Below are 114,478 nucleotides of genomic sequence, written 5' to 3'. Positions count from 1 at the left end.
CCTCGGGCACAACGGCGGGCCCGCGCATCACATGCATATCGAAAAAGCTATTCGGATCTATAGCCTTCATCTCCGCTTCTATAACATCAATTTGCGCTTGAATTTTTTCCAACCAGTCTTCTGTGCGATCATCGCCCACACAGCGCAAATCGATTGAGAAATAACAATCTTTCGCTGTAATATTATGCGCCGTGCCGCCATTGATAACGCCCACATGCAAGGTCGTGAAGGGTGGATCATAAAGCGCCGCCGTAGCCGTCGGGGTTTTGGCTTGGCTCTCAATATTTTGCTGCCGAACCCAGTCGACAAAACGCGCCGCGCACATCACGGCCGACACCCCTTCATGCAGGCGTGAGGAATGCACCTCTTTGCCGCGCACATGAAATTGCAAATCATCGCAGCTCTTATGGCCAGTCACCACCTGCATTTCAGTCGGCTCCCCCACAATCACAGCGTCAGCCTTCGCGTAGTTTTCCAGCAAGCCCCGCGCCACATCCGGCGCACCAAGCAGCCCGACCTCCTCATCGCGCGAGAGGGCAAATTGCAGCGGGCGTTTGAGGTCGAGAGAGTTGGCCTTCACCATGGCTCCCATCGCCAAAGCCACAAACCCCTTCATATCGCAGGTGCCGCGCCCATAGAGGCGGCCATCTTTTTCAACCACCTTCCAAGGATCTGTACTCCAGTCCTGCCCTTCCACCGGCACAACATCGGAATGGCCCGAAAGCGCCACACCGCCCGCCACATTCGGCCCAACCTGCGCCACCAGTCCGGCTTTATTGCCGTCCTCACTGGGAAAGACCACGCTTTCAATTCCATGCTGCGCGAAATAATCACGCACAAAGTGAATGAGAGGCAAGTTCGTGTCTGAACTGACCGTTGGGAAAGAGACCAAATGGTCCAACAATTGGCGGGCGCTCAATATATCTGTCATGGCTGCAATTGGACCTGCATTTTTGCACAGGTCAAGAGGCTTTTAAATCAATGCGGGATATGCTTGCGAATTCGGCGCAGGGCGAGATAGACCGATCCCACGACCAAAGGCACCACTGCGGTGGTCAGAACACTTTTTGACATGCCCATCACACCGGACAAAGGCGTCAGAACATAAAGCGACAGGCCCGTGGCGTAATAGCTTATTGCGACGACTGACAGCCCCTCAACGGTTCGTTGCAGCTGCAACTGCACATCTGCGCGGCGATTCATACTGCTCAAAAGCTCCTGGTTTTGCGTTTGCCGCTCCACGTCGACACGCGTCCGCAGCAAATCACCGGTGCGAATGGCCCGAGAAATGAGATCTTGGAGTCGGTTATCCAGCGCTTGGACCGTGCGCATGGCAGGATCAAACCGGCGCATCATAAATTCGCGAAAGCTCTGACGCCCTTCGAATTGGGATTCTCTCAAAACTTCAATGCGTTGCGCCACAATTGCCGCATAGGCTTTGCTGGCGGAAAATCGATAGGCCACCGCGGCCGAATGCCCCTCAAGATCTGCTGAGAGTTTCAACAATCCGTTGAGGTTATCTTCCGCCGAGACCTGATCATCGGCCAAATCGGCCACCAAAGCCGACAGGTTCGTGTCAACGGCATTTAATTCTACCGACAAGCTGCGCGCGCGCATGAGGCCCAGCATCGACATGGTTTTATAGACCTCAATCTCATTGAGACGCTGAACAATCCGCCCCACACGACGCCGGCCGGTCGAGGCCGGCACAAAGACCGCAAAACGCATATTCCCATTGCCATCCATGCGGTAATCCCCCGCAATAACGGCCGCACGGTCCAAGACCCGGCTGGCCGCCAAGCTTTCTGAGACAAACCAACCGTCCAGCTTGTCCTTAATGCTTTGCGTGTCCTGGTCTTCCTCAACCCTTATCGAAGTCGAGCTGAGCGTTGTTCCGGGCATAGCGGCCTGCCACGCGGCGGGAAAGATCGCAAATTCACTTCCATCGAAGGCTGCATCGCCCAGGCCATCGACAAAAGCCGTATAGGTTACAAATTCGGTATGACATTCCCATTTGACCCAAACCTCCCCTAACTGACCAAAAAAATGCGACTCCGTTTCAGCGGGATGGGCCACGTTGTAATGATCGAGCAGACGCAAGAAATGGGCCCGATCCGCCGCCTCATCGCGGCCAGAATCATTCTGCGCTGAGGTATAGGCAAAAAACGCCGCGCGCGCAGGGGCGGAAATATGAGGAAATGGCCGCGCATGTAGCTCAGACGCAGTGGCGTGGCGCAAAGGATGATCGATCAACTGTGCCATAAAACAGCCTTACCTTGAACTCAAAAAGCAGCGTCGCCAGGGTGCAATCTGGCGACGCCATGTTTTATTACTCTATCATCGGAAGCAGCTTGTCCAATGAGGCTTTTGCATCCCCATAGAACATCCGCGTATTTTCTTTGAAGAATAGCGGGTTTTCGATGCCCGAATAGCCGGTGCCCTGCCCCCGTTTGGACACAAACACCTGTTTCGCCTTCCAACATTCCAAAACCGGCATCCCAGCAATGGGGCTGTTGGGATCATCTTGGGCTGCCGGATTCACAATGTCATTTGATCCGATGACAATGGCCACATCTGTGTCTGGGAAATCATCGTTGATTTCATCCATCTCCATGACGATGTCATAGGGCACCTTCGCTTCGGCCAAGAGCACATTCATGTGACCGGGCAAACGGCCCGCAACGGGGTGAATGGCGAAGCGCACATTCTTGCCCTTAGCGCGCAGTTTGCGCACCAATTCCGAAACCGATTGCTGCGCCTGAGCCACGGCCATCCCGTAGCCCGGAATGATGATAACGCTGTCAGCTTCATTCAAAGCGGTCGCAACCCCATCTGCCTCAATGGCCACTTGCTCGCCTTCCACAGCCATTTGCGGACCTGCTGTTCCGCCAAAGCCGCCAAGGATCACGCTGACAAAAGAGCGATTCATCGCTTTGCACATGATGTAGGACAAAATCGCACCTGACGATCCGACCAAAGCGCCCACGACAATCAACAAATCATTGCCAAGGCTGAAGCCAATCGCTGCGGCCGCCCAACCCGAGTAGGAGTTGAGCATGGAGACCACAACCGGCATATCCGCGCCGCCAATGCCCATGATCAAATGATAGCCAATGAACAAAGCCATAAGGGTCAAAATCATCATCGGCATCAAGGCGCCAGAATTCAGATACCAGATCAGCGAGGCCAATGAGACCAATGCCGCCGTGGCATTGAGCACATGCCCGCCTGGCAGTTTTGTGGCAGCAGAATTCACTTTGCCCGCCAATTTTCCGTAAGCGATCACAGATCCTGTGAAGGTGACAGCCCCAATCCAAATCCCGAGCGATGTCTCAACCCGCAAGATATTGATCTCGACCGCGGTCTTTTTCGCCAAAAGGGCCGCAAAACCTTCTAAAGATTTACGCGCGCTCTCATCCATGGCCGCAACATTGACCAGCTCAAAATGCGTATTGAACCCAACAAACACAGCTGCCAGCCCGACAAGGGCATGCATGCCGGCCACCAGCTCTGGCATTTGGGTCATTTCAACTTTTGATGCCAGTTGATAGCCAATCAACCCACCGGCCGCGATCAAAACCAAAGACAACTCCCAAAGACCAAACCCGGGTCCAAACAATGTGGCTGTCACCGCCAGCGCCATGCCGACAATGCCATACCAAACGGCCCGTTTGGCACTTTCTTGGCCCGACAAACCGCCGAGGGACAAAATGAAAAGAATAGCCGCAACAACATAGACGGCAGTGGTAAAGCCCATTTCCATAGTATCGACCTCCTTAAGATTTCTGGAACATGGCAAGCATGCGCCGGGTTACGAGAAAGCCGCCAAAAATGTTGATGCCCGCAAAGAACACCGCGATCGCCGCGAGTACGGTCACAAGGAAGCTGGTCGATCCAACTTGCAGCACCGCGCCCAAGATGATGATCGAGGAAATCGCATTGGTCACCGCCATCAACGGCGTATGCAACGAATGGCTGACATTCCAAATGACTTGGAAGCCGACAAAGACCGACAGAACAAACACGATAAAATGCTGCATAAAGCTTGCCGGTGCGTAGCTGCCGACCAAAAACAGCAGCGCCCCACCAATGGCCAGTAAAGCGACTTGGTTCTGGGTTTGCTTTTTGAAAGCCTGCACCTCTTCGGCGCGCTTTTCCTCAGCGGTTTTCTCGGGCAGTTTTTCTTTTGGTTTGGCCGCAATGGCCTGAATTTTGGGCGGCGGCGGCGGGAAGGTGATTTCTCCGGCATGGGCGATGGTCGCCCCGCGGATGACGTCGTCTTCCATATCATGCACAATAACCCCATCTTTTTCCGGGGTAAGGTCTGAGACCATGTGGCGGATGTTGTTGGCATAGAGCGTGCTGGCCTGCGCCGCCATCCGGCTTGGGAAATCCGTGTAGCCGATGATGATCACACCATTATCGGTCACGATCCGCTCATCCATGACCGTCAATTTGCAATTTCCGCCTTTCTCTGCGGCCAAATCAATAATCACAGAGCCGGGCTTCATGCTGGCCACCATGTCAGCGGTCCAAAGCTCAGGCGCTTCGCGATTGGGAATCAAAGCTGTGGTGATCACAATGTCCATATCAGGTGCGATCTCGCGAAATTTGGCCAATTGCGCGGCCGCAAACTCTGGTGAGGAGACGGCAGCATAGCCGCCTGTCGCGGCCCCATCGGCCTGCTCCTCTGAGAAATCCAAGAAGACAAACTCTGCACCCATTGATTCGACCTGCTCGGCCACCTCTGGACGCACGTCAAATGCGTAGGTTATCGCCCCAAGAGAGGTCGACGTCCCAATCGCCGCAAGCCCAGCCACACCCGCGCCAACCACCAAAACTTTGGCAGGGGGCACTTTGCCGGCGGCGGTGACCTGGCCTGTGAAGAACCGGCCGAAATTATTACCAGCCTCAATCACCGCTCGGTACCCAGCAATATTGGCCATCGAAGACAGCGCGTCCATTTTCTGAGCGCGGCTGATCCGCGGCACCATATCCATGGCAATGACGCTGGCGCCTTTGGATTTGGCCAGCTCCATGAGATCCTCATTGGCCCCGGGGTAGAAAAATGAAATCAATGTTTTTTCAGGAGAAAGTCGTTTGATTTCCGCCTCAGTCGGCGGGCGAACCTTAACGATAACATCGCAGGCTTTGGTCAAAGCGGCCGCGGTGGCGGCAACTTTGACGCCGGCGGCCTTATACTGCGCATCACTAAAACCCGCGGCACTGCCAGCACCTTTTTGGACCACACACTCATGACCAAGTTTCTGTAACTGAATTGCGCTTTCTGGTGTTAAGGCGACGCGCTGTTCGCCGGTAGAAATCTCTTTGAGAGCTCCAATTTTCATAATTTTCGTCCTTTCATGACGCGGTCTTTCACCGTCCTCGAAACCTTTCGAATGCCGAATGGGTAACGCGCGCAATAATATTGCGCAACTGATCTAGCGTGGCTTTTCGCCGCAAAATGTGAGTATATTTCTGCATACAAAGATTGAGGGGAATAATTTTGCTACTCACAGGAAAAAATGCCGTCATCACGGGCGGCGGCACAGGGATCGGTCTGGCCATCGCGCGCAAATTGGCTGCGGAAGGTTGCAATGTGGCCATCACCGGGCGGCGTTTGGACGTGTTGGAACAGGCCGCCGACTCTTTTCGAGGCTATGCCGTCAAGATGGATGTGGCCCATGAAGCCTCGGTGGTCACGGGCATGCAATCCATTGCAGATCACTTTGGAAGCATTGATATTTGCATCGCAAATGCCGGAATTGCAGAGGGGCAAAATATCCGCAATTCCAGCTTCGATTTCTGGCGCAAAATCATGGCGATCAATCTGGACGGGGCCTATCTGACCATCCGCGAATCTCTGCGGCATATGCCGGTGAAAGACTGGGGCCGAGTCTTGGCCGTTTCATCCATCGCCGGGGTGCGCGGATTGAAGGGGGCACATGCCTATAGCGCCTCCAAACATGGCGTGATCGGGATGATCCGCGCGCTCTCCGCCGATCACGCGAAATTGCCCATCACATTTAATGCGATATGCCCCGGCTATGTCGACACTGACATCATTGAACGCAATACACAAAGTATCTCTGAGCGCGCGCATATTAGCCATGACGAGGCCCGCGCCTTGATGGTCGATCTGAACCCGCATGGGCGGCTGATTACAGCAGAGGAGGTCGCCTCCGCCGCTCTTTGGCTGTGCAGCCCCGGCTCAGACAGTTTTGACGGGCAAGCCATGGAAATCTCAGGCGGGCAACCCTAGGCAGGCCCGCTGCGCGCGGCACGCCATTCATAGACCGCCGCACCAAAGGCCGAAAACAGTGGCCGGGACACCGGATCTTGCGCGGCGCTATATTCTGGATGCCACTGCACGCCCACACCGAAGCCTTTGGAGTCTTTTATATAAATCGCCTCGGGGGTGCCGTCCGGGGCGTGGCCATCAATCACCACACGCGGCCCCGGCTCTTTGATCCCTTGGCCATGCAACGTATTGGTGCGCACGACCTCCGCCCCAAGCATCCGCGCGAAGACCCCGCCTGGAGTGAAGCATACATCATGGCGCAGCGCAAATTTCTCTTCCAAAGTGCCATCAGGCGGCATGCGATGATTGTCGCGCCCTGGCAAGTCACGGATCTCAGGGTGAAGACTGCCGCCCATCGCGACGTTCATTTCCTGAAACCCACGACAAATCGCCAAATAGGGCTGACCGCGCGTCACCAGGGCGCGGATCAACGGCAAGGCCAGGCCATCGCGTTTCTCATCCATATCCCCGTGATCTTCCGTCAGATCTTCGCCATATTCTTTCGGATGCACATTGGGGCGCCCACCGGTGAAAACAAAGCCGTCGCAAGCCTCCATGAGCTCCTCAATCGGGGCAAGAAGCGCATCAGGTGGGACGATAACGGGCAAAGCGTTGCAAATCTCGCGCACCGCCCGAGAATTCATCTCACCCGCCCCATGCACCAAATACTCTGAATTGATCAGATGGGGATTTCCAATAATGCCGATAACGGGACGCACCATAGTCACACCTTATGCGAGTTTGCCCAGATATAGGATGTCCATGACCAGCAGGCCAGCCCTCAAATAAAAACCTATGTAAGAAAAGCACCGAGGCACATGCGGCCGCAAGGGGCCGCAAATGCCAACCAATGCTGAGGCCGCGCGCTGTGTCTTGCGCCAAAGCGCTCTAGCCAGAGAAGGCGCGCAGCCTGAAAAATAACCGCATCCGCACAAAAAAGGAGCGCCTATGCGCTCCTTTATGAGCCAGTGTCACCGCACCGGCGCCTTAATGGCCACATATGCCCCAAGACAAGATTAACCCTCGCCAACCAAGCCCGAGCCCTCAATACCGGCCATGGCGGCAATCAGGTCATTGTCAGAGGTGTCACCGGTCACACCAACAGCGCCGACCACGCCGCCTTTTTTGTCGCGCAGCAAAACGCCCCCAGGAACTGGGATCACTTTGCCACCATAAAGGCCGTTCACCGCGGTCATAAAATAGGCCTGCTGTTCCGCACGCGCCATTTGAGCCGTGCCGCCCATGCCGAGCATGATTGAGCCAAAGGCCTTGGCTTGTGCAATGGCAAACCGGCCCGGCGCCGCCCCATCTTCGCGCTCAAAGGCAATCACATGCCCACCGGCATCCAGCACCACCACTGAGAGCGGTTTAAGCTCAAGCTCTTTGCCCTTGGATAACGTCCCGCGGATGATAGATTTTGCTTTTCTAAGGTTAATATCAGGCATCAGTTTTCTTTCGAGTGAACCCCGCGAAATCACGGGTTTAAGTAAAAGTGAAGCACAGTGGTCACTGCGCCTGCGCGGCTTTCAATTCCAATCTCCGGCGATGCAGGACTGGTTCCGTATAACCGGAAGGCTGCACCCGACCTTCAAACACGAGATCACAGGCCGCTTTAAAAGCGATCCCGTCAAAACCCGGAGCCATGGGCGTATAGCTGGCGTCACCCGCATTTTGCCCATCGACCACAGCGGCCATTTTTTTCATGGCGGCCATCACCATATCGCGGTCAATAACATCATGATGCAACCAATTTGCCAAGGCCTGCGAAGAAATGCGGCACGTCGCACGGTCTTCCATCAGCCCCACATTGTGGATGTCTGGCACTTTCGAACAGCCAACGCCACTGTCCACCCAGCGCACAACGTAGCCTAAGATGCCTTGCGCGTTGTTTTCAATCTCTTGCGTCAGCTCATCGGGTGACCAATTGCTGCCGGCGGCCACAGGAATGGTCAACAGGTCATCAAGACCGCGGCGCGGGCCTTTGGCTTTCAGCTCTGCTTGCACCGCCATCACATCAACCTGATGATAATGGGTGGCATGCAGGGTCGCGGCCGTTGGGCTTGGAACCCAAGCACAGGTCGCACCCGCTTTTGGATGACCCATTTTTTGCGCCAGCATATCACCCATCAAATCCGGCATGGCCCACATGCCTTTGCCAATCTGCGCCTTGCCCTGCAAACCGCATGCCAAACCGATATCAACATTTCGGTCTTCATAGGCATTGATCCAAGGGGTGACTTTCATCTGCCCCTTTGGAATCATGGGCCCCGCTTCCATCGAGGTGTGAATTTCATCGCCCGTGCGATCCAGGAAGCCAGTATTAATAAAGGCCACCCGCGCCTCGGCCACTTTGATGCAGGCTTTGAGGTTGGCGCTTGTACGGCGTTCCTCATCCATGATGCCGAGCTTTACGGTATTTTGCGGCAAGCCCAAAATGCGCTCGACCCTGGTGAAGATTTCATCTGCAAATGCCACCTCATCGGGGCCATGCATCTTGGGTTTGACCACATAAACCGAGCCATGCAGCGAGTTGCCACCTGAGCGCTGTAAATCATGCATCGCGATCAGCGTCGTGCACAGAGCGTCCAACAAGCCTTCGCCAATTTCCAGCCCATCATGATCAATGACCGCCGGGTTCGTCATCAAATGCCCAACATTGCGCACCAACATGAGCGCGCGGCCTTTGAGTGTGTGGGTCTCACCTGCATTTAGATAGCTGCGATCTGCGTTTAAGACCCGGTCAAAGGATTTGCCGCCCTTACTCACCGTCTCACGCAGATCACCGCGCATCAATCCAAGCCAGTTGCGATAGGCCACAACCTTATCTGCCCCATCGACCGCGGCCACGGAATCTTCACAATCCATAATGGCCGAAATCGCGCTTTCCAGCAGGATATCGTCCACATGCGCTTTATCCCCGCTGCCTATATTACCCTTCGGGTCAATTTGAATGGCAATATGCAGACCGTTTTTCTGCAAAACCACTTCCACCAACGCACCGCTATCGTCCCGGTTCATCCCGATATATTGCGATGGATCCGCAAGAGCGGGAACCAGGGCATCCCCCACAACCTCATAGGCTGTCACATCCGCATGTGTGCCAGAGGCCAAGGGCGCGACTTGATCCAAATAGGCTTTGGCCCAGTCGATCACGCGCGCACCGCGCGCCGCATCATAGCCACCACCGCTTGGCAAGTCACCCATAGCATCCGTGCCGTAAAGCGCATCATAGAGGCTGCCCCAGCGGGCATTGGCTGCGTTCAACGCATAGCGCGCATTCATGATCGGCACCACAAGTTGCGGGCCGGGCGTTGACGCAATTTCGGGGTCTACATTTTGAGTCGTCACCGAAAAATCCGCCGGTTCCGGCACCAAATAACCAATCTCTTTCAAAAAGTCTTGATAGGCGGCAGCGTCATGCGCCTGACCGCGGCGCGCGATGTGCCAGGCGTCAATTTTTCCCTGCATATCTGAACGTTGCGCCAGAAGGGCCCGGTTTTTTGGACCCAACTCATGCGCCAATTCTGACAGGCCATCCCAAAACCGAGCGGCGCTGATCGGCAAACCGTCCAAAGCTTCAGACTCGATGAACTTATGTAACTCTTCGGCCACCGAGAGGCCTGAAACTTGGATATATTTTGGCATAGTCGCAATCTCCAGAATTGTGTGATCCTAAAATGCGGATCACTTTGGGTCTGGTTACCCAGCTCACCTGTGAATTTCAAGGTAAATTGGTTACTATTTTGTACCAATTTTCCTTTCGGGGACAAATTCCACTCCCTGCGTGAAGTTTTCTTGCCGCGCTTATTCCAACTGACCCCGAAGGTCGCTAGGTATCACACACCCATATTAGGAGCCGCGCCATGACTGCCGAAAACTCGCAAACGATCTACCTTAAAGATTACCAAGCGCCCGCCTATTTGGTGGATCACGTCGCGCTTGAATTTGACCTGCACCCTACCGCCACGCGGGTGCGCTCCACGGTGAAATTCCGGCCAAACCCGAACAGCAGTAGCTCCGAATTCTTTCTGCATGGGGAAAATTTGACCTTGCTGTCGGCCTATATCAACGGCGCGGCCGTCACTCCGGTGATCACTGAGGCGGGGTTGAGCTGCACTGTGCCGGATGGGCCTTTCATCTGGCAAAGCGAAGTGGAGATAAACCCCAGCGCCAATACTGAATTGTCGGGCCTTTATATGTCTAACGGCATGTTTTGCACCCAATGCGAGGCCGAGGGCTTTCGGCGCATCACCTACTACCCCGATCGCCCCGATGTCATGGCGCCCTTCGATGTGACGATCCATAGCGACCTGCCCTATGCCCTGTCCAATGGTGAGCCGATGCGCGATGAGGGCCAAACTCGCCGCTGGCAAGATCCCTGGCCGAAACCGGCCTATCTCTTCGCCTTGGTCGCAGGTGAATTCCAAGTTGTATCCGATCATTTCACCACCGCGTCAGGCAAGCCTGTAGATCTGAATATCTATGTGCGCGATGGCGATCAGGACAAATGCGCCTTCGCCCTCGAGGCGCTCAAGGCCAGTATGGCCTGGGACGAACGTGTTTATGGCCGCGAATATGACCTTTCTGTCTTCAATATCGTCGCCGTAGATGATTTCAACATGGGCGCGATGGAAAACAAAGGCCTGAATATATTTAATTCCTCCGCCGTTCTGGCCAGTCCTGAAACCACAGTGGACGGCAATTTCGAACGCATCGAAGCCATCATCGCCCATGAATATTTCCACAATTGGACCGGCAACCGTATCACCTGCCGCGACTGGTTCCAATTGTGTCTCAAAGAGGGGCTGACTGTGTTTCGCGACCAACAATTCAGCGCCGATATGCGGGGCGCAGAGGTGCGACGCATCGAAGATGTCGCCGCCCTGCGTGGACGACAATTTCGCGAAGACAGCGGCCCCCTGGCCCATCCCGTCCGGCCCGAGAGCTTTGTGGAAATCAATAATTTTTATACAGCCACCGTCTATGAAAAAGGCGCAGAATTGATCCGTATGCTCAAGCTATTGGTCGGCGATGCGGCCTATAAAAAGGCATTGGACCTCTATTTCGCCCGCCATGATGGGCAGGCCTGCACGATTGAAGATTGGTTGGCCGTGTTCACCGATGTCACGGGGCAAGATCTCAGCCAATTCAAGCTTTGGTACAGCCAGGCCGGCACGCCCATCGTGACCGTGCGCGACCATTTCGCCGATGGCACCTATGAGTTGACACTGACCCAAGTCACACCGCCCACGCCCGGCCAGCCAAACAAACAACCGCTGGTGATCCCCGTTGCACTGGGGCTTTTGTATCCAGACGGGACGGAAGCGCTGGACACGCAGCTGCTGGTGCTCACCGAAGCCGAGCAGAGCTTCCGGTTCTCAGGCCTGCACGCCGCGCCGATCCCATCCCTATTGCGCGGATTTTCCGCCCCTGTGATCATGCAGCGCGAGACCCGCCAAGCCGAACATTTGGTGCAGCTGACCCATGATCCAGATCTGTTCAACCGCTTTGAGGCCAGCCGCGAGCTGGGCAAATCGGCGCTTTTGGCCATGCTTCAGACAGAAGCGGCGCCCGATGATGCCTATTGCGGCGCCCTGTTGCAGGTGATGATCAATGAAGATCTAGATCCGGCCTTCCGCGCCATGTGCTGCGCCCTGCCCGGTCAAGATGAAATCGCCAGAGCCCTCGCAGAGCAAGGCCAGACCCCTGATCCTGTTGCTATTGATGCAGCCGTGCATCAGCTGTCTGAGCATTTGGCGCGTCAAGGCCTTGAGGCGCTTCAAGCGCTTTATCACGCCCACCAGCTCACCGGGCCCTTTTCGCCAGATGCGGCCAGCTGCGGCGCGCGCGCGCTGAGCGCCCTGGCCTTGCGCCTCATCAGCCATGTCGATGGCGGCGCATTGGCTGCAAAGCAATTTGCCCGAGCCGACACGATGACCTTGCAACTTCCAGCGCTTGGCAATCTGAACCGCCATGGCCAAGGAACAGAGGCGGTGGCACAGTTTTACCAGCAATGGCGCCATGAGCGTTTGGTGATCGACAAATGGTTCAGCTTGCAAGTCACCACTTGCCCCGCAAACAAAGCCGTGGCTGTGGCGCGCGATTTGCTCAAACACCCCGATTTCAATTTGAAAAATCCAAACCGATTCCGCGCGCTGATTGGCGCCCTGGCCATGACGCCTGCGGCTTTTCACCAAGCGGATGGATCTGCCTATAATCTGGTGGCCGATCAGCTGATTGCGCTTGATGATATCAATCCGCAACTCTGCGCACGCATGACCACCGTCTTCGAAACATGGCGACGCTATGATGGCGCACGTCAAGCTCTCATGCGCGCCGCACTCAGCCGTCTTGCCGCAAAGCCCAATCTGTCGCGGGACACAAAGGAGATGGTCACCCGGCTTTTGGACGCCTAAATCACCACGATAGGCCAGGCGCATCTTGTCGAGCCGGGCGGTTCGCCGTAGAACACGGGCAAACACTTAGATTTATCGGGGCACTGCTATGCTGGACCAAACTTTCGAGACACCCAAACCCAAGGTGATTGCCGGGGCAAAACATGATTGGGAACTGGTGATCGGCCTTGAGGTCCATGCGCAGGTGACCTCAAAAGCCAAGCTCTTTTCCGGAGCCTCCACCCAATTTGGCGCCGAACCCAACTCAAATGTCGCCTTTGTGGACGCCGGAATGCCCGGCATGTTGCCCGTTATTAATGAGGAATGCGTGGCCCAAGCGGTGCGCACCGGGCTTGGGCTCAAAGCACAGATCAACACATTCTCAGCCTTTGATCGGAAAAACTACTTCTACCCCGACTTGCCACAGGGCTATCAAATCAGCCAGCTGTATCATCCGATTGTCGGAGAGGGCGAAGTCTTCGTCGAATTGGGAGATGGAACAGCGCGTTTGGTGCGCATTGAACGCATTCACCTGGAGCAAGATGCCGGCAAATCGGTGCATGATATGGATCCCAACAACTCCTTTGTGGATCTCAACCGCACCGGCGTTGCGCTGATGGAAATCGTCAGCCGCCCCGACATTCGCGGCCCCGAAGAGGCGGCGGCCTATGTCACCAAGCTGCGCCAAATCATGCAATATCTCGGCACCTGCGATGGCAATATGCAAAACGGCAGCCTGCGGGCCGATGTCAATGTCTCGGTCTGCCGGCCTGGGGATTATGAAAAATACCAAGCGACGCAAGATTTCTCCCACCTTGGCACACGCTGCGAGATTAAGAACATGAACTCGATGCGCTTCATGCAGGCGGCGATTGACTTTGAGGCCCGCCGGCAAATTGCCATATTGGAAGACGGCGGTGAGGTAACGCAAGAAACCCGGCTTTATGATGCGGATAAAAACGAAACCCGCTCCATGCGGTCGAAAGAAGAAGCGCATGATTATCGCTATTTTCCCTGCCCTGACCTTCTGCCTTTGGAGATTGAGCAAGAGTGGATCAATGATCTGGCAGCACAGCTTCCTGAGCTGCCAGATGCTAAAAAATCTCGTTTTATCAATGAATTTGGCCTGTCCAATTATGACGCCAATGTCTTGACGGCTGAAACACAGAACGCCAGTTATTTTGAAAAAGTGGCGCAAGGCCGTGATGGGAAAGTTGCGGCCAATTGGGTCATCAATGAACTGTTCGGCCGGATGAAGAAAGATGATGTCACCATCGCCAATTGCCCGGTCACTCCCGATCAGCTCGGCGGCGTTATTGACTTGATAGCAAGCGGTGAGATTTCTGGCAAAATAGCCAAGGACTTGTTTGAAATCGTCTATACAGAAGGCGGCAATCCGGCGGAAATCGTCGAAAGCCGCGGCATGAAACAGGTCACAGACACCGGCGCGATTGAAGCTGCGGTAGATCAAATCATTGCCGACAATCCCGCCCAAGTGGAAAAAGCCAAGCAAAATCCAAAATTGGCGGGCTGGTTTGTCGGGCAAGTGATCAAGGCCACGGACGGCAAGGCCAATCCGCAGGTGGTCAATCAGATTGTGGCGGCCAAACTGGCGCTGTAATTGCGAAGTCTCCCCACGGCTGCCTAGGCGCCGCGCACGGTTAAGGCCAAGGCGTGGATCCGCTCTATACAGTCCCGCCCCAGCGCTGCATGAATGGCCCGGTGCTGGGCAATGCGACTCATACCTGAGAAATGAGCTGCGGTGATGCGCACTTCAAAGTGACTTTCCCCGCCCTCTTGAAACCCGGAGTGCCCGCGATGGGCTTCTGACACGTCAGAAACCTCCAACTCCTGCGGATTAAACGCCTCCCGCAAAGTTTTTTCGATATGATCTGCCGTTCTTTCGAGTTTTATCATCGCCACCCCTTTCATCTTTCTCATTCAGGTCTAAACTCTGATCTCCGAGTCGGAAAGGTGAATGCGATGAAGAAGGATGATCCCTTCGGTTTTGATATGTCCGTATCCACGGCCAAAAAGAATAACCCACGCGGTCGTAGGGGCATGTCAGGCGCTTTCGAGACCTCAACGCGCAAATGCGAACATGCCGGCTGTGTGGAATCTGGAAAGTACCGCGCGCCAAAGTCGCCGGATATTTTGGACGATTATTTTTGGTTCTGTAAAGAACATGTGCGTGAATATAATCTGAAATGGAACTTCTTTGACGGAAACTCCGAAGAGGAGCTGCAAAGACAAATGGACAGTGACCGCGTGTGGGAACGCGAAACCAAACCATTGCGTTCAAGTGAAGAACAACGGGCTTGGGCCCGCCTTGGCGTGGATGACCCGCATCAGGTTTTGGGCGCCAATGCCACGCAAAATCCTGGAAAATCTATCACCGGGGCAACCCGTAAATTGCCGTCCTCTGAACGTCGGGCGCTGGATATTTTGGAAGCCAAAGATCACTGGACCAAGGCCGAAATTCGCAAGGCCTATAAATCCCTGATCAAGGTGCTGCATCCCGATATGAATGGCGGCGACCGCAGCCAGGAAGAACAATTGGGCGAAGTGGTCTGGGCCTGGGATCAGATCAAAGAAAGCCGCAGCTTTAAATAAACCAAATTGCGCCGCCATCGCAGACAGCAAACCGCATCAAGGAACCCAATTTAACAAAAACATAGGGCCAGTGGGCCCATGGCGCAGCGCAACTCGGATTTTGTCTTTCCCTTGCCCTTTGCCGCATTATGTTGCACGAACAGCGCGGCGCACTGCCGGGGTACAAAGGAATGAGACTATGGCTGACACAAGTTTAGATATCGACACACATCCAACTCAAGATATTTCGGTCCGCGAAGTATTTGGAATTGACACAGACATGGTCGTGAAAGGCTTTGCCGAACGCACCTCACGCGTGCCAGATATCGACAGCACCTATAAATTTGACCCAGATACCACTTTGGCCATCCTCGCAGGCTTTGCCTACAACCGCCGCGTCATGATCCAAGGCTATCACGGCACAGGCAAATCGACCCATATTGAACAGGTCGCCAGCCGGTTGAACTGGCCCGCGGTACGGGTCAACCTCGACAGCCATATCAGCCGTATCGACCTCATCGGGAAAGACGCCATCAAGCTTAAAGACGGCAAGCAAGTCACCGATTTTCAAGAGGGCATTTTACCCTGGGCGCTGCGCAATCCCACTGCGATTGTGTTTGATGAATATGACGCCGGGCGCGCGGATGTGATGTTTGTGATCCAACGGGTTTTGGAAGTGGACGGCAAGTTGACCCTGCTCGATCAAAACCAAGTGATCAACCCACACCCCTATTTCCGTATTTTTGCCACAGCCAATACCGTGGGTCTTGGCGATACCACGGGGCTTTATCACGGCACGCAGCAAATCAACCAAGGGCAAATGGACCGGTGGAGCCTGGTGTCTACCTTAAATTATCTCTCCATTGAGGCAGAATCTGCCATCGTTCTTGCCAAGAACCCGCATTACAATACAGAGAGCGGCCGGCGCACCATCAAGCAGATGGTTACCGTCGCCGATCTCTCACGCACCGCCTTCAAAAACGGTGATCTCTCTACGGTGATGTCACCGCGTACGGTCATCGCCTGGGCACAAAACGCTGAGATTTTCCGCAATATTGGCTATGCCTTCCGTTTAAGCTTCCTGAACAAATGCGACGAACTGGAGCGCCAAACAGTCGCCGAATTCTACCAGCGCTGCTTTGACGAAGAATTGCCAGAATCGGCCGTATCGACGAGCATGTCGTAAGCACCCTAATGCAGCGGGCCCCAAGTGGATCACATTGATGCAAAATAACGACAATCCTGCCGATCCGTTCAAAAAGGCACTGGCCGAAGCCACCAAGGTTATGGCCGATGATGCCGAACTGTCGGTGACCTATTCGGTGGATCCTCCGGGCTCTACCAGCGACTCCATCCGCCTGCCACAAGTCAGCCGGCGGCTGAGTGCGCAAGAGGTGCGTTTGGCCCGCGGCACCGCTGACGCTCTGGCCCTGCGCCATAAATTCCACGACGCAAGCACATTCGACCGCTATGTCCCGCAGGGGCAAATGGCCCGCGACATCTATGATGCGATGGAAACGGCGCGCTGCGAAGCGGTTGGTGCCCGCGCCATGCCCGGCACCCATACCAATATTGATGCAAAGATTGAGAATGAAGCTTTGCGTCAGGGCTTTGGCGATATTCGCGAAGCAAGCCAAGCCCCATTGGCCATGGCCGCCGGCTATCTGGTGCGCCACATCGCCACCGGGCGCGACCTGCCCCCCGATGCTGCCAATGTGATGAACCTGTGGCGCGATTTCATTGAAGGGCAAACCGGCGGCAGTCTCGGCTCAATCGAAGAAATTTTGGCCGATCAAGCAGAATTTGCAAAGTTTACCCGCAAGATCATCCAAGATTTGGGCTATGGTGACCAACTCGGCGACGATCCCGATTTCGAAGATGAGGACGCCGAGGATCAGGCCGAAGCAGATGAAGATCAAGACGATCAACCCGACAGCACCGGCGAAGACGATGATTCTGAAGAGCAAGATGACGCCAATCCAGAACAAAGCCAAGACAAACAGCAAGATGCCTCAACGGCGCAAGTCTCTATGGATGACATGGCCGATAGTGACATGGGTGAAGAAATGGAGCTTCCCGAGGGCGAAGCCCCTCTGGAGCCACCAGCACCGCAACCCGTTTCTGATGCAGATCCACAATATATGGTCTATCGCACAGAATTTGATGAAGAAATTCGGGCGGAAGATTTGGCCGAACCGCAAGAGCTGGAACGTCTGCGCGCCTATCTCGACCAACAGCTGGAACCTCTGAAAGGGGCCGTCAGCCGTCTGGCCAACAAGCTGCAGCGCCGCCTGCAGGCACAACAAAACCGCAGTTGGGAGTTCGATCTTGAAGAGGGCACCTTGGACGCGGGTCGTTTGGCTCGGGTGATTGCCAATCCCACAACGCCCCTATCCTTTAAGGTCGAAAAAGACACGGAATTCCGCGACACTTGCGTGACGCTCTTGCTCGACAATTCCGGCTCTATGCGCGGTCGCCCCATCTCCATCGCGGCCATCTGCGCCGATGTGCTGGCCCGCACCTTGGAGCGTTGCAGCGTGAAGGTAGAGATTTTGGGCTTTACCACCCGTGCGTGGAAAGGCGGGCAAAGCCGTGAAGAATGGCTCGCAGAAGGCCGCCCGCAGGGTCCAGGTCGCCTTAATGATCTGCGCCACATAATCTACAAAAGCGCCGATGCCCCTTGGCGCCGCGCCCGGCCCAATCTTGGGTTGATGATGAAAGAAGGGCTGCTCAAAGAAAATATCGACGGCGAAGCCCTCGAATGGGCGCATCGCCGCATGGCCGTCCGCCAGGAATCGCGAAAAATCTTGATGGTGATTTCCGATGGTGCGCCGGTCGATGACAGCACGCTTTCCGTCAATCCTGCCAATTATCTGGAAAAACACCTGCGCGATGTGATTGCCATGGTCGAAAAGCGCAAGCAGGTTGAGCTCTTGGCTATTGGTATTGGTCATGACGTGACACGCTATTATGACCGCGCGGTCACCATCACCGATGTGGAACAATTGGCCGGCGCCATGACCGAACAGCTCGCCGCCCTCTTCGAGAGCGACGCGCGCGCCCGGGCCCGCGTTATGGGCCTCAAACGGACCGGATAGACCCAAATCGCAAATTGCCCATTGCCGCAAGGCCGGCCTTGGCTCAATCTGCACGCATCATCTGCTGCCGAGCAAGGAATCCTTACATGTTTCAAACCTTCGATTCTCCCACCGCTCCAGAACAAGGCCCGCCGCGCTTGGCCAAATTGCGTGGCTGGATGGCACAGCAGGAATTGAACGGCTTTATCGTCCCGCGGGCCGATCACCACCAAGGCGAATATGTAGCCTCCTGCGATGAGCGCCTGTCTTGGCTCACCGGCTTTACGGGATCTGCTGGATTTGCCTGCATTTTGGAGGCCACAGCGGGCATCTTTATTGATGGCCGCTATCGCCTACAGGTATGTGAGCAGGTGGCGGAAGATTTCACGCCGGTGCATTGGCCCGAAACATCGTTACATGAATGGCTTGCAGAAAATGCCGCGCCCGGCGCGGTGATTGGCTTTGACCCTTGGCTTCATACGGTGGAACAGATCGAGACTCTGCGCACGGGATTGGAAGGTTCTGGTATTTCACTGGTGGCCAGTTCCAATGGGATTGACGCCATTTGGACAGATCGCCCGGCCCCGCCAAACGCCCCGGCCTGGGCGCATCCGCCGCATCTTTGCGGCGACTCCGCTGAAGAAAAAACCCGCCGCTTGGGCGCTGCCATTGCCGCGCAATCTGCGCAAACCGCTGTCATCACCCTGCCCGATAGCCTGTGTTGGTTGCTCAATCTGCGTGGCAGTGATGTGCCGCGCACGCCGATTGTCCATTGTTTCGGGCTCCTGTCCGACAATGGTGCGCTGACGCTTTTCGGCGATGAAGCAAAATTTGCAGATTTGACGCTGCCGGACACTGTAACACTTGCCCCTTGGGACGCCTTTTCCAGACATCTTAAAGATCTCACGGGCACTGTTTTGATTGAACCGGCCTCCCTACCCCAAGCTGCATTCGATGCGCTAGCGGCGGGCCCCGCAAAGATTTTGCGCGGTTTCGATCCCTGTAGCCTGCCGAAAGCCTGCAAGACACGCACCGAACTGGACGGTTGCCGGGCGGCGCATCTGCGCGATGGCGCGGCCGTGGTGCGGTTTCTGGCTTGGTTTGACGGGGCCGACACCTCCCATCTCACTGAAATTGACATTGTAACCCAGCTTGAGAACTGCCGCGCCGCCACCAATCTGTTGCATGACATCAGCTTTGACACCATCAGCGGATCTGGCCCACATGGGGCCGTGGTGCATTATCGGGTCACCGACAAAAGCAACCGCCCCTTGGACGCTGACAGTCTTCTGTTGGTCGACAGCGGCGCACAATATCAAGATGGCACCACCGATATCACCCGCACCCTACCAATTGGCAGCCCCAGCCTTGAGATGCGGCAGGCCTTCACCCGTGTTCTGAAGGGCATGATTGCCATATCACAGCTGCGGTTTCCCAAAGGATTGGCGGGCCGCGATATCGATGCCATCGCCCGCGCGCCCCTCTGGGCCGCAGGGCAGGATTATGACCACGGCACCGGGCATGGGGTTGGCAGTTTTCTGTCGGTTCACGAAGGGCCGCAACGGCTGTCACGCGCCGGCAATGTCCCGCTGCAACGGGGCATGATCCTCTCGAATGAACCGGGATATTATCGCCCCGGCGCCTTTGGCATTCGCATCGAAAACCTCATCACCGTTATAGACGCAGAGCCTGTGCCGGGCGGAGATGATCGTGCCATGCTGGCCTTTGAAACACTCACCTACGCACCGATTGACCTGCGCTTGGTTGAAATATCCGAACTGACAGATCGCGAGAAAAAATGGCTGAACGCTTACCATCAAGAGGTCTATGCGAAACTTGCGCCTCTGCTCGCGCCCGAAACAGCTCAATGGTTGGCCGAGGCCACGCGTCGCATTTGACACAGGCCGCAGAGAATGGGACAAGAGCCCATCATGACAGAACATATAAAAATTAGAGCCTTGTCCGGCAAATGGTCCATTCGTGCCGCAGGCGCGGTTATCGCAGAAACCCGCGGAGCCTTAGAGCTCACAGAGCGGGGCTATGATCCGGTGATCTACTTTCCCCGCGATGACATCGCCATGGCATTTCTGGATCAAACAGACAAAACCTCCCATTGTCCGCATAAGGGCGATGCCAGTTATTTCTCGATCATCACGAAAAATGGACCGATTGAAAACGTGGCTTGGAGCTATGAGACGCCAAACGAAGCGGTGGCCAAAATTAAGCACCATTTGGCGTTTTACCTCAATGATAAGATCACCATAGAACAGGTCTAAACCGCACCCAACAAAGAGCGCGCCGCCCCGCGGGCCTCATCGGTGACCACATCCCCCGCCAACATGCGGGCGATCTCATCCACCCGCTCTTGCGGCGTGAGAGCCACGACGGTTGAGAGTGTTTTGTCCTGCTCCACTCGTTTCTCAACGCGCCAATGGGCCGAACCCAGCGCCGCGACCTGCGGGGAATGGGTCACAACTAAGACCTGACCATCTGCCCCCAATTGTGCCAAACGCCGGCCAACCGCATCGGCGGTGGCGCCGCCAACACCTCTGTCAATTTCATCAAAGATCATGGTGCGCTGCAAAGTACGCTCCGACAAACAGACTTTGAGGGCCAAGAGAAAGCGACTCAATTCACCGCCAGAGGCGATTTTTTCCAATGCACCCGTGGGTGCGCCAGGATTGGTGGCCACGGTAAAGGCCACCGTATCAGTGCCATTTGGCCCCGCATCGCTTGGAGAAATTTCTGTTTTGAACACCGCACGTTCCATCTTGAGCGGCGCCAGTTCTGCGGCCATGACCCGATCGAGCGCGTCGGCTGCCGATAGCCGTGCGCCATGCAGTCTCTCTGCCGCGTGCATATAAGCCGCTTCAGCTGCCTCCACCTCGCGTTGCAGAGCATCCAATCCGGCTGTGCCACTGGTCAAAGTCTGCAGCTTCGCGCTCAACTCCTCCGCAACAGCCGGCAGCTCGTCGGGCAATACCGCGTGTTTGCGGGCCGCAGCCCGAATAGCGAACAATCTTTCCTCAGTCTGTTCCAGCTCGGAGGCATTAAAACTCAATCCCTGCAGCACACTCTCAATTTCTTGCTGACTCTGCCCAAGCGTATTCAAAGCCCCATCAAGAGCCTCCATCGCCGCATCCAATTGACCGTCAAGATGCTCCGCCGCTTCCACGAGCCAACGGCTGGCATCGCTGATCTGCCCCTCTGCGCCCTGGGGGGACAGCGCTTGATGGGCCTTTGTTACATCTGTGCGGATTTTGACAGCCGCCTGCATCAAACGACGTTTGGAATCCAACTGACTTTCATCGCCAGGCTGCACATCCAAAGCCTCCAGCTCGTCGACAGTATGGCGCAGATAGTCTTCCTCTGCCGCCAGCGCCTCGATCTTCGCAGCCAATGCCGTGCGTTCCGCCTTGGCCAGGCTCAGCGCACGCCAGGCCTGGCGTGTCTCCTCACGCAGCGGAGCGGCTTGGGCGAAATCATCAAGCAATGCCATATGGCCTTTAACATTTAACAGGCCGCGATCATCGTGTTGCCCATGGAGCTCTAGTAATGTCTCGCTGATTTGGCGGAGAACCTGCCCCGAGCACCTGCGATCATTGACAAAAGCAGTCTTGCGCCCATCGCGGTTGTTGATCCTGCGCAGGATCAACTCGTCTTCCGGTTCGATCCCGCTGTCTTTGAGAATTTCATTCACGGGATGGTCGGCAGGCAAGTCAAACCAGGCAACCACCTCGCCCTGCTCAGCGCCCTGACGCACAAGCTCCGCCCGACCGCGCCAGCCCAAAACGAAGCCGAGACAATCGAGCAAAATGGATTTGCCCGCTCCGGTTTCCCCGGTCAATACATTGAGCCCCGGCTGAAATTCCAGCTCCAAATGGTCAATGATCAATATGTCACGAACGCTTAACCCACGCAGCATCGCCGCCTCGCTTTGGTTATAACCATTGGCCCTTGATCGTCTGCCGGTAGATGGTCGACAGCCAGTTTTGCCCGCCCGCATCCGGAAGCAGACCCTCGCCACTCAGCAAAATTAAACTGTCCTTATGCCATTGCGTGCTGCTATAGCTTTCTTGCAAAATCGAGGCCGCCGATTGCGCCTCACCCCTCAAACCCAAAGACAGGTAGCACTCGATCAAACGATATAAAGCTTCTGGTGTTTGTTCGGTCGTGCGAAACTCTTGCACCACTTTGCGAAACCGATTGACGGCCGAGGTGTAATATCCGCGCTGCAAATAATATCGGCCAACTTCCATCTCTTTGGCCGCCAAAAAGCTGAAGGCCATGTCAAATTTTTCTGCCGAATCTTTTGCGTATTTACTGTCAGGGTAACGCTCAATCAGCAGGCGCAATTCTTGTAAGGCCTTGACGGTCACGTCCTGGTCTCGGCCAACTTCCGAGATTTGATCATAATAGCTCAACGCCAAAATATACTGTGCATAGGCCGCGTCTTCAGCGGCAGGGAAGAAATCAATGTAGCGTTGCGCCGCGCCGCGACTGTTTTCATAGTCTTGATCTTTGTGGTAACTATAGGCCTGCATTATGAGACCACGCTTGGCCCATTCTGAATAGGGGTAGAGCCGTTCAATCTCGCTAAAATACTTCGCGGCATCCTGTGGACGCTTCTTCGCGAGCCTATCCTCAGCCAAATCGTAAATCTCTTTGGCCGAATAGGTATCAATATCGATTTTCGGCTTACTTTTCAGCGTGCTGCATCCTGGAATCGCAACTGTCAAAAAACAAAGAAGAATCACATAGTGAGACCGCATGGTTACCCTCATCCTTAAGTCACAGACAGAGTTAGCACAGAAATATGTGTGGCAAAATGAAAGAGTTTAATTTTTTACCCACAAGCGTGCAGCTATGCGTAAATACGCACATCTTCTTGAGCCAATCCTGCTCCGGGCAAGCGCTCGGACATTTGCGCATCACAGTCCACCCTGCGAAACGCACCGGGTTGGCTAAAGAGCTTGCGCAGCAGCTTGTTGGTCAGCGTGTGACCGGCACGCCGCCCGACATAGCGGCCAATAATCGGGCCGCCCGCAAGCGCGAGATCGCCCATAGCATCCAACATTTTATGGCGCACCGGTTCATCAGGATGACGCATGCCGCCAGGGCTCAAAACATCGGCGCCCTCAATCACAACTGCATTCATCAATGTTCCACCAAGAGCCAAACCGTTGGAGCGCATCACTTGCACATCAGAATTTCGGCAAAATGTCCGGCTATCGCAGAGCTCATGCACAAAACTACCATTGGCAAGATTGAGCGTTTTCGATTGCTGCCCAATCGCCGCATCTGGAAAATCGATTGAAAAATCCATCTCAATTCCACCGAAGGGCATCAAAGCCGCATAGGCGCCATTCTCTTGCACTTCGACCGTTTGCAGAATTTCCAACACCTGAACAGGTGCCGCTTGCTCAATCAGCCCAGCCTTCAAGAAGCCCCGAACAAACTCCAATGCGGAGCCGTCCATAATGGGCACCTCTGGGCCGTCCAGTTCAACAACAGCATTGTTGATCCCACAGCCGGCAATCGCGGCCATAACATGCTCCACAGTCGACACGCCCAGACCATCGGCATTGACCAAGCGCGTGCACAGCGCGGTGTGGACCGCACATTGCCAATTGGCGGAGATATAGGGATCTGCATCAGAGACATCTGTGCGCCGAAACCAAATGCCCGTCTGCGCCGCCGCAGGCCGCACGCGCAGCGTCACGTCACGCCCGCAATGCAGGCCAACGCCCGTGAAAACCACTTCTGATTTCAGTGTTTTTTGCAAAAGGACCTCAGGGTTTGAACGAAAACGGCTGCCGCATCGCTAGTTTGTGTGCCCGTTTTACGCAACTCACAGTTTGCAACCATTTGAAACATCCCCAAAGAGCCATCAGCAACCAAACGCCTTCTGCGGTCTAAAAACAAATAACTTATTAATTTTACGCATGAAAAAGGCGCCTTTTGGCGCCTTTTTGCGATTCACTGTGATTTTTGGATCAATTGGCCTGTCGGCGTAAAAACGCCGGTATCTCAATTCTCTCATCCGCTTCATTGCCGGTCTCATCACCTTCATAGCTCTGCTGACCCAGGGAAGGTGTAGACGAAGGCGCCTCAGAAGCCGGTGAGTCGCCCTGCCCCGTCATGCGATTGATCAAAGAATTTATCCCAAATTTACCTTTGGCCGGTGCCGCTGGCTCCCCGAAGCCACGTGGCTCTGCGGACATGCGCGGCTCCGCCGTCTCTGGCACGCGCTCTACAGCTGCGCGCAAGCGCGCCATGGCTTCTGGCGTTGGCGTTCCGGGGGCCGCCAGAGCAAACGCTGCCGGAGCCTCAGGCTCGGGCACAACAATTTGCTCAGGTTCTGCCAATTGCGGCTGATAGGCTGGCGCGGGAATTTCATCCTGGGCAGTCTCAGTCGCAGCAAAGCTGGGCGCTTCGGTCTCAGTGTCAAATGGGAACTCCAGAGCAACAGGCTGCTCTGCTGTGTGATCCGCTTCTGGTGCTGCATCTTCCATCGGTGCTGCTGCGCGACGAGATGGTAGTGCCGAGGCATGATTGGATTGATCGGCATCAATGCCCGTGGCGACCACAGAAACCCGCATCACCCCTTCCAAGGTCGTATCCAAAGTGGAGCCGACAATAATATTCGCGTCTGGATCGACCTCTTCGCGAATCCGATTGGCCGCTTCGTCCAACTCAAACAGCGTCAAATCGGCGCCGCCAGTGATGTTGATCAAGACGCCCTTGGCGCCACGCAGGCTAATTTCATCCAGCAAAGGATTAGAGACCGCTTTATCAGCGGCTTCAACCGCGCGGTTTTCGCCGCTGGCCTCGCCTGTTCCCATCATCGCCTTGCCCATTTCGTCCATAACGGCGCGCACATCGGCAAAATCAAGGTTGATGAGGCCTGGACGCACCATCAGATCTGTTACACCTTTAACACCCTGATAAAGCACATCATCTGCCATGCTGAACGCATCCGTAAAGGTGGTGCTTTCATTGGCCAGGCGGAACAGGTTTTGATTTGGAATAATAATCAGCGTATCGACAACTTTTTGCAGCGCTTCAACACCCTCTTCTGCCTGACGCATGCGTTTGCTGCCCTCAAACTGGAAGGGTTTGGTCACAACACCCACGGTCAAAACGCCAAGCTCACGCGCCGCTTGCGCAATAATGGGGGCCGCCCCGGTGCCTGTCCCGCCGCCCATGCCCGCAGTGATAAAGCACATATGCGCCCCGGCCAGTTGGTCTACGATTTGTTCGATGCTTTCTTCAGCAGCCGCAGCCCCAATGGCGGCTTTGGCCCCAGCGCCAAGACCTTCGGTGACTTTCAGGCCCATTTGGATTTTCACCGGCGCTTTCGATTGCTGCAAAGCTTGCGCGTCGGTATTTGCAACCACAAATTCAACGCCCTCAAGCTCTTTTTCAATCATATTGTCGACAGCATTACCGCCTGCACCGCCAACACCGAAGACCGTGATCCGGGGTTTCAAGTCGTCTTGCTCGGGCATGGTTAAGTTTAGAGCCATAATTTTATCCACCTGCTTTGTCCGCACTGCTCTGCGGCACACACCTATTTATACCGATTGTAACGCCAGTTTTGACTCGCGTCACGAAAAAAGTCTCTATTTTTACAAAATATAGCATTAAAAACTCCGCAATACGCTAAATTTTGCTACACGCCATAGGGACTTTTACCAATTATTCCGAAACCAGCGCAGCGCGCGACGCAAAGGGCGCCCTACCATTTGTGGTTGTGGCACCTCGAAATCCCACCATTCATCTTGCGGATGTGCCGCATTGAGCGCCAAGCCCACCACACCAGAAAAAGCCGGTCCAGTGGCCGCTTGCGGCAGGCCCTGAACCCGAATAGGGCGCCCAAGGCGCACATGTTGGCCCAATATACGCGCCGCCAAACCATCAAGCCCGGGGATCTGACTGGCCCCACCGGTCAAAACGATTTGTTTTCCCGGCAAGTTATCAAAGCCAGCCGCATCAAGCCGGTCACGGACATCTTCAAGAATTTCCTCAATCCTTGGGCGAATAATTCCGATCAGTTCTGATCGGCTAACTTGACGGCGATCATGTTCCCAATCGCCGCTGTTGCCGCCCGTTTCAATCATCTCACGATCATCCACCTCCATGGCCATCGCGCCCCCGTGCAGGGTTTTGAGCCGCTCTGCCGAAGCGGTTGGAATTTGCAGACCCATGGAGATATCGCTGGTGACATGATCGCCGCCCATACGCACGCTGTCGGCATAAATCAGGTGTTTTTTGAAGAAAACAGAGACACCCGTCGCGCCGCCGCCCATATCAATGCAGGCCGCACCCAGCTCTTGCTCATCTTCAACCAAAGCTGCATGTGCCGAGACATAGGCCGAAGAGGCCACGCCGGCCAACTCAACATCACAGCGCTTCACGCAGTGGTTGAGGTTTTGTATGGCACGCTCCTCCACGGTCAAAATGTGCAAATCAGCGGACAGATTTTGCCCAACATGGCCACGTGGATCGGCCATCCAAGCGCGGTCATCCAGAGTGAAATTAATCGGCTGCGCATGCATCACGGCACGGCTTTCGCCAAAATCTGGCAGATCGCAGGCAGCCAACACCCGACCAATATCCTGCGAATGCACCGCATCATCCTCGATCGAAACCTCGCCAAACACCCCATAGCTGCGCGGTGCCCCACCGGAAAAACAGCCAATCACGTGATCCACCCGCACCAGGGCCATTTTCTGAGCGGCTTGCAGCGCGGTGCGGATCGCCCGTTCGGTCTCTGCCATTGACTCAATTTCACCAAAGCGCATGCCCCGCGATTTGGTGGTGGCCGCACCAATCACCCGAAAGCTCGATTGCCCGGCCATGGAGCCAATGACCTCACCGGATGAAATTTCACTCGGCCCATCAAACCGTAAAATCAAACAGGCCACTTTTGAGCTGCCGACATCCATCACCGCGATCACACCGCGTTGAATAGCGGTGGTGCGCAAAGCACGCATAGCCCGTTGGGCTTGGTAAAGATCATTCATTTGGCAAACTCCGAAAATGTCACGCCCTTAACCTGCTTCAATCCCGCCAGAGCTTGCGGACGTAGACGCAAAGTAGGACGGCGTGGATTGCGAAAATCCATCATCAAGATATCGCGCTCAAACAGATCCTGCGCCGCGCTCAGCACGAGAACTTGCGCCAAAACAGGATCAGGATTGGCTTCTGGCAGGGCAATTGTTTGCCCATCAAGCAGCACCACATCCCAGCGCCGCTCACCAATGCGCACCAAACCGCGCAATCTATCGACGACCGGCTCGGCGGTCTGCAGCAAAGCCCGTGCCTCCGGCAGGGCCTCCAAAGCCCCCTCTCCGGCAATTAAAGGCAGATGCGCAAAATCAGCGCGCCGCTCAACCCGGCGCAACACCTCGCCCTGCGACGAGACCAGTTGCAGGCCCTCGACTGTGCGCCAAATGAACTCTGGCGCAATTTCGCTGACCTGCACCGAAAGCAAACCGCCGGGGGATGCAATCACCGCGGCATGCTCCACCGAGGCGATATCCATGATCCAGCGGCGCATGGCCTCAAGATCCAATTCAAAAGCACTGATGGGAAAGAGATCGCCAAATTCTGTCCGAATTTCCTGGGCCAAGAGCGGCGATGCGCCCTCAATGGTCAAGGTTTGCAATTGGTGCACCGGTTGGTTTTGCACGCTGACCTGTGCCTCTTGGACCAAACCGCGCAGATAGGCCCGATTTTCATCATGAGACAAAAACATCCAAACCAAACCCACAATTGAAACGGCTGGCAGCCCCACCCGCACAAAGGCGCGAAAAATCGGTGTGAGCCACAGGCGCTGCATCCGATAGCTCAGAACCGACGGTGCCGGATCCACCGCAACATAGGTGTCCACGCCACGTTTTGGCGCAATCAGTCGAGGGGGTGCACTTAACGGTTGCATGAGGCATCCTCCACCAAAAACTTGCACAAATCGGGAAAAGAAATACCCATTGCTTCAGCCTGTTCTGGCGAGAGCGACGTTGGTGTCATACCGGGCTGGGTGTTGGTTTCCAGCAGGACCAAACCATCCAACCCGCGGCCCTCGTCCCAACGAAAATCTGTGCGCGAGATTCCGCGGCAACCCAAAACCTCATGCGCTTTCAGCGCATAGTCCAAACATGCCGAGAAAATATCCTGAGGTAAATTGGCCGGCACGATGTGCTGAGACCCGCCTTCGACATATTTCGCATCATAGTCATACCAGCGATCGGTCAAAATATCCGTGACCGTCAGAGCCCGCGCGCCCAATACGGTTGTGGTCAGCTCACGGCCCGGCGCGAAGGCTTCCACCATGACCACATCGGGCATATCATCCGACAGGGGCGGCGGGGAAAGCGCGCTCTCTTCGACCAAATAGACCCCAACGGAGGATCCTTCATTGTTAGGTTTAATCACATAAGGCAGTGCCATCGGATGCGTCTTGCCCAGATCTGCGCGCGCAATCAACAAGCTCTCGACGACCGGCAGGCCTTCGGCGCGGAAGACCTCTTTGGTTTTCTCTTTATCCATTGCCAGCGCTGAGCTGAGCACACCTGAATGCGTGTATGGAATTTGCATCCATTCCAGCACACCCTGCACACAGCCATCCTCGCCCCATCGACCATGCAGCGCGTTGAAGACCACATCGGGCTGCACCCGCTGCAAATCGGCAACGAGATCGGCGCCCGCATCAATCTCAACAACCCGATAGCCCACCTGCCGCAAGGCGGTGGCGCATTCTTGACCTGTCGACAGGGAGACCGCGCGCTCCGCGCCTAGCCCACCCATCAAAACGGCCACAGTCTTGGGAGTCCTGCTCGACATACCCACTGTTCTCGCTCAATATTTCGCCCTCTTTGGGGCTTTTGTTGCCGCGATTTGAATCGCGTTTAATCGTCCTTGGGGTCTCCGACCCTCATTACTTCCCACTCTAACGTCAAACCACTCTTATCGTAAACCTTTTTTCGCACCAATTCCCCCAATGCTTCAAGTTCTTTTGCCGTGGCCCTGCCCGTGTTAATTAAGAAGTTGGGATGTTTCGGTGACATTTGCGCCCCGCCCAGCTCAAGCCCTCGGCATCCGGCCGCGTCAATCAAGCTCCAAGCCTTAAGGTCGTGGATATCATCGGCCTGACCTGTCGAACTGAATCCGGCCGGATTGCGAAAGGTGCTGCCCGCGGTACGGTCCTTGGTGGGCTGTGTCTCATTACGCTTGGCCAGTTGCGCCGCCATCTTTTGATGCAGCCGCTCCGGCTCGTCCCGGCCCAAAGCCCGCAAGGTGATATCGGTGATGACCACATCTTGCGGCAAATCACTGCTACGGTAAGAAAAACCAAGGGTTTTCGCGTCATAGGATACCGCGCGGCCGGCTCGATCATAGCCACTTGCGCCGACAAAAGCATCAGCGATATATGACCCATAACAGCCGGCGTTCATCTTGAGCGCGCCGCCCAGAGTGCCAGGGATCGTGCGCAGAAACGTCAGATCAAGACCGGCCTCCGCCGCTTTGCGCGCAACATGGCTGTCCAAGGCCGCCGCACCGCAATGGATCCTATCACCGTCCATTTCAATCGCGTTGAAACCGCGCCCCAGACGGATCACCACCGCCCGCAACCCGCCATCCCGTACGATCAGGTTCGACCCAACGCCCATTGGAAAAATCGCATTTTCTTGTGGCAGTTGCGCCAAAAATTCGGCCAAATCTTGCCGATCAACCGGTTGGAACACCGCATCCGCGGCCCCCCCCACACGCAGCCATGTGAGATCCGCCAAAGAGCGGTTCAAGCTCAAGCGCCCGCGGGGAGTTGGAAGAGTCATCATCTGCGCCTTAGTTAAGTCTCTTTGCTTAGACCGGATCATGGCCGCCAAGTCAAAGCCGTTAGGTCAAATCACACTGTACATCTGTCCCCCAAAATGATCCATCCTAGGCCCATCGATCTGAGGAGACCGCATGCAACGTCTTTGGTTGGCCATCACGCCGCTTTTGTTCCTGCTGCTTTGGTCGGCAGGGTATGTCGTGGCCAAAGTGGCCCTTGTCGATGCCGCCCCCATGGCTTTGCTGGCTTTGCGATTTGCGGCCGTTATTGCCATAATGGCGGCCTTATTTGCGATCTTGCGCCCACCGCTGCCCAAAACCCTCAGCGGTTACCTTCATCTTGGGTTTGTGGGGGTCTTGATGCAAACCGTCTATTTCGGCATGGCGTATTTTTCCTTTGTCAATGGCGTGGCCGCTGGCACCGCGGCGCTCATCTTCTCCTTGCAGCCCATTTTGGTTGCCCTTTTGGCGCCGCGCTGGACCGGCGAAGCGGTCAGCTGGCTGCAATGGTTTGGCCTTGCGATTGCCATGATCGGCACCCTCACGGTCATCGTCGCGCGTCTGGAGATTGGGCCGCCGCCGCTGGCCGGCTTTGGTTTTGCCGCATTGGCCTTAGCCGGCATAACCCTCGCGACCCTTTGGGAAAAACGCTTTGGCTTGTCGCATCACCCGGTGAGCGCCAATTTGATTGGCTATAGCGCCGGGCTCCTGGGGCTTTTGCCCTTTCTGAACTGGGCCGAAATTGCCGCGGTAAATTGGACGCCATCATTCTATTGGGCGCTGGCCTATTTGGTCATTGGAAATTCTGTGGTGGCGGTTGGTCTTTTGCTGGCTATGATCCGCGCCGGGCAAGTCTCTCGGGTTTCGACCCTGCTGTTCCTGGTCCCGCCGCTGGCCGCTTTGATCGCTTGGCTGACCCTGGACGAGCCAATGCCTCTTTTGGCTTGGGTTGGTCTTCTCGTGTCAGGTGGCGGGGTCTATCTGGCAACCCGCCCCAGCAAGGGTTCCGCCTAGCGCTTATTCAACCTCACCTGCCAGCCCATGCGCCCAAGCAGAGATCGAGCCCGCCCCAAGGCAGATTAACATATCACCCGGTCTGCATTGCTCGGCAAGAAACGCGCCAAGCGCTGCTTCATCGGCAACCGCAACCGCGTTGCGATGCCCGTGATTGGTCAATCCAGCGACAAGCCTGTCACGGTCCGCCCCCTCAATGGGCGCCTCGCCTGCGGCGAAAATATCCGTGATCCCAACCACATCTGCATCATTAAAACAGGTGCAAAATTCTTCGAACAGATCACTGAGACGCGAGTAGCGATGCGGTTGATGCACGGCCATGATCCGGCCCGCATGTGATTGGCGTGCCGCTTTGAGAGCGGCGGCAATTTCCACAGGGTGATGAGCATAGTCATCGATAACCGTAACCCCGTCAATTTCTGCCACCCGCGTGAAGCGGCGATTAACGCCCTTGAAACTGCGCAGGCCATCGCGGATCGTCTCCGCGCTCATACCCAAATGCAGCGCCACGGCCACCGCCGCCAGAGCATTCGAGACATTGTGATCGCCCGGCATTGGCAGGGTGCAATCGGCAATCACCCGACCATCACGCAACGCCACATCAAAAAACGCCGCACCCTTTTCATAGGCGAGATTGACAGCCCGCACATCCGCTTGGGCGTTGAACCCATAGGTCATGACCCGGCGATCGGTAATGCGACCGACCAAAGCCTGCACTTCGGCGTGATCAGTGTTGCAGACAACCAAACCATAAAATGGGATATTATGCACAAATTCGAAGAAGCCCTGGCGCAGATTGTCGAAACTGCCCCAATGCTCCATATGCTCAGGATCAATATTGGTGACCACGGCAATGGTCGCGGGCAGGCGATTGAATGTCCCGTCACTTTCATCTGCCTCAACGACCATCCATTCTCCCTGGCCCGTGCGGGCATTGGATTCAAACGCATGAATTACGCCGCCATTCACCACCGTCGGATCAAACCCACCCGCATGCAGCAAGGTTGAGACCATCGTCGTGGTGGTTGTCTTGCCATGGGTGCCGGCCACGGCCACATTCGACTTGAGCCGCATCAATTCCGCCAGCATTTCTGCACGCCGCACCACCGGCAAGCCGGCCTTGCGCGCCTCATCCAATTCAGGGTTTCCCGGCTTGATGGCTGTGGAGACAACAATCACCTCAGCACCGGCCAAGTTCTCAGCCCTCTGCCCCAAAAACACGGTGGCGCCCAAACGCTCAAGCCGCCGGGTGATCTTTGAGGCTTTCAAGTCAGATCCCTGCACCCGGTATCCCTGATCCAAAAGAACCTCGGCAATGCCGGACATGCCAATGCCGCCGATCCCCACAAAATGAATCGCGCCAATGTCGCCGGGCAGTTTGGTTACTTTATTCATCACGTCTCCCCGGCCAAGGCCTCGATCATATCCGCAAGGGTGTTTGCCGCTTCAGGTTTGGCGCAGCGCAACGCCGCCTCGGCCATGGAATGGGCTTGAGGGCCATTGGTTAATATATCTTGAATTTCAGCGGCCAAAGCCTCGGGCGTAAAGGCGTCTTCGGTCAGAAGCCGCGCGCCCCCCGCCGCGACCAACTCGCGAGCATTGGCGGTTTGCTCATCACGAATGGCTGCCGCCAGTGGGACAAAAATCGACGGGCGGCCAATAACGGAGATATCGGCCACAGAGGAGGCACCAGAGCGGCTAATCACCAGCTGCGCCTCACTCATGCGCTCGGGGATGTCGTCGAAAAAAGACCGGACATCGGCGCGTAGCCCCATATCGTCATAGGCCGCCTGCACCCGCGCGCGATCCTCTTCGCGGGCCTGTTGAGCAATCCGCAGGTTGTTGAGCAAGCTCTTTGGCAATAACGCAATCGCCGCAGGCACCACATCCGATAAGATCCGCGCCCCCTGCGACCCCCCGATCACCAAAAGGCTCATGGGATGATCGCCTGGCTCGATATAGCCCGCAGCATGGCGCGCCAAAATCTCCGCGCGCACCGGATTGCCCACATGGTGACCCGTGAGCCCGTGCGGCAATTCAGTCGGCCATGTGCCGCAGGCGATTTGATTGACCCGCGGCGCAAACAATTGATTGACGCGCCCCAGAACCCCGTTTTGCTCATGCAACATACAAGGCACACCAAGCGAGGTCGCAGCCCCCATCGCCGGTATCGCCGGATAACCGCCAAAGCCCACCACAACATTTGGCCGATCCCGGCGCATTTTGCGCCGTGCGGTGGTGATGCCCAATGCAATACGGATTGGAACCAAGATTTTGCTCATCAGCCCGCCCTTGGCAAAAGTGGCGCTGGAGACTTGCTCGATCACAACATCAGATGGAAACCCGCCCGTGTAGCGCGCACCGCGGGCATCGGTGGACAAAACCACCCGCCAGCCACGCGCCAACATGACCTCAGCCACGGCCTGCGCCGGGAACATATGCCCGCCGGTCCCACCGGCTGCGAGAACCAAAAGAGGAGGTTGTGTCATATCAATATCCACGCATCACAGCGCTCAAAGCCCCTTGGGGGCGACTGCGCGTCAAGGCCAGGATCATACCCAGAGCAATGCCGCCGGCAATCAAAGATGAACCGCCATAGCTGACGAAGGGCAACGTCATGCCCTTCGCCGGCAGCAAACGCACCGCAACACCCATGTTGATCATGGCTTGCACCCCAAACATGGACACCAAACCCGTCCCGGCCAGACGCACAAAAAGGTTCCGCTCTTGCACCAAACGGGCCAGCGTTCGCAGAACGATCACAGCAAAGAGCCCCAGAATGACGAGGACCATCAACACGCCATATTCCTCAGCGGCCACAGCAATGATGAAATCCGTATGCGCATCGGGCAAGGACCATTTCACGGAGCCTTCACCGGTGCCCACACCAAACAAGCCGCCCTCCTGAATGGCATTGGCCGCATATCCAAGCTGGGTATTGGGATCCACGTCTGCCGCCATATAGCCGTCAATGCGCCTCGCGAAATGCTCGCTGTAATTATAGGCGACAAAACCGGCCAAAACTGTTGCGGCGGCCATGGATAGAATGAACAAAAGCGGCGCTCCGGCGCAAAAATACATAACGCCCCAAGAAAAGAGGATCAAACTGGCCTGACCAAAATCCGGTTGGAGCGCCAAAAACCCGGCGATCACCACTGCCACGGCAAAAGACATCATCCGGCCCGGAGGTCCGCCTGGCTCAAAGGAGGCAGAGATCAACCAGGCTGAAAACACAACAAAGACCGGTTTGATAAATTCAGAGGGCTGCACGGAGGCAAAGCCAAACGAATACCAGCGTGTCGCGCCCTTGCCGAAATCTGTTCCGAAGATCGGCAGCAAGATCAACGCCAGGAGCGCACAGCCAAACCCCACCGTGGCCCAGCGGCGCACCGTATCGGGCGACATCATTGATGTGATGGTCATGGCCAGGAGGGCCAAACCCCCAAAGACCGCTTGTCGGTGCACATAATGAAATGCATCAAGATTGTTGCGCTCTGCCAAAGGGGGAGAGGCTGCAAGGGCTAGGATCAAACCAAAGATAAACAAAAACAAAACACTGGCCATCGTCCACCGATCCACGGTTCGCCACCACCGGGGTAAAATTGGATCGCGCACTTCAACGGGCAAAGGCCCATGTACCATCTCTGTCATTTTAAAACCGCCTGTACTGCGCCCCATTTTTGAGGTCTGAGCCAATATTAGCCGGACTCTGCACATTTTTCCAGTGCCAATTGCCTTGCCATTTGCACCACAACAGGCAAGTCATCGCCTATGGACTTTGACACAATCATTATCGGCGCCGGAGCCGCTGGGTTGATCTGCGCCGCGCAAGCGCCAGGCAAATGCTTGGTGATCGATCATGCCAAGGCCGCAGGCGAGAAAATTCGCATCAGCGGCGGCGGACGGTGTAACTTCACCAACCTATATGCCTCAGCGGAGAATTATATCAGCCGCAATCCACATTTCGCCAAATCCGCATTGGCCCGCTACACGCAATGGGATTTCATCGATTGGGTGGCACGAAGCGGTATTGCCTATCACGAGAAAACACTGGGGCAATTGTTTTGTGACACCTCCGCCAAAGAGATTGTCGCCATGCTTCTAAAAGGCGTGGCCGAGGCCGGCGGGCAGGTCCAGCTCAACACCACTGTGCAATCCGTCACAAAGATTGAAGGTGGTTACGCGATCCAGCTTAGCTGCCCGCATGGGCCGCGCGCGGTCACAGCGCGCAATCTTGTGGTCGCCTGCGGTGGCAAGCCCATACCAAAGATGGGGGCCACCGACTTTGCCCTCCGCCTCGCCCAGCAATTCGGCCTTCCTGTGACCGAAACCTATGCGGGATTGGTGCCCTTCACCTTTTCCGGCGCGCAGCATGAAGCTTTTAAGTCCATAAGCGGCGTCGCGGCCCCCGCGCGATTGCAAACCAATGGCACCGCCTTTGACGAAGCTGTGCTTTTCACCCACCGCGGCCTGTCCGGGCCGGCGGCTTTGCAAGTGTCTAGCTATTGGTCGCCCGGCGACGTGCTCACTCTGGGTCTTTTGCCAGAAGAGGAGCTGCGCCGCGCGGTCAGAGAGGCAAAGGAAACCGAAGGACGCAAATCACCGCTAACCATCTTCACCCGCCTTCTGCCAGCCCGGCTGGTGCCCGTGGTGCTGAATGATCTCGCCCTGCCCGAGCGCATCGCCGATCTCACAGCCGTGCAATTGGACGGTCTGACCGCGCGCCTCACCCAATGGCAGCTCACCCCAGCCGGCACCGAAGGCTATCGCACCGCCGAGGTGATGGTCGGCGGGGTGGATACGGCCGCACTCTCGTCCAAAACCATGATGGCAAAAACCCAACCCGGTCTCTATTTCATAGGCGAATGTGTGGATGTCACCGGCTGGCTCGGCGGGTATAATTTCCAATGGGCCTGGTCCTCTGGCTGGGTGGCTGGGCAGGCGATTAAAGCGGGTTTATGATGCGACCCCAGCACTTAGGACGCCGGGTTATAACCCATAATCTTGATGACTTTTTTCGATGTCTGAAAAAGACGGCCGCTGCCGGGCGAAATGATCTTTTGTGAGGGCGAAAAACATCTGCCGCTGCAATCGCTTCCAAACCCGGTCAATCGCATAGTCATACCCCGCCCCCCCGCGCGATAAATTGTCCACGCTGAAGCGCACCGAGTCCAACACCGGCGCAGTAGCGGGGGCTTTTAAAATATAGCAACTCATCGTTTGAGTGTCAGAGGTAATCATCAGGTTTTGCGAAATTGCAAACCCGTTTTCCGCATTATATGCGAGACACAGCACATCCAAATGCGGGTTAAAGAAAAACTCCTCAATCGCTGCATCTATTGCCGCGCGATCTGCAATAAATTGGCAATCATCCTCGCATATCATCAGCAGCTGATCTTCTAAGATTGACGCCGACGAAAGCACGGTTTCATGAGACTTGGCGCAGCCCAGCGCACCATTGGCATCTGCAATCGCCTCAAAGCGCGCAAAGCGCGTGACACCGAGTGCCTTAAACTCAGATTGGATTTCCGCCCGCCGGTCCTCGCGATGTTTTAAGTTTATGTAGTGAATCTCACAGCGATCAAGCCCTGACGGGCCATTGGCCTGCGCAACGGGGGGCCTATCAGATTTGCCCGCCCAACGCTGCTTGAGAATTTCATTCTGTGCCCTGCGACGATAGTCGTCGCGCAGCCTTCTATAGTTTTTTTCCAAAGACTGGAGAAATCTCATAAAATATTCCTTTTGCAGCATCCAAAGCCGCATGTGATAAATAATATTTTCAACCCGCCTATCCCAACAGAAACATTGGCTCTAAAAAGGGTGGCGTAAGAGCAGAGGCTGCATCGTTTTAAATTGCACTGGCCCCGTAATTATAAGACTTGGAGATTGAACAAATGACTACAACTCATATCTTTGGAGGTCTTGAGAATCAACTGTTTCAATACTGCTGCGGCAGGGCGCTCTCCTTGCGCCACAATGTGAAATTGCGGCTCCTTTGGGACGGGCGAGAGCAGGAAAATATCACTACGCGCAGGTTCGACCTTGGGCATTTCGACATTCGGTCTGAGGTTATTTCGGTCTGAGGTTATTATGTCAACAAGGCCTCTGCGCCGATTGGGGCTTCGCTCGGTCCAAAGTTTCCTGCAACATGGGCCTGCGCGGGTCTTTCGGGAAACTGCACTCGGCTATGATCCGCGTTTTGCATCCCTGGGCCCTCATGTGCGGCTCAAGGGCTATTGGCAAAGCGAAAAATTTTTCAAGGCGTTCGAGGATAAGATCCGCGAAGACCTCCAATTCCTCACGCCGCCATCGGCGCAGAACCAAGCCCTTTTGGAACAAATCACATCGCACACTGCAGTCTCGCTGCATGTTCGGCGCGGTGATTATGTCACAAACCCAATGGCAAATGCCCATCACGGGACCTGTGACCTGGGGTATTATAAGGCCGCCATTGATTATATTGCGGGGCACATGCAAGAAGCGCCGGTCTTCTATATTTTTTCAGATGATATCGCTTGGGTGAAACACAACCTGATCCCCCAATATGAAACCGTTTTTGTCGACATCAACGATGACGCCACGAATTATGAAGATCTGCGGCTCATGTCCAGCTGCAGGCATCATATCATCGCCAATTCCTCCTTTTCTTGGTGGGGGGCCTGGTTGAACAGCCATCCAGAAAAAATCATCGTCGCGCCGAAAAACTGGTATGCGGATCCCGCCGCGCGAAACCCCGATATGCTCCCACAATCTTGGATCACATGTTAATGGCAGCGCGCCTGTCTGTTGGATACAGTTGACCACAATAGGCCATCAACCCTAGGGCGTGAACCCTCACGTGATGTTCTCATAGCCATAGGTTGATCCCCAAAATTGATCCGAGAAACAAGGCCCTGATCCGGTGTATTTCCAACCGGAATGGTGGCTTTTATAGAAAAATGTGCCGGATATATGGTGAGATCATAGCGCGTCTCTTTGTGAACATCCGTAATGAGTTGCGGCCCAACTGTCTTCCATGCTCGTTTATTGGTCACGCGCCATTTTTTGGACAGGCGTTTCACGCAGGCGCCAAAAAACTCATTGCCTGGCTCTGCACCCATAGCCCCGGCAGCAATCAGTCCCGGACGAATGTGTTCATGTTCACAAGCGGCAAAGGCGGCTGGTTCCAGCAACCAATCTTCCAATGGCCGCAAACACAGTGAATCCGCATCCAACGCAATGCCACCTTCATTGAACAAAATTTCATAGCGCATGAGATCTGCCACCCCATTGAGTTCACGCGAATACATAGCGTCCATGTGTTTTTTGTTCACCCAAGAGTATTCTGCGAGCGCCGTATTTCCCCAGATGACAATTTCATACTCTGGATTCAACTTGGCCCAAGACTGGATGTAATTGTCCGGCCTTTTGCTTTCATCCCCAACCCACACAAAATGCAATTTTTTTGGTATCATAATATGTCCTAACACTTATGTTCACGCGCTCAAAATACCCGTGCACCCCATCCCGCCTTCTATCACCAAAAGGCCGGTGGCGCGGGTCACGTCCCTTTAATCGCCCCGACCTGTGCGATGAAATCTTCACCGCGGGTTTCGAAACTGTCGTATTGGTCAAAACTCGCCGCAGCCGGGGCGAGCAGGACCACGTCGCCAGGTTGGCTTTGCGCATAGGCGGCTCGGACTGCCGCTTGCATCGTGGTGCACACTTCGCAGTCCACATCAAGCTGCATGGCAAAAGCCTCGGCCTCACGGCCAATCACATAGGCCTTTTGCACATGCCCCAAGGCCGGTTGCAGCGCAGAGAGCCCCCCCTCCTTCTGCAATCCTCCACAGATCCAGCGGATATTGTCAAATGCGCTCAGCGCTTTGAGTGCAGCGTCGACATTCGTGGCCTTACTGTCATTCACAAAGCGCACCCCGGATATCTCACCAATCATCTGGCTACGATGAGGCAGGCCTGCGAAACTGCGAAGCCCCTCTTCAATCACCCGCGGCGCCACATTCAAAGCGCGCAGCACCGCATAGGCGGCAGAGGCATTTTGATGATTATGCGCCCCTGGCAGTCCCGGGATATCGCGCAGATCAATTGAGGCGATTTGCCGACCCTTGCGGCTTTCTGCCAAAAACCCTTTGCGCGCCGTTACCTGCCAGTTGTTGCCTTTTGGTTTTTGTCCCGAGACGACACGGATCACCCGATCATCATGGGTGTGATCGGAAAATTGCGTGGCCAAATACTGCCCCTCCGGCTCGTCAACGCCAATCACCGCGACATCCGGGCAGCCTTCGGCAAACAGACGGCGTTTGGCGGCGAAATACCCGCCGTATCCTGCGTGGCGATCCAAATGATCTGGGGAGAGATTTGTAAACACTGCGATATCGGGCGTCAGACTACGGGCCAGTTCCAGCTGATAGGAGGATAATTCCAACACGATCACATCGCCATCTTCTGCCGGTTGCAGATCCAGCACCCCGCGGCCGATATTTCCAGCCAACTGGCTGCGTCGCCCGGCCACCTCTAGCAAATGATGGATTAAAGCGCTGGTCGTGGATTTGCCATTGGATCCCGTCACGGCAATCACCTTGGGCGCCATATCAAAGCCCGTCCACGATTGCGTCGCAAAGGAGCGAAAGAACAGACCGATGTCATTGTCGAGAGGAATGCCGAGCTGCATCGCCATGCCAATCGCTGGATGCGGTTTGGGATAGAGGTGCGCAATCCCCGGTGAGGTGATCAGCATATCCACACCCTCAAGCCCGCCACGCAGCGGATCGCTGCAGCTCAGGCCAGCCTCCTCGGCCCGCTGCCGCCCCGTCTCGCCGTCATCCCAGCACAATACATCTGCCCCGCCAGCCACCAAAGCCTGCGCGGCAACCAGGCCAGAGCGGCCCATCCCAAGCACAAAGACCCGGCGCCCATGCATTCCTTGAACTGCTATCATCCTGTGCTCTCCAATGGCCGCGCGGCCCTGATGTAAATTTACCGGACTTTCAATGTCGCCAGGCCGATCATCGCCAAGACAATGGCAATGATCCAGAAGCGGATCACGATCTGGCTTTCCGCATAGCCTTTTTTCTCAAAATGATGATGGATTGGCGCCATGAGAAACACCCGCCGTCCTGTGCGTTTGAACCAAAACACCTGGATGATCACACTCAAGGCCTCCGCCACAAACACCCCGCCGATGATCGCCCAAACAATCTCATGTTTGGTCAAAACGGCAATAGCACCCAGCGCCCCGCCCAGCGAGAGGCTGCCCGTATCCCCCATGAATATCGCGGCAGGTGGCGCATTATACCATAGAAAGCCCAAGCCTCCGCCAATCAACGCCATACAGAAAATCAACAACTCGCCCGTTCCGGGCACGTAATGCACGTCAAGATATTGGGTGAAATCAACCCGGCCCACCGCATAGGCCAAAACCCCAAGCGCCGCCGCGGCAATCATCACGGGCATCACGGCCAAACCATCCAAACCATCCGTAAGGTTGACCGCATTGGCCGTTCCGACAATCACGATCATAGCAAAGGGAAAAAACAATATGCCAAACGGCACCAATGTGTCTTTCAGGACCGGCACAGCCACCTGCAAACGTAGGCCTTCAGGATGCAGCTGCGCGGCCACCAGCGCGGCGATCAGAGCAATCACAAACCCCAATCCGAGACGGACCCGTCCGGAGACCCCGGCAGAGGTCTGTTTGGAGACTTTGGCATAGTCATCTGCAAAGCCAATCGCGCCAAAGCCAATGGTGACAAAAAGCACCACCCAAATATGCATATTATCAAGCCGCGCCCACAGCAGAGTTGAGACCACCAAGGCCCCCAAAATAAGCGCGCCGCCCATCGTCGGCGTGCCCGCTTTGGATTGATGCCCCTCAGGCCCGTCTGATCGGATCGGTTGCCCGCGCCCCTGGCGGCGGCGCAAGAGGTTTATCAAAGGCTTGCCAAACACAAATCCAAAAAGCAGCGATGTCAAAAATGCCCCGCCGGCCCGGACGGTGATATAGCGAAAGAGATTAAAGAAATCGCCGCCATCCGACAGTAATGTCAGCCAATAAACCATTTAAATTCCCCTTACACCTACGGTTGTGAGCGATGCCCTAAATTGCGGATTAGGTCAACAATCAGTGAAACTTTGCTGCCCAAAGAGCCTTTGACCAAAACCCGGTCTCCCGGTGCGATCAACTCTCCCAAGCCAGAGGCCAGCTCTTGCGCCTCTTGCACCCAGCGGCCGCGGATTGCGGCTGGCAAAGCGTCATAACAGGCACGCATGCGTGGTCCGACACAATGCACCACATCCAAGGTTAACAAGTGGTTATTGCCGGCCAGCTGCGCGTGAATTTGCGCCTCTTCCTGCCCCAGCTCCAGCATATCACCCAAAATCGCAATGCGCCGCGGCCCCTGCCTTGTCTGCTCTTGCCGATCAGAGGCCGCCAAAACTTCCAAGGCCGCCGCCATAGAAGCAGGGTTGGCATTATAGGCGTCATCAATCAGCTCGAAATAGGCGTTGGTATCGGCCGGATCCAAGCTGACGGTCTCTCGCCGCCCGCGCCCCGCCGGAGGATGCCAGCGGAACAGATCAACCGCGGCCCGCGTCGGATCTCCAGACAGAGCCTCAACCGCCGCCAAAACACCCATGGCGTTCACGGCAAAATGCCGCCCCAATGTGTTCAAACGCAGCACTGCGGGCGCGCCGCGCAGACGGGCCTGGATCACCGTGACATCGTGATGCATCTCCAGCGCCGTCAGGCGAAAGGCATCGGCCGTCTCGCCAAATCCCACAATCGTCGCCCCTTTGGCCAAAGCGGCTTGTACAAGGATGTCAATTGTCGGCACATCAGCCGGCAAAATAGCCGCGCCTCCGGGCATCAACCCAGCCACGATATCCGCCTTCTCGCGGGCAATACCCTCCAGGCTTTCAAAGGCTTCCATATGCGCCGGGGCCACGGTTGTGATCATTACCACATGCGGCTGCACCATTTCGCTCAAAGGCGCAATTTCTCCAGGATGATTCATGCCAATTTCGAAAATGGCAAATTGGGTGTCCGCCGGCATGCGCGCCAGGGTCAGCGGCACGCCCCAATGGTTGTTGTAACTGGCCACCGAGGCATGTGTCCGCCCCTGAAACTCAAGCACCGTGCGCAGCATCTCCTTGGTCGAGGTCTTGCCCACCGATCCGGTCACTGCCAAAACTTTCGCCGCGCAACGTGCCCGTGCCGCCCGGCCCAAGTCAATCAGCGCCTGCAGGACATCCGGCACAATCAGCAGCGGTGCAGTCTCAGCCACCCCATCCGGGCGCCGCTCCACCAAAGCGGCAGCCGCGCCTTTCTCGAGGGCCTGCGCCACAAAATCATGACCATCACGGGCCGCAGTCAAAGCAACAAAAAGATCCCCCGGCTGCAATGTGCGTGTGTCAATCGACACGCCATAAGCCTCCCAGGGCGCCGCACAATAGCCGCCTGTCGCAGCTTGAGCCTCGAAAGCCGTCCATAGGGCCATTACGCAAAATCCTCCAAAGCAGCAACAGAGATACTCGCCTGTTCGACGTCATCAAAAGGTAAAATATCTTCTCCAATAATTTGACCTGTTTCATGTCCCTTACCGGCAATCAGCAAACAATCGCCGGGTTGCAACCCATCGACCCCATATAAAATAGCTTCCGCCCGATCACCGACCTCTTCAGCCTCACCTGCGCCAGCCAACACCATAGCGCGAATGGCGGCGGGGTCTTCACTGCGTGGATTGTCATCCGTGACGATCACCCTGTCCGCATGCGCCGCCGCCGCTTGCCCCATCAACACCCGCTTGCCCGGATCGCGGTCTCCGCCTGCGCCAAAAACCACAACAAGCCGCCCCCTCACATGCGGCCGCAAGGCTTGCAGCGCCGTTGAGACAGCATCGGGCGTATGGGCATAATCCACATAAACGGAGGCTCCATTGGCGCGCGTGGCGGCCAATTCCATGCGCCCGCGCACCGGTCTCACGGATTTCAACGCAGAAAAGACCGCTTCCGCCTCCGCGCCCGCAGCCAGAACCATGCCCGCAGCCAACAGCAAGTTTTCCCCTTGAAATCCACCCACCAAAGGCACTTTGACCTGATACCGTGTGCCCTGGCATGCGCATAGAATCTCTTGTCCATTGGCATCAAATGTTTGCCCTAAAATCTGCAAATCAGCGATGCTGCGGCCAACGGTCAGACAGCTTTGTCCGCGCTTGCGGCACGCGTCATAAAGCACCATTCCCTTGGCATCATCAATATTGATGACAGCCCATCCTTGCGGCCCCAACACGCGGTCAAACAGACCTGACTTTGCGGCAAAATAGGCCTCAAATGTGGCGTGATAATCGAGATGATCTTGCGTGAAATTGGTGAAGCCAGCCACCGCCAAAACCACCCCATCTAAGCGCTTTTGCTCCAATCCGTGACTGGAGGCCTCCATCGCGCCATGGGTGACGCCAGCGGCGGCGGCCTGAGCTAACACCCGGTGCAGGGTGATGGGCTCCGGGGTGGTATGGCTCAAGGGCGCGCTCCACGCCCCCTGCACCCCGGTTGTGCCCAAGTTGATCGCCGACAGCCCCAATTCGCTCCAAATTTGCCGGCAAAAACTGGCCACAGAGGTTTTGCCATTGGTGCCCGTCACCGCAACCATCACCTCCGGCTGCGCGCCAAAGAACAAAGCTGAAGCCGCCGCAAGCGCCTGGCGCGGATCATCGACAACGCAGATCTGCGCTGCGTGGTCTGGACAGGTTTTGGAAATCCATGCCGCCCCATCCGGATCGGTTAAAATAGCACTGGCCCCTTGGCGCAGGGCATATGGGGCAAATTCAGCCCCATGGCTGCGGCTCCCCGGCAGAGCTGCAAAAAGGAACCCATCCCGCACGTCCCGGCTGTCAACCGCGAGGCCTTGTATTTCCAGCTGAGACGTCCGCGCCGTGGTCAGACCTAAATTTGCAAGGGTTTTGCTCTTGGTCGCCATCCACCGGCTCGCTTTCTAAAAATCAATTGTTGGCCAATGTTAAACCATTTTGTAGCGTGGGTTCAATCTCTGGAGCGATGCCCAGCAAAGGCGCAACACGCCGGATAATTTCTGCCGCAACAGGCACGGCGGTGGCACCCGCCGTTCGGCGTGGCTCCGGGCCGGTGCGGTCTTCGGGCTCATCAAGCGTCACGATCAAGACATAACGCGGATCGGTGCTTGGAAAGAAACTGGCGAAAGTCGCCAGAACTTTATCTTTGTAATAGCCACCCTGCGGGCTGGGCTTATCCGCGGTTCCCGTTTTCCCAGCCACAGAATACCCTGGAACATCGCCCATCTTAGCGGTCCCTTCCGTCACCACACGCCGCATCATACTGCGCAAATCCCGGGACGTTTTTTCAGAGATAATGCGCGCGCCACGCGGCGGGGCCGGTTGTTTTAACAGCGTCGGTTTGACCAAAGTCCCACCATTGACAATGGCCGCATATCCCGCGGCCAGATGCACTGGCGAGGTCGAAATACCATGCCCATAGGAGATCGTCATTGTTGAGATATCAGACCAATTGCTTGGGTATTGCGGCCGCCCGGTTGGGCCCTCGATCACTTCAATCGGTGTGGCTTGCAGCAGGCCGAGGCGATCCAAAAAGTCTTTTTGCAACTCAGCCCCGATCATTAAAGACAGGCGGGCCGTGCCGATATTTGAAGATTTGATCAATACCTTTTCAACAGACATCTGCGCGCCATAGTCACGATAGTCGTTGATCTTATGTTTGCCCCACCGCAATGGGCCTTTGGTATCGACCATGCTGCCAGGCTCCACCAGACCCAGATCCATCGCTTGGGCCACCGTAAAAGCCTTGAACGCCGAACCCAGCTCATAGACCCCTTGGACCGCGCGGTTGAACAGCGCGCTGTCGCTTGCGTCGCCCTGCGTCAAAGGCCGTGGACGGTTGTTTGGATCAAAATCTGGCAGGCTGGAGAGCGACACGACCTCACCGCTATAGGCATCCATCAACACCGCTGACGCGCCCTTGGCATTCATCAAGCGCATGCCGCCGTAAAGTGCCTCCTCCAGCGCCGATTGCACCGTCAGATCAATCGACAACTGCAGAGGTTGGCCGTCAAATCGTGGATCGCGCAGGAAGGTGTCAAAGGCTTTTTCTACGCCAGCCATTCCGATGACCTCAGCGGAATGCACGCCCTGGGCGCCAAAGGTCGTACCTCCCAAAATATGACCGGCCAGTTGACCGTTGGGATAGAGGCGCATTTCGCGCGGACCGAACAACAAACCCGGCTCACCGATGTCATGAACGGCCTGCTTTTCTTCTGGGCTAATGGCGGGTTTGAGCCACAAAAACTCTTGCGGTCCAGACAAGCGCGCCGCCATTTTTTCGACATTGATGTCGGGAAATATCTCCGCCAATTGCCGGGCGGTGCCCTCTGGATCAATGAGTTGACGCGGGTGCGCATAGAGCGAATGGGTGTCGATATTCGTGGCCAAAACCCGACCGTTGCGGTCAAGGATATCCGCTCGACTGGCCAAAATCTGTGCCGCTGTGGCGCGGGCCTTGGGCTCAATCGGCTCGGACACCGCCAAAGCCGTCATCCGCAGACCAATGACGCCAAAACTGATGACGAATATTCCGCCCATCATAAACAAACGCCGCTGAGTTTTGCGCAAAATTCGTTCATGCTGCATCTCGATGCGCTCGCGCCGATTGGCATGTTCAATCAAATCAGGATTTTCGCCGGCGGTTCTGGCCGAAAATATGCGCGCCAAAGGCCGAAGGGGTTTGCGAATCATGGAGAGGCCTCGCGGTTCATCACCTCAATCGGCTCAGTGATTGGGCCCAAATCTGGTCCAGGATATGGAATCTGCTCCAAACGGGCAAAATGATCCGCCGTCAGTTGCAACAATTTCAATTCGTCAAAATTGGCATTCACCAGCTGCAGGAGCCGCTCCGGGCGATTGAGATAGGCCCATTCCGCTTTCAGCGCCCGCAGCCTCGAATGGGCCTCCGAAATATCGCGGTTCAACTGGGCAATTTCATCCAATTTGCCCTTGGTTTCATAGTTTTCAGTATAGGCCCAAAAGGCGAGCCCCATGACGCCCATGACCAAACAGCTCAAAAACAGATTTTTCATGAGGCCCTCCGCTGTGGAAGTTGCGGCACGCCAAGGCTGCGTGGATCGACAGGCAACGCCGGGGCCTCGGTCCGCCGCCCAATGCGCAATTTGGCCGATCGTGCGCGGGGATTGGCGCCGAGTTCCTCTTTTGAAGCTTTGATTGCCTTGCGGCTTTGCATGGTAAATTGCGCCGGAACCTCCTCGACCAATGGCGCATATCGGCTGCCGGCCTGCGTGCCTGTGCGGGCTTGGAAAAACCGTTTTACGATGCGATCTTCAACCGAATGAAAGGTCACCACAGCCAAAATGCCGCCAGGGCGCAAGACCCGTTCGGCGGCGGCAAGACCTTGGACCAATTGATCATATTCTCCGTTCACCGCGATACGCAGAGCTTGAAAACTGCGGGTCGCGGGGTGGGATTGGCCAGGCTTCGCCCGGGGCAAACACCGCTCAACAACACCGGCCAATTCTAACGTCCGTTCAAAAGGTGCCTCTTCGCGGCGTGCAACGATCATCTTGGCGATGCGGCGGCTGGCCCGCTCTTCGCCATAATTATACAAAATATCGGCAATCTGCTCAGCACTGGCGCTATTGACAAGATCTGCTGCCGTCGGGCCCGTATCTCCCATGCGCATGTCGAGCGGCCCATCTTTTTGAAACGAAAACCCCCGCTCTGCTTGATCGATCTGCATTGAGGACACACCGATATCGAGCACCACGCCATCCACCGCATCGGCGGTTTGATCCAAATTGGAAAACGTGTCTTGCACAAGCTGCAAACGATCCCCAAATTGCGGCGCCCAATCGGCAGCCATCGCAAAAACACTGGGATCGCGGTCAATGCCAATCACCTGATCGGCGCCGGCGTCGAGCAAATATTTACTATAGCCCCCGGCCCCAAAGGTGCCATCAATCCAAGTGCCCGCAATGGGTGCGGCCGCGTCAATCAATGGTAAAATTAGAACAGGGATATGCGGCGCAGATTGGGAGGAGTCGGGCCGCATATCTAGTCCTGCCCCGCTTGGTCCAAATAGGCCATCGGATCGAAATCCTCAGGCAAATCATCCAGCCAAGCCTCAGTTTTAGCCAATTCTTCTGATTCGTAGGTTTCAGGCTTCCAGATCTGGAACGTGTCACCGGCGGCGATAAAAAACGCCTCAGCATCCAGATCAATCTTCCGACGCAGCTTCGCCGGAAGCACCAGCCGCCCCGTGTCATCGACGATCGTGGGGAAAGATTGCCCATGAAACAGCCTTTGCAACATCCGACGTTCCATAGATCCACGCGGCAAGGCGTCGATCTTGGCATCCACCTCTTCGATTGCTGAAATCGTATAACATTCAAGATAATTGCGGCGATGATCGCCATAGACAATCACCAACTCAGGGTTCAGCCCTTCGGTATAATTGGGATCACCCTGCTCCAGCACGCGGCGAAAAAGAGCGGGGATAGACACCCGGCCCTTGCTGTCCACCTTATGGTGGCTTTCGCCTCTAAATCTGCGTGCCACTTGGGCCTGCCTCGCTCATTAAATGGGGCGCTGCCCCGAAACTAAAAACGGCGGATTGAACTGCTGCTGTTGTTCAATCCGCCGACGTTTCCCTTACGGGATGTCCAGCTGCGCGTGCCACCTGGGGGGGATGTCTGCTCGCGAACGCGCCGGATCTCTTCGTTTGGAAATGGGTGCCTGTATGCAACCTGCGCTCGCCTTTGCCCTTCTTGAGTTGGGGCTTTGATCTTTGACCGCTTCCGTGAACAATTATTTACATGGGAATTCATGGTAATCAATAGGAAATTTTTGCAATTGTCCAAAAATTCGCCCTAATCCCAAGGGAAAATTCTATATTTTGAGCAAAATTACACCACATAAAGCGTGAGCCCTTTCAGGATAACACAAAATGTAGTGGAGCCCCCCAACGGGCCATAATTTCCCAATTTTTTTGCTTTTTTGAGAAGATTCTGGGAAATCATGTCATTTTGCGATCCAAAATGCGTAAATCTCCAGTATTTCACCACTGAATCACCAAGCAGCTGTCTGCGAACTCTGACGATATTAAATGCGTCCCATGTTTTCCCAAACTGGAGCGATAGGGCGATATGTCCCAAAACCATTGCACACAGACGGCCCTGCCAGCGCGTTAGGCGATGTCCGAAGCAATCAACCCGCGCGCCAGCTCCGCATATGCCTGGGCCATCGGCCCATCTCCCGCGGCAGCTGGGGTGCCGCTGTCGCCGGCCAGACGCACGCCCAAATCCAAAGGCAAAGAGCCCAAGAACGGCAGACCTAACTTCTGCGCTTCCAGCTCCACGCCCCCATGCCCGAATATATGGGCTTCATGGCCGCAATTGGGGCAAATATATTGGCTCATGTTCTCAATCATGCCCAAAATGGGCGTGTGCAGCGTGGCAAACATATCCAAAGCCTTGCGCGCATCCAAAAGCGCGACATCCTGCGGGGTCGAGACCACGATTGCGCCAGTCAATTCTGTTTTCTGGCAAAGTGTCAGCTGAACATCGCCTGTGCCGGGCGGCAAATCGATGATCAAGACATCCAACTCCCCCCATTGCACCTGATTGAGCATCTGCTGCAATGCGCCCATCAACATCGGGCCGCGCCAGACCACAGCCTTGTTCGGATCAACCATCAAACCAATAGACATCATCGTAACGCCATGGGCCTGTAGCGGGATGATCACCTTCCCATCGGGACTGGCTGGGCGTTTGCTCACGCCCATCATACGCGGCTGGCTCGGGCCATATATATCCGCATCAAGCAACCCGACCCGTCGGCCTTGCTTGGCCAGGGCCACTGCCAAATTGGAAGACACCGTCGATTTGCCCACCCCGCCCTTGCCCGAGGCAATCGCCACAACTCGGTTCACACCCGGCACTTTGAGCGGCCCATCTTGCGGTTTGGGATGACCACCCACTTTCAAGTTCGGCGGCGCCGCTTTTTGCTCATGCGCGGTCACCACTGCGGTCACGCTGGACACACCGTCAAGTTGCATCACAATTTGCTCTGCTGCGGCGCGAATATCGGCCAGCTTATGGGCAATCTCGGGCGTTGGCGCTTCAATAACGAAGCGCACCGCCTCACCCTCCACCACAACGGCACGAATGAAGTCACGGCTCACCAGGTCTCCCCCATCCGGCAATTGCAGACGGGCCAAAGCGGCCAAAATATCAGAACGGTCGATTGGCATGCAAGCTCTCCTCAAATCTCTGCGCAGCTATGCCCCCGCAACTCGCTTGATGCAAGCCCAGGGCCGGTGCCCGGACGGAGCCATGCAAATGCTGCATAGCGGCAATTCCCAAACATGCGTTGCGAAATATCACCCCGCGCGCCACATAGAGCGCATCAACAGTCCGGTTGATATAGAGGATAGAACGATGACACAGATTTCAGTGTAACCGCCCCTTCATTCAGTGTTGCACTCACAGCGCGCTGGACCGCTTTGCGTGAGCAAATGGCCAAACGTGCCCTGTACCGCAAAACAATCTCCGAATTGCAATCCTTGACGGGTCGCGAACTGGCCGACCTGGGCATCCATCGCTCCGCGATCCGAGGCATCGCACACGAGGCCGCATTCGGCAAATAAGCCAGACTTAAGTTTTGCAGATCCAACGCCTGAGGCCTTGGATCTGAGCAATAGGCTTTCTCCTCCCTAAAGCCTGCAAAAAGCGGCGGCATCCTCCTCCCGGATGCCGTCGTTTTTTTGCCTAGAATTTGACCGGAAGGGTCATTGAACTTTGCCCGCAGCGGTGACACCAAGGGCCCATGACATATTCGCTGCTGTCCGGTCTCGTGCTCTTTTGCTTTGTCTCCTCGATCACACCCGGACCCAACAACTTGATGCTTATGGCCACTGGAGCCAATTTCGGCGCGCGGAGCGCTCTGCCCCATGCGTCCGGGATTGTTTTGGGATTTACCTTTATGATTATCGCCATCGGATTGGGGGTGGCACAGCTCTTCCAAAGCTACCCTTTGGCCCATCAGCTGCTCGGCGGGATCTCGGTGATCTATCTTGTTTATTTGGCCTATAAAACGGCAACGGCCAGCACAAGCCTCGACAGCCCTGAACCCACGGGCAAGCCCATTACATTCTGGCAAGCCGCGGCGTTTCAATGGGTGAACCCCAAAGCCTGGACCATGGCCCTGGCCGCGGTGACGGTCTATGCCCCGCAGCCTGTGACCCATAAGGACGTCATTACGGTTGCCATCATATTCGGTATCATCAACCTGCCCTGCATCAGCGTCTGGCTGTTGCTCGGGGTGAAAATGCGGCGGTTTTTGACAACGCCAGCCCGGCTGCGCGGGTTTAATTGGACCATGGCAGGTCTTTTGCTTCTCTCCCTCGCACCGATTACAGCTTTAAATTGAGGGCAAGCGGTCAAACCGCTAAAGCCCTACCCCATCCAAAAACCGATAATAGGCAACCTTGGTCTCGACCCCGAAGGGATAGAGCGGGTGAAAAGGAATCTTCCGCAGAGGGGTCACCGGAAAATCCAGCTCCCCATGCGGCCTGCCCGAGGCCCAATCGGCCAGAACCTTACCCATCGCAGTGGCCATCGCCACCCCGCGCCCGTTATAGCCAAGCCCCGCGGCCATGCCGTTTCCGAAATCATGTAAATGCGGATATTGATCGGCGGTGGCGGCAATGTATCCGCCCCATTCAAACGCCCAACGCACCTGTGCCAATTGGGGAAAGAGCTTGATGGACCATGCGCGGGCTTGGGCGAGACGGGCCCGCGTGGCCGGAACCGAATAGCCACCCCGCGCGCCCATAACAAAACGTCCCGCCGCGTCCATGCGAAAATAGGACAGGAGCCGGCGGGTGTCAGAGGGTGCATGAAGCCCCGGCAAGATACCGGCGCGCAGCTCTTGTGAAAGCGGTTCGGTCGCCACTTGCACAGAGCGGATCGGCACCACGGACTGTTGCAACCCCTTATGCAAAGGGCCGCTATAGCCATTGGTGCACAAAAGCACCCGTCCCGCGCGCAGCTGCCCCCGCTTGGTCACCAGCAGATGCTCTGCGCCGCGTCGCTCCAATTTCTCAACCCGAGATTGCCCATAGATCCGTACGCCCGCAGCTCGGGCGGCATCACAGAGGCCCAAAGCATAGTTGAGAGGATGCAAATTGCCTCCGCGTGGATCGATCAGGCCGCCAATATAGGCATTTGTGCCAATGGCCTGCACCACATCTGCGCGCGACAATAGCTTGAGATCTGCCCCATGCTGGGCCCATTGTTCCGCTTTGTGCACCAAGGACTGCATACCCGTAGAATTATGAGCCGCGCGCAGCCAACCCACTGGGCGTGCATCGCATTGAATGTGATGCTCGGCAATTAGATCAAACACCAGCTGCCCGGCCTGACCGGAAAGCCGGATCATCCGCTGGCCCATCTCGGGTCCAAAGCGCGCTATGGCGTCATTTGGCGCCTCGATTAATCCCGGATTGACCTGCCCGCCATTGCGTCCTGACGCGCCCCATCCCGGCGTTTGCGCCTCCAAAACCACGACCGAGCGGCCCATTTGTGCCAGATGCAGCGCCGCCGAGAGGCCGGTAAACCCCGCCCCCACAATCGCCACATCCGCCGAGACATCGGCCTGCAGCTCTGGACAGGGCGCAGAAGGATTGGCAGTGGCCGACCAAAGGGAGTTGGCAATTACAGGCTCTTCATTTTGAATCATTGCCGCGCGCCTTCATGCTATGAATATGCAGATTTTGTGGCGCATCCGAGCGCGCCACTCAAGAAAAATTCACCACTCAAAGTCCTAAAAAGGTGCGTCGCCAACCGTATCGGCACTTTGGATATATTGCGCTACCACCTTCTTTGAGCCCGCCTTGTCAAATTCAATGTCCAGCTTATCGCCCTCAATGGTCAGCACTTCGCCATAGCCAAATTTTTGGTGAAACACGCGGTCGCCCACACAAAAGGCCGAAACTGCCGTCATATCGATGGTCATATGGCTGGCTTGTGCCGGTTGGCGCATTCCGCGTTGACTGCTGCGCTCTTGCAAGCGCCGCCAGCCGGGGGAATTATACACATCCGCCTTGCTGGCCCGTTCAAATATCGTGCTGCCTGCCGCCTCCTGCACCGCAGGGTTAGCGCTTGAGGCCATACCGGCGGCTCCGAAACTGCCACCATAAAGCCCGGGCGGCGTCAGCACATCCACATGCGCACTTGGCAGCTCGTCAATAAACCGGCTTGGCAAAGCCGATTGCCACTGCCCGTAGACCCGGCGATTTGCGGCAAAAGAAATCGTGCAAATTTCTTCCGCGCGGGTGATGCCCACATAGGCCAGTCGCCGCTCCTCCTCCAATCCCTTAAGACCGCTTTCATCCATTGAGCGCTGCGAGGGAAAGAGACCATCTTCCCAACCGGGCAAAAACACCATCGGAAATTCGAGGCCCTTGGCCGCGTGCAGTGTCATAATCGAGACCTTTGCCCCATCCGATTGCTGTTCATTGTCCATGATCAGGCTGACATGCTCCAAAAACCCTTGCAGATTTTCAAACCCTTCCAAAGCCTTGACCAGCTCTTTGAGGTTTTCCAAGCGCCCCGGCGCCTCAGGCGTTTTGTCATTTTGCCAATGGGTGGTGTAGCCACTTTCATCGAGGATGATTTCCGCCAGCTCAACATGAGTATCGGCCTGCTGACGAATCTGCGCGTGCCAGCGGTCAATGCCATCGATCAGGCGCGCCAATTCCACGGCACCCTTGCCGCCCAAATCTTTTGCCGCCAGCAATATCCGCGCGCCTTCGACCAAAGACACGCCATTGCTGCGCGCGGCAGTTTGGATTTTCTGCTGCGCCTTGTCGCCCAGCCCACGCTTGGGCGTGTTGACGATGCGTTCAAAGGCCAAATCATCGTCGGTGCTGACCGCCAGACGAAAATAGGCCATAGCATCTCGGATTTCCATCCGCTCGTAAAACCTAGGCCCGCCAATCACACGATAGGGCAGACCGATGGTCAAAAAGCGATCCTCAAAAGCGCGCATTTGATGGGAGGCGCGCACCAAAATCGCCATACGATCGAGATCAAAGGCCGCTTGTCCCCGCGTGCCGCACTGCGCCGCCTCGATCTCCTCGCCAATCCAGCGCGCCTCTTCCTCGCCATCCCAATGGCCAATTAGCCGCAGCTTTTCGCCCTCTTCCTTTTCGGTCCAAAGCGTCTTGCCCAAACGGCCTTTATTGCCATCAATCACTGCGCTGGCCGCAGCCAGAATATGCGGCGTGGAGCGGTAGTTCTGCTCCAGACGCACCACATGCGCACCGGGAAAATCGGTCTCAAACCGCAAAATATTCCCGACTTCCGCACCGCGCCAGCCATAAATCGACTGATCATCATCGCCAACGCAGCAAATATTCTGATGCCCCTGTGCCAAGAGCCTGAGCCACAAATATTGCGCCACATTGGTGTCTTGATATTCGTCCACCAAAATATAGCGAAAAAACCTCTGGTATTGTGCCAAGACTTCGCTGTGTTCTTGGAAAATTGTCACCACATGCAACAGCAAGTCGCCAAAATCTGCAGCATTCAATTCGCGCAAACGTCTTTGATATTGACCGTAGAGCTCAACGCCCTTGTGATCATAAGCGCCCGCCTCAGAGGCTGGAACTTGCCCCGGCGTCCAGGCTCGGTTTTTCCAGCCGTCAATGATGCTCGCCAATTGCCGTGCCGGCCAGCGTTTGTCGTCAATCTGCGCCGCGGCGATCAATTGCTTCATCAACCGCAGCTGATCGTCGCTGTCCAGAATGGTGAAATTGCTTTTCAGCCCCGCCAATTCCGCATGACGGCGTAGGATTTTCACACAGATTGAGTGAAAGGTGCCCATCCAAGGCATGCCCTCCACCTGACCAATCAAATGGCTCACCCGATCTTTCATCTCGCGCGCAGCCTTATTGGTAAAGGTGACCGCGAGAATTTCATGGGGGCGCGCCGTGCCGGTATTGAGCAAATGCGCGATGCGGGCGGTGAGCGCTTTGGTCTTACCTGTCCCTGCCCCCGCCAGCATCAACACAGGTCCGCCGAGCTGCTCCACCGCCGCGCGCTGCGCCGGATTGAGCCCATCCATATAGGGCGTGGGACGGGTAGCCATGGCCATTTGACTCAAGCTGGGGGAGGCGGCGGCCTCAAAGGCCTCTGATTCATCAAAACTGCTCATGCAGGTAATCTAGCGACATTTGCGCCAAAGTGAAACAATTGTTCGCGTTGTGTTCTTATGTTTTCTTAAAAATGCAAAGCAAAGCGAAAATAAGGCTTAAACTCGCAATTTAAATGATGTAAGCGCTTGCATATGGATCTTAACTCAAAATACCCCGCCATTTCCGACCTGTGCTCCAAAGCGCGCAAGAGAATTCCGCATTTTGCTTGGGAATATCTCGACAGCGCCACGGGTGATGAAAGCACATTGCATCGCAATCGCTCCGCTTTGGACGCGATTCATTTTGTCCCGCGCGGGCTGCGCGGCGAAATCAAACCGCAATTGGCGACGGAGTTTCTTGGTAAATCCTATTCCGCCCCCTTCGGCATTGCGCCAGTTGGCATGTCAGGCTTGATGTGGCCGGGCGCGGAAAAAACGCTGGCTGGGTTTGCTGCGGGCGCAAAAATCCCCTACGGCATGTCAACCGTTGCGACCACAACACCCGAAGACGTGGCCCCCTATCTGGGCGATATGGGTTGGTTTCAGATGTACCCGCCGCGCGATGAGGCCATTCGCAATGATATGATCCAGCGGGTGAAAAATGCGGGCTTTACCACTTTGGTCGTGACCATCGACGTGCCAGCTCAATCGCGGCGCGAACGGCAAATACGCGGCGGGTTGGTGCAGCCTCCCCGCCTCACTCCCCGCATTTTGGCGCAGGTGGCAGGCTGTCCTGAATGGGCGCTGCGCACAGCCCTCAACGGCAAGCCACGCATGAAAATGATTGAAACCTACGGCAAGGCGGTCATGGAAAGCGTGGCCTCCCTGCCCTCGAACAACCACGTCGGATATCTGCTGCGCACCGCACCCGATCACAGCTATGTGAAGCTCTTGCGCGACGCTTGGGATGGGCCCTTAATTGTCAAGGGCGTGATGTGCCCCGATGACGCGGCGCCTTTGGAGGGGCTTGGCGTGGATGCGGTTTGGGTCTCCAACCACGCAGGCCGGCAATTTGCCGGAAGCCCTGCAGCGATTGATATGCTGCCAGCCGTCAAAGCGGCGACCAATCTACCGCTCATTTTCGACAGCGGCATTGAGGGGGGATTGGACATGCTGCGGGCGCTCGCATTGGGCTCAGATTTCGTCATGATGGGTCGGGCTTGGCACTATGCGCTTGGGGCCATTGGCGCAAAAGGTCCAGCGCATTTATACGATATGTTGGTGGATGATCTAAATTCAAATATGATCCAAATTGCAGCAACCCATTTGAGTGATTTACCGGATTTGCTCCATAAATATTGACATATTCGCATATTTAACCGGATCGAAACTTGAATTTTACAGACGTAAAAATCTGTAAAAAGAGCGAATTTTGATGAGAATAACTTAAAAAACAATTTGTAACCATGGGAATTCTGGCTTTAAATGCTGCAACTGCATTGTAGCGAGGAATACCCATGGCCGACTTCAAAAAAATCCTGATTGCCAATCGCGGTGAAATTGCAATTCGCATCATGCGCGCGGCAAATGAATTGGGCAAGCGCACGGTGGCCGTCTATGCCGAAGAGGACAAGCTCGGCCTGCATCGTTTCAAGGCAGATGAAGCCTATAAGATCGGCGAAGGCCTAGGGCCAGTGGCCGCCTATTTGAGCATTGAGGAAATTTTGCGCGTGGCCAAGGCATGCGGCGCGGATGCGATCCATCCCGGCTATGGTCTTCTGTCCGAGAACCCCGATTTTGTAGATGCCTGCACCGCAGCGGGCATTGCCTTTATCGGCCCTAAGGCGGAAACTATGCGCCAGCTGGGCGACAAGGCCAGCGCGCGCCGCGTGGCGATTGAGGCCCATGTGCCGGTTGTTCCCGCCACTGATGTTCTTGGCACTGATATGGATGCAATCCGAGCAGAGGCGGCAAAAATTGGCTACCCATTGATGCTCAAAGCCAGCTGGGGCGGCGGCGGACGCGGAATGCGGCCGATATATAATGCTGAGGAGTTGGAAGAGAAGGTGTTAGAAGGCCGGCGCGAAGCCGAGGCGGCCTTTGGCAATGGTGAGGGCTATCTGGAGCGGATGATCCAACGGGCTCGCCATGTGGAAGTGCAAATCTTGGGCGATAAATTCGGCGAGATCTATCATCTCTTTGAGCGCGATTGCTCGGTTCAACGCCGCAACCAAAAAGTCGTTGAGCGCGCGCCGGCCCCCTATCTGACCGAGGCACAGCGGGCTGAGATTTGCGCTCTGGGCAAGAAAATCTGCGACCATGTAAATTATGAATGCGCCGGAACCGTTGAGTTCTTGATGGATATGGACAGCCAGGAATTTTATTTCATTGAGGTGAACCCACGGGTGCAGGTGGAGCATACCGTGACAGAAGAGGTCACCGGCATCGACATCGTCCGGGCGCAAATCCTCATAGCAGAGGGAAAACCTCTGGCCGAAGCCACAGGCACGGCCAGCCAAGACGATGTGCGGCTGGACGGCCATGCCATTCAATGCCGCGTGACCACGGAAGATCCGTCAAATAATTTCATCCCTGATTACGGTCGCATCACCGCCTATCGCGGCGCGACGGGTATGGGGATTCGCCTGGATGGCGGCACGGCCTATTCGGGCGCTGTGATTACCCGCTATTATGACAGCCTGCTGGAAAAAGTCACCGCTTGGGCGCCCACCCCTGAGGCGGCCATTGCGCGTATGGACCGGGCGTTACGCGAATTTAGGATTCGCGGGGTCAGCACCAATATCGCCTTTGTGGAAAACCTACTCAAACATCCCACCTTCCTAAATTACGAATATACCACCAGCTTTATCGACAAGACGCCTGATCTGTTTAAATTCAGCAAGCGGCGCGATCGGGCCACCAAAATCTTGACCTATATTGCGGATATTACGGTCAACGGACATCCTGAGACCCAAGGTCGGGCCCTTCCGGCCAGCGATTTGAAGCCGCCGAAAGCTCCAATCGCCGCCCGTGACCGCGCGCAGGGCACCAAGGATATTCTGACCGCGCAGGGTCCAAAGGGTCTGGCCGATTGGATGAAAGCGCAAGACCGCCTCTTGCTGACCGACACCACCATGCGCGATGGGCATCAATCGCTTTTGGCGACCCGTATGCGCAGCCATGACATGGTCAAAATTGCTCCGGCCTACGCGGCGGGCCTGCCTGGGCTTTTTTCAGTTGAATGCTGGGGCGGCGCGACCTTTGATGTCGCCTATCGCTTTTTGCAGGAATGCCCTTGGCAGCGGTTGCGCGATCTACGCGCCGCCATGCCCAATGTCATGACCCAGATGCTTTTGCGCGCCAGTAATGGGGTGGGCTATACCAACTACCCCGATAATGTGGTGCAATTCTTTGTGCGCCAAGCCGCGCAGACGGGTGTGGACGTCTTCCGGGTGTTTGACAGCCTCAATTGGGTGGAAAATATGCGCGTCGCCATGGATGCGGTGATCGAAGCGGATCGGGTCTGCGAAGGCACAATCTGCTACACCGGTGATATTCTTAATCCTGACCGGGCGAAATATGATCTAAAGTATTATGTCTCTATGGCCAAAGAGTTGGAGGCTGCGGGCGCGCATGTGCTGGGTCTCAAAGATATGGCCGGTCTGCTGAAACCGGCGGCGGCCAAGGCTTTGATTGGCGCGCTCAAGCAAGAAGTTGGCCTGCCCATTCATTTCCATACCCATGACACCTCAGGCATTTCGGGCGCCACAGTGCTGGCCGCCGCCGAGGCCGGCGTCGATGCGGTGGACGCTGCAATGGATGCCTTTGCGGGCGGCACCTCACAGCCCGCTTTGGGCTCCATAGTAGAGGCTTTGGCCCATACTGAGCGTGACACCGGCTTAGATATTGCTGAAATTCGCAAGATCAGCAGCTATTGGGAGCAAGTCCGCGCGCAATACAGCGCTTTTGAAAGTGGGTTACAAGCGCCCGCCTCTGAGGTCTATCTCCATGAAATGCCCGGTGGCCAATTTACCAACCTGAAAGCCCAGGCCCGCTCATTGGGATTGGAAGATCGCTGGGAGGATGTGGCGCAGACCTATGCAGATGTGAACCAAATGTTCGGCGATATTGTAAAGGTGACGCCCAGCTCGAAAGTTGTCGGCGACATGGCCCTGATGATGGTCGCGCAGGGATTGACCCGCGCCGAGGTCGAAGATCCCGCACTCGATGTCGCCTTCCCTGACAGCGTGGTCGATATGATGCGCGGCAATCTCGGACAGCCCCCCGGCGGGTTTCCCGCAGGTATTTCTACCAAAGTTCTCAAGGGGCAGCCCCCTATGACCGAGCGGCCGGGGAAATCCATGCCAGCCGCCGATCTTGAGGCCTTGCGTGCCGAAGTCAGCGCGCTTTTGGAGGGCAAACAGGTCGATGATGAGGATTTGAACGGCTATTTGATGTATCCAAAGGTGTTTCTTGATTACATGGGCCGTCACCGAACCTACGGCCCTGTGCGAACTCTGCCCACCCAAACCTTCTTTTATGGGATGCAGCCTGGTGAGGAAATCACCGCTGAGATTGACCCCGGCAAAACCCTTGAAATCTTGCTGCAAGCTGTCGGCGAAACCAATGACGAGGGCGATGCGCGGGTGTTCTTTGAACTGAACGGGCAGCCCCGCGTGATCCGCGTGCCCAATCGTAAGGTGAAATCCACAACCGCCGCCCGGCCCAAAGCCGAAAATGGCAATGCCAATCACATCGGAGCGCCCATGCCCGGCGTTGTCGCCTCTGTGGCAACCCACACTGGAGCGCAGGTGCGCGCTGGGGATTTGCTGCTGACCATTGAGGCGATGAAAATGGAGACCGGCCTACATGCGGAGCGCGATGCGGTGATCAAAGCCCTGCATGTCACCCCCGGTGCGCAGATTGATGCTAAGGATTTGCTGATCGAATTTGAATAGGTAACTTGCCCCGCGAGGAGGGCCGTATGACTGCAAAACTCCTATTGATGTCCGACATTCACATCACAGAGCCTGGCACACAGATCATTGGTTTAGATCCATCTGCCCGCTTTCGGCGCTGCTTGGATCATGCCGCCCAGCATCATGCGGATGCCGCCCATCTCTTCCTTATGGGCGATTTGACCCATCATGGAGGTGCCGCTCAATATGAGGCTTTAAAACAATGCCTTGCGGATCAGCCCTTCCCTGTCACGCTCATGCTGGGCAATCATGACCGGCGCAAGGCATTTGCCGAAGTCTTCCCAGAGCTTGCCGCCGGGTTTCGCCAAGGTCGTCACCGCTTTGGCGATACCGATGTGCTCTATCTCGACACGCTGGATGAACAAGCCCGCGACCGGCACAGCGGGCACCTTTGCATTGAGCGTCTGGGCTGGTTGAAAACCGAGCTGGAGGCAGGCAAAGGGCCGCTGATCATCTTATCGCATCACCACATGCTGCGCTCCGGGTTTGATGGAATGGATGCCATCCATCTTAGAAACGGCACCGAAGTGGCCGATCTGATCGCCGCCTCCGGCCGCTGCCAGATGGTCATCAACGGCCATATTCATAGGATCATTGTGTCCTCCTATCGCGGTGTCACCCACGCGATGATCAAAAGCCCCTGCCATCAAATGCCTATGGTTCTGGGCGCTGGGGCCTCAAGTCTCTCTGTCGCGGAACCGGGCGGCTATGGGGTTTTACTTTTGGATCCAATCTCGCCACTGCTGCATCATGTGGATGTTGACCTGCCTGAATGTCCCGTCGCATTCGACGCCGAGTCCTAGCGTAAGATCCAGCAAAGCGGCTCAGGCAAAAATAATCTGACAATTATGGCATTTTACCCCTTGCAGGACAAAGCCACTGGGGCTATTTCAGCCTCACCAAACGGATGCGGGCGTAGCTCAGGGGTAGAGCATAACCTTGCCAAGGTTAGGGTCGAGAGTTCGAATCTCTTCGCCCGCTCCAATTGGTCAAAAACACCCGCGCATGGCGCGGGTTTTTTTATGCCTCATCGCAGGTGTCGATCTTCCTGTGTATTTTGCATCACATCTGCCCCCAGATGCACATAAAATCCGCACAGTGTCATGCGTTCAGCACATAGCGGCAATGCAACCTTAAGTGTTGTTGCATTGCAGCATTTTTCGCTACAAAGGTGGCAGCTAGAATTTCCTCCCGAAATCGAAGCATAGACTGGCGGTACCTTTGGGTACCGCCTTTTTTTTGTCAAAACCCCTAGGCCGCCCCCACCGATGCAGCACTTGTCACGCTTGCCCCTTCTCAACAGCCCGCAAGCAGATTATAAGGCCCCGGAACATAAAGGGTAGACCATGCGCAAAGTCCACATTTCCCGCGATACCGCAGAGACCAAAATCTCAGTCGAGCTCAATCTCGATGGCAGCGGCCGCTATGACAATCAGACCGGCGTCGGCTTTTTCGACCACATGCTCGATCAATTGGCGCGTCATGCTTTGATGGACATGACCGTGCGCTGCACCGGAGATTTGCACATTGATGACCATCACACGGTCGAAGATGTGGGCATTGCCTTGGGTCAGGCATTGACCCAGGCACTCGGCGATAAACGCGGCATTCGGCGCTACGGCGATTGCCTGCTGGCTATGGATGATGCATTGGTGCGCTGCGCGCTCGATCTCTCGGGCCGCCCCTATTTGGTTTGGAATCTTGATCTGCCAACCCAAAAAATCGGCAATTTCGACACAGAATTGGTGCGTGAATTTTTTCAAGCCTTCTCGACCCACGGCGGCATGACCCTGCATGTCGATAAATTGCATGGCATCAACAGCCACCATATTGCGGAGGCGGCCTTTAAATCTGTCGCCCGCGCGCTGCGCGATGCGCTGGAAACCGATCCACGCAAATCTGATGCGATTCCTTCGACCAAGGGCAGCCTCTAAGCTCATGCTGACAGCCTTAATCGATTATGAGAGCGGAAATTTGCATTCAGCGCAAAAAGCCTTTGAACGCATGGCGGCAGAATTGCCCAATGAAGAGGTGATTGTCACTTCAGATCCTGACGTGCTGCGCCGCGCGGACCGGCTGGTCTTGCCCGGTGATGGCGCCTTTCCCGCCTGCAAAGCGGCCTTGGTGGAAAAAACTGGCCTCTATGAGGCTCTGCTCGAGGCAGTAGAAGCAGACGCCAAACCCTTTTTGGGCATTTGCGTCGGGATGCAGATGATGGCAAGCTTCGGCCATGAATATCAAACCACCCCGGGCTTAAATTGGATCGCGGGAGATATCCGGCCCATTAAACCGACCGACCCCAGGCTGAAAGTGCCACATATGGGCTGGAACGATCTGGTGATTACGGGCGCGCACCCGGTTCTGGCGGGGCTGAAAAATGGCGATCACGCTTATTTTGTGCATTCCTATCACTTTGTCCTGCAGGACGTGACCCAAAGATTGGCACATGTGGACTATGGCGGTGAAATCTCTGCGTTTGTCAGCTCCGGCACACGCATCGGCATGCAGTTTCATCCGGAGAAAAGCCAAAGTACCGGGCTTCGCCTGATCTCAAATTTTCTCAATTGGCGCCCCTAGTGGCCCGACTTTACGCAAGGCGAGACCCTATGATCCTTTATCCCGCAATTGACCTCAAAGACGGCCAAGCCGTGCGCCTTTACAAGGGCGAAATGGACCAGGCGACTGTGTTTAACGACAGCCCCGCTGATCAAGCTCTGGCCTTTGAGCAGGCCGGTTGTAGCTGGATTCATCTGGTGGATCTCAATGGTGCCTTTGCCGGCACGCCTGTGAATGACGCCAGCGTGCGCGATATTCTGTCCAAGGTGTCCGTGCCCTGCCAACTGGGCGGCGGGATACGCGATATGGCAACGATTGCAACTTGGATTGATCTTGGGTTGTCACGGGTCATCCTCGGCACCGTGGCCGTTGAGGATCCCGCTTTGGTGCGCGAAGCCGCGAAGGCATTTCCAGGGAAAATTGCCGTGGGGCTCGATGCCCGCGACGGCCGCGTGGCGACCCGTGGCTGGGCCACTGAAACCGATATTATGGTGACAGATTTGGCCAAGCAGTTTGAACAAGACGGCATTGCCGCGATTATCTATACAGATATCAACCGCGATGGCGCCATGGGCGGGCCAAATATCGCCGCCACCGAAGCCTTGGCGCGCGCCGTGTCCATCCCAGTGATTGCCTCGGGCGGGGTTTCCAGCCTGCAAGATCTACGCGAATTGAAGGCCACGGGCGTGATCTCCGGCGCCATTTCAGGGCGCGCCCTCTATGATGGGGCGATTGATTTACCGCAAGCTTTGGCGGCGCTGGCATGACCCAGAGCGCGCGCGCAGGAGACAGATCATGCTAAAAACTCGGATCATACCTTGCTTGGATGTGGCCGAGGGCCGCGTGGTGAAAGGGGTTAATTTTGTCGATTTGGTCGATGCAGGCGACCCGGTAGAGGCGGCACGGGCCTATGATGCGGCAGGGGCCGATGAATTGTGCTTTCTTGACATCAAGGCCACCCATGAAAATCGCGGCACGCTGTTTGATCTGGCCCGGCGCACAGCCGAGCAATGTTTCATGCCCCTGACCGTCGGCGGCGGCGTGCGCAGCCCGGCAGATGTGCGCAACCTACTTCTGGCCGGCGCAGATAAGGTCAGCTTCAATTCTGCCGCCGTGGCAGATCCCGATGTCATTGCCCAATCTGCCAATCATTTTGGCAGCCAATGTATTGTTGTGGCGATTGACGCCAAAACTGTCTCGCCCGGAAAATGGGAGATCTTCACCCATGGCGGGCGGCGCGCCACTGGGATTGACGCGATAGAATTTGCCCGCATAGTGGTCTCAAAGGGCGCTGGTGAAATATTGCTCACCTCAATGGATCGCGACGGCACGCGCGCGGGCTTCAATCTGCCCCTGACCCGCGCCATATCTGACGCAGTATCGGTGCCTGTCATTGCTTCGGGTGGGGTGGGCAATTTGGATCACCTGGTCGAGGGGGTCACCCAAGGGGGGGCGAGCGCCGTGTTGGCCGCGTCAATTTTCCATTTTGGAGATTTTACCATTCAAGAGGCCAAAGCCCATATGGCCGCAGCTGGAATTCCGATGAGGATGTCATGATATTACACGAGCTGGAACAGACCATCATTGCGCGCAAATCCGCAAACCCCAGCAGCAGCTGGACGGCGCAACTCTTGTCAAAGGGTCCGGAGAAATGCGCCGAGAAATTTGGGGAAGAAGCTGTTGAGGCGCTGATTGAGGCTGTTAAAGGCGATCACGCAGCGCTCACATCTGAGGCGGCCGATGTGCTGTATCACCTTCTGGTGATGCTGGCTTCTCGTGATATCGCCTTGGACGATGTTTTGGCCGAGCTGTCCCGCCGCACAGCCCAGTCCGGCCTTGAAGAAAAAGCCCATCGCTAGGCCAGTTTGCGTTACCGACAGGTGACCGCATAAAGACCAACGGCCGCAGCATTGGAGACATTGAGAGAGCCAAATCCCCCGGCCGCTGAAATTTTCACCAAAGCATCACAAGTGTCCTTCGTGCGGTCCCGCAGGCCCGGTCCTTCAGCCCCAAGCACTAGAGCTGTTGGACCTTTGTGGTGGCCCAATGTGGCCTCCAATGTCGCCTCGGCTTCCCCGTCCAATCCGAAGATAAAATACCCCATCGTCTTGAGCCGCTCCATAGTATCGGCAAGATTTTGCACCCGAAGATAAGGCTGGCGCTCCAATGCACCGCTTGCCGTTTTGGCCAAGGCGCCCGTTTCTGGCGCGGAATGGCGATGCGGCGCGATGACAGCTGCCGCGCCAAAGACCTCCGCCGAACGTAATATCGCGCCCACGTTGTGCGGATCTGTCACCCGGTCAAGCAGCAAGATCACAGGCGCCTCGCCAGGTCGCACCGCCGCCACCTCATTCAAAGGCCCCCAATCCAGAGCTTTGACTTCCAAAGCAGCGCCTTGATGCACGGATTGCGGATCAATGGGGGCCGAAAATTTGCGAGGATCTACAAGCTCAGGCTCCAACCCGGCCTCTGCGATGGCCTCACCCAGACGGTCACAGGCGTTTTTGGTCACAAGCAAGCGCAGCTTTACTCTCTTTGGGTTCAAGAGCGCATCGCGCACCGCATGAATGCCGAAAAGCCAAATGGTTTCCGCCGCGGCCGCGCGTTTATCACGCTCTTTTTGAACAATCCATGTAGGTTTTTTCATCTGTCTTCCGATCCTAGCCGCTGGGGCCTTATGCAGCGGTGGCTCGGCAAAGCGCAAGTGAAATTCTATAGCATTTTCAGCAAATATTGTAGCACCTACACCCAGCCGCGCTGCGCGCTCTGGGAACATTGACGATACATAGTGTTGCGAAATGAACTGAAAATACGCGGCTCTTCGGCGCCCGCGCAGCCCGTGATCATAGCGGGAACACTAGGACTGTTCGAACTTGCGCGATACACGGATCGCGGCCTGGCCCCCGCGCCGAAGTGCCCAGCGGTAGGCCACAGCGAATAGGGCTACAAACTCCCAAAACGCAATAAAAGCAGCGCCCGTTTGCGTTTTAAACACAATGGCCAACACCTCAGGCGCCGACATAAACTCCGATCCAGAATTGCGGCTTCCCAAAGCGGGTTTACAGCTTATTCCCGCTTCACTCTGTCAAAGGCAATTTTCGGGTTGACGCGCGATTTTCTAAGTCGTACTCGTGCCCAAACCGAGGCAATCGCCTCAGTTTAAAGTGGGCGACAGGCCGCAAGGTGTGGCAGGGGACTGTAACTCCCTCGCGGAGACGCACGCCTGGTTCGATTCCAGGGTCGCCCACCATTTTTCACCGAAAATCCACATATATTCCAGGAATTTCACCAAAAACCAGGTGCCCCCCGCAGGTCAACGCTGCGCGTTTTTGTGATTTGGGCTCTTCCACACTGGCAAGTCCATAGGAGCAAGCGGGGCAAGCCCTAAGATGGTATCACTAAGCTTTTCGGCCAGCATAATCGTGGGCGCATTGGTGTTGCCATTGGTCACAAAGGGCATGATTGAGGCATCCACAACCCGCAGCCCTGACACTCCGTGCACCTTGGCGTCTGAATCCACCACAGCCAGCCGGTCCGTCTCTGGCCCCATGCGGGCCGTGCACGACAAATGCCATTGTGAGCTGGTATGGCTGTTGAGCTTCGCATCGAGCTCTGCCTCCGACTGACATTGAGCGCCAGGGAAAATCTCAACACCTTTGAGAGCAGAAAACGCAGGTTGCGCCACCAATTCGCGTACCCAGCGAATGCCATTCCGCATCAACTCGCGATCCCGCGGATCTTGTAGATAATTGGCCAAAATACGCGGAGGATCGGCCGGATCATCCGATCTCAATTCAATTGAGCCGCGGCTGTGCGCCCGCATCAAGCCCACATGAATTTGGAAGGCATGCTCTTGCAAAGGGGACCAATTCTCATCCACAGCAATTGGGGAAATGGTCAGCTGAAGATCGGGATACTCCACGCCGGCCTCCGACCGAATGCAGGCCACAGCATCAAAGTGATTGGACGCACACAGCCCGTCACCGGCGACCAACCAGCGAAGTCCCGCCGCGACCATGGCCCAGGGTTTCGTCTTTGGCCATAGAGAGACGGGTTGCAGGCATTTAAATTGCAATACAAAATCTGGATGGTCCTGTAGGTTTTGACCTACCCCCGGCAGATCCGCCTTCACCGCAATGCCCATGGCCTCCAAATGAGATTTGGGCCCAATACCAGACAGCATCAATAGATGCGGCGAGCCGACAGCGCCGGCAGACAGAAGAACTTCTTTCCGCGCCATCGCGTTCACCAGCGCGCCATGTCGATCACGATATAAGACACCCGTCACCCGATTGCCCGATAGGTTCAAGCGATGCACCAAGGCCCGCGTTACAATCGTTAGGTTTTCGCGCCCACGCGCAGGATCCAAGTAAGCCCGCGACGCGCTCCAACGCTGGCCCTTGAAAACCGTTCGGTCAAAAACACCAAAACCTTCTTGGCAATAACCGCTGATATCATCGGTTGTTTGATATCCCGCCTGTGCGCCTGCCTCCAAGAATGCACGCGCCAAGGGTTCGGTTGCTTCAGACCGTTGGACATGCAGCGGACCCTCGGTGCCGCGAAACTCATCAGCCCCGCCGCTATAGCTCTCCATGCGTGTGAAATAGGGCAGCACATCAGAATAGCTCCACCCCTCACACCCGGCTTGGCGCCACCCCTCGTAATCCAGCGCATTGCCACGGATGAAACACATGCCATTGATCGACGAGGATCCCCCAAGAGTTTTGCCCCGATCATGCTGTAGCTGGCGACCATCCAATTCCGGCTCCGCTTCTCCCTGAAAAGCCCAATTGTGTTTCGTGCTCTTTAGATTGGACAAACAGGCGGCCGGGATTTTTATGGACAGTGCCTTATCTTCCGGCCCGGCCTCCAGCAGGAGCACTCGGTTACTCGGATCATGGCTCAAGCGGTTCGCCAAAACACAGCCCGCAGACCCGGCCCCGATGATAATATAATCAAATTCCATAACACGCGCCCCGATCGCTCCGCCAAACCGGCCTTTGGCCCATGCTGGCGCAGTCAGGCATATTCAGCAATCAAAAACCATGGGGCCCTAAAACATTGGCTTTGCCGCAACCTGCGCTGGATTTTCACTGGCACATCTCACCCATTTCCTGTATTTTTACCCACAAATAGTAATCCTTTAGTCGCCCAAATCGTTTTTAATATTCATTTTATTGCCTAATAGGACAGCCTCAACTTATGAAGTTTAATATCTTAATCATTGGTCAATCCGGGCGCTTGCAATATGAGGCCATCCTATTTTTGGCCAGTTTACGCCAATCCGCACCGGATTTTAACGGCCAAGTCTTCGTAGCTGAGCCACAACACAACGAACGGTGGGATCAGAACCCGGCAATCACTGATCCTGAAATTCGTGAGGTCATTCAGAATTTGGGCGGAAAGATTACGCCTTTTGAGAATACCCATTTCGGCGGAGACTACCCATACGGCAACAAAATAGAGGCACTCTCTGTCTTGCCCGAGGGCGAGCCCTTCGTCTTTTTTGACACAGACACGTTGATCACAGGCGCCTTGGACAGGGTGCCTTCTGACTTCGAGCACCCCTCTGCCTCACTCAAAGTTGAAGGGACATGGCCGGTGATCGAACTTTACGGCCCCGGATATACAGCCACTTGGAAGAGCCTATACGATAAATTTAAGCTCGATTTCGAAAGCAGCTTGGATGTGTCGCAACCGGATGAATATTGGCGGCGGTACCTGTATTTTAACGCCGGGTATTTCTATTATAAATGCCCCAAAATTTTTGGCGATCGATTTTTAAACTATGCCCTAGCCATCCGCGACGATGGGCCGAAGGAGCTTGTCTGCCAAGAGCTGGACCCATGGCTCGATCAAGTCGCCCTGCCCTTGGTCATCCACAGTTTCGGTGGTAGCCGTGATGCGCTTGAGGCCGGCCATTTGGAAGGGCCCGTGTCCTGTCACTATCGCCTCTTGCCGTTGCTCTACGCGCGCGAGAGTGATCTGGCGATCAAAACCTTGGAGACGGCCATCGCGCCCAATAAGATCAAGAAAGTCGTCAAGGCCTATGAGCCCATTCGCCGAATGGTTTACCAAAAACGCGGTGCGAAGGAGCGGGCGCTGTTTGATCAAAATAACCTGCCCCGCAAAGAGAAACAGATCCGAAACACAATTAAACGCGCCGGATTTTGGATGCGCTGATCTGCGGCCCTAGTGGCTGGCAAATACCGCCTCTAAATCGGCGAAGCCCTTAATTTCAATGGGATTGCCGGATGGATCGCTAAAGAACATAGTCCATTGCTCACCGGGTTCGCCTTCAAAGCGCACAGAAGGGGGCAGAATAAAGGCCACTTGCGCGGCCGCGAGCCGGGCTTCCAAGGCTTGCCACTCCGGCAGGGCCAGAACCATACCGAAATGCGGCATAGGAACCAAATGATCGCCAACATGGCCGGTGTTTTCAGTTTTCATCACCGGCCCTAGGTGGAACGACAGCTGGTGACCAAAAAAATCAAAATCAACCCAACTGCGCGTGCTGCGCCCCTCCTTTGCTCCTAACACCTCGCCATAAAAGACGCGCGTGGTCTCCAAATCTGTCACATTAATCGCAAGATGAAAGGGGGTGAGCATGGATGCTTTCCTCAAATTATGAACCATTCCAGGCCAGTGGCAATAACTTGCCAAGCCCATGCGCGATGATTGGCCTGTTCTCCCACATAAATCAATTCTCAGGGCATAAATTCATCCTTTTGACGCATGATCGTTGCACCGCCGACCCGATTATGCGAGTTTCTCAGGGTCTAATGCGGATCTGGCACGTCGATTGAGGGTTTGATGACATCAACATTTCTACTTCATCTATCCAGTGACAGTATTGACCTTGAGCGCGCGGATGCATCGGGCCATTGGCGTCGGCTTGGATCCGTCTCAATGGACAGCGAAAATCTGACCAAAGCGCTCGCGCATCTGCGCCAAACGGCGGTGCCGGGCGCGGCAGATGCGCTGGAGGTTCTCGTTGCGCTGCCCAGCGATCAGATCAAGCTTTTGGATCTGGATCACTCCGACACCAGCAGCGTAGCCCTGCAGCATGCGCTGGCGGGCCAAACCCCTTATGAGTTCCACGAGCTCTGCGTGGATCGTCTGCCCACACCCCAGGGGCAGAGCCTCGCGGCAATTGCGCAAGAAACGCTTGACGAGGCCGACAGCATCACCAAGGCCTTTGGCTTTAAGGCTGTTGGTTACGTCGCTCTGCCGGGCGACTCTTGGGGAAATAATTTTTGTGTATTTCAACGGCCTGGGACTGGCACCCTAAACCGGCCAAGGCCCTATATCGCAGCGACCCAAGAGGCTGGAGCCACGGATCTGACGCCCCTTGCGGCCCTGAAAGAGGGCGCCAATTCAGCGCCCCAGCCACCCATCGCAAATCCCACCTCCGTAGCCTCCCCCACGCCAGAGCTCAGCGCAGGCGCAGCAGATGAAGCGGCCCCAACTCCGCAGATTTCTGCCCATCCAACGGTGCAAGCTGACAGGGCCCCGCTATCGCCCAGCTTAGGGGCCGCAACAGCGGCTGCACCTGCCCCGCAGGTGACCGAAACCCAAACCGTCCCACCTGAGACCTTGCCAGCCGCAAGCGCCAAGTCGCAGGCCAGCCAACCCCTGCGAATCGCGCAACGCTTTGCAGGGATCCGCCAACTCCTACGCCCGCGCCCGCGCAAACCCAAAGAGCCAAATCTCACAACACTACAGGCGCAGGTCGGCGGAAAGCCACGATATTTGGGCTTGATCCTCACAACTCTGCTCGTGCTACTCATGTTCACCGTAGCCGCGCTGGCCGCAACACTCGGGCGCGAAAAAATCTATGTCTGGTTGGGCCTTTCCCCTTCCCAGGGTGAGATGACCGCAGGTCTTCCCGCTGACCCGATCGGGCAGGCCATTGAAATCAGCCTGCAACCTTTGGACGTGCCGTCTGCTCCCGCCGAACCAGCTGCGGTCGCGCCACAGGTCCAGGATGATGCGGTACAATTGCAAAAGGCAGAGGTCGCCCTCAAAGATCCTGAACATGACGCGGAACCGGCCATTGGCCTTACCGCGCAAGAACCTCCAGCGGTCCGCGCTGTGACCATCAGCCCTGCCACCGAGCCCACCGCCGCGCCCCCCGCAGACATAAAAGGGCTCATCGCGGCCCGAGATCCCAACCTGCAAAACGAAATAGCGCCCCGGGTACTGGAAACGCCTTGGTTGATGCCCGACCCGCTGCCAGACAAGGACAACCGCGCGCCAGACGTCGCACAAGATCAAACAGAGGGGCCCGCAGACGCCACACCAACGCCCCTTGCAGAACCTGCAATCCTACCACCGGTGACGGCGGCACTTGAGCAGACCAATCAGACGGCGGCGGCTGTGCAGCCTGACGCCGCATCGCCAGAGGAGGCAAATCCTTTGGCCGCATTCCGGCCCATGCCGCGCCCCGCTGGCCTGCCGCCGCCCGTCCGGCCAACAACCCTGCCCGAGGGCAAAAGTCTGACGCGCTCGCTGCGGCCGCAATCCCGTCCGCGCACGATTGAACTGGCGGCGCTCTTGCCGGCGCCGGTGGTGGCCAAACCCTCCGAAATCCAAGCACCCACAGCCACCAGCCGCAAGGCAGTTGCCCGTTCCGCCACTCGAACAAATGTGATAAACTTACGCAATATCAATCTAATAGGAATAACTGGCACAAACCGCCTGCGCAACGCGCTCGTGCGTCTGCCCAATGGTCAGGTCGTCAAAGTGCGCATCGGAGATCGGTTGGATGGTGGGCGCGTGACGGATATCTCGACCAAAAGCCTCACCTATGCCAAATCTGGCCGTTCAATTACTCTGGACATGCCACGCGGATAGCGGCTTCACGCATCCGAGACCCCGGCTTCGGCAAATGTTGCCATGCCCGAAAGACAGGCCACCGCCCCTTTCAAAACACCTATAGCCAAGGCACCGCCCGAGCCTTCCCCGAGCCGCAGCCCAAGTGACAACAGCGGCGTCTTGCCAAGATGCTCCAAAAGTCGCGCATGGGCGCCTTCGGCGCTTTTATGGCCTGCCTGGGTGTGATCCAAAGCCGCCGGGTTCATCGCATGCAGAACCAAAGCTGCCGCAGAACAAATGAACCCATCCAAAAGTACCGGAATACCATGGGCCCGCGCCGCTGCAATTGATCCGGCCATAGCGGCAATTTCCCGTCCACCGAGAGCCTGCAAAACAGACAGCGGATCATGCAATACCTCAGCATGACGAGCCAATCCTGCCTCCACCACGGAACATTTTTTAGCCAAACCGGCATCATCCACCCCGGTGCCGCGCCCAACCCAATCTTGAACCGCGCCCCCCAGCAAAGCCGCGGCAATCGCCGCAGCCGGCGTTGTATTGCCGATGCCCATTTCGCCAGCCACAAATAGATCGGCCTGCGGATCCACCGCCAGCCAGCCGGTTTGCAAAGCGGACAGCAAGTCGGACTCGGTCATTGCCGGCCCCTGGGTGAAATCTTGCGTTGGCCGGTCCAGCTCCAATGCAACCACGTCCATTTTTGCGCCAAAGGTCTTGGAGATCTGGTTGATCGCCGCGCCACCGGCTTGGAAGTTATAGACCATTTGCTGTGTCACCTCCGGCGGAAATGCCGAGACGCCAGCGGCCGCAACCCCATGGTTTCCAGCGAAAATCACAACCTGGGGCGCGTCAATGCGGGGCCGCGCCTGTCCGGACCAACGGGCGTACCAAATCGCCAAATCCTCCAAATCGCCCAAAGCACCGGGCGGTTTTGTCAACTGTGCATTGCGCTCAGTCGCCGCCTGCCCGGCACTGTCATCGGCCGCAGGCAGATTACTCATAAAGTCACGAAACTCAGCTACCGAAGAAATGTCACGCATAGTTCATGTAAATCCGTTGATTGCAGTTGATCCTGTGTCTACCGAAGCGCAGAATAAGCCGATGCGACGAAAGGACCCGCTTAATGTCTAACTCCGACACATGGTTTCCAAAATGGGACGACATCCCCGCCGCGATCGGCCTGCTCAGCCGCTTGCCTGTACGCGTTGAAACGCAGCAGGCACAAGCCCGCGGCGCGCATCCAAGTTGGGCCTATGGTCTGGCCGGGGCCCTCTTGGGCGCGCTGGCCGCTTTGGCCGCCTGGGCAGGGCTCGTGTTGGGCCTGCCGAGCCTTGCCATCGGCCTGCTTGTGGTCGGCACGACAGCATGGGTCACAGGTGCCATGCATTATGACGGGCTGGCCGATAGTTTGGACGGGCTTTGGGGGGGCTGGAGCCCAAAGCAGCGGCTGGACATCATGAAAGACAGCCATATTGGCGTCTATGGCGTCGTTGGACTGACCTGCATCTTGGGCCTGCAAGCCACGCTATATGGCCAGCTGGCGGCGCAGAGCCTTTGGCCCATCCTTGGCGTTATGGCCCTATCGCGGGCCATGATGGTGCCGCTGATGACCGCGCTGCCCAATGCCCGCGGGAAGGGATTATCCGCCAGCGTTGGCCGCCCCGCCCCGCAAACTGCCAGCCTAGCCCTTGCGCTTGGGGCGGCGGTTGCGGCCTTGAGCGGCGCTTGGCCTGCCTTGATCGGGGCGCCTCTTGGTGCTTGGGCCGTTGCTGCAATCGCGAAGCGCAAAATTGGTGGGCAGACGGGTGATATTTTAGGGGCCTGTCAGCAATGCGCCGAAACCTGCGCCTTGATCTGTCTCGTGGCCTTCCTTTGAGGCCACCTCAGCTGACGCGGCCCGCGCCGATCCTATTGATCTGTTGCGCGCGTGTCGTGTCACACCCGCTCTAGCTGGCGGCCGGAACCACACGCGACATCAGCACATCGGTGATTTCTTGCCCGGCTGTTGATTCTTCGGCCCCGTTCACCACGGCAATTTCGCGTGTGAGACGCTCAAGTGCGGCTTCATAAAGCTGGCGTTCTGAATAGCTTTGCTCGCGCTGGTCATCGGTGCGGTGCAAATCACGCACCACCTCGGCAATTGCGATCAAATCACCGGAATTGATCTTTTGCTCATATTCCTGCGCTCTGCGGGACCACATAGCGCGTTTCACCTTGGCTTTACCGCGTAGGATTGCCATGGCGTGGGCCACGACATCGGGCGTTGCCAACGGGCGCATACCCACTTCAATCGCCTTATGAGTTGGCACGCGCAGGGTCATCTTGTCTTTGTCAAAAGCCACAACGAATAACTCAAGATTGATGCCCGCAACCTCTTGCTCATCAACCGCAGTGACCTTGCCAACCCCATGGGCAGGATAGACCACATACTCATCAATACGGAAATCAAGTTTCTTCTTACTCATCTTCGTCCTTTCACGCCGACGCACCGGTGAACCTGCTGTAAGGAACCAGCCTTAAGGTCAGATTAAAGAGGATGCGCTTGGCGCTGTGTTAAAACAGCTGTTCATCTGAATGTAGCATATCATATTTTGAGCGGTTGTTAAAGCCGGGCTATTTACCCGCCAGTTCCGGCCGCTTCAGAGAAATATTTCTCTAACTTGCCCTCTTCGCCGTCGCGGGCTTCCGCCTCTGGAAGCTCGTCTTTTTTAGTAATAATCACAGGCCAGGCCTCGGAATACTTCCGGTTGAAATCCACCCATTTTTCCATATCCGGCTCAGTGTCCGGACGAATAGCATCGGCGGGACACTCAGGTTCACAAACACCGCAATCAATACATTCATCAGGATGTATAACCAACATATTTTCACCCTCGTAGAAGCAATCTACCGGGCAGACCTCAACGCAGTCTGTGTATTTACAGGCGATGCAATTATCTGTGACAACATATGTCATAATCGTGTTTCCTTTGACTTCACCCTGCGCATAAACCGCAAGCTGCTCTTTGGCAAGTTACGCGCGGCTTAGTTCTCTTCAAGTTCTTGCTTAAATTTTTGAATGGCCCGGCGCTCGCGCGCCGTCGGACGGTGATCGGCCTTGGGGCTGGCGGTGAAGGCGGGCTTGGGTGCAGGGGGCGCCAAATCGAGATACAGGGCTTGGGCCTCTGGAGCGGGGCCGCGCCGCGTGCCGAGTGCGCGCACTTCAATCACCCTTGTGTCCAATGCTTTTGGGAAGGTCAGCACATCGCCGACGCTGATCATTCGCGCCGGCTTGGAGATCAGATCGCCATTCAGGCGCAGCTTACCCGATTGCACCAGCTTTGTGGCCAGGCTCCGCGTCTTAAAAAACCGGGCCTGCCAGAGCCATTTGTCAATTCGAAGACCCGGTTTTGCCTCACTCACTTTTTGTTAAATCCCTTCAAGGCTGCGGCAAAGGGGTTGTCTGGATCAATCGGCTTGTCGCGTTTGGGGGGGCGAGCTTGAAAGCGCTCCGCCTTGCCCGAGGTGCCGCCTGGCTTTCCGCCTTTGCCCTTCGGTGCACGCTCTTGCTTGGGCTTACCGCGTGGTTTTTGGCCTTTGCGTGGCCCATCCGCCGCGCGCTCCACACGTTTCGCGCCCCATGCGAAGGTATAAAACACCTCCATTTCCACAGGCGCCGCCTCCTTGGTGGCATCTTCGCCCTCTGAGGTGGGTGCCTCGGGCTCTGCTGCTGGGATCTCTGCGGTGGGCGCATCTTCTGGGGCGGTCTCGACCGCCGCCGGCATCGCGTCGCCTGAAACTTCCGCATCACTGGCAGGCCCCGAAGCCACCGGTTCTGCCGCGGGCGCTTTCACCTTGACCCGCTCCGCCTTTTCCGCGCGATACCCTAGGCCCTGCATCAAATTGGCAAATTGCTCCAACGTCATGCCGGTGATCGACAGCATATCCGCCGTGGCTTCAAATCCACCACGCGTGTCCTGAGTGCGCAGCATATCTGCCAGGCGTTCAGCCATATCGACACGCAAAGCCCGTTCGCCAGCGGCGCGATACCCAGATTTCAAATGATATCCCGCGGGCTTTGTCTCATCGGTCGGCACAGTCACCAGACCCGGCGGCGGCGCCTCGGGAAATTCTTGCAGGCCGGAGGCCAAAGACCAAAGCAACAACCGCAAGCGCGTTGGCGCGGGTTTGAGCAACAACGGCATGAAGATGGTAAACTGGCCAAATCGGATGCCATGCTTGCGCAAGGCGCTGCGCGCCTCTTGATCCAAGGATTTCACGTCCTCGCCCACATCCGCCCGGTCTAAAACACCCAGCCCTTCGATCATCTGAAACGCAAAGCCGCGCGCCATGCCCGTGAGGCTTTCGTCGCGCTGCATATTGATCAATGGCTCAAATAAAGTGGCTATTTTACGATCAATGAAATGCTGCAGACGTCGCGTTACCTTCTCAGCCACTTCTGGTCCGGCCTCGACATCGACAAAGGCCTGCACATGCGGTTTGAGCGCATTTGAGCCGGGAATCAGCTTGCCCACCGCCGAGCTGCCCCACATCAGGCCGCCTTGTTCGGTGAAATCAATTTCCGTATCTGGCGCATTATACATCCGATCAGCCCGAAGGTGGAACTCGGGGGCCAAGGCTTGAAGACTTGCGCTGCGGAGCGTCTTGGCCTCATCGGGGGACGCGCTGGCATCTTGCCGAAATTGAAATCCCTCAAGCCGCCCAACAAACTGCTCTTCTACTGTTACTTCGCCATCTTTATTCACGTCGGCCACAAGGCTCTCCTTCTGTTTCAATCGCCGCATCAAAATAGATGTGCGCCGATCGACAAATCTTTGGGTCAGCGCGATATGCAGCGCGTCTGACAAGCGGTCTTCTACAGCACGGGTCGCTTCGCGCCAATGTTCATGATCTTGGGCCCAGTCTTTGCGTTGTGCAACATAGGTCCATGTGCGGATATAGGCTAACCTTTTTGACAGGGCGTCAATGTCACCCTTGGTATTATCTAAACTATTTATGCTCCGCGCGAGCCAATCTTGCGGAATTTGGCCCTTTTCATGCAAATAGTTGTAAATAACACCCAGAAGCTCGGCATGTTGCCGGTTTGAGATGCTTCGAAAATCAGGGATTCGGCAGACGTCCCAGAGCAGCGCAACCGAGGCGCCATCGCTTGCGCGCGCCGCAACCTCTGCATCTTGCACCAAAGTCTTAAGCGCAGCCAAATCGCAGCTTTCGCGCACACGGGTCAGCCATTCATTGCTGGTATGTTGTTCCAGCGCAGAGATCAGCGCTTTGGTGGAGCCAAATTGCAGCTTGGCATTGCGCCAATATAGCTTGGTCAAAGGCGCAAACCGATTTTCGGTAATGGCCTCAACCAATTCATCGTGCAAAGGCGCAGCTTCACCGGTCACGCCGAAGCTGCCGTTATTCATATGTCGTCCAGCACGGCCTGCGATTTGCGCCAGTTCAGTTGGCAAAAGCGGTCGCATGCGGTTGCCATCAAATTTCGATGTCGCTGAAAACGCCACATGATTCACATCCAAATTGAGCCCCATGCCAATGGCATCGGTGGCCACAAGGTAATCCACATCGCCGTTTTGATACATTTCAACCTGCGCATTGCGCGTCCGCGGGCTCAAAGCCCCCATGACCACCGCCGCCCCGCCCTTTTGGCGCCGCAGCAGTTCGGCAATTCCATAGACATTATCAACGCTAAACGAGACAATGGCAGAGCGTTCCGGCATGCGGCTGATTTTCTTTTGCCCGCTGTAGCTCAGCTCGGAAAACCTCTCCCGATGCATAAAATCCGCAGTCGGAACCAAAGCCGCAATGGCCTTTCGCATGGTCTCTGCACCCAAAAAGAGCGTTTCATGCAAGCCGCGCGCGCGCAGCAGGCGATCCGTGAACACATGACCGCGCTCAGGATCGGCGCAGAGTTGGATCTCATCTACCGCGAGAAAGTCAGAGCCCATACCCTCGGGCATGGCCTCAACGGTACAGACCCAATATTTCGCGCGCGGCGGCACAATGCGCTCCTCGCCGGTCACCAAAGCCACAACAGACGGCCCCCGAAGCGCTACGATTTTGTCATAAACCTCGCGTGCCAGCAATCGCAGGGGCAATCCCATGATTCCCGTACGATGCCCCAGCATCCGTTCAATGGCATAATGGGTTTTGCCCGTGTTGGTCGGGCCTAAAACGGCCACAATTCGGTTATTTGGAGCCATTGGCCAATCCCTTAAGGGGTTACAGGGCTTGCCCTAGGGTTTTTGCTTCAAGTCGCGTGCGCGCCTTGGATAGAATTTCAGCATGAGGATGTATAGCCTCAATTCGTCGCAGGATCTCAAAAGCCTCCTGATAAAGCCCAGCATCATCGAAAATCAGCACCAGCCCTTCAAGCGCCTGAAAATGGCGTGGCTCCAGTGCTAAGGTGCGTTCGAGAGCGGCCAAAGCAGGGCCTATTTTACCCATGTTGAAGAGGGTCACCGCGCTAAGATTCCAGCCCTCAGCAAATTCTGGCGCATGATCTGTTAGGGCTGTCAAATACCCCATGGCCGCTTTCTGATCGCCTGCATCAATGGCAATCTTCGCCCGCGACAGCAGCAAATCAGCCGCTGCAGATCCGCTTTTCGACCATTCCTGCCGGATTTTCGCCTCCAAAGCCGGCGCATCAGCGGCGTCCACATTTTTTAAACGCTCAAACAATGGGTCCAACAGCGCCGATTGTCCCGCCGCCATCCCGGTTGCCGCCACAAATAGGCAGGTTGCCGCCACGATTGATTTGAGTTTCCAAACAACACTGGTCATAAGTCAGATGTAGCACAGTTTTTCGGGGTTTCAGCCCCTCGCTGTAAAATAAAATGATTAAGGAACCTGTTGTATGAGCGAAATTTTGAACCAAGCCCGTGATGTTTTAACGCAGAAGCTGGACGGCGGCGTTTTTGATGGCTCTGCAAAGTTTTCAATTGCCGGTGAAGGCGCTTTAATCCTGGACAACCAAGGGGTGCGAATTTCTGATGATCCGGCAGATGTGACCCTTTCGGCCACGGCAGACGTCTTTGAGGATATTCTTGCCGGCACGCAAAACCCAACCTCGGCTTTCATGAGCGGCAAGCTCTCGGTCGAGGGAGATATGGGTTTGGCCTTGCGACTGGCAGGTGTTTTGAGCTGATGCTCAGCCCTGCGCCGCTTGCGAATGATCTGGCGCGCGGCCCGGCGGAAGCTTCAGGCCATTGGGTGCAAACGCCAGACGGGCTGCGCTTGCGTCTTGGGGTTTGGAGGCAAGGGGCCAAAGGGACGGTCCTGATATTTCCCGGGCGCACTGAATATATCGAAAAATACGGCGGCGCCGCAGCTGCCCTTGCCGAGGCCGGTTACACCTCCCTGGCCATAGACTGGCGCGGCCAGGGCCTGTCAGATCGGCTGGTGCCAGATCGCTTGATTGGGCATGTGGACAGATTTTCTGACTATCAGCGGGACGTGCAAACTCTTCTGGCCGCAGCCAAATCCTTAGACCTGCCCAAACCGTATTTTCTGCTGGCCCACTCAATGGGTGGCTGCATTGGGTTGCGGGCGCTTTTGCAAGGCTTGCCCGTGCAGGCGGTCAGTTTCTCCGCACCTATGTGGGGAATTTTGTTTCACCCTCCCGCGAAGCGCGCCTTGGCCTGGGGGTTATCCAGCCTCCTGCACCCGTTCAAATTGGCTGAGATGCGCGCGCCGGGAACCTCTGTTGGATCCTATCTACAGGAGGTTTCATTTGAGGAAAATCAGTTGAGCTGTGATCGGCAAATGTTTGAAATGATGCGGCATCAACTGCAAGAGCTTCCCGATTGCGCCCTTGGCGGCCCGAGCCTACGCTGGCTCAATGAGGCCCTGCGCGAGATGTTATCGCTGCACCGCCACCGCGCGCCTAATTATCCCGCCCTATGCTTTGTCGGTGGACTGGAGACCATTGTCGACCCAAGGCGCATTCAGCAGCGTATGGCCCATTGGCCCGAAGCCAGCCTAAAGGTCATGCCCCAGGCCAAACATGAATTCATGATGGAACGCCCCGAAATCCGTAAGGCGTTTTACCGCGAAACCATCGCCCATTTTGATCGGCATCACCCAAGCGCATGAATGCCCTCCGCATCGGTATTGGCCCCAGACTTCATCCAACCCTGCTCAGATCCGATAAAGAACATATGCGCCCCAAATTGCGCCCAATCTGCCGCTTTCGCAGCATTGGGCACAAAGGTCATATAGGCCTTGCCCGACGCCTCCGCCGCCGCGCCGCACCGCGCTAAGGCCGCGCGCAATTGCTCAGAATTGGTGTCGCTATAGCCCATTGAAACGCTCATATCCGAAGGCCCCAGAAACAAGCCATCCACACCCGGGGTTGCGGCAATCTGCTCGACATTCTCCAGCGCCTCGGGCTCTTCAATCTGGGCAATCACAACAGTTTGACGTGCCGATTGCGCCAACACTTCCGCCATATTTTGCCTGCCATACCCGGCCCAACGCGTGGCGCCAGCAAATCCGCGGCCGCCTGGGCCAAAATGCGCCGCGCGCACCAAATCCTTGGCCTGCTCTGCCGTGATGATATGCGGTGCCACCACGCCAACCGCGCCCATATCCAAAACCTGCAACACGGTTTGCGGTGCAAAATGCGTCACCCGCACCAGCACCGGAAAATCCAAGGCCCGCGCGACCGCCAAACAAGCATCGGTGCGCGCGCGGTCAAAGGGACTATGCTCCATATCGATGCAGATAAAATCTAGCTCCGAAGTTGCCAGAACCTCCACCAACTCATAGGCTGGCGTTTTCAAAAATGTCCCAGCCATCATATCGCGATTTGCCATGCGGGATTTAAAATTCTCGATGCGCATAAGTTCTCCAATTCTAGCAACAGTCAAAGCAGAGCATGAAGCGCGGGGAAATTCAATTTGAATTGCAGGCGCCTAAAGTGGCTTTCCTCTCTGCCCGAAAAACATTAGGTAAGGGACGAGATACCGAATATTATTGCTGCTCAAAATTGGGCGTTTTTGAGCCAGCTGACCGAACAATACAGCCCTGATGGACCAATTCATGCTAAATGACACCCGCGTATTTGAGGCCAATTCACAAGGCGGCGGAGCCTTTGGAGACTTGCCAGAATGGGATCTCAGCGATCTTTATGCCTCCGAGGACGCAGCAGAGCTGCAGGCCGATCTGACATGGCTTAAACAGTCTTGTATAGACTTTTCCAATGATTATGAAGGAAAGCTCGCGCAGCTCAATGCGGATGAAATGCTCAAAGCGGTTGAGCGCTATGAGGCCATCGATATTATTGCCGGCCGGATCATGTCTTTTGCGGGTTTGCGGTATTACCAGCTGACATCGGACCCCGAGCGGGCGAAATTCATGTCAGATATGCAAGACAAGCTGACAGAGCATACGACAAAATTGGTTTTCTACGGGTTAGAATTCAATCGATTGGAAGAAGAAGCCCTTTCGAAATTGCTCGCGCAAAATGCGGCCCTGGCGCGTTATAAGCCAGTGTTTGACCGCATGCGCGCCATGAAGCCCTACCAGCTTTCGGACGAGATGGAGAGGTTCCTGCATGATCAATCGGTGGTCGGGGCAGCTGCGTGGAACCGCTTGTTTGACGAAACTGTCGCCAGCCTGGTTTTTACCATTGATGGTGAGGATCTACCGCTCGAGGCTGCGGCCAATAAATTATCCGAACAAGACCGAGACACGCGTGAGGCGGCGGCCCGCGAAATCGCGCGCGTATTGCGCGAAAACACCAGCCTGTTTGCTCGGGTACACAACACGCTGGCCAAAGAAAAAGAGATCGAAGACCGCTGGCGGAAAATGCCAACACCGCAAACCGGGCGGCACTTGTCCAACCATGTGGAAGCCGAGGTTGTGGAAGCTCTGCGCAATGCGGTCGTGGCCGCCTACCCCAAATTATCGCATCGATACTATGCACTCAAAGCCAAATGGCTTGGTCTTGAGACAATGCAGATCTGGGATCGGAATGCCCCGCTCCCAATTGAAGATGACAAGCTGGTCGATTGGACCGCAGCGCAAGAGATGGTGCTATCCGCCTATGCCGAATTTTCGCCAGAGATGGCCGAGATTGCCAAACCGTTTTTTACCAAAGGCTGGATCGATGCGGCGGTTAAGCCAGGTAAGGCACCCGGCGCCTTCGCGCATCCGACCGTCACCACCGTACATCCCTATGTGATGCTCAACTACCTGGGCAAGCCGCGCGACGTAATGACGCTGGCCCATGAATTGGGTCATGGGGTGCATCAGGTTTTGGCCGCCCAGCAAGGCGAGCTGCTGTCCTCAACGCCGCTCACCTTAGCAGAGACAGCTTCCGTTTTTGGCGAAATGTTGACCTTCCGCAAACTTTTGGCCGCCGCAAAAACCCCGCAAGAGCGTAAAGTGCTTTTGGCCGGCAAAGTCGAGGATATGATCAACACCGTGGTGCGCCAAATCGCGTTTTATGACTTTGAGTGCAAGCTGCACGCTGCCCGCGGCGAGGGGGAGCTTACGCCAGATCAGATCAATGCAATTTGGATGAGCGTGCAGGGTGAGAGCCTAGGGCCGGTGTTTGAATTCATGGATGGTTATGAGACCTTCTGGTCCTACATCCCGCATTTCGTGCATTCCCCTTTCTATGTATATGCCTACGCCTTTGGCGACGGCTTGGTAAACGCACTCTATGCGGTCTATGAAGAGGGCGATCCGGAGTTTCAGGCCAAATATTTCGACATGCTGCGGGCCGGTGGCTCAAAGCACCACACAGAGCTGCTCGCGCCCTTTGGTTTAGACGCCAGTGACCCCAAATTTTGGGACAAGGGACTCAGCATGATCTCCGCGATGATTGATGAGCTGGAAGCGATGGAGGATTAATCCAACTCGCTCCAAGGCCAAGGGCGCAGTTCGCTGGCAGCTGTTTGATAGCGGGCGGCCTTGGCAATCACCGTCGGCTTTTGGCCTAGCCATGGTGAAACACGTTCATAATTCCACAAAGTCCAATTGAACGTCGCTTTATATCAATAATTTGTGGCTTTGCGCTTATGTTAAGTCGGTGCCAATGGCCAGTACAGTGTCAATTGCTTCTTGGGTTCCGCGCGCCTGCTCGAGGGTCCAAGGATAGGCAGCGCCATTGCGAATGCTGTGGCCAAAGGCCTCTACTTGATTGACATAGTGATTGGCTGCGGGAAACTTCTCAACCCGCAGGCCCAAATTCGGTTGGTGCAATTCAATGCGCGCCTCGCCGAAAATATTGGCATTGAAAGGCGCAGTGAGACGCAATAGCCCTTCAGATCCATGAAACACCATCTCTTGATGCGGATGCATGCGCGTGGAGACATAAGCCGAATAGGTCGCCTCTCCCATATTGCCTTGCATCGAAGCAAAAGTGTCAAAACCACTTTCCCAACGAATTTTAGCGGAAATATTTTCAAGATCTGCGCCCATGACATAGCGGGCCGATCCCAGCACATAGACTCCGATGTCGCGCATCCCGCCACCGCCCGTGGCCGCCTGGTTGCGAATATTTTGCGGATCATCGGAATTGTCATAGGAAAATCCGCCAGTGATATGGATCACCCGGCCAATCGCGCCATCGGCCACCATTTGCCGCGCGCGCTGCCATTGTGGATGGTGCACAATCATATAAGCCTCAGCCGCCAAAAGCCCAGACGCATCGCGGGCGGCGATTAACCTGTCAAAGTCATCGGCTTGCATCGCAATGGGTTTTTCCGCCAACACATGTTTGCCCGCATTGAGCGCCTTTACGGTCCACTCAACATGCATGTGATGCGGCAGGGGAATATAGATCGCATCAATGTCAGGATCTGCGATGAGAGCGTCATAGCCCATAACCGCTCGGCATCCGGCGGCGAAGTCCTTAAACGGGGCAACGCTCTGCGGGGTGCGACTGGCGACAGCCGCTAAAACCGCCCCCTTGGCCGCATGAATGGCCGGACCCATGTGTTCACGCGCAAATTTTGACGCCCCAAGAATACCCCAACGGATCTGTGTCATGCGAGCCCCCATTCATGCCAGTTCGCCCTAGGATAGCGCGAAGACGGCAGCCCTGCCAGCGAAAATGGCAGGGCAAGAGGCACGGTTTGGCGTCACAACTCGCGCAGCAGGCCCTTTTCCTGCGCCAATTCACGCATACGGTTTTGCAGCTTTTCAAACGCCCGCACTTCAATCTGGCGAATTCGCTCGCGGCTCACGTCATATTGGCTTGACAGCTCCTCCAAGGTCACCGGCTGATCGTGCAAGCGACGTTGGGTGATAATGTCCTTTTCGCGGTCGTTCAAAACGCTCATCGCCTCAGCCAGCATGTCGCGACGCACAGACATCTCATCATCGCGCTCATAATCGCCCGCTTGATCGGCATCCTCATCTTGCAGCCAATCTTGCCACTGTGTCGCGCTTTCGCCGTCGCTGCCGACCATGACATTCAAAGAGGCATCGCCCCCAGACATCCGGCGGTTCATCGACTGCACTTCGGTTTCAGTCACGCCCAGATCAGTCGCGATGCGGGCAACCTGTTCGGGCCGCAAGTCCCCATCATCATAAGCGCCAATCCGCGATTTTGCCTTGCGGAGATTGAAAAACAGCTTCTTTTGTCCGGACGTGGTACCCATTTTCACCAAGGACCAAGAGCGCAGCACATATTCTTGAATGCTCGCCCGGATCCACCACATCGCATATGTGGCCAAGCGGAAGCCTTTTTCCGGGTCAAACTTCTTGACGGCCTGCATCAAGCCGACATTGGCCTCCGAGATGACCTCCGCCTGCGGCAGCCCATAGCCACGATAGCCCATGGCGATTTTAGCCGCCAAACGCAGGTGGCTCGTCACCAACTTATGCGCCGCACCGCTGTCTTGCCGCTCCACCCAAGCCTTGGCCAACATATACTCCTCTTCCGGCTCCAGCATTGGGAATTTGCGGATATCCTGCATATAGCGGTTCAATCCCCCATCCGGCGTTGGTGCAGGTAAATTTGCGTAATTTGCCATCGTGCTCCCTTTATGTTCAGTCCCATGTATATGGGCTTAACATAGATATGCGTGCGCCTTCGCCCCGTTTCAAGAGGGCGGCGCGTTATTATTCATTTTCGGCAATAAATGGGCGGCGCACCGGCCGCTACACGCTCAAAAGCGCAATCAAACCCTGCATATCCGCAGGCAATGGACTCGTATAGCGCAGCGCCCGGCCGGTGATCGGGTGTTTGAACCCCAAGAACCCCGCATGCAGGGCCTGCCTTGGGAAGGCGGCGACCTGTTCGGTATACTCCCCAGCCAATTTGCGTTTGCGGCTATAGGTCTGATCACCAAGCAAAGCATGGCCCGCATAGGACATATGGACCCGAATTTGATGGGTGCGGCCAGTCTCCAATTTACATTCCACCACCGCGGCAGCGCCGCCGGCCAATTCTTGTATCACCCGCACGCGGGTCACAGCATGTTTACCATTTTGCAGCACAACCGCTTGGCGTTGCCGGTCCGTCTTATGGCGGGCCAATTGGGTTGTGATTTTGAGCTGATTGCCCGCCTCAAATGACGTGCCGGCCAGGCCCATGAGTCGAGGATCTCCCGCAGAGGGCACGCCAAAACACACCGCAGTGTAAAGCCGTTCAATGCTGTGATCCAGAAATTGATCCGCCAAACCTTGATGGGCCGCATCAGATTTGGCCACCACCAAAAGCCCACTGGTGTCTTTATCAATCCGGTGCACAATCCCAGGACGCCTCATCCCGCCCACACCAGAAAGATTTTCGCCGCAATGGGCCAAAAGCGCATTGACCAAGGTTCCGGAAGGCGTTCCCGGTGCCGGATGCACAACCATGCCGGCCGGCTTATTGACCACAATCAAGTCGTCATCTTCAAACAAAACCTCGAGCGGAATATCTTCCGGCAGCATATGGCTTTTCACCGCTTCGGGCACACGAATGACAATATCATCGCCCTCTTGCACCCGGGCTTTTTGATCGGTCACAACAACGCCATTCACCTCAACCGTGCCTTCGGCGATCATGCGCGACAGGCGCGACCGGCTAATGGCACGCTCTGGCACATTCCGCGCCAAGGCTTTATCAAGGCGCGGCGGAGGGTTTTCTCCAATGGTAAAAAGGACATCAGTCATGGCAGATCAATCTGAGGTTCCGGCAAATCCAACTGAACCGGCGAATTTGCGGTTTTTAAGGCGGCTGGTCACAACGCTCACAGCCACCATGATTGTGGGTCTCTTAGCGATCTTTACGGTGCTTGTCATCCGCTTGCAGAGCCCTGTTGCAATTTTCCCTGAAATCACCGCTCTGCCCGAGGGGACCCAGGTGCTCTCAGTCAGCCGCACAGCCAATGAATTGATCGTGATCGACCAAAATCGCAAGATTTACCTGCTCAGTCTAGATGGTGAAAAACTCCTACATATGCAGGCCTTGCCCTAGGCCCAGCGCCGGGCAGAAGCTGGGTTGTGAAAAACAGCGCTCCAAGCATCAGCGTGGTGCTGACAATGATCACCGATAAGAATGATTTCACCGGCCCAGGCAGCCCCCGGTACAGATCATCCCAAATTCCAATTACTCGATTTTCGACGCCTTTGTGCAGTACTTTTTTTTGAGTCATTTTTTCCTCTTGAAGTTTTAATGATGCGAAGCCACCCGCAATCCAGCCCTACATTCCAGAAGCTTGAGCTAATTTTTTAGGGGATTAGCGATTGGGCTTTGTCATCGCGCAAATCCTGCAAGAGCTGTATTAGGAAAAGTTAAATAGGCAGAACGCCTGCCTAAGCCGGGCCCGACTGGCCCATCTCATATGCCTAAGCCTGCAATTTTTTTTCACCGTTCGCGGATCACGCCCGGGGGCCAATGGGCCAGGCAATCTTGCCAAAGCGCAGTTTGGCGATCATTCTAGGCGCATCGCTGCGTGAAATAGGGTATGTACATGTCAAAATATATCGAAGTTCAAAACCGGCTCAGGCAAATCTTAGAGCGGGCAGATGTAGGCGACAGGGTCAGCCGAAACATCGACTTATTCCTCATGGCTTTGGTTGTCGTCAACATCATCTCCATCACCTTGGAATCTGTGCCTCGGTTCTAAGCCGCCTATAAATTACTGTTTACATGGATAGAAATAATCAGCGTGGGGATCTTCACAATCGAATATCTCTGCCGTGTTTGGGTCGCACCTTGTCAAATCTTTGGCCCGTACGGCTTTGCTGGCGCCTGCAAAGCGCGCGTCAAATATATGCTCAGCTTCAGTGGCCTGGTCGACCTTTTGTCCATCCTGCCCTTCTATCTGCGCGCGTTCTTCCCCTATTTAGATCTGCGGATTTTACGCGCATTGCGGCTGCTTCGCATTCTAAAATTGTCACATTACAATTCGGCTATGGAGGATCTGTTTGAAGCTATTCATGAGGAAAAGCGTTCGTTTTATGCTGCCAGTTACCTTTTCGCGATTTTGTTCATCCTCTCGTCCACATTGATGTATTTTGCTGAACATGCGACCCATCCAACGGGCTTTCACTCAATTCCCGCCTCCATGTATTGGGCGCTGATTACGCTCACCACAGTTGGCTATGGCGATATCACCCCCATCACCGTGGCAGGGAAACTTATCGCTGTCGGATCGGCAATTTTAGGGGTGATTGTGGTGGCATTGATCACGGGTATTGTGGCCTCCGCTTTCAATGCTCAGATGGAGCGGCGAAATATTATTTTTGAAGATCAGGTGCGCAAAGCGCTGTTAGATGGTATTTTAGACCATAGCGAAAAAGCGGACCTCGAGCGGCTGCGCAAACAATTTGGCATGACCAAACGCCGAGCCGTTGCGCTCATTCACCAAGTACAGAGCACGCGCGCAAAACAATAACCCGGCCCAATGATGCGCCGGCCTGTGGGGCCGCGGCCAAGCATAATCTGGAGACACAAGCGATGAAGCCCATTCTCATATCTCTATTGATCATGATTTGTGCCACTGCCAGCCTCGCTCAAGAGGCCCCGAGCTGCCCAGATCGCGGCACTGACCCGCAGGCCTTCTGCCTGCCTGGAACAACTTGGGATCCCCAGACACAATCTTGCGTCGGTCTCGCATAAGGCTGATCTAAATCGGCGCATGATGCGTAGAACCTTTATGATACGCAAACACGCACTCTTTCTCTGGGCCACGATATTTGTCATCGCTTCGGCTATTGCGGCTGTAACGCCGCGCTTTGGCCGCGCCAGCGAGCTTACGACCTATAGTTTCCCATCGATCTATGGCGGACATATCGATACGAAACAATGGCAGGGAAAACCCTACCTCGTGGTGAACACCGCGTCGCAATGCGCCTTCACCAAACAATATGCCGATCTGCAAAAACTCTACGACATCTACCGCGACGCGGGCTTTGGAATGATTGCCGTGCCTTCGGACGACTTTAACCAGGAGTTCGACAGCAATGCAGAAGTCAAAAGTTTTTGTGCCTTGAATTACGACATTGATATGCCGATGAGCGAGACCCTCGCGGTCACAGGTGCGCAGGCGCATCCTTTTTTTATGGCAGTGCGCGCGCGAAGTGGATTCGCGCCAGCGTGGAATTTTAACAAGATTTTGATCGGTGGTGACGGCCAGGTTTTGGCAACCTGGGGCGCCTCAACCCGGCCCTTGTCGCAAAAATTGACCCGCATGATAGAAGCTGAGCTGGCCCGACCGCCACAGCAGCCGTAACGGCGTGACAGAGGATATTCTGCCGCAATGGCACGGCTGCAAAAATGAATGCGCTCAGGACATATAAGTCCCCTGCGCATCAAGGATTATTCTTGCCGTTAAAGTCCTGCAGCAGCATCAATAACACAGCACCGTATCGGCATCTAACGCCAAGGCAATAAGCGTGTCAGGCATCGCAAAGGAAGCATTATAACCGGCCAGAAGACTGTCATCATAGCCGCGCGCCTTCGCAGACATTCCCGAGACCATGATTTGAACATTTGCCGCGGAAAGAGCCTGTAAGTGCAGATGAGCGTCCCCAGTGCCCTGCCCCACAATGTCCCCCTCTGCCCGACAATCCAGGGCATGCACAGCGTCAGCGGCCAAAAACAGTTTGACACTATGGCCTTCCGCGACCCCCGTTTTGGCGACAAGCAACCCAAGGGTGAGCTTATTCTTTAACTCAGGTCCACTGTGGATGTGAACAAGTAGATTAGCCATTAAACTTCTCCATTAAGATTCTACGGAAAAGACCGTTACCCCAGCGGTGTGGCCCCCGTTTCCATACGAATTATTTGCCCATCCTTCAGCATGCACACCAACATAACAGCTTCCTTGGTATCATCCGGATAAGACATGAAATTATGAGCGACCAAGATCTCGTCATTTTCATAAACACAGCGCGATGAATCGCTCACAAATTTGGGATTACCCATCATCCCAGCCACCATGGAGGCCCATTCACTTTTATCAAAGCGACTGCCCGATTTATGAAATATAATCTCGGCATTTTCATGTAGCAGACCGACGTAACCTTCAACGTTTCGATCTTCCATAACCCTGTGCAACTTATCGTAAACATTCATTTATATTCTCCCTAACGTTCATTTTGCTCATGCAAGCAATGCCACTGCATCTCTCATCCGGCAAAGGAACCTTCGCTCATAACGGTGATCACCGTGGTGTCTAAGAGCGCTCCAGCTGCCGCACGTTTGGCTTTTAACTCCTCATGTCCGCCGAAAGTTTTCATGGCCTCAAGAGAGTCAAAATCGATGATCACAGTCAGTTTGCTGTCATCATCTTTTTCCGTACCCGCAAATATAAGACGCGCACCAAGCTCGTTTAACACTGCTTGATTTTCGTGATACATGTCCTTCCATGGACCAAGTCCACGTGCGAGATCTTGCGTAAGTTTTACCATCATTACCCGACTGTCCTTCATTTGTTTTGGCGATTGTTCGCTTGAGATAATAAACATGCGATTTAATCCAATTTTTATACTAAACTCGAAGGACATTTTAAAACTATGGCAAATATTAAAGCGGTTTTACTGAATGGAAGTTTATACCTTAAAAAGAAAATAATTGACGCACAGAGATTGGCCAGCCAATGTCATTATGACAGTGGTTTAAATGGTGGAATAGTTTATGTTAGATTTGAAGACTGGGGTAGATGAAAAATTTGTAGAGGAAAACATGTGCCCAATTGGTCTTGCGGCTCATCTGCTCGGCGATAAATGGATTCCGATTATCATTCGTGATATTGCATTGTTTAATCGACGTACATTTAACGATATCCTGAAGAACAATAGAGAGAATATTTCTTCAGGGTCCTTGTCTTCTCGATTGAAATTGATGCTTGATCTCAACCTGCTGGAAATCGGCACGTCCGAGCGTCATGCACAAAAGAAACCCTATTACCTGACGGAAGCCGGCATCTCCTTTGTTCCGATCTTGTTTAACCTGGCCGCTTGGACCACAGAATTCCGCACGCCAGCTGCCGATATTGTCGCACTGGCAAAGCCCTATCTTACAGACGACGCTGACCGCATGGAGTGGCTGTTGGAGCAGCTTCGGACCTTTAATATTCACAAAACCAAAGAACCCGAACCCCTATGGTGGGCATAGGCTTGCCGGTCAGGGAAGTCGCGCGGCATGGATCTATTGCCCGCACGTTGGACCAATGCCGCGTGAAACACGGCGGATCTTCCACTCGCCTATCAGAGGCATATTGCTCTGGTGGTACCCGCGGCCGGACTCGAACCGGCACGGCCGTTAAGCCTGAGGATTTTAAGTCCTCTATGTCTACCATTCCATCACGCGGGCACAGCGGCGAACATAGGCAAAATGCTGGGCGTGTAAAGGCAGATTATCTATAAATCCGTGCCCAAATTCGGGATCAAATCCCGATCTGCGGTGAAAGGGTTTAAAGCCATCTCTTTTCGAAATTCAATTTCTGCCAACTCTGGCTGTCCAAGTGCCAAATGGGTGAGCCCTTTGCCCGACAATGCCCCGAGATGGCGCGGCAGGATCGAGAGGGCACGCGCCAAATCTGGCAAGGCCCCTTCAAAGTTCCCGGCCAGATAGCGCGCAAAGGCGCGTTGATTGTAACCCTCGGCATAATCGGGACAATACTTAATGAGAACGCTCAAAAACCCCTCAGCGGCCGCCAAGTCGCCCAAGCGGAGGTTCATCATCCCCCGGTTGAGCAGACGTTGCGCCCGATTGTCCGGTGCACGGGTCCACAAGCTCCAAAGGACATCCGTGGCCACTTGCGCATCTCGGGGGAATTTCGCAAATTTGAGACTACGATAGGCCTCATCAAGCTCCTCAGAAATCACTGGATTCTTTGGGCATTGGGCCAAGGCGCCTGTTGTGAAGGCGGTGAATATAAGAATGATGAAAACACGCATAGGAACAAAGTGGCGCAAAGCGGCCATCTGTCAAGCATGGAGCCTGTTTTGTGGCGCGGGAGCAAACACCATGGATTAAGGCAGTGACCTATAGCATGGTCAAGCCGCCCTGTGTCAGCTGCCCTTGCGGATGATCTTGCAAAAAGGCGCGAAGACTTGATCATTCGCGGCAATTACCGTTCCATCTTGTAACACGTCACCACCCGGTTGGATGGGCTCGGAAAATCCGCCCGCTTCTTTCACAATGATCATCCCAGCGGCGACATCCCAAAGCTGCAAGCGGCGGCCCCAAAATCCATCCACACGTCCAGCGGCCACATAGGCCATGTCCAGCGCGGCAGCGCCAAGATTGCGCACGCCAGATGAGACCGGCAAAAGCTGCGCCAGATCGGTCAAGGCTTGCGGCAAGTCCGAGCGACCCGCGCTCGGCAGGCCTGTGGCAAAGACACAGTCAGACAGGCTGCGACGCCCAGAAACCCGCATACGGGTCTCATTCATCCAAGCACCCTGGCCTTTTTCCGCGAAAAAACATTCGTCTTGCGCGGCATCATATATCACGCCGGCAATAATCTCACCCTTATGCTCCAAAGCAATCGTCACCGCATAATGCGGCATGCCGTGTTGGAAGTTGGTGACACCGACCATTGCATCCACAATCCAGCGGCGGGTCGGATCTTTGCCTTCGATTTCAGCACTTTCAGCGGCCAAGTACCCATAGGTCGGACGGGCCGCAAGCAGCTCTTCTTTCACCACTTTATCCGCATGCATATCCGCGCGGGCGACAAAATCACTGGCGCCTGTGACCGAGACTTGCAAATTGGCCACCTCGCGAAAATCTTTCGCCAAGGCGCGTCCAGCTTTGCGCGCTGTCGCGATCATTACGTTCATATTTGCGCTTTGTACCATGATGATGCTCCTGCAGATCAGGCTGGGCTATACGCCGCCGGAGCCAGCTTGCCAAGGCCTAGCTGCGTTGCAATTTCACCGGCTCGCTGCGGGCAAGTTTGAGCAGATGCGCCATGAAGGGTTTTGTTGTGTCTTCTCGGCGGGTTGCAGCGTAGAGCCGGCGCGTGAGCCCCTGCTCGGTCAGCGGTCGGGTCACATAATCAGAATTATACCTCACCTCGCGCACAACCCAATCAGGCAGCACCGCAACGCCGCGGTTCGAGGCCACCAAAAGTAATATCACAGCGGTCAGCTCCACCTGACGCACCGCGCGCGGCTCGACCTTAGCGGGCATGAGAAGCTGCGAGAAGACATCCAGGCGCGCCCGATCTACTGGATAGGTGATCAAAACCTCATCGCGAAAGTCTTGCGCCTCAATCCAAGGTTTTTGCGCCAACGCATGCTGGCTGGAGGCAACAAACACGGGTTCGTAGTCAAACAGTGGTGAAAATTCGAGATCGGGATGCTCTTCTGGATCGGAGGAGACCACCAAATCCACCTCCTCACGCGCCAGAGCCGGCAAAGCATCAAAGGCCAAACCCGGGCGGATATCGACATCTACGTCAGGCCAGGCCTTGCGGAAGGCCTCCAGAACCGGAAACAGCCATTCGAAACAAGCATGGCATTCAATGGCGATATGCAACCGGCCTGACTTGCCCGACAACAAGCTGCGAAATTCCTCTTCGGTGGCCTCAACCTCTGGCAGCACCCGATTGGCCAGCTTCAGCAGCCGCTGGCCGGCCGCCGACAATTTCAGCGGTTTGGTGCGCCGCACAAAAAGATCAACCCCCGCCTGATCCTCAAGCCCTTTGATCTGATGCGACAGGGCCGATTGTGTGAGATTGAGCATATCGGCCGCGCGCGACAGCCCACCGCATTTGTCAATGGCGCTGATGGCACGGAGGTGGCGCAGATCAAAGTGCATTCGGAAAATTCCTCATAACTAAATTGAATTTTATGAATTTGATTAATCATAATCCCTCTGGCACTGTCAAGACAAGCCAGCTTCAATGAGGATAGAATGACCCAAATTTCCTTCGAATTTTTTTCGCCGAAAACCGTAACAGCCGCATTTTCGTTAAGCCGGGCAGCCGAGACGCTTGCCGGATTTGCACCACAATTTTCATCTGTCACCTGCAGCAAAGATCCCGCTCAAACCTTAGACACCCTGCGGGCCTTGCGCCGATCCGGACTGGAGCGCTTGCAGGCACATGTCACTTGTTCCACCCAACAGCCAGCTGATCTGCCCGCCTATCTGAAAGCGGCGCAAGAGGCCGGCGCGGAGGGTCTCATCGCTCTGCGCGGGGATACAGCACCCAAGGGTTTGGATGTGACGGACTTAATCGCATGTGCCAAGCAAAACGCAATGCAGGACATTTTCGTCGCCGCCTACCCAGAGGTGCACCCTTTGGCACAGAGCTCCCAAAGTGATTTAGATTGGCTCAAGCGCAAGCAAGATGCCGGCGCTACGGCTGCGATTACGCAATTTTTCTTCCACGCAGAGTTTTTTCTACGCTTCCGCGACAGGGCCGCGGCGCAGGGGATCACCCTACCCATCACCCCTGGCATTTTGCCTGTGCAAAATTGGACAGCAACCCAAGCCATCGCCCGCAGCTGTGGCACCTCTATCGCCCCGGATCTGGCAGAGGGCTTCGCCCGCGCCGAACGCGAGGGCCGGGCCGAGATGATGGCCATCGCGCAGGCCAGTGAACTTTGTGACAGTTTGATCCAAAATGGTGTTGAGCATCTGCATTTTTACACGATGAACAAAGCCGAAGTGGTCAGTGCCATTTGCACCGCTTTGGGAAAGGCACCGCAACAAAGCCTCCGCCGCGTGGCTTGAAGCCCTCCCTGAGCCGCGTTAGACTTGTCCGATAGCGCAGCTCAGGGAGCTTGAAATGACAGAGGCGAGAGATTTTTCGGATTTGCCCACCCGCGCGCAACTTCTTTCGATGTCCGGTTATGAATTTATGTGCGCCATGCGCGACGGCACATTGCCGCGCCCGCCCATCGCTCGGTTGCTTTGCTATGAGCTGACCGAGGTATCCGTGGGTGCTGTCACCTTTGCAGGCACCCCGGAGTTTGATCACACGAACCCAATGGGCGGGCTGCATGGCGGATGGTATGGTGCGGTATTAGACAGCTGTATGGCCTGTGCAGTGATGACCAAAGTGCCGAAAGGCAGTATTTACACAACGCTGGAATATAAGATCAATATCACCCGCAGCATTCCAATCGGCCAGCCTGTTATCGCCCGCGGATGGGTGCAGCACGCCGGCCGATCCACCGGCGTGGCCGCGGGGGAAATTCGCGGTGCCGAAGATGGAAAACTCTATGCGACCGGCTCAACCACCTGCATCATTATGCAAGTTGATGAGCCGCCCAGGCCGCCCATCAGCAACACTGGGATGAATTGACTCTGAGCGAAAGCGTCCAACCAAACGCCTGGACCGTGCCCAAAATACCCAATTCAATCCGCTCCAATTGCCCGTCGAGGGCGCATGAACATCTTGCACAAACTCCTCTGTCCAAGCCTTGGGCAAAGGAAGGCCTTGCTCTTGCAGTCGCTGCATCATCCAAACGAAGGGGATATTTGACAGGGGCCGTGTTTGCGGAGAGCCCATCACCTGCCCGCCTACATCCCCATGATTCCCAACGAACCAGACCTGCTGCAACGCAACCGGCCGATCTGGTGGATCCTCCCACATTTCAGGTCGATATGTGTCTCGGGTTTCATCCAAGGCCAAAGCCTGAAACCCGGCGCCGACACAGGCGCTGATCTGATGGTTGTGAAACTGGTATTTTCCCTCAAACATCCGCCAGAGCCCCGGAACGCGCAGCCCAAGCGCTTTGACCGTGTCCCAAACCCCAATCGCTGTGATGGGGACATCTAAGTGGCAATATTCTTTCGCAAAGACCCGCAAGGCGTCGCTGCCGTCCCGATAGTGGCGATAGGCCATGCAAACATGACGCTGGGTGGCCTGATCGCGCCGCAGCAACCCGACCCGATCGATCAATCCCGCCAAAGAGCGCGCCGCAAAGGCACCGCGCGAATAGCCAATCAAAAAGATCTCATCGCCCAGCTGATAGCGGCTCGCAAGAGCGCCATAGACCGTCTGAATTTGCCAATCCAACCCGCTGCCGGTCAACACAGACCAGGCTGATGCCAGAAAATTGCTCCGGTCAAATTGCAGCCCGGGTTGGTAATGCAATATCACCCCCGGCCCAGCGCTGCGTTTCAAAAGCTGATAGGCCAACCCCGCATTTGTCTCAAACCCCGGCTCCAGCGAGGAGAGCGTGCCGTCCATGACAACAACATGCACCGCTCGGCGCGGTGCGGCCCCAGACGCAGACCCCGCATCTTCCACGACCTGGCCAAAGCGGTTCTGCCAAATCTTGGAGTTGATCCAATGCCAAAGGGACATGACGACTTAGCCTGCGTTTTGCAACATGCTCCAAACCCGCTGCGGCGTGAAGGGCATATCCGCCCGCGTGACACCCTTTGAGGCCAAAGCGTCCATCACCGCATTGGATACAGCGGCCATTGAGCCAATGGTGCCAGCCTCACCGCAGCCTTTCATGCCAATAGGATTGGCGGTTGAGGGCACCACGACGGAGTTGAAGTCAAACATCGGCACATCGGCAGCCCGCGGCATGCCATAGTCCATAAAGCTGGCTGTCAGAAGCTGGCCGTTGTCATCATATACCACATGTTCCATCATGGCCTGCCCCAGCCCTTGAACCACGCCGCCATGCACCTGCCCCTCCACCAACATGGGATTGAGAAGATAGCCGAAATCATCGACGATGACATAGCGCACGACCTGTGATTGCCCGGTCTGCGGATCAACTTCCACTTCCGCCAAATGCGCCCCATTGGGGAAGCTCAAATCATCCAAAGTCGCCGATTGCGTCACATCCAAAAGCGCCGACTGCCCGGCCTCACGCGCCAGTTTGGCCGCATCCAACCAGCTGAACACCACGTTGGAGCCCGCAATCCGAAACACCTCGTCATCAAAGCTCACATCCGCGGAATCGGCCTCATGATGTTCCGCCAAAAAGAGCTTATAAGCCTCGGTCATCACAGTAACCAAGGCCAAAGTCGCGGAATTTTGCACCGTCGCAGAGCGCGATCCACCCGTTCCGCCCCCCGTGGGAATGAGATCGCTGTCGCCTTGGATCACGTTGATCTGGTCCACCGGCAGGCCGGTTTGATCTGCCAGATATTGGGCATAAACCGTTTCATGCCCCTGCCCTCCGGACTGCGTGCCCACATAAAGATCAACGCTGCCATCGGCCTGAAACACAACCCGCGAGGTCTCGGTCGGGTTGCCTAAAATACTTTCGATATAACAGCACAGCCCCAGGCCACGCAGCAGACCCTTTTGCGCACTTGCTGCGCGCCGCGCCTCAAAGTCGTCGCGCGCGGCCTCTTGGGCCAAACGATCCAAGACAAGACCGAAATCCCCCACATCGTAGCGCACTTGGCTGGCCGTCTTATAGGGAAATTTCTCTGGGGCGATGAAGTTACGCCGGCGAAAATCCCAAGCATCAATGCCCAGCGCACGGGCCGCGTAATCCATGGCCCGTTCCAAAACGTAAATCGCCTCAGGACGTCCAGCCCCACGATAGGCATCTACCTGCGTGGTGTTGGTGTAAATCCCGGTCACTTGCAGATGCGCAACCGGGATATCGTAAAGACCGGTCAAAACTTTTGAAAACAGCTGCGTTTGAATGGGCTGGGCAAATTGACCCGAATAGGCGCCCATATTGGCCAGCGTATGCACCTGATACCCGATGATCTTATGATCAGCATCCAAAGCCAGCGTTGCCGTTGAGGTGAGGTCCCGACCACCATTGTCCGACAGCATCGCCTCCGATCTGTCCGACATCCAACGCACCGAACGATTGAGCATGCGCGCGGCCTGCCCGGCTAGGAAATACTCCGGATAGGCCATGGCTTTCATACCAAAGCCGCCACCGACGTCGGGGTTGGTCACGCGGATCTCGCTTTCGGGCAGGCCCAACATCTTCGCCAATTGCCCCTTTTGCGACCAGACCCCCTGGCCATTCACGCACAGGTGCACCCGCCCATCTTCTATATCCGCCCAGCAGCCCCGCGGCTCCATGGAATTACAAATCACACGGTTGTCGGAAATCTCGAAACTCAACACATGGGCCGCTTTGGCTTTCACCGCCTCCATCTGCGCGCTGTCACCTAAAGCCCAGTCAAAGGCGACATTATTCGGCGCTGCCTCATGCAAATTGGGCCCGCCCGGTTGCAACTCAAGATGCACCGGCAGATCATCAACCTCGAGCTCAATCATATCCGCCGCGGCCCGCGCCTGCGCATAGGTCTCAGCAAAGACCATGGCCACCGGTTCCCCCACAAAGCGCACCTTGTCTTTGGCCAACAAAAACCGATCTGTGTTAGGCGCCAATTGGCCATCTTGGTTTTTCACCAGACTGGCCTCCATCTTGCCCGAGAGTCCCGCCGTCTCAAGCGCGGCCGCAGTGAGCACGAGATGCACCCCCTCAGCCTCTTCCGCCTCTTGCGTGTCCAGCGCTGTGATCACCCCATGCGCGTAGCTTGAACGCAGCACATAGCCATGTAACGCCCCCTCCGGCGTGGTATCATCCACATATTGCCCGCGCCCCGTCAGAAAACGATCATCTTCGCGCCGCAATACCGATTGGCTCTTTCCAAATTTTTCCACGCACCTGCTCCTCAGTTTGGTTAAACTGTACCAACCTGCCCCCGACTGTCCAGCCACAAGCAGATTAATTCGCGGATGTCGTGTTCAGGCAAGACTGCTGCATTTTGATATGGCGCATTTTGTGCATTCAAGGAGTTCACGATGCCAAACGCCCAAACCTCTCATCGCCTGTCCGACGCCCAGATCCAAAGCTATTGGGAGGACGGTTTTTTATGCCCCATCCCTGCAATTTCTGCGCAGCAATGTGCAGATTGGCGCGCCCAATTGGAAGCGATTGAAGGCGATTGGCTCGACAACGGCCTGCCACGGGCTTTGAATGTATACAAACGGGTCAATGCACATATCGTTATGCCGCTGGCCTATGAGATCGCCGCCCATAGCGCGATATTGGATGTGGTTGAGGGTATTTTGGGGCCTGATGTCTTACTGTATTCGACAGAGTTTTTGATCAAAGAGCCGCGGACAAAACATGTGGTGACGATGCACCAAGACTTGGCCTATTGGGGTTTGGGTGAAATTGATGGGATACTCACCGCTTGGCTGGCGCTCTCTCCGGCAACGCCTCAAAGCGGATGTATGGATTTTGTGAAAGGCAGTCACAAAAGCCCTATTATTCCCCATGAGGACAGCTTTGATGAGCTGAACCTGCTGTCACGCGGTCAAGAAATCAAGGTGGATGTGGCACAGGAAGACAAATCAAGCGGCGCCCTGGCGACGGGCGAGATCAGCCTGCACCACGGCTTGATGATCCACGGCTCGGGCGCCAATACAAGCGATGACCGCAGAATTGGTGTTGTGATGCGCTTTTTAAGCCCACATGTCAAAAAACCCAATAATGCGCCCGATTACGGCGTGCCGATGCGCGGCAATTGTGACACGGGAAATTTCACCCTCTGCGACGCGCCAAAGGGCTTGTTTCATCCAGAGGATCTTTTACTCTACGAAGAAATTCGAACAGAACAGGCCAAAGTCATGATGGCGGGCGCCGAGGGCAAAGCCGAGATGTACAGATGATGGATCAAGTCAAATTTCGCGCCATGAAAGATGGCGATGCGGCAGATTATGCCTTTCTCACGGAACATGAGATTGAATATACCAAGGGCACTGCCGATCGCCTGCTCCGGGCATTGGTTGCGCTGGATGAAGGCCTCTCTGGCTATCAGGTGACGCGTCTGGGCCATTCGCTGCAATCGGCCACCCGCGCGGAGCGCGATGGAGCCGATACCGATTGGATTGTCTCTGCGCTGTTGCATGATATCGGCGATATTTTCGCGCCCTACAATCACGACGAATATGCCGCAGCGATCCTGCGCCCCTTTGTGCGGGAACAATGCGCCTGGGTTGTTGAGAAACACGGTGATTTTCAGATGCTCTATTATGGCCATCACGTGGGCGGCAACCGAGACAAGCGCGAAACCTATCGCGGCCATATCTATTTTGACGACTGTGCAACCTTCTGCGAACGTTGGGACCAAAACAGCTTCGATCCTGACTATGACACCTTGCCGATTGAACATTTTGCACAGCGGGTTCGCGAGGTTTTTGCGCGGCAACCCTACGACCCGGCCGTCCTGCGCCCCGGCGCGCGCGCGCCTTTGGTCAGCTAGGGCTTTCACTCGCCCAGAGAAATAGGTATTCGGAGACAAATTCGAAGGATACCCCCCTATTATGGCCATGGAAAAATTCAACGCAGCAGAAGCTGAAGATCGTCTTTACAAAGCCTGGGAGGCGGCGGGCTGTTTTACAGCCGGGGCCAATGCCAAACCCGGAGCATCAAGCTATTGCATCATGATCCCCCCGCCCAATGTCACGGGTGTTTTGCATATGGGTCATGCCTTTAACAATACTTTGCAAGATATCTTGGTGCGCTGGCACCGGATGCGCGGCTTTGACACCCTGTGGCAGGCTGGGACAGACCATGCGGGCATCGCCACACAGATGGTCGTTGAGCGGCAATTGGCAGAGCGGGGCGAACCGGGCCGTGTGGCCCTGGGGCGTGAGAAATTCTTGGAAAAAGTCTGGCAATGGAAAGAGCAATCAGGCGGTACAATTGTAAATCAGCTCAAACGCTTGGGCGCCTCCTGCGATTGGGATCGCACAGCCTTTACCATGGCAGGCGCGCAGGGTGACACGCGTACGGGCCATGAAAACAGCCCGAATTTCCACGATGCCGTGATCAAAGTCTTCGTTGAAATGTACAACAAAGGCCTGATTTACCGAGGCAAGCGTCTGGTCAATTGGGATCCACATTTCGAAACAGCTATCTCAGATCTTGAAGTGGAGAATATCGAAGTTGCCGGTCACATGTGGCATTTTAAATATCCCTTAGCCGGTGGCGCGACATATACCTATGTGGAGAGAGATGAAGACGGCAACATCACGTTGCAAGAAGAGCGCGACTATATCTCCATTGCCACCACCCGCCCAGAGACCATGTTGGGCGACGGTGCAGTTGCGGTGCATCCCTCCGACGAGCGCTATGCGCCGATTGTTGGGATGATGTGTGAAATTCCCGTCGGGCCCAAAGCGCAACGGCGCTTGATTCCCATCATCACCGATGAGTACCCCGACAAAGACTTTGGGTCTGGCGCGGTCAAAATCACCGGGGCGCATGATTTCAACGACTATCAAGTCGCCAAACGCGCCGGCATTCCGATGTATAATCTGATGGACACAAAAGCCAATCTGCGCGCCGATGGACAGGCCTATGCGCAAGAGGCGGCCACCGCCCAGCGCATCGCCAATGGCGAAGAGAGCTTTGACGACGCCAAAATTGCCGCCATGAATATGGTGCCGGATGCCTATCGCGGCATGGATCGTTTTGAGGCGCGCAAGAAAATTGTCGATGACATCACCCGCGAAGGTTTGGCGGTGATGACCGAAGACACCCTCACCGATGCAGAGAGGCAGCAAACCACCCAGCTGGTGCCCTTGGTGGAGAATAAACCCATCATGCAGCCTTTCGGCGACCGCTCCAAAGTGGTGATTGAGCCGATGCTGACCGATCAATGGTTTGTTGACACGGACAAAATCGTCGCCCCTGCGCTGGAGGCGGTGCGTGATGGCCGGGTTAAAATTCTGCCCGAGTCTGAAAAGAAAGTTTATTTTCATTGGCTCGAAAACATCGAGCCTTGGTGCATTTCAAGGCAATTGTGGTGGGGCCATCAAATCCCTGTTTGGTTTGATGAGACCGGCGCGCAATATTGCGCCGCGACCGAAGCAGAGGCGCAAGCCATGGCCGGCCCCGACGCCTCTCTCACCCGTGATCCCGATGTGCTGGACACTTGGTTCTCCTCCGGTCTTTGGCCTATCGGAACTTTGGGCTGGAGCGGCGAGGCTGAGGCCGATGCGCAAAACGATATGCTGCAAAGGTTTTTCCCCACCTCTGATCTCATCACGGGCTCTGACATCTTATTTTTCTGGGTCGCACGGATGATGATGATGCAATTGGCCGTGGTCGATCAAGTCCCCTTCAACACCATCTACCTGCACGGGTTGGTGCGTGATGCCAAGGGGAAGAAGATGAGCAAATCAACCGGAAATGTCGTCGATCCGCTTGAGATTATCGACGAATTTGGCGCCGATGCTCTGCGCTTTACCAATGCGTCGATGGCCTCTTTGGGTGGGGTGCTCAAGCTGGATATGCAGCGCATTGCGGGATATCGAAATTTTGGAACAAAGCTCTGGAATGCCTGTTCTTTTGCACAATTCAATGAGGCATTTGAACACCGAAGCTGCTCCCTTCCAAGTCCAGATTTGGCACTCAACAAATGGATCATTGGCGAAGTTGGGCGGGTGCGCGTGGCGGTGGATGCCGCGCTGGACGGCTATCGCTTTAATGATGCGGCCTCTGCGCTCTACGGTTTTGTCTGGGGCACGTTGTGCGATCGCTATCTCGAACTGTCAAAGCCAATTTTAAAAGGCAGCCATTCCAGCGGCGACGCCGGGCGATTGGAAACACAAATCACACTGGCTTGGGTCTTGGAGCAATCCATGACCCTACTGCATCCCATCATGCCCTTTATCACCGAAGAGCTCTGGGGCATCACCGCAAAGCGCAGCCATATGTTGGTGCATCAAGATTGGCCGGAATATGGGCTCGAATTGGTCGATACGGCCGCCAGCGAGGAAATCAGCTGGGCCATTTCATTGATTGATTCCATCCGCTCTGCCCGTGCACAGATGAATGTGCCTGCCGGTGCAAAAGTGCCCTTGGTGCAAGTGACAATCAGCCCGGCCGGTGAAGCGGCTTTGGCGGCCAATATGGCGCAGATTCAGCAAATGGCTCGGATCACCGAGGTGACCAAAGTGTCAGAGATGCCAAAAGGCGCCATCACCATTACGGCGCCCCAAGCCACCTTCGGCCTGCCCTTGGCAGATATTATCGATGTGGCGGCGGAGAGAATGCGCCTTGAAAAAAGCATGGGGAAATTGGCGAAAGAACTCGGCGGCCTTCGCGGGCGTTTGAACAACCCCAAATTCGCCGCCTCCGCCCCCCCAGAGGTCTTGGCCGAAACACGCGCCAATCTCGAAGCCCGTGAAGAGGAAGAGGCTAAACTCTCTATAGCATTGGCAAGATTGCAAGAAATCGGATAGGCTGCGCAGAGATCTTTTTGCCTGGAGACCGTGCCATGTCACATAATGCGCTCACCGCCTTGGCCAAATCCTTGCCAGCCAGCGTCCCCTTTGTCGGACCAGAAACCCAAGAGAGGGCCTTGGGCCGGGCTTTCTCGGCCAGGCTGGGCGCCAATGAAAGCCAATTTGGCCCCTCGCCCCGTTCAATCGAGGCGATGGCACAAGCGGCGCAGGAGGTTTGGCAATATGGCGACCCGGAAAATCATGATCTGAAACAAGCGCTGGCCGCGCATCACAACATTGATCCGGGCCATATCACCCTCGGCGAAGGCATTGACGGTCTCTTATTGACCTTGACCCGCCTGACCGTTGCATCTGGAGATGCCATCCTCACCTCCCACGGGGCCTATCCGACGTTTAATTATCATGCCGCCGGCAATGGCGGCACCCTGCATATGGTGCCATATCTGGATGATCACGAAGACCCCCGGGGCCTTGCCGAGCAGGCCCGCCTATTGGGCGCGAAACTGGTCTATTTCGCCAATCCTGACAATCCAATGGGCAGCTGGCACAGCGCTGATACTGTGCAAGAATTGATTGATAATTTACCCAAGTCTAGCCTCTTGGTGCTCGATGAAGCCTATATTGAATTGGCGCCAAACGGCACTGCGCCCGACTTGCGGCCCGAAACAGACAATGTGATCCGTCTGCGGACCTTTTCCAAAGCCTATGGGATGGCGGGAGCGCGCGTGGGCTATGCCATTGGGCCAAAATCGCTGATCTGTGCCTTCGACAAACTGCGCAATCATTTCGGCCTGTCGCGAATTTCGCAGGCCGGAGCCTTGGCGGCCCTCAAAGACCAGGCCTATGTGGACGGCATCAAGCAAAAAGTGGCGAAAAGCCGCGAGACCCTCGCGCAGATTGCCCAAGACAATGGCCTCATTGCCCTGCCCTCAGCCACAAATTTCGTCACGATAGATTGCGGCAGAGATGGCGATTTTGCCCGCTCAGTTCTCGAGCAGATGATCGCACGCGCTTTGTTTATCCGCATGCCTTTCGTGGCACCGATGAACCGTTGCATTCGCATCTCTTGCGGCGATGAAGCGGCGATGGATTTGGTTGCAAAAGCCTTGCCCGAAGCCCTGAAAGCCGCAAGATCGGCCTAGGCTAGCCGCGGGTCGCCTCTGCCAGCAAACGCGCCGCGGCCTCCAATCCCCCCTTACCATGGGGAATATCTAAGGCCATCATGCCCGATTGGATGGCGCCAAGCGTTCCCATGATCATCTGCGCATTGACATGCCCCATATGCCCAATGCGGAAAAACCCATCCGCATTCGGATCGTCATCTGTGGCCATATTCAACCCTATGCCCAGCGTCAGCCCGGCCTGATGCTCTGTCCAGCGGCGCAAATTCAGCCCATTGGGCGCCTCAATCGAAAGCGCCGTGACAGCGTGGCTGCGCAGAGCCGGATCGGCGATATTCATCGCCAATGGCCCGCCTTTACCCCAAGCGTCGCAAGCCGCCCAAACCGCCCGCGCAATCGCCTCATGCCGCGCCCAGACATGACGTAATTCTTCCTCGAGAATCATATCCAAAGCCTCCCGCAACCCCAGCAAATGCTGCGTTGGCGCAGTGCCGCAGAAATATTGATAAAAATATTCGGGATTTATGCGCGCATTCCAGTCCCAATATGAACTCACCCGGGTCATCGCATTGCGTGCCGCGGCAGCCTTATCAGAGAAAAACACAAAGGAAATGCCCGGCGGGGTCATCAGGCCTTTTTGACAGGCTGTGACCATGAGATCGACGCCCCATTCATCCATTAAAAACTTATCGCAGCCCAGGCTGGCGATACAATCCACCATGAGCAAAGCCCCATGCCCCGCGGCATCCAAACTGCGCCGCAGAGCGGCAATATCGTTGAGCACAGAGGTCGATGTGTCCACCTGGACCGCCATCACAGCTTTGATGCGGCCAGAGCGATCGGCGGCAAGATGGGCCTCGACCTGCGCCAAGTCAATCGTCGCGCGATTGCCAAAATCCAAGGTTTCCACAGTGACCCCAAGCGCGCGGGCCATTTCGCCCCAGCCTTCGCAAAACCGTCCGGTTGCCAAGACCAAGACCGTATCGCCAGCGGCCAACACATTAGAGACAGCGGCCTCCCAAGCACCATGGCCATTGGCGATATAGATTGCCGCCTGCCCGGACGTGCTGGCCAGATGTTTCAGATCGGGAATCAAACTATGGGTCAGCTCAATCAATCCGCCCTCATAGATATTTGGGCAGGGTTGATGCATCGCGCGCAAAACACGCTCGGGCATGACCGAAGGGCCCGGGATGGCGAGATAGGAGCGGCCTTGGGACAGTGACATATAATTTCACCTCGATTATGATGGCTTATCGGTATTCGCGGTTTACTGCCGCGTCAAGCTGCCGTCCCTTGCAGCAACTCAAACAAAGCACTAACAGGCGCCTATGGACATGAAATCATCTTCCCCAAAAGACATAAAGCAAGGCGCCTTGTTCCTTTGGCTCTGGCGCGAATATCTGCGACGCCATATGTGGGTCTTGGCGATTATCGTCGTGTTGATGATGATCGAAGGCAGCATGGTGGGCGGGCTTGCATGGATGATGCAGCCTCTATTTGACGGGGTCTTCGCTGGCGGCAGCAAAAGCCAACTGTGGTTGGTGGGCGGTATTGTCTTGGGTTTATTTTTGATCCGAGGCGTGCTCTCCGTCGTACATCGAGTGCTCATGACGAAAATTGCCAAGCAATCCGTAGCCGATTTGCAAAATGATTTGCTGCGCCACTTGCTGCACTTAGATCTCAGCTTTTTCTCCCGCTATGCACCGGGATATTTGATGGAGCGGGTCAATGGCGATGTGCAGGCGGTGGCGGGAATATGGGCGCTTTTGGTGCGCGGCGCGGCCCGCGATCTCATCGGGCTGATATCGCTTTTTGCGGTCATGCTCTCAATAGATTGGTTCTGGACCTTTGCGGCATTGATCGGCGCACCCTTGCTATTGTTCCCTTCGCTTGTCGCGCAACGCTACACGCGCAAACAGGCCGTGAAAGCCCGAGAAGTCGCCGGCACTATGGCCACGCGCCTCAATGAAGCTTTCCACGGCGTGGGAACGATTAAGCTCAATGGTTTGGAGCGCTACTACACCGACCGCTATCGTGCCCTAACGAAACGGCAGATTGAAGTAGAGATCAAAACTCTCTTTGGCACGGCCGTAATCCCCTCACTGGTGGATGTGATGAGTGGCATCGGTTTTGCCTGCGTAATCATTTACGGCGGCTATGAAATCATCAGCGGTGCCAAAACGGTCGGGCAATTCATGGCCTTCTTCAGCGCATTAGGATTGGCATTTGAACCGCTGCGCCGCTTGGCCGGCATCTCTGGGCTGATCAATGCTGCCTCTGTATCCATCCAAAGAATGCGAGATATTTTCAACCATCAGCCAACGCTGCTCGGCCCGGATCATCCAAAACCCGTTCAGCCCTTTGGCGATATTGAGTTCAAGAACGTCAGTTTAGAGTTTGGCGAAACGCCCGTGCTGCGCGACGTCTCCTTCCGCGCGCCTGCTGGGAAAACCACTGCAATTGTCGGGGCCTCAGGCGCGGGCAAGACAACGATTTTCAATGCGCTCACCCGGCTTTACGCCCATAGCGCGGGTGAGATCACAATCTCCGGCCTTGCAAATACAGACATCGATCCCAGCGCCCTTCGGGCCTGTATCTCAGTGGTGTCGCAAGACAGCCTGCTGTTTGATGAAACCCTTGGGGAAAACATCATACTTGATGCGCACGAAATCGATCCATCGAAACTCAATGAGGTGATCTCAGCAGCACATGTTGCCGATTTCCTGCCCAGTTTGGCCCAAGGCATGGACACCGAAGTTGGGCCACGCGGCACAAATCTGTCCGGCGGGCAGCGTCAACGAGTCGCCATCGCGCGCGCGCTTCTGCGCGATACGCCCATTTTACTGTTGGATGAGGCCACCTCAGCGCTTGACACCCAATCAGAAGTTCTTGTGCAAGACGCATTAGAAAAACTCTCCGCAAACCGCACCACTTTGGTCATCGCCCACCGCCTGTCGACCATTGTCTCTGCCGATCATATCATCGTTATGGACAAAGGCCGGGTGATTGAGCGCGGCACCCATGCAGAGCTGATTGCGGCTGGTGGACATTATTCGGACCTCTGCCGCTTGCAATTTGATCACTCGGAGAGCCAGTAGGGCCGGCGGCGGCGGCGTCTTTTATCTGGCGCAATGCAGGAGGTGAAGGCCTTTGCTACGGCTTGCGATACCGCCGCGCTAAATCGTCGGGATTGGCACCCAAGACATATCGCAACAAAAGGCCAAGGTTCTTCGCCCCACGGCGCAACCACCCCTGCTGCTGATATTTGTCGGCGCGCGTGAAGGCATGGGCTGGCAGTCGGTGGATTTTCCCCTTTAAGGCCCGCACCAGCGCCACATCTTCCATCAGCGGCTGATCTGGATAGCCTCCCGACCGGTCATAATCACTCCGGCGCAGGACGAGCCCCTGATCCCCGTAAGGAAGACCGAAAAGGTCACTGCGCAAATTCGCCCAAGCTGCCACCCATCGGGCCGCAAAACCTCTGGCACGGAAGGCCAGTGAAAAACACAAAGGGCCTTGCTGCATAGCGGCTTTTACCTGCGCGGCCCAGCCCTCCTGCAAGATCGTATCCGCATGCAAGACCATCACCCATGCGCCGCGCGTGGCCGCCACCCCGCGGCGCAATTGCCCGCCGCGCGAGGCGGCACCGGTCACAATCTCCGCGCCCCAGGCCAAGGCGATAGCACCGCTGGCATCTGTCGATCCACCATCGGAGACAACCACCTCACAGATCAATCCAGCATCCAATCCCTCCATCAACGACAAAAGGGTCGCCGGCAGGCTGTTGGCAGAATTAAGCGTTGGGATAACAACGGAAATCGGTGCAGACATGAGGCCTCTGGCTTTGCGGTCAAAACAGCTTATATGGAAAGCACAGACAAAGGAATACCCATGGCACAGCCCGAACAGCCCCGCAGCATTCTTCAAGTCACCGGTGCTGACCGGACCTTCTTTTTGCAAAATCTTGTGACCAATGACGTCTCCGCACCCGGATTGCATTACACCGCGTTGTTGACACCACAGGGCAAATATCTTGCAGATTTTTTCGTGTTGCAGCGGCCAGATGATCTGCTCATCGACGTGGCCACAGAGATTTGCTCCGGCCTTAACATGCGCCTCAATATGTACCGCCTGCGCGCAGATGTTCAAATTGCCGAAGTGAATATCGACCTATGCTGCGGATTGGGCACCCTCCCGCCGGATGGATTTGCCGATCCGCGTGATCCCAATTTGGGCTGGCGCGCCTACGGGCGGCAAGAGGCAGGTGTCATCGATTGGCCAGCCTTGCGCGTGGCGCATATCATTCCTGAAACCGGAATAGAGCTAACTCCAGACCGCTTTATCCTAGAAATGGATTTCGAGCGTCTCAACGGGGTGGATTTCAAAAAAGGCTGCTATGTCGGACAAGAAATCGTTGCGCGCATGAAACATAAAACCGAGCTCCGCAAAGGCCTGCGGCAAGTGAAGATCTCAGGATCAGCACCGATTGGCACTGCCATTCTTGCCAATGAAAAACCCGCCGGCGTGTTATATACACAGCAGGGCGGGCTTGCATTGGCCTACCTGCGCTTTGATCGCATCGCCCCTGAGATGGTAGCGGGCTTTGCGATCATCACCCCTTAGGCCCGTTCTGTGTATTCCATCGAAATCGTGTCTACGATGATCAACTCATCCTGCCCCACGAAGGGCGGCACCATAACTTTCAATCCATTGTCTAAAACAGCAGGCTTAAAGGAATTGGCCGCAGTTTGACCTTTGACCACAGGCTCTGTCTCAACGATTTTGCACGTCACCTTTTGCGGCAGTGTGGCATGAAGCGCTTCGGCCTCATGATATTCAATCTGGACGGTCATCCCGTCTTGTAAAAACGGACGGCGATCACCAAGCAGCTCCGCCGGCAGCTCGATTTGGTCATAGGTTTCCATATCCATAAACACCAACATGCCGTCATTTTCGTACAAAAACTGCTGATCCTTTTGCTCCAAACGTACCTTTTCCACTTTGTCAGCGGAGCGGAATCGCTCGTTTAATTTCGATCCATTGCGCAGATTGCGCATCTCAACCTGAGCAAAAGCCCCGCCTTTTCCGGGCTTTACGTGGTCGACCTTCACCGCGCTCCAGAGGCCGCCATTGTGCTCAAGCACATTGCCGATTCGTATTTCATTTCCGTTAATCTTTGGCATGTATTAAGACCTTGAGTAAAAGGTTGAATTTGATTTAACACCGCCTATATCGAAGCGAGGATGCGGTTTCAAGCCACGACTGAGGCCGCGGTTGGAAGCTGAGCTATGCGTTGGGTGCATGGCAGATATTCCGAAAGAGACCACCCGAATCGTTTTCGATGCTGCATAAGGAACGCAGATCGAAAAGTTCAAGAGTAAGAATTAAAAGGACACGAGATGAAAGATTTCGTCGACGGAAACGCCTTTAACAACGAACAGGGCAACCGTGCCCGCAAACTCTTTGCTGCCGTTGTCTTGGCTGCATTAGATGACGCGATTGCGGACGATAAGAAATATGGCAACGGACCTGAGCAGATTGCACGTTGGGCCCGCTCTCGCGATGGGCGCGAAGTGCTCTCCTGCGCCGGCATTGATCCCAACGAACGTGTGGTCTCTGGCCTCATGGATTTCGTCGGAAAAGGCATCCGCACCTCCGTGGCTCTGAGCCGCGAAGAGAGCGAGCGCCGCCAGCAGGCAGAAGCTGCATAAAACCACTTAAGGGTTTTGACCGCCAACGCGCCCACAGGGGCGCGTTTTGCGTTTCGGCGATCATAGTGCCGAAAAAGGCAAAAAATGCCGCATTTAAATGGCCCATGCTCAAACCGCTGCCTATGCTTAGAGCATGTTAGAACCGCCAAAGCAGAATCCATTTTGGCCGAACATGCTCAGGCCCCAGGGAGAGCCGTATGACCAAAGCGATTATGATACAGGGCGCCGGATCTAATGTCGGAAAATCCATCCTGGTGGCAGGGATCTGCCGCGCCTTGGTCAAGCGCGGCCATCACCCGGCGCCGTTCAAGCCGCAAAATATGTCCAACAATGCCGCTGTCACCGTTGACGGTGGCGAGATTGGCCGCGCGCAGGCGCTGCAAGCCCTTGCCTGCGGACGGCCCGCCATCGTCGATATGAACCCGGTGCTGTTAAAACCCGAGTCCGAGATTGGGGCGCAGGTGGTGGTTCAAGGCCAAAGGCTCACCACTGTTAAAGCCCGAGACTATGCAGCACTCAAACCCACTTTAATGCCACGGGTGCTCGATTCCTTTCACCGCCTGGCCAAAAGCGCAGATTTTGTCGTCATAGAGGGGGCCGGAAGCCCGGCTGAAATCAACCTGCGCTCCGGGGATATTGCCAATATGGGTTTCGCAGAGGCCGCCGATGTTCCAGTGATCTTGATTGGTGACATTGACCGTGGTGGGGTGATTGCACAAATGGTCGGAACCCATGCGGTTCTGCCGACCCAAGATCGCAACAGGATCACGGGTTTTGCAATCAATAAGTTTCGAGGGGATGTGTCGCTCTTTGATGAGGGTATGACCGCCATTGCCGAGCATACCGGATGGGCGTCACTCGGCGTATTACCATGGTTTGCCGAGGCCTGGAAACTGCCGGCCGAAGATGTGATGGATATTGCAACACGGGCCGGTGGCGCCATCAAAATCGCTGTGCCGCGTTTGGCGCGTATCTCCAATTTCGATGATCTCGACCCATTGGTTGCCGAGCCCAATGTGACCGTCGAAATCATTGAACAGGGTCAGCCATTGCCGGGTGACGCATCACTCGTGATCCTGCCCGGCAGCAAATCCACCATCAGTGATCTGGAAAGCTTCCGTGCCAATGGCTGGGATATTGATCTGCAGGCGCATCACCGTCGCGGCGGTCAAATCATCGGCATTTGTGGCGGTTATCAAATGCTGGGGCGCAAAGTACATGACCCAGACGGAATAGAAGGCGCGCCGCGCTCCATAGATGGGTTGGGCTATTTGAATATTGAAACCACAATGAGTCCCAAGAAAAACCTATCCTTGACCGAAGCGCATAGCGCCGAAACCAACACACCCGTGCGCGGCTATGAGATTCACCTCGGCCAGAGCAGCGGAGCGGATTGCCAAAACCCATGGCTCAAGCTCGCAAATCGGCATGAGGGAGCGATTTCTGCTGATGGTCAGGTGCGCGGCTGTTATTTGCACGGTCTTTTTGCCTCTGATGGCTTTCGATCAGAGGTCTTGACCATGCTCGGCACCCAATCGCAGCTCACCTCCTATGATGCGGCTGTGGAGGACACTTTGGATCGACTTGCCGCCTTTATAGAGCAGCATCTCAATGTCGATGCTTTGATCGCTTTAGCAAGACCCATCGCGCCTTAGACGCCGCAGCGCATGACGCGGTTTAAGCCAATGTCAGGGATCACGATCATCAATCATAGTTCGAACAGCGCTCGACACTTCGTCGCGCATAGGACCGGCCAGGGCGCGGCGGAGGTTGGCAATGACCTCCAAATATTCGGGGTCATGTGACAGCGGCGCAGCGGGTTTGGGCGGCTCTTGCTCCGCTTGATCCGCGCTGGCACCATCAGCGCGTGTCAGCACCATAGGCTCCAAGGACGGCGTCACCACCCGCTGGCTGGCTTGCAAGACCAAAGGGGCGACCACCCCAGAGCCCTCATCCGGGACAGCGGCATCCGAAATTAACCTGCGCACGGACAGAACCAAAGCGTCTGGCATAGGATAGTCGTCCTTACGGGTCACAGCACCTCCTGTTCACCAGGGCTTGCCCATAACAGGCGCAGCAGCCCGGTTCAATTTCCCGCCAGGCCTTGCAGCACGCGATCCAACGCCGCGCCCTGCTTGCTTTTGGCGCGCGGTGCCGATTTTACCAGATTGTAATATTCCGCCGGGTCATAGGTTTTCACCCCGAGATCAAGCTCTGTTGCCGTTAATTTTCCCATTGCGGCGAGCAGACTATAACTCGCGATCTGCTCATCTATTCGTGTTGAAATGCGGCTCACGCGCGCATCCAGCAGCTCTTGCTCAGCATTTAGCACGTCCAAAGTTGTCCGTGCTCCTAAAGAGGCTTCTTCGCGCACACCGCGAAAGGCCACGCTGGCCGCCTCAATTTGCCGATCCGTCGCCGTGCCCTTGGCCCGCGCCACCTCTAGCACAACAAAGGCGTTGCGCACTTCCTGCTCAACCTCAAGCCCCGCAACATGCAGCCCTGCCCGCTTTGCGTCTCGTTGTGCCATCGCGGCACGGCTGGCCGAGGCGATGGCGCCGCTGCTGTAAACTGGTCCGCTGACGGTCAAACTCAGGTTGCGTGTCAAAGAGCTGTCGAGATCCACGTTAGAGAGCCCTGCACCCGCTTCAAACTTTGGACGATAAGCCTGCTGCGCGACCTTTAACGCAAGCTCAGCCGCCGCCACCTCATATTGTACGCGTTTGAGGTTCGGGTGATGGGCCCGGGCGGTGGCAATGGCCGCAGACGCGTCTTTTGGCAATTTGGGCAGGCTAGAAGGGGTTACAAGATCACCAGGCTTGCGGCCCACAACCGCATGATATTCCGCTGCAGCCTTCGCCAAATCGCCTTGTGCCCCCGCAAGCGCCGCGCGCGCACTTGCCAAACGCGCCTCCGCCAATGCCACATCGGTTCGCGTGACCTCGCCCACTTCGAACCGATCTTGAGCGGCGCGCAATTCTTGTTCAATCAATTCCACATTGGCCGATCGCAGTGACACAAATTCGACCGACCGACGGTAATTCATATGCGCCGTCACAGCACGCAAAAGCACATTTTGCTCAATCGACACCAATGATTCCCGGGTCGCCAAAACAGTTTTTTCCAGCGCGTCGGTCTGCAAATCAGAACTGCCAAAATCATAGAGCAGCCATTTGGCGTTCAGACTTGTGGTCACACTGTCACTATTGGCCACGTCATTGTAACTGTGAGAAAATTTTGAGCTCCAGCTGATGACCGGACGCAAAGCGGCCACAGCGCCAGCAACTTTTTCATCCGCAGCGCGTAACAAGGCGCGATTTTGCACCAATAGACCGCTGTTTTGATAGGCATTGCGCAGGCTGTCCCGCAGGCTTTCGGCCGCAGTCAAGTTGGGTGTCGCCAAAATCAAAATGGCCGCACAGCTGAATTCAGTGAATTTTCGTCCAAACATTTGTGCCCCCCTAGGCAAAAGAATCATTTCAATTTCTAAAGCGCAAAACTCCGCTCTGTCACAAATCCATTCAAGACGGGCGCAAAGGCATTACAAGCAAAACGCCACGACATCTGGCCGTCGGTCTTATATCCCACTCGAACCACACCCTGGCCTTTTTGGCTAAAGACCGCAACAATGCGTCCCCCTTCAGCCAATTGCGCGATCAGGGGTTCTGGTATGTGCTCGACCGCCCCTTGTACGACAATCACGTCAAACGGAGCGTGTTGCGCAGCGCCTTCGGTCAAAATACCCTGCACGACCGCGACATTCAAACAGCCCTCAGTGGCCAAATTCGTCTCCGCCTCAGCGGCCATAGCTTCATTTTCTTCAATAGCAACAACAGCTTCCGAGAACTTTCCAATCACAGCAGAGGAATAGCCAAGACCGCAACCGAGATCCAAAACCAACTCATTGCCTTGAATATCCACAGCATCAAGCATTTTGGCAAAGGTGCGCGGCTCAAGGATCATGCGGCCATGGCCCAAATCCAAAATCGCATCCGCATAGGCTGTTTCGCGTAGGGTATCGGGCACGAAGACCTCGCGCCGCACTTGAAGCATGGCGTCAATAATGGGAAATTTCGTCACATCCGCCGGTCTAATCTGCGTATCAACCATCGTTGTCCGGCGAGTCAAAAAGTCAGTCATGTCAGGTATTCCTGTCGTCAAAGAGTCTCGCAGTTATCCCACATGCGCCATTGCCCTGCAACGACAAGAACAACCATTGGACAAAATCTCGCGTGGATTTTTCGATAATAATAAGAATGTCTTTTCGACAGGTAAATGGCGCACGTCCGGCACGATCGATTTTAGATGTGATCGGGTGATGAAATGGTGGGTCGTGAGAGGCTCGAACTCCCGACATCTTCGGTGTAAACGAAGCGCTCTACCAACTGAGCTAACGACCCGGTAGCCGCGATATAGATCGGGCAAGCCTGGGGGGCAAGCGGTTTTTTCAGTTTTTTATAACTCGTCATGGTGGCCGGCTTTGACCCGGTAAACCACCCCCTGCCCGCTCGGCAAATCCTCCAAGCGATCCAGCCCCCAACCAAGTGCGCATAGGCGCAAACACAGCGACGTCATCCCATGGGTGACCAAAACCGCCGGCCCGGTAAGCTGGGCCAAGAATGCAGCGCAGCGGTCGTAAAGCCGCGCAGTGCCTTCCCCACCAGGGGCCCAGTCATAAAACTGCGTTTGCCCGAGGTCATGAAGGCTGCACTTTCGTTCGGCTGCAATCTCAGCGCGGGTGGTTCCGGCCCAAGCCCCCATGCCGATTTCCATCAACTCCGTTGAGGTTTCGATCTCTGCCGCAAGACCCGCCAGAGCAATTTGCGCCGTCATATGCGCGCGCCCCTGGGGGCTGGAGATAAATCGAAACCCCGTCAAATCATAGGGCTGCAAAATTTCATTCTGCCGCTGGGCCTGGCGCAGGCCTTTTTCGGTTAAAGGGCTGTCGAGATGACCCTGCAGGCGACCTTCGGCATTCCATTCCGTTTGCCCATGGCGCAGGACCAGCACTTCAGGACAGGAAGGGATGATCGCCGCGGCACTCATAGGGCGCCCACCGCCGCGCATAATCCGCAGGGAATAGGTGAGGTCCAAGGCGCTCTAGCTCCTCCGCTAAAGCGCCTTCGCAGGTTACTCAATGCGCGGTGAGGCCAGCGGCGCTGCCACGCTCTGCCGCAAGGGCGGCCGCGGCTGCATCCTCTGCCGCCTCATCCCAATCAATCGGCTCGGGCGCAGATATCAAAGCATGTTTCAACACCTCTGACACATGGCTGACGGGAATGATCTCTAACCCATCCGTGACGCTTTTGGGCAAATCACGCAGGTCTTTCTCGTTCTCGGCTGGAATGAGCACGGTTTTGATTCCGCCGCGCAGAGCCGCCAGAAGCTTTTCTTTCAACCCGCCAATCGGCAAGGCATTGCCGCGCAATGTCACCTCGCCGGTCATGGCGATATCTTTGCGCACGGGAATGCCGGTCAACACAGAGACAATCGACGTCACCATCGCCAGACCCGCCGACGGGCCATCCTTGGGCGTTGCCCCTTCGGGCACGTGCACATGGATATCCATCTTGTCGAACCGGGGCGGCTTGACCCCGATCTCGGGTGAAATGGACCGCACATAGGAGCTGGCCGCATCGATGCTCTCTTTCATCACATCGCCCAAAGTCCCCGTGGTCTTCATCCGGCCCTTGCCCGGCAAGCGCAGCGCTTCGATATGCAGCAGATCGCCGCCCACGCTGGTATAGGCCAGACCCGTCACGACCCCCACCTGGTGATCGTCTTCAGCCAAACCATAGCGATATTTCTTAACACCGAGGTAGTCATCCAGGTTTTCGACCGAAATATTGACGCTCTCAACCTCTTTCTTAACGATCTTGGTGACAGCTTTGCGGGCCAATTTGCCGATCTCACGTTCCAAATTCCGCACCCCCGCCTCGCGGGTGTAGGTGCGGATCATTTCTTGCAACGCCTCAGACTCCAAAGAAAACTCAGAGGCCTTCAGCCCGTGGTTTTTCACCTGCTTCGGGATCAAATGACGATGCGCAATCTCAGCCTTTTCCTCTTCAGTGTAGCCCGCCAAGGGAATGATTTCCATGCGGTCCAGCAAGGGGCCAGGCATGTTATAGCTGTTGGATGTGGTCAGGAACATCACATCAGACAGATCATATTCCACCTCCAGATAATGATCCACGAAGGTCGCGTTCTGCTCTGGGTCCAACACCTCCAACATCGCAGAGGCGGGGTCGCCCCG

Annotated in this window: 106 protein-coding genes and 4 tRNA genes (2 of these 110 cut by a window edge); 46 read left to right on the top strand and 64 right to left on the bottom strand. The window is 55.8% G+C overall.

Going from position 1 to position 114,478, the window contains the following annotated elements; genetic code table 11:
• The 4 genes from argE to RCA23_RS05450 all read right to left on the bottom strand — a co-directional run.
• On the bottom strand, positions 1-931 hold the 5' portion of the coding sequence (argE, locus tag RCA23_RS05465) for an acetylornithine deacetylase (RefSeq protein WP_044049457.1). It extends 233 nt beyond the left edge of the window; the window shows 931 of its 1,164 coding nt (coding positions 1-931); the start codon lies at positions 929-931; the stop codon falls past the left edge of the window.
• Between the two features lie 47 nt (positions 932-978).
• Entirely contained in the window at positions 979-2,262 is a 1,284-nt protein-coding gene (locus RCA23_RS05460; protein WP_044049456.1) for a DUF3422 family protein, read from the bottom strand.
• Positions 2,263-2,329: 67 nt separating this feature from the next.
• A complete protein-coding gene (locus tag RCA23_RS05455; protein WP_044049455.1) occupies positions 2,330-3,763 on the bottom strand; it encodes an NAD(P)(+) transhydrogenase (Re/Si-specific) subunit beta in 1,434 nt (477 codons plus the stop codon).
• A gap of 13 nt (positions 3,764-3,776) precedes the next feature.
• The gene (locus RCA23_RS05450) at positions 3,777-5,348 is read right to left on the bottom strand and encodes a Re/Si-specific NAD(P)(+) transhydrogenase subunit alpha (RefSeq protein WP_044049454.1); all 1,572 of its coding nucleotides are present in this window, start codon (positions 5,346-5,348) and stop codon (positions 3,777-3,779) included.
• A 158-nt stretch (positions 5,349-5,506) separates the two neighbouring features.
• On the opposite strand from RCA23_RS05450, the gene RCA23_RS05445 reads away from it, so the two are divergent.
• The gene (locus tag RCA23_RS05445) at positions 5,507-6,262 is read left to right on the top strand and encodes an SDR family NAD(P)-dependent oxidoreductase (protein WP_044049453.1); all 756 of its coding nucleotides are present in this window, start codon (positions 5,507-5,509) and stop codon (positions 6,260-6,262) included.
• Here RCA23_RS05445 and RCA23_RS05440 read toward each other — a convergent pair.
• From RCA23_RS05440 to RCA23_RS05430, 3 genes are all read right to left on the bottom strand, one after another.
• Positions 6,259-7,023: a gamma-glutamyl-gamma-aminobutyrate hydrolase family protein gene (locus tag RCA23_RS05440; protein ID WP_044049452.1), complete on the bottom strand. Its 765-nt coding sequence runs from the start codon at positions 7,021-7,023 to the stop codon at positions 6,259-6,261. The genes RCA23_RS05445 and RCA23_RS05440 overlap by 4 nt on opposite strands.
• Before the next feature lie 294 nt (positions 7,024-7,317).
• Positions 7,318-7,746, bottom strand: coding sequence for a GlcG/HbpS family heme-binding protein (locus tag RCA23_RS05435; RefSeq protein ID WP_044049451.1), 429 nt, complete (start codon positions 7,744-7,746; stop codon positions 7,318-7,320).
• 61 nt (positions 7,747-7,807) lie between these two features.
• Positions 7,808-9,946 carry a malate synthase G gene (locus RCA23_RS05430; RefSeq protein WP_044049450.1) on the bottom strand — a complete coding sequence of 713 codons (2,139 nt, stop codon included), beginning with the start codon at positions 9,944-9,946 and terminating at the stop codon, positions 7,808-7,810.
• Between the two features lie 218 nt (positions 9,947-10,164).
• On the opposite strand from RCA23_RS05430, the gene pepN reads away from it, so the two are divergent.
• Complete coding sequence (gene pepN, locus RCA23_RS05425; protein ID WP_044049449.1) at positions 10,165-12,717, top strand: aminopeptidase N; 2,553 nt, start codon at positions 10,165-10,167, stop codon at positions 12,715-12,717.
• Between the two features lie 88 nt (positions 12,718-12,805).
• The gene (gene gatB / locus RCA23_RS05420; RefSeq protein WP_044049448.1) at positions 12,806-14,317 is read left to right on the top strand and encodes an Asp-tRNA(Asn)/Glu-tRNA(Gln) amidotransferase subunit GatB; all 1,512 of its coding nucleotides are present in this window, start codon (positions 12,806-12,808) and stop codon (positions 14,315-14,317) included.
• Between the two features lie 23 nt (positions 14,318-14,340).
• Here the strand turns inward: gatB and RCA23_RS05415 are convergent, their stop codons facing one another.
• Positions 14,341-14,613, bottom strand: a complete 273-nt coding sequence (locus RCA23_RS05415; protein WP_044051322.1) for a BolA/IbaG family iron-sulfur metabolism protein — start codon at positions 14,611-14,613, stop codon at positions 14,341-14,343.
• Positions 14,614-14,679: 66 nt separating this feature from the next.
• Here RCA23_RS05415 and RCA23_RS05410 point away from each other — a divergent pair, with 66 nt between their 5' ends.
• The 5 genes from RCA23_RS05410 to RCA23_RS05390 all read left to right on the top strand — a co-directional run bounded on the left by RCA23_RS05410 (position 14,680) and on the right by RCA23_RS05390 (position 20,641).
• Positions 14,680-15,309, top strand: a complete 630-nt coding sequence (locus tag RCA23_RS05410) for a DnaJ domain-containing protein (protein WP_044049447.1) — start codon at positions 14,680-14,682, stop codon at positions 15,307-15,309.
• Between the two features lie 178 nt (positions 15,310-15,487).
• Positions 15,488-16,474 (top strand): cobaltochelatase subunit CobS, encoded by a 987-nt coding sequence (cobS, locus tag RCA23_RS05405; protein ID WP_081870903.1) that lies wholly within the window; start codon positions 15,488-15,490, stop codon positions 16,472-16,474.
• Positions 16,475-16,508: 34 nt separating this feature from the next.
• Positions 16,509-18,386, top strand: coding sequence for a cobaltochelatase subunit CobT (gene cobT / locus RCA23_RS05400; RefSeq protein WP_044049445.1), 1,878 nt, complete (start codon positions 16,509-16,511; stop codon positions 18,384-18,386).
• Between the two features lie 86 nt (positions 18,387-18,472).
• Positions 18,473-20,263 (top strand): aminopeptidase P family protein, encoded by a 1,791-nt coding sequence (locus RCA23_RS05395; RefSeq protein WP_044049444.1) that lies wholly within the window; start codon positions 18,473-18,475, stop codon positions 20,261-20,263.
• Positions 20,264-20,296: 33 nt separating this feature from the next.
• Positions 20,297-20,641: a DUF427 domain-containing protein gene (locus RCA23_RS05390; RefSeq protein WP_044051321.1), complete on the top strand. Its 345-nt coding sequence runs from the start codon at positions 20,297-20,299 to the stop codon at positions 20,639-20,641.
• Here RCA23_RS05390 and recN read toward each other — a convergent pair.
• The 8 genes from recN to murB form a co-directional block, all read right to left on the bottom strand.
• Complete coding sequence (gene recN / locus RCA23_RS05385) at positions 20,638-22,290, bottom strand: DNA repair protein RecN (protein WP_044049443.1); 1,653 nt, start codon at positions 22,288-22,290, stop codon at positions 20,638-20,640. The two genes, RCA23_RS05390 and recN, sit on opposite strands and share 4 nt — an antisense overlap.
• Before the next feature lie 16 nt (positions 22,291-22,306).
• On the bottom strand, positions 22,307-23,137 hold the full coding sequence (locus RCA23_RS05380; protein WP_236631401.1) for an outer membrane protein assembly factor BamD: 831 nt from the start codon (positions 23,135-23,137) through the stop codon (positions 22,307-22,309).
• A 92-nt stretch (positions 23,138-23,229) separates the two neighbouring features.
• On the bottom strand, positions 23,230-24,150 hold the full coding sequence (gene lpxC / locus RCA23_RS05375; protein ID WP_044049442.1) for a UDP-3-O-acyl-N-acetylglucosamine deacetylase: 921 nt from the start codon (positions 24,148-24,150) through the stop codon (positions 23,230-23,232).
• Between the two features lie 211 nt (positions 24,151-24,361).
• Positions 24,362-25,894, bottom strand: a complete 1,533-nt coding sequence (gene ftsZ / locus RCA23_RS05370; protein WP_044049441.1) for a cell division protein FtsZ — start codon at positions 25,892-25,894, stop codon at positions 24,362-24,364.
• A 165-nt stretch (positions 25,895-26,059) separates the two neighbouring features.
• The gene (gene ftsA, locus RCA23_RS05365; protein ID WP_044049440.1) at positions 26,060-27,394 is read right to left on the bottom strand and encodes a cell division protein FtsA; all 1,335 of its coding nucleotides are present in this window, start codon (positions 27,392-27,394) and stop codon (positions 26,060-26,062) included.
• Positions 27,391-28,311, bottom strand: coding sequence for a cell division protein FtsQ/DivIB (locus RCA23_RS05360; RefSeq protein WP_044049439.1), 921 nt, complete (start codon positions 28,309-28,311; stop codon positions 27,391-27,393). Before RCA23_RS05360 ends, ftsA begins: the two co-directional genes overlap by 4 nt.
• On the bottom strand, positions 28,299-29,213 hold the full coding sequence (locus RCA23_RS05355; protein ID WP_169701341.1) for a D-alanine--D-alanine ligase: 915 nt from the start codon (positions 29,211-29,213) through the stop codon (positions 28,299-28,301). Before RCA23_RS05355 ends, RCA23_RS05360 begins: the two co-directional genes overlap by 13 nt.
• Before the next feature lie 65 nt (positions 29,214-29,278).
• Entirely contained in the window at positions 29,279-30,208 is a 930-nt protein-coding gene (gene murB, locus RCA23_RS05350; RefSeq protein ID WP_044049437.1) for a UDP-N-acetylmuramate dehydrogenase, read from the bottom strand.
• 130 nt (positions 30,209-30,338) lie between these two features.
• Between murB and RCA23_RS05345 the strand changes: the two genes are divergently transcribed.
• Positions 30,339-31,217, top strand: a complete 879-nt coding sequence (locus RCA23_RS05345; RefSeq protein ID WP_044049436.1) for a DMT family transporter — start codon at positions 30,339-30,341, stop codon at positions 31,215-31,217.
• A 3-nt stretch (positions 31,218-31,220) separates the two neighbouring features.
• Here the strand turns inward: RCA23_RS05345 and murC are convergent, their stop codons facing one another.
• Genes murC through RCA23_RS05330 form a run of 3 tightly spaced genes read right to left on the bottom strand, consistent with a single transcriptional unit; the run spans position 31,221 to position 34,868 of the window.
• Complete coding sequence (murC, locus tag RCA23_RS05340) at positions 31,221-32,612, bottom strand: UDP-N-acetylmuramate--L-alanine ligase (RefSeq protein ID WP_044049434.1); 1,392 nt, start codon at positions 32,610-32,612, stop codon at positions 31,221-31,223.
• Complete coding sequence (gene murG / locus RCA23_RS05335; protein ID WP_044049433.1) at positions 32,612-33,706, bottom strand: undecaprenyldiphospho-muramoylpentapeptide beta-N-acetylglucosaminyltransferase; 1,095 nt, start codon at positions 33,704-33,706, stop codon at positions 32,612-32,614. Before murG ends, murC begins: the two co-directional genes overlap by 1 nt.
• A 1-nt stretch (position 33,707) precedes the next feature.
• Complete coding sequence (locus RCA23_RS05330) at positions 33,708-34,868, bottom strand: FtsW/RodA/SpoVE family cell cycle protein (RefSeq protein ID WP_044049432.1); 1,161 nt, start codon at positions 34,866-34,868, stop codon at positions 33,708-33,710.
• A 120-nt stretch (positions 34,869-34,988) separates the two neighbouring features.
• Here RCA23_RS05330 and RCA23_RS05325 point away from each other — a divergent pair, with 120 nt between their 5' ends.
• Positions 34,989-36,179, top strand: coding sequence for a BaiN/RdsA family NAD(P)/FAD-dependent oxidoreductase (locus RCA23_RS05325; RefSeq protein ID WP_044049431.1), 1,191 nt, complete (start codon positions 34,989-34,991; stop codon positions 36,177-36,179).
• A 27-nt stretch (positions 36,180-36,206) separates the two neighbouring features.
• On the opposite strand, the gene RCA23_RS15945 is transcribed toward RCA23_RS05325, so the two are convergent.
• Complete coding sequence (locus RCA23_RS15945) at positions 36,207-36,947, bottom strand: hypothetical protein (RefSeq protein WP_169701340.1); 741 nt, start codon at positions 36,945-36,947, stop codon at positions 36,207-36,209.
• 164 nt (positions 36,948-37,111) lie between these two features.
• Between RCA23_RS15945 and RCA23_RS15940 the strand changes: the two genes are divergently transcribed.
• Positions 37,112-37,300 carry a hypothetical protein gene (locus RCA23_RS15940; RefSeq protein WP_052377051.1) on the top strand — a complete coding sequence of 63 codons (189 nt, stop codon included), beginning with the start codon at positions 37,112-37,114 and terminating at the stop codon, positions 37,298-37,300.
• Positions 37,301-37,307: 7 nt separating this feature from the next.
• Entirely contained in the window at positions 37,308-37,985 is a 678-nt protein-coding gene (locus tag RCA23_RS05315) for an alpha-1,2-fucosyltransferase (protein WP_052377050.1), read from the top strand.
• On the opposite strand, the gene RCA23_RS05310 is transcribed toward RCA23_RS05315, so the two are convergent.
• From RCA23_RS05310 to RCA23_RS05260, 10 genes are all read right to left on the bottom strand, one after another.
• Positions 37,982-38,686 (bottom strand): glycosyltransferase, encoded by a 705-nt coding sequence (locus RCA23_RS05310; protein ID WP_169701339.1) that lies wholly within the window; start codon positions 38,684-38,686, stop codon positions 37,982-37,984. The two genes, RCA23_RS05315 and RCA23_RS05310, sit on opposite strands and share 4 nt — an antisense overlap.
• Positions 38,687-38,757: 71 nt before the next feature.
• On the bottom strand, positions 38,758-40,155 hold the full coding sequence (murD, locus tag RCA23_RS05305) for a UDP-N-acetylmuramoyl-L-alanine--D-glutamate ligase (RefSeq protein ID WP_044049429.1): 1,398 nt from the start codon (positions 40,153-40,155) through the stop codon (positions 38,758-38,760).
• Between the two features lie 38 nt (positions 40,156-40,193).
• A complete protein-coding gene (gene mraY, locus RCA23_RS05300; RefSeq protein ID WP_044049426.1) occupies positions 40,194-41,276 on the bottom strand; it encodes a phospho-N-acetylmuramoyl-pentapeptide-transferase in 1,083 nt (360 codons plus the stop codon).
• Positions 41,277-41,293: 17 nt separating this feature from the next.
• Complete coding sequence (locus tag RCA23_RS05295) at positions 41,294-42,712, bottom strand: UDP-N-acetylmuramoyl-tripeptide--D-alanyl-D-alanine ligase (protein WP_044049424.1); 1,419 nt, start codon at positions 42,710-42,712, stop codon at positions 41,294-41,296.
• Positions 42,712-44,190 (bottom strand): UDP-N-acetylmuramoyl-L-alanyl-D-glutamate--2,6-diaminopimelate ligase, encoded by a 1,479-nt coding sequence (locus tag RCA23_RS05290; RefSeq protein WP_044049423.1) that lies wholly within the window; start codon positions 44,188-44,190, stop codon positions 42,712-42,714. The genes RCA23_RS05295 and RCA23_RS05290 overlap by 1 nt, the downstream gene beginning before the upstream one ends.
• A 22-nt stretch (positions 44,191-44,212) precedes the next feature.
• Positions 44,213-45,994 (bottom strand): peptidoglycan D,D-transpeptidase FtsI family protein, encoded by a 1,782-nt coding sequence (locus RCA23_RS05285; RefSeq protein ID WP_044049421.1) that lies wholly within the window; start codon positions 45,992-45,994, stop codon positions 44,213-44,215.
• Complete coding sequence (gene ftsL, locus RCA23_RS05280; RefSeq protein ID WP_044049419.1) at positions 45,991-46,335, bottom strand: cell division protein FtsL; 345 nt, start codon at positions 46,333-46,335, stop codon at positions 45,991-45,993. The genes RCA23_RS05285 and ftsL overlap by 4 nt, the downstream gene beginning before the upstream one ends.
• Positions 46,332-47,321, bottom strand: coding sequence for a 16S rRNA (cytosine(1402)-N(4))-methyltransferase RsmH (gene rsmH, locus RCA23_RS05275; protein WP_044049417.1), 990 nt, complete (start codon positions 47,319-47,321; stop codon positions 46,332-46,334). The genes ftsL and rsmH overlap by 4 nt, the downstream gene beginning before the upstream one ends.
• Before the next feature lie 2 nt (positions 47,322-47,323).
• On the bottom strand, positions 47,324-47,827 hold the full coding sequence (gene mraZ, locus RCA23_RS05270; protein ID WP_081870901.1) for a division/cell wall cluster transcriptional repressor MraZ: 504 nt from the start codon (positions 47,825-47,827) through the stop codon (positions 47,324-47,326).
• A gap of 628 nt (positions 47,828-48,455) precedes the next feature.
• Positions 48,456-49,520, bottom strand: coding sequence for an Mrp/NBP35 family ATP-binding protein (locus RCA23_RS05260; protein WP_044049414.1), 1,065 nt, complete (start codon positions 49,518-49,520; stop codon positions 48,456-48,458).
• A gap of 264 nt (positions 49,521-49,784) precedes the next feature.
• Between RCA23_RS05260 and RCA23_RS16215 the strand changes: the two genes are divergently transcribed.
• Both RCA23_RS16215 and RCA23_RS05250 read left to right on the top strand, forming a co-directional pair.
• Complete coding sequence (locus RCA23_RS16215; protein WP_081870900.1) at positions 49,785-49,916, top strand: YjiS-like domain-containing protein; 132 nt, start codon at positions 49,785-49,787, stop codon at positions 49,914-49,916.
• A gap of 179 nt (positions 49,917-50,095) precedes the next feature.
• On the top strand, positions 50,096-50,698 hold the full coding sequence (locus RCA23_RS05250; protein ID WP_044049412.1) for a LysE family translocator: 603 nt from the start codon (positions 50,096-50,098) through the stop codon (positions 50,696-50,698).
• An 18-nt stretch (positions 50,699-50,716) separates the two neighbouring features.
• Here RCA23_RS05250 and RCA23_RS05245 read toward each other — a convergent pair whose 3' ends face one another.
• Positions 50,717-52,009, bottom strand: coding sequence for an NAD(P)/FAD-dependent oxidoreductase (locus RCA23_RS05245; protein ID WP_044049411.1), 1,293 nt, complete (start codon positions 52,007-52,009; stop codon positions 50,717-50,719).
• An 84-nt stretch (positions 52,010-52,093) separates the two neighbouring features.
• Positions 52,094-54,487 (bottom strand): ATP-dependent helicase, encoded by a 2,394-nt coding sequence (locus RCA23_RS05240; RefSeq protein ID WP_044049410.1) that lies wholly within the window; start codon positions 54,485-54,487, stop codon positions 52,094-52,096.
• A 132-nt stretch (positions 54,488-54,619) separates the two neighbouring features.
• On the opposite strand from RCA23_RS05240, the gene RCA23_RS05235 reads away from it, so the two are divergent.
• The 9 genes from RCA23_RS05235 to RCA23_RS05195 all read left to right on the top strand — a co-directional run bounded on the left by RCA23_RS05235 (position 54,620) and on the right by RCA23_RS05195 (position 63,800).
• Positions 54,620-55,768, top strand: coding sequence for an alpha-hydroxy acid oxidase (locus RCA23_RS05235; RefSeq protein WP_044049409.1), 1,149 nt, complete (start codon positions 54,620-54,622; stop codon positions 55,766-55,768).
• Positions 55,769-55,923: 155 nt separating this feature from the next.
• Positions 55,924-59,364, top strand: a complete 3,441-nt coding sequence (locus tag RCA23_RS05230; protein ID WP_044049408.1) for a pyruvate carboxylase — start codon at positions 55,924-55,926, stop codon at positions 59,362-59,364.
• 26 nt (positions 59,365-59,390) lie between these two features.
• Positions 59,391-60,188 carry a metallophosphoesterase gene (locus RCA23_RS05225; RefSeq protein WP_044049407.1) on the top strand — a complete coding sequence of 266 codons (798 nt, stop codon included), beginning with the start codon at positions 59,391-59,393 and terminating at the stop codon, positions 60,186-60,188.
• A gap of 106 nt (positions 60,189-60,294) precedes the next feature.
• Positions 60,295-60,369: transfer RNA gene (locus RCA23_RS05220), tRNA-Gly, on the top strand.
• 362 nt (positions 60,370-60,731) lie between these two features.
• Positions 60,732-61,319: an imidazoleglycerol-phosphate dehydratase HisB gene (gene hisB, locus RCA23_RS05215; RefSeq protein ID WP_044049405.1), complete on the top strand. Its 588-nt coding sequence runs from the start codon at positions 60,732-60,734 to the stop codon at positions 61,317-61,319.
• Positions 61,320-61,323: 4 nt separating this feature from the next.
• Complete coding sequence (gene hisH, locus RCA23_RS05210) at positions 61,324-61,962, top strand: imidazole glycerol phosphate synthase subunit HisH (RefSeq protein ID WP_044049403.1); 639 nt, start codon at positions 61,324-61,326, stop codon at positions 61,960-61,962.
• 29 nt (positions 61,963-61,991) lie between these two features.
• A complete protein-coding gene (gene hisA, locus RCA23_RS05205; RefSeq protein WP_044049402.1) occupies positions 61,992-62,708 on the top strand; it encodes a 1-(5-phosphoribosyl)-5-[(5-phosphoribosylamino)methylideneamino]imidazole-4-carboxamide isomerase in 717 nt (238 codons plus the stop codon).
• A gap of 28 nt (positions 62,709-62,736) precedes the next feature.
• Positions 62,737-63,498, top strand: coding sequence for an imidazole glycerol phosphate synthase subunit HisF (hisF, locus tag RCA23_RS05200; RefSeq protein ID WP_044049401.1), 762 nt, complete (start codon positions 62,737-62,739; stop codon positions 63,496-63,498).
• Positions 63,495-63,800 (top strand): phosphoribosyl-ATP diphosphatase, encoded by a 306-nt coding sequence (locus RCA23_RS05195; RefSeq protein ID WP_044049400.1) that lies wholly within the window; start codon positions 63,495-63,497, stop codon positions 63,798-63,800. Before hisF ends, RCA23_RS05195 begins: the two co-directional genes overlap by 4 nt.
• 11 nt (positions 63,801-63,811) lie before the next feature.
• Here the strand turns inward: RCA23_RS05195 and rlmB are convergent, their stop codons facing one another.
• Both rlmB and RCA23_RS16425 read right to left on the bottom strand, forming a co-directional pair.
• Positions 63,812-64,588, bottom strand: coding sequence for a 23S rRNA (guanosine(2251)-2'-O)-methyltransferase RlmB (gene rlmB / locus RCA23_RS05190; protein WP_044049399.1), 777 nt, complete (start codon positions 64,586-64,588; stop codon positions 63,812-63,814).
• Positions 64,589-64,798: 210 nt separating this feature from the next.
• Positions 64,799-64,963 (bottom strand): hypothetical protein, encoded by a 165-nt coding sequence (locus tag RCA23_RS16425; protein ID WP_169701338.1) that lies wholly within the window; start codon positions 64,961-64,963, stop codon positions 64,799-64,801.
• Positions 64,964-65,107: 144 nt separating this feature from the next.
• Between RCA23_RS16425 and RCA23_RS16420 the strand changes: the two genes are divergently transcribed.
• Positions 65,108-65,191: transfer RNA gene (locus RCA23_RS16420), tRNA-Tyr, on the top strand.
• 63 nt (positions 65,192-65,254) lie between these two features.
• Here the strand turns inward: RCA23_RS16420 and RCA23_RS05185 are convergent.
• A complete protein-coding gene (locus RCA23_RS05185; RefSeq protein WP_044049398.1) occupies positions 65,255-66,907 on the bottom strand; it encodes a choline dehydrogenase in 1,653 nt (550 codons plus the stop codon).
• Between the two features lie 236 nt (positions 66,908-67,143).
• Here RCA23_RS05185 and RCA23_RS05180 point away from each other — a divergent pair, with 236 nt between their 5' ends.
• Positions 67,144-68,124 carry a hypothetical protein gene (locus RCA23_RS05180; protein WP_044049397.1) on the top strand — a complete coding sequence of 327 codons (981 nt, stop codon included), beginning with the start codon at positions 67,144-67,146 and terminating at the stop codon, positions 68,122-68,124.
• A 9-nt stretch (positions 68,125-68,133) separates the two neighbouring features.
• Here the strand turns inward: RCA23_RS05180 and RCA23_RS05175 are convergent, their stop codons facing one another.
• Entirely contained in the window at positions 68,134-68,550 is a 417-nt protein-coding gene (locus RCA23_RS05175) for a VOC family protein (RefSeq protein WP_044049396.1), read from the bottom strand.
• A gap of 204 nt (positions 68,551-68,754) precedes the next feature.
• On the opposite strand from RCA23_RS05175, the gene RCA23_RS05165 reads away from it, so the two are divergent.
• Positions 68,755-70,797 carry a hypothetical protein gene (locus tag RCA23_RS05165; protein ID WP_044049394.1) on the top strand — a complete coding sequence of 681 codons (2,043 nt, stop codon included), beginning with the start codon at positions 68,755-68,757 and terminating at the stop codon, positions 70,795-70,797.
• Positions 70,798-70,802: 5 nt separating this feature from the next.
• Here RCA23_RS05165 and cobT (RCA23_RS05160) read toward each other — a convergent pair whose 3' ends face one another.
• On the bottom strand, positions 70,803-71,816 hold the full coding sequence (gene cobT / locus RCA23_RS05160; protein WP_044049393.1) for a nicotinate-nucleotide--dimethylbenzimidazole phosphoribosyltransferase: 1,014 nt from the start codon (positions 71,814-71,816) through the stop codon (positions 70,803-70,805).
• 83 nt (positions 71,817-71,899) lie between these two features.
• Here cobT (RCA23_RS05160) and RCA23_RS05155 point away from each other — a divergent pair, with 83 nt between their 5' ends.
• Positions 71,900-72,652, top strand: coding sequence for an adenosylcobinamide-GDP ribazoletransferase (locus RCA23_RS05155; RefSeq protein ID WP_044049392.1), 753 nt, complete (start codon positions 71,900-71,902; stop codon positions 72,650-72,652).
• 70 nt (positions 72,653-72,722) lie between these two features.
• On the opposite strand, the gene RCA23_RS05150 is transcribed toward RCA23_RS05155, so the two are convergent.
• From RCA23_RS05150 to RCA23_RS05130, 5 genes are all read right to left on the bottom strand, one after another.
• A complete protein-coding gene (locus RCA23_RS05150) occupies positions 72,723-73,241 on the bottom strand; it encodes a CarD family transcriptional regulator (RefSeq protein ID WP_044049391.1) in 519 nt (172 codons plus the stop codon).
• A gap of 152 nt (positions 73,242-73,393) precedes the next feature.
• Positions 73,394-73,732: a ferredoxin FdxA gene (gene fdxA, locus RCA23_RS05145; protein WP_044049390.1), complete on the bottom strand. Its 339-nt coding sequence runs from the start codon at positions 73,730-73,732 to the stop codon at positions 73,394-73,396.
• A 68-nt stretch (positions 73,733-73,800) separates the two neighbouring features.
• Positions 73,801-74,178, bottom strand: a complete 378-nt coding sequence (locus tag RCA23_RS05140; protein WP_044049389.1) for a S4 domain-containing protein — start codon at positions 74,176-74,178, stop codon at positions 73,801-73,803.
• Entirely contained in the window at positions 74,175-76,982 is a 2,808-nt protein-coding gene (locus RCA23_RS05135; RefSeq protein WP_044049388.1) for a helicase-related protein, read from the bottom strand. The genes RCA23_RS05140 and RCA23_RS05135 overlap by 4 nt, the downstream gene beginning before the upstream one ends.
• Positions 76,983-77,001: 19 nt before the next feature.
• Positions 77,002-77,562 (bottom strand): tetratricopeptide repeat protein, encoded by a 561-nt coding sequence (locus RCA23_RS05130; RefSeq protein ID WP_236631400.1) that lies wholly within the window; start codon positions 77,560-77,562, stop codon positions 77,002-77,004.
• Positions 77,563-77,635: 73 nt separating this feature from the next.
• Here RCA23_RS05130 and RCA23_RS05125 point away from each other — a divergent pair, with 73 nt between their 5' ends.
• Together RCA23_RS05125 and RCA23_RS05120 are read left to right on the top strand one after the other, a co-directional pair.
• On the top strand, positions 77,636-77,926 hold the full coding sequence (locus RCA23_RS05125) for an SCP2 sterol-binding domain-containing protein (protein ID WP_044049387.1): 291 nt from the start codon (positions 77,636-77,638) through the stop codon (positions 77,924-77,926).
• Positions 77,926-78,873, top strand: a complete 948-nt coding sequence (locus tag RCA23_RS05120; RefSeq protein WP_044049386.1) for an alpha/beta fold hydrolase — start codon at positions 77,926-77,928, stop codon at positions 78,871-78,873. Before RCA23_RS05125 ends, RCA23_RS05120 begins: the two co-directional genes overlap by 1 nt.
• On the opposite strand, the gene RCA23_RS05115 is transcribed toward RCA23_RS05120, so the two are convergent.
• Positions 78,858-79,622, bottom strand: coding sequence for an HpcH/HpaI aldolase family protein (locus RCA23_RS05115; RefSeq protein ID WP_044049384.1), 765 nt, complete (start codon positions 79,620-79,622; stop codon positions 78,858-78,860). The two genes, RCA23_RS05120 and RCA23_RS05115, sit on opposite strands and share 16 nt — an antisense overlap.
• Before the next feature lie 199 nt (positions 79,623-79,821).
• On the opposite strand from RCA23_RS05115, the gene RCA23_RS05110 reads away from it, so the two are divergent.
• Positions 79,822-81,639, top strand: coding sequence for a M3 family oligoendopeptidase (locus tag RCA23_RS05110; protein ID WP_044051313.1), 1,818 nt, complete (start codon positions 79,822-79,824; stop codon positions 81,637-81,639).
• A 165-nt stretch (positions 81,640-81,804) separates the two neighbouring features.
• Here RCA23_RS05110 and RCA23_RS05105 read toward each other — a convergent pair whose 3' ends face one another.
• From RCA23_RS05105 to RCA23_RS05095, 3 genes are all read right to left on the bottom strand, one after another.
• Entirely contained in the window at positions 81,805-82,779 is a 975-nt protein-coding gene (locus RCA23_RS05105; protein WP_044049382.1) for a Gfo/Idh/MocA family oxidoreductase, read from the bottom strand.
• Between the two features lie 92 nt (positions 82,780-82,871).
• Entirely contained in the window at positions 82,872-83,768 is an 897-nt protein-coding gene (rpoH, locus tag RCA23_RS05100) for an RNA polymerase sigma factor RpoH (RefSeq protein WP_044049381.1), read from the bottom strand.
• Positions 83,769-83,895: 127 nt separating this feature from the next.
• Positions 83,896-84,894, bottom strand: a complete 999-nt coding sequence (locus RCA23_RS05095; RefSeq protein WP_044049379.1) for an RluA family pseudouridine synthase — start codon at positions 84,892-84,894, stop codon at positions 83,896-83,898.
• Here RCA23_RS05095 and RCA23_RS05090 point away from each other — a divergent pair.
• The 4 genes from RCA23_RS05090 (at position 84,893) to RCA23_RS05080 (ending at position 87,458) form a co-directional block, all read left to right on the top strand.
• On the top strand, positions 84,893-85,198 hold the full coding sequence (locus RCA23_RS05090; protein ID WP_044049378.1) for a DUF6476 family protein: 306 nt from the start codon (positions 84,893-84,895) through the stop codon (positions 85,196-85,198). The two genes, RCA23_RS05095 and RCA23_RS05090, sit on opposite strands and share 2 nt — an antisense overlap.
• 496 nt (positions 85,199-85,694) lie before the next feature.
• A complete protein-coding gene (locus RCA23_RS16755; protein WP_236631399.1) occupies positions 85,695-85,850 on the top strand; it encodes a hypothetical protein in 156 nt (51 codons plus the stop codon).
• A gap of 15 nt (positions 85,851-85,865) precedes the next feature.
• Entirely contained in the window at positions 85,866-86,621 is a 756-nt protein-coding gene (locus RCA23_RS05085) for an ion transporter (RefSeq protein ID WP_081870899.1), read from the top strand.
• A gap of 261 nt (positions 86,622-86,882) precedes the next feature.
• A complete protein-coding gene (locus tag RCA23_RS05080) occupies positions 86,883-87,458 on the top strand; it encodes a glutathione peroxidase (RefSeq protein ID WP_169701337.1) in 576 nt (191 codons plus the stop codon).
• 117 nt (positions 87,459-87,575) lie between these two features.
• Here RCA23_RS05080 and RCA23_RS05075 read toward each other — a convergent pair whose 3' ends face one another.
• The 3 genes from RCA23_RS05075 to RCA23_RS05065 are packed head-to-tail and all read right to left on the bottom strand — an operon-like array spanning position 87,576 to position 88,695.
• Positions 87,576-87,938 (bottom strand): DsrE family protein, encoded by a 363-nt coding sequence (locus RCA23_RS05075; protein WP_044049377.1) that lies wholly within the window; start codon positions 87,936-87,938, stop codon positions 87,576-87,578.
• A 35-nt stretch (positions 87,939-87,973) separates the two neighbouring features.
• Complete coding sequence (locus RCA23_RS05070; RefSeq protein WP_044049376.1) at positions 87,974-88,303, bottom strand: nuclear transport factor 2 family protein; 330 nt, start codon at positions 88,301-88,303, stop codon at positions 87,974-87,976.
• A gap of 53 nt (positions 88,304-88,356) precedes the next feature.
• On the bottom strand, positions 88,357-88,695 hold the full coding sequence (locus tag RCA23_RS05065; protein WP_236631398.1) for a hypothetical protein: 339 nt from the start codon (positions 88,693-88,695) through the stop codon (positions 88,357-88,359).
• A gap of 48 nt (positions 88,696-88,743) precedes the next feature.
• Between RCA23_RS05065 and RCA23_RS16415 the strand changes: the two genes are divergently transcribed.
• Both RCA23_RS16415 and RCA23_RS15935 read left to right on the top strand, forming a co-directional pair.
• The gene (locus RCA23_RS16415) at positions 88,744-88,893 is read left to right on the top strand and encodes a hypothetical protein (protein ID WP_169701336.1); all 150 of its coding nucleotides are present in this window, start codon (positions 88,744-88,746) and stop codon (positions 88,891-88,893) included.
• Positions 88,865-89,344: a winged helix-turn-helix transcriptional regulator gene (locus RCA23_RS15935; RefSeq protein ID WP_236631397.1), complete on the top strand. Its 480-nt coding sequence runs from the start codon at positions 88,865-88,867 to the stop codon at positions 89,342-89,344. The genes RCA23_RS16415 and RCA23_RS15935 overlap by 29 nt, the downstream gene beginning before the upstream one ends.
• A 112-nt stretch (positions 89,345-89,456) precedes the next feature.
• Here RCA23_RS15935 and RCA23_RS05055 read toward each other — a convergent pair.
• The 4 genes from RCA23_RS05055 to RCA23_RS05040 form a co-directional block, all read right to left on the bottom strand.
• Positions 89,457-89,542, bottom strand: a tRNA-Leu gene (locus tag RCA23_RS05055).
• A 47-nt stretch (positions 89,543-89,589) separates the two neighbouring features.
• Positions 89,590-90,129 (bottom strand): tetratricopeptide repeat protein, encoded by a 540-nt coding sequence (locus RCA23_RS05050; protein ID WP_044051307.1) that lies wholly within the window; start codon positions 90,127-90,129, stop codon positions 89,590-89,592.
• Between the two features lie 114 nt (positions 90,130-90,243).
• Positions 90,244-91,035: an inositol monophosphatase family protein gene (locus RCA23_RS05045; RefSeq protein ID WP_044049375.1), complete on the bottom strand. Its 792-nt coding sequence runs from the start codon at positions 91,033-91,035 to the stop codon at positions 90,244-90,246.
• Between the two features lie 58 nt (positions 91,036-91,093).
• Positions 91,094-91,999 (bottom strand): LysR family transcriptional regulator, encoded by a 906-nt coding sequence (locus tag RCA23_RS05040; protein ID WP_044049374.1) that lies wholly within the window; start codon positions 91,997-91,999, stop codon positions 91,094-91,096.
• Between the two features lie 96 nt (positions 92,000-92,095).
• On the opposite strand from RCA23_RS05040, the gene RCA23_RS05035 reads away from it, so the two are divergent.
• Together RCA23_RS05035 and RCA23_RS05030 are read left to right on the top strand one after the other, a co-directional pair.
• A complete protein-coding gene (locus RCA23_RS05035) occupies positions 92,096-92,917 on the top strand; it encodes a methylenetetrahydrofolate reductase (RefSeq protein WP_044049373.1) in 822 nt (273 codons plus the stop codon).
• 55 nt (positions 92,918-92,972) lie between these two features.
• Positions 92,973-93,491 carry a hotdog fold thioesterase gene (locus RCA23_RS05030; RefSeq protein WP_052377045.1) on the top strand — a complete coding sequence of 173 codons (519 nt, stop codon included), beginning with the start codon at positions 92,973-92,975 and terminating at the stop codon, positions 93,489-93,491.
• Here the strand turns inward: RCA23_RS05030 and RCA23_RS05025 are convergent.
• Entirely contained in the window at positions 93,420-94,499 is a 1,080-nt protein-coding gene (locus RCA23_RS05025; RefSeq protein WP_052377044.1) for a T6SS phospholipase effector Tle1-like catalytic domain-containing protein, read from the bottom strand. The two genes, RCA23_RS05030 and RCA23_RS05025, sit on opposite strands and share 72 nt — an antisense overlap.
• A gap of 6 nt (positions 94,500-94,505) precedes the next feature.
• Entirely contained in the window at positions 94,506-96,791 is a 2,286-nt protein-coding gene (locus RCA23_RS05020) for a xanthine dehydrogenase family protein molybdopterin-binding subunit (RefSeq protein ID WP_044049372.1), read from the bottom strand.
• 141 nt (positions 96,792-96,932) lie between these two features.
• Between RCA23_RS05020 and RCA23_RS05015 the strand changes: the two genes are divergently transcribed.
• The 4 genes from RCA23_RS05015 (at position 96,933) to RCA23_RS05000 (ending at position 102,532) form a co-directional block, all read left to right on the top strand.
• Positions 96,933-97,805, top strand: a complete 873-nt coding sequence (locus RCA23_RS05015) for a phytanoyl-CoA dioxygenase family protein (RefSeq protein WP_044049371.1) — start codon at positions 96,933-96,935, stop codon at positions 97,803-97,805.
• Positions 97,805-98,398 carry an HD domain-containing protein gene (locus RCA23_RS05010; RefSeq protein ID WP_044051304.1) on the top strand — a complete coding sequence of 198 codons (594 nt, stop codon included), beginning with the start codon at positions 97,805-97,807 and terminating at the stop codon, positions 98,396-98,398. The genes RCA23_RS05015 and RCA23_RS05010 overlap by 1 nt, the downstream gene beginning before the upstream one ends.
• 61 nt (positions 98,399-98,459) lie before the next feature.
• The gene (locus RCA23_RS05005) at positions 98,460-101,387 is read left to right on the top strand and encodes a valine--tRNA ligase (RefSeq protein ID WP_044049370.1); all 2,928 of its coding nucleotides are present in this window, start codon (positions 98,460-98,462) and stop codon (positions 101,385-101,387) included.
• 35 nt (positions 101,388-101,422) lie between these two features.
• On the top strand, positions 101,423-102,532 hold the full coding sequence (locus RCA23_RS05000; protein WP_044049369.1) for a pyridoxal phosphate-dependent aminotransferase: 1,110 nt from the start codon (positions 101,423-101,425) through the stop codon (positions 102,530-102,532).
• A 1-nt stretch (position 102,533) separates the two neighbouring features.
• Here the strand turns inward: RCA23_RS05000 and RCA23_RS04995 are convergent, their stop codons facing one another.
• On the bottom strand, positions 102,534-103,739 hold the full coding sequence (locus tag RCA23_RS04995; protein WP_044049368.1) for a pyridoxal-phosphate-dependent aminotransferase family protein: 1,206 nt from the start codon (positions 103,737-103,739) through the stop codon (positions 102,534-102,536).
• 109 nt (positions 103,740-103,848) lie between these two features.
• Here RCA23_RS04995 and RCA23_RS04990 point away from each other — a divergent pair, with 109 nt between their 5' ends.
• Positions 103,849-105,612: an ABC transporter transmembrane domain-containing protein gene (locus tag RCA23_RS04990; RefSeq protein WP_044051303.1), complete on the top strand. Its 1,764-nt coding sequence runs from the start codon at positions 103,849-103,851 to the stop codon at positions 105,610-105,612.
• A 55-nt stretch (positions 105,613-105,667) separates the two neighbouring features.
• Here RCA23_RS04990 and RCA23_RS04985 read toward each other — a convergent pair whose 3' ends face one another.
• The gene (locus RCA23_RS04985) at positions 105,668-106,345 is read right to left on the bottom strand and encodes a TIGR04283 family arsenosugar biosynthesis glycosyltransferase (protein WP_044049367.1); all 678 of its coding nucleotides are present in this window, start codon (positions 106,343-106,345) and stop codon (positions 105,668-105,670) included.
• Positions 106,346-106,405: 60 nt separating this feature from the next.
• Here RCA23_RS04985 and ygfZ point away from each other — a divergent pair, with 60 nt between their 5' ends.
• The gene (gene ygfZ / locus RCA23_RS04980; protein ID WP_044051302.1) at positions 106,406-107,137 is read left to right on the top strand and encodes a CAF17-like 4Fe-4S cluster assembly/insertion protein YgfZ; all 732 of its coding nucleotides are present in this window, start codon (positions 106,406-106,408) and stop codon (positions 107,135-107,137) included.
• Here the strand turns inward: ygfZ and efp are convergent.
• Positions 107,134-107,697 carry an elongation factor P gene (gene efp / locus RCA23_RS04975; protein WP_044049366.1) on the bottom strand — a complete coding sequence of 188 codons (564 nt, stop codon included), beginning with the start codon at positions 107,695-107,697 and terminating at the stop codon, positions 107,134-107,136. The genes ygfZ and efp overlap by 4 nt on opposite strands.
• 216 nt (positions 107,698-107,913) lie before the next feature.
• Between efp and RCA23_RS04970 the strand changes: the two genes are divergently transcribed.
• Positions 107,914-108,225: a DUF6280 family protein gene (locus tag RCA23_RS04970; protein WP_044049365.1), complete on the top strand. Its 312-nt coding sequence runs from the start codon at positions 107,914-107,916 to the stop codon at positions 108,223-108,225.
• Between the two features lie 197 nt (positions 108,226-108,422).
• Positions 108,423-109,880, top strand: a complete 1,458-nt coding sequence (locus RCA23_RS04965) for a cobyric acid synthase (protein WP_044049364.1) — start codon at positions 108,423-108,425, stop codon at positions 109,878-109,880.
• A gap of 33 nt (positions 109,881-109,913) precedes the next feature.
• Here RCA23_RS04965 and RCA23_RS04960 read toward each other — a convergent pair whose 3' ends face one another.
• The 6 genes from RCA23_RS04960 to lon form a co-directional block, all read right to left on the bottom strand.
• Positions 109,914-110,261 carry a hypothetical protein gene (locus RCA23_RS04960; RefSeq protein WP_169701335.1) on the bottom strand — a complete coding sequence of 116 codons (348 nt, stop codon included), beginning with the start codon at positions 110,259-110,261 and terminating at the stop codon, positions 109,914-109,916.
• Positions 110,262-110,311: 50 nt separating this feature from the next.
• Positions 110,312-111,676, bottom strand: a complete 1,365-nt coding sequence (locus RCA23_RS04955; protein ID WP_052377043.1) for a TolC family outer membrane protein — start codon at positions 111,674-111,676, stop codon at positions 110,312-110,314.
• A 35-nt stretch (positions 111,677-111,711) separates the two neighbouring features.
• Positions 111,712-112,365 carry a protein-L-isoaspartate O-methyltransferase family protein gene (locus RCA23_RS04950; RefSeq protein WP_044049362.1) on the bottom strand — a complete coding sequence of 218 codons (654 nt, stop codon included), beginning with the start codon at positions 112,363-112,365 and terminating at the stop codon, positions 111,712-111,714.
• Positions 112,366-112,549: 184 nt separating this feature from the next.
• Positions 112,550-112,625: transfer RNA gene (locus RCA23_RS04945), tRNA-Val, on the bottom strand.
• A 55-nt stretch (positions 112,626-112,680) separates the two neighbouring features.
• On the bottom strand, positions 112,681-113,319 hold the full coding sequence (locus RCA23_RS04940; RefSeq protein WP_236631396.1) for a histidine phosphatase family protein: 639 nt from the start codon (positions 113,317-113,319) through the stop codon (positions 112,681-112,683).
• 40 nt (positions 113,320-113,359) lie between these two features.
• Positions 113,360-114,478: the end of an endopeptidase La gene (gene lon / locus RCA23_RS04935; RefSeq protein WP_044049361.1), read on the bottom strand. The gene runs 1,290 nt beyond the window's last position; only the last 1,119 of its 2,409 coding nucleotides appear in the window; the start codon falls outside the window, past its right edge; the stop codon is at positions 113,360-113,362.

The sequence above is a fragment of the Planktomarina temperata RCA23 genome (assembly GCF_000738435.1).
GTDB classification, from domain to species: domain Bacteria; phylum Pseudomonadota; class Alphaproteobacteria; order Rhodobacterales; family Rhodobacteraceae; genus Planktomarina; species Planktomarina temperata.
Note: the sequence above shows the minus strand (reverse complement) of the source record. Positions and strands in the feature narration are given on the sequence as shown.

What these genes read in the sequence shown, in the direction of transcription:
- RCA23_RS05395 (WP_044049444.1), top strand. Translation starts at nt 18,473, where the DNA reads ATGTTTCAAACCTTCGATTCTCCCACCGCTCCAGAACAAGGCCCGCCG.
- hisF (WP_044049401.1), top strand. Translation starts at nt 62,737, where the DNA reads ATGCTAAAAACTCGGATCATACCTTGCTTGGATGTGGCCGAGGGCCGC.
- RCA23_RS05230 (WP_044049408.1), top strand. Translation starts at nt 55,924, where the DNA reads ATGGCCGACTTCAAAAAAATCCTGATTGCCAATCGCGGTGAAATTGCA.
- RCA23_RS04990 (WP_044051303.1), top strand. Translation starts at nt 103,849, where the DNA reads ATGAAATCATCTTCCCCAAAAGACATAAAGCAAGGCGCCTTGTTCCTT.
- RCA23_RS05245 (WP_044049411.1), bottom strand. Translation starts at nt 52,009, where the DNA reads ATGATTCAAAATGAAGAGCCTGTAATTGCCAACTCCCTTTGGTCGGCC.
- RCA23_RS05135 (WP_044049388.1), bottom strand. Translation starts at nt 76,982, where the DNA reads ATGGCTCCAAATAACCGAATTGTGGCCGTTTTAGGCCCGACCAACACG.
- RCA23_RS16755 (WP_236631399.1), top strand. Translation starts at nt 85,695, where the DNA reads ATGTCAAAATATATCGAAGTTCAAAACCGGCTCAGGCAAATCTTAGAG.
- RCA23_RS05045 (WP_044049375.1), bottom strand. Translation starts at nt 91,035, where the DNA reads ATGGTACAAAGCGCAAATATGAACGTAATGATCGCGACAGCGCGCAAA.
- RCA23_RS05155 (WP_044049392.1), top strand. Translation starts at nt 71,900, where the DNA reads ATGTCTAACTCCGACACATGGTTTCCAAAATGGGACGACATCCCCGCC.
- RCA23_RS05005 (WP_044049370.1), top strand. Translation starts at nt 98,460, where the DNA reads ATGGCCATGGAAAAATTCAACGCAGCAGAAGCTGAAGATCGTCTTTAC.
- RCA23_RS05065 (WP_236631398.1), bottom strand. Translation starts at nt 88,695, where the DNA reads ATGTTTATTATCTCAAGCGAACAATCGCCAAAACAAATGAAGGACAGT.
- RCA23_RS05360 (WP_044049439.1), bottom strand. Translation starts at nt 28,311, where the DNA reads ATGCAACCGTTAAGTGCACCCCCTCGACTGATTGCGCCAAAACGTGGC.
- rsmH (WP_044049417.1), bottom strand. Translation starts at nt 47,321, where the DNA reads ATGCGGCCCGACTCCTCCCAATCTGCGCCGCATATCCCTGTTCTAATT.
- RCA23_RS05315 (WP_052377050.1), top strand. Translation starts at nt 37,308, where the DNA reads ATGTCAACAAGGCCTCTGCGCCGATTGGGGCTTCGCTCGGTCCAAAGT.
- RCA23_RS05440 (WP_044049452.1), bottom strand. Translation starts at nt 7,023, where the DNA reads ATGGTGCGTCCCGTTATCGGCATTATTGGAAATCCCCATCTGATCAAT.
- RCA23_RS15940 (WP_052377051.1), top strand. Translation starts at nt 37,112, where the DNA reads ATGACTACAACTCATATCTTTGGAGGTCTTGAGAATCAACTGTTTCAA.
- RCA23_RS05450 (WP_044049454.1), bottom strand. Translation starts at nt 5,348, where the DNA reads ATGAAAATTGGAGCTCTCAAAGAGATTTCTACCGGCGAACAGCGCGTC.
- RCA23_RS05180 (WP_044049397.1), top strand. Translation starts at nt 67,144, where the DNA reads ATGAAGTTTAATATCTTAATCATTGGTCAATCCGGGCGCTTGCAATAT.
- RCA23_RS05295 (WP_044049424.1), bottom strand. Translation starts at nt 42,712, where the DNA reads ATGGCCCTATGGACGGCTTTCGAGGCTCAAGCTGCGACAGGCGGCTAT.
- RCA23_RS16215 (WP_081870900.1), top strand. Translation starts at nt 49,785, where the DNA reads ATGGCCAAACGTGCCCTGTACCGCAAAACAATCTCCGAATTGCAATCC.
- RCA23_RS04970 (WP_044049365.1), top strand. Translation starts at nt 107,914, where the DNA reads ATGAAAGATTTCGTCGACGGAAACGCCTTTAACAACGAACAGGGCAAC.
- RCA23_RS05150 (WP_044049391.1), bottom strand. Translation starts at nt 73,241, where the DNA reads ATGAGTAAGAAGAAACTTGATTTCCGTATTGATGAGTATGTGGTCTAT.
- gatB (WP_044049448.1), top strand. Translation starts at nt 12,806, where the DNA reads ATGCTGGACCAAACTTTCGAGACACCCAAACCCAAGGTGATTGCCGGG.
- recN (WP_044049443.1), bottom strand. Translation starts at nt 22,290, where the DNA reads ATGCTGCGTGGGTTAAGCGTTCGTGACATATTGATCATTGACCATTTG.
- RCA23_RS15945 (WP_169701340.1), bottom strand. Translation starts at nt 36,947, where the DNA reads ATGAGATTTCTCCAGTCTTTGGAAAAAAACTATAGAAGGCTGCGCGAC.
- RCA23_RS04985 (WP_044049367.1), bottom strand. Translation starts at nt 106,345, where the DNA reads ATGTCTGCACCGATTTCCGTTGTTATCCCAACGCTTAATTCTGCCAAC.
- hisA (WP_044049402.1), top strand. Translation starts at nt 61,992, where the DNA reads ATGATCCTTTATCCCGCAATTGACCTCAAAGACGGCCAAGCCGTGCGC.
- murD (WP_044049429.1), bottom strand. Translation starts at nt 40,155, where the DNA reads ATGATAGCAGTTCAAGGAATGCATGGGCGCCGGGTCTTTGTGCTTGGG.
- RCA23_RS04995 (WP_044049368.1), bottom strand. Translation starts at nt 103,739, where the DNA reads ATGTCACTGTCCCAAGGCCGCTCCTATCTCGCCATCCCGGGCCCTTCG.
- RCA23_RS05010 (WP_044051304.1), top strand. Translation starts at nt 97,805, where the DNA reads ATGGATCAAGTCAAATTTCGCGCCATGAAAGATGGCGATGCGGCAGAT.
- RCA23_RS05025 (WP_052377044.1), bottom strand. Translation starts at nt 94,499, where the DNA reads ATGTCCCTTTGGCATTGGATCAACTCCAAGATTTGGCAGAACCGCTTT.
- mraY (WP_044049426.1), bottom strand. Translation starts at nt 41,276, where the DNA reads ATGGTTTATTGGCTGACATTACTGTCGGATGGCGGCGATTTCTTTAAT.
- pepN (WP_044049449.1), top strand. Translation starts at nt 10,165, where the DNA reads ATGACTGCCGAAAACTCGCAAACGATCTACCTTAAAGATTACCAAGCG.
- RCA23_RS05260 (WP_044049414.1), bottom strand. Translation starts at nt 49,520, where the DNA reads ATGCCAATCGACCGTTCTGATATTTTGGCCGCTTTGGCCCGTCTGCAA.
- RCA23_RS05040 (WP_044049374.1), bottom strand. Translation starts at nt 91,999, where the DNA reads ATGCACTTTGATCTGCGCCACCTCCGTGCCATCAGCGCCATTGACAAA.
- RCA23_RS05355 (WP_169701341.1), bottom strand. Translation starts at nt 29,213, where the DNA reads ATGTCGAGCAGGACTCCCAAGACTGTGGCCGTTTTGATGGGTGGGCTA.
- ftsL (WP_044049419.1), bottom strand. Translation starts at nt 46,335, where the DNA reads ATGAAAAATCTGTTTTTGAGCTGTTTGGTCATGGGCGTCATGGGGCTC.
- RCA23_RS05285 (WP_044049421.1), bottom strand. Translation starts at nt 45,994, where the DNA reads ATGATTCGCAAACCCCTTCGGCCTTTGGCGCGCATATTTTCGGCCAGA.
- RCA23_RS05095 (WP_044049379.1), bottom strand. Translation starts at nt 84,894, where the DNA reads ATGACTGATGTCCTTTTTACCATTGGAGAAAACCCTCCGCCGCGCCTT.
- RCA23_RS05330 (WP_044049432.1), bottom strand. Translation starts at nt 34,868, where the DNA reads ATGACAGAGATGGTACATGGGCCTTTGCCCGTTGAAGTGCGCGATCCA.
- RCA23_RS05435 (WP_044049451.1), bottom strand. Translation starts at nt 7,746, where the DNA reads ATGCCTGATATTAACCTTAGAAAAGCAAAATCTATCATCCGCGGGACG.
- rpoH (WP_044049381.1), bottom strand. Translation starts at nt 83,768, where the DNA reads ATGGCAAATTACGCAAATTTACCTGCACCAACGCCGGATGGGGGATTG.
- RCA23_RS05110 (WP_044051313.1), top strand. Translation starts at nt 79,822, where the DNA reads ATGCTAAATGACACCCGCGTATTTGAGGCCAATTCACAAGGCGGCGGA.
- RCA23_RS05075 (WP_044049377.1), bottom strand. Translation starts at nt 87,938, where the DNA reads ATGGCTAATCTACTTGTTCACATCCACAGTGGACCTGAGTTAAAGAAT.
- murC (WP_044049434.1), bottom strand. Translation starts at nt 32,612, where the DNA reads ATGAATAAAGTAACCAAACTGCCCGGCGACATTGGCGCGATTCATTTT.
- RCA23_RS05130 (WP_236631400.1), bottom strand. Translation starts at nt 77,562, where the DNA reads ATGACCAGTGTTGTTTGGAAACTCAAATCAATCGTGGCGGCAACCTGC.
- murG (WP_044049433.1), bottom strand. Translation starts at nt 33,706, where the DNA reads ATGACACAACCTCCTCTTTTGGTTCTCGCAGCCGGTGGGACCGGCGGG.
- RCA23_RS05000 (WP_044049369.1), top strand. Translation starts at nt 101,423, where the DNA reads ATGTCACATAATGCGCTCACCGCCTTGGCCAAATCCTTGCCAGCCAGC.
- RCA23_RS05015 (WP_044049371.1), top strand. Translation starts at nt 96,933, where the DNA reads ATGCCAAACGCCCAAACCTCTCATCGCCTGTCCGACGCCCAGATCCAA.
- RCA23_RS05240 (WP_044049410.1), bottom strand. Translation starts at nt 54,487, where the DNA reads ATGAGCAGTTTTGATGAATCAGAGGCCTTTGAGGCCGCCGCCTCCCCC.
- hisH (WP_044049403.1), top strand. Translation starts at nt 61,324, where the DNA reads ATGCTGACAGCCTTAATCGATTATGAGAGCGGAAATTTGCATTCAGCG.
- RCA23_RS05390 (WP_044051321.1), top strand. Translation starts at nt 20,297, where the DNA reads ATGACAGAACATATAAAAATTAGAGCCTTGTCCGGCAAATGGTCCATT.
- fdxA (WP_044049390.1), bottom strand. Translation starts at nt 73,732, where the DNA reads ATGACATATGTTGTCACAGATAATTGCATCGCCTGTAAATACACAGAC.
- efp (WP_044049366.1), bottom strand. Translation starts at nt 107,697, where the DNA reads ATGCCAAAGATTAACGGAAATGAAATACGAATCGGCAATGTGCTTGAG.
- RCA23_RS05455 (WP_044049455.1), bottom strand. Translation starts at nt 3,763, where the DNA reads ATGGAAATGGGCTTTACCACTGCCGTCTATGTTGTTGCGGCTATTCTT.
- RCA23_RS16425 (WP_169701338.1), bottom strand. Translation starts at nt 64,963, where the DNA reads ATGTCGGCGCCTGAGGTGTTGGCCATTGTGTTTAAAACGCAAACGGGC.
- RCA23_RS05090 (WP_044049378.1), top strand. Translation starts at nt 84,893, where the DNA reads ATGGCAGATCAATCTGAGGTTCCGGCAAATCCAACTGAACCGGCGAAT.
- RCA23_RS05125 (WP_044049387.1), top strand. Translation starts at nt 77,636, where the DNA reads ATGAGCGAAATTTTGAACCAAGCCCGTGATGTTTTAACGCAGAAGCTG.
- RCA23_RS04965 (WP_044049364.1), top strand. Translation starts at nt 108,423, where the DNA reads ATGACCAAAGCGATTATGATACAGGGCGCCGGATCTAATGTCGGAAAA.
- RCA23_RS05380 (WP_236631401.1), bottom strand. Translation starts at nt 23,137, where the DNA reads ATGCGGTCTCACTATGTGATTCTTCTTTGTTTTTTGACAGTTGCGATT.
- RCA23_RS05430 (WP_044049450.1), bottom strand. Translation starts at nt 9,946, where the DNA reads ATGCCAAAATATATCCAAGTTTCAGGCCTCTCGGTGGCCGAAGAGTTA.
- RCA23_RS15935 (WP_236631397.1), top strand. Translation starts at nt 88,865, where the DNA reads ATGTTAGATTTGAAGACTGGGGTAGATGAAAAATTTGTAGAGGAAAAC.
- hisB (WP_044049405.1), top strand. Translation starts at nt 60,732, where the DNA reads ATGCGCAAAGTCCACATTTCCCGCGATACCGCAGAGACCAAAATCTCA.
- RCA23_RS05070 (WP_044049376.1), bottom strand. Translation starts at nt 88,303, where the DNA reads ATGAATGTTTACGATAAGTTGCACAGGGTTATGGAAGATCGAAACGTT.
- ftsA (WP_044049440.1), bottom strand. Translation starts at nt 27,394, where the DNA reads ATGAATGATCTTTACCAAGCCCAACGGGCTATGCGTGCTTTGCGCACC.
- RCA23_RS05415 (WP_044051322.1), bottom strand. Translation starts at nt 14,613, where the DNA reads ATGATAAAACTCGAAAGAACGGCAGATCATATCGAAAAAACTTTGCGG.
- ftsZ (WP_044049441.1), bottom strand. Translation starts at nt 25,894, where the DNA reads ATGGCTCTAAACTTAACCATGCCCGAGCAAGACGACTTGAAACCCCGG.
- RCA23_RS05460 (WP_044049456.1), bottom strand. Translation starts at nt 2,262, where the DNA reads ATGGCACAGTTGATCGATCATCCTTTGCGCCACGCCACTGCGTCTGAG.
- murB (WP_044049437.1), bottom strand. Translation starts at nt 30,208, where the DNA reads ATGATGACTCTTCCAACTCCCCGCGGGCGCTTGAGCTTGAACCGCTCT.
- ygfZ (WP_044051302.1), top strand. Translation starts at nt 106,406, where the DNA reads ATGGCACAGCCCGAACAGCCCCGCAGCATTCTTCAAGTCACCGGTGCT.
- RCA23_RS05165 (WP_044049394.1), top strand. Translation starts at nt 68,755, where the DNA reads ATGACATCAACATTTCTACTTCATCTATCCAGTGACAGTATTGACCTT.
- RCA23_RS05105 (WP_044049382.1), bottom strand. Translation starts at nt 82,779, where the DNA reads ATGACACAGATCCGTTGGGGTATTCTTGGGGCGTCAAAATTTGCGCGT.
- RCA23_RS05235 (WP_044049409.1), top strand. Translation starts at nt 54,620, where the DNA reads ATGGATCTTAACTCAAAATACCCCGCCATTTCCGACCTGTGCTCCAAA.
- RCA23_RS05290 (WP_044049423.1), bottom strand. Translation starts at nt 44,190, where the DNA reads ATGGCGACCAAGAGCAAAACCCTTGCAAATTTAGGTCTGACCACGGCG.
- RCA23_RS05185 (WP_044049398.1), bottom strand. Translation starts at nt 66,907, where the DNA reads ATGGAATTTGATTATATTATCATCGGGGCCGGGTCTGCGGGCTGTGTT.
- RCA23_RS05115 (WP_044049384.1), bottom strand. Translation starts at nt 79,622, where the DNA reads ATGCGCATCGAGAATTTTAAATCCCGCATGGCAAATCGCGATATGATG.
- RCA23_RS04950 (WP_044049362.1), bottom strand. Translation starts at nt 112,365, where the DNA reads ATGACTGACTTTTTGACTCGCCGGACAACGATGGTTGATACGCAGATT.
- RCA23_RS05345 (WP_044049436.1), top strand. Translation starts at nt 30,339, where the DNA reads ATGCAACGTCTTTGGTTGGCCATCACGCCGCTTTTGTTCCTGCTGCTT.
- RCA23_RS05120 (WP_044049386.1), top strand. Translation starts at nt 77,926, where the DNA reads ATGCTCAGCCCTGCGCCGCTTGCGAATGATCTGGCGCGCGGCCCGGCG.
- cobT (WP_044049393.1), bottom strand. Translation starts at nt 71,816, where the DNA reads ATGCGTGACATTTCTTCGGTAGCTGAGTTTCGTGACTTTATGAGTAAT.
- RCA23_RS05410 (WP_044049447.1), top strand. Translation starts at nt 14,680, where the DNA reads ATGAAGAAGGATGATCCCTTCGGTTTTGATATGTCCGTATCCACGGCC.
- RCA23_RS16415 (WP_169701336.1), top strand. Translation starts at nt 88,744, where the DNA reads ATGGCAAATATTAAAGCGGTTTTACTGAATGGAAGTTTATACCTTAAA.
- RCA23_RS05080 (WP_169701337.1), top strand. Translation starts at nt 86,883, where the DNA reads ATGATACGCAAACACGCACTCTTTCTCTGGGCCACGATATTTGTCATC.
- RCA23_RS05225 (WP_044049407.1), top strand. Translation starts at nt 59,391, where the DNA reads ATGACTGCAAAACTCCTATTGATGTCCGACATTCACATCACAGAGCCT.
- RCA23_RS05030 (WP_052377045.1), top strand. Translation starts at nt 92,973, where the DNA reads ATGACAGAGGCGAGAGATTTTTCGGATTTGCCCACCCGCGCGCAACTT.
- RCA23_RS05195 (WP_044049400.1), top strand. Translation starts at nt 63,495, where the DNA reads ATGATATTACACGAGCTGGAACAGACCATCATTGCGCGCAAATCCGCA.
- RCA23_RS04955 (WP_052377043.1), bottom strand. Translation starts at nt 111,676, where the DNA reads ATGTTTGGACGAAAATTCACTGAATTCAGCTGTGCGGCCATTTTGATT.
- RCA23_RS05050 (WP_044051307.1), bottom strand. Translation starts at nt 90,129, where the DNA reads ATGCGTGTTTTCATCATTCTTATATTCACCGCCTTCACAACAGGCGCC.
- RCA23_RS05035 (WP_044049373.1), top strand. Translation starts at nt 92,096, where the DNA reads ATGACCCAAATTTCCTTCGAATTTTTTTCGCCGAAAACCGTAACAGCC.
- RCA23_RS05250 (WP_044049412.1), top strand. Translation starts at nt 50,096, where the DNA reads ATGACATATTCGCTGCTGTCCGGTCTCGTGCTCTTTTGCTTTGTCTCC.
- rlmB (WP_044049399.1), bottom strand. Translation starts at nt 64,588, where the DNA reads ATGAAAAAACCTACATGGATTGTTCAAAAAGAGCGTGATAAACGCGCG.
- RCA23_RS05175 (WP_044049396.1), bottom strand. Translation starts at nt 68,550, where the DNA reads ATGCTCACCCCCTTTCATCTTGCGATTAATGTGACAGATTTGGAGACC.
- cobS (WP_081870903.1), top strand. Translation starts at nt 15,488, where the DNA reads ATGGCTGACACAAGTTTAGATATCGACACACATCCAACTCAAGATATT.
- RCA23_RS05325 (WP_044049431.1), top strand. Translation starts at nt 34,989, where the DNA reads ATGGACTTTGACACAATCATTATCGGCGCCGGAGCCGCTGGGTTGATC.